This is a genomic window from Pseudomonas sp. ML2-2023-6 (assembly GCF_037055265.1).
In the GTDB taxonomy this organism is placed as follows: Bacteria; Pseudomonadota; Gammaproteobacteria; order Pseudomonadales; family Pseudomonadaceae; genus Aquipseudomonas; species Aquipseudomonas kulmbachensis.
Genome location: NZ_CP146347.1, coordinates 1,035,012 through 1,150,354, shown reverse-complemented (window position 1 = coordinate 1,150,354; position 115,343 = coordinate 1,035,012). Strand labels below are relative to the sequence as shown.

Annotated in this window: 96 protein-coding genes and 1 tRNA gene (1 of these 97 only partly in view); 55 read left to right on the top strand and 42 right to left on the bottom strand. The window is 59.0% G+C overall.

Going from position 1 to position 115,343, the window contains the following annotated elements; all coding sequences use genetic code 11:
• Positions 1-70: 70 nt before the first annotated feature.
• Entirely contained in the window at positions 71-640 is a 570-nt protein-coding gene (gene plsY, locus V6L79_RS05235; protein WP_261740690.1) for a glycerol-3-phosphate 1-O-acyltransferase PlsY, read from the top strand.
• 44 nt (positions 641-684) lie between these two features.
• On the opposite strand, the gene tsaD is transcribed toward plsY, so the two are convergent.
• The gene (tsaD, locus tag V6L79_RS05230; protein WP_261740689.1) at positions 685-1,710 is read right to left on the bottom strand and encodes a tRNA (adenosine(37)-N6)-threonylcarbamoyltransferase complex transferase subunit TsaD; all 1,026 of its coding nucleotides are present in this window, start codon (positions 1,708-1,710) and stop codon (positions 685-687) included.
• 198 nt (positions 1,711-1,908) lie between these two features.
• On the opposite strand from tsaD, the gene rpsU reads away from it, so the two are divergent.
• From rpsU to V6L79_RS05155, 15 genes are all read left to right on the top strand, one after another.
• Positions 1,909-2,124, top strand: a complete 216-nt coding sequence (gene rpsU, locus V6L79_RS05225) for a 30S ribosomal protein S21 (RefSeq protein WP_002551877.1) — start codon at positions 1,909-1,911, stop codon at positions 2,122-2,124.
• A 471-nt stretch (positions 2,125-2,595) separates the two neighbouring features.
• On the top strand, positions 2,596-4,551 hold the full coding sequence (dnaG, locus tag V6L79_RS05220; protein WP_261740688.1) for a DNA primase: 1,956 nt from the start codon (positions 2,596-2,598) through the stop codon (positions 4,549-4,551).
• A gap of 67 nt (positions 4,552-4,618) precedes the next feature.
• Positions 4,619-6,466: an RNA polymerase sigma factor RpoD gene (gene rpoD / locus V6L79_RS05215; protein ID WP_261740687.1), complete on the top strand. Its 1,848-nt coding sequence runs from the start codon at positions 4,619-4,621 to the stop codon at positions 6,464-6,466.
• A 116-nt stretch (positions 6,467-6,582) separates the two neighbouring features.
• On the top strand, positions 6,583-9,954 hold the full coding sequence (locus tag V6L79_RS05210; RefSeq protein WP_338579901.1) for an EAL domain-containing protein: 3,372 nt from the start codon (positions 6,583-6,585) through the stop codon (positions 9,952-9,954).
• A 15-nt stretch (positions 9,955-9,969) separates the two neighbouring features.
• A tRNA-Ile gene (locus V6L79_RS05205) sits at positions 9,970-10,046 on the top strand.
• Positions 10,047-10,094: 48 nt separating this feature from the next.
• Entirely contained in the window at positions 10,095-10,547 is a 453-nt protein-coding gene (locus V6L79_RS05200) for an Lrp/AsnC family transcriptional regulator (RefSeq protein WP_261740685.1), read from the top strand.
• Positions 10,548-10,697: 150 nt separating this feature from the next.
• Positions 10,698-12,380: an NAD(P)/FAD-dependent oxidoreductase gene (locus tag V6L79_RS05195; RefSeq protein ID WP_261740684.1), complete on the top strand. Its 1,683-nt coding sequence runs from the start codon at positions 10,698-10,700 to the stop codon at positions 12,378-12,380.
• Between the two features lie 130 nt (positions 12,381-12,510).
• Entirely contained in the window at positions 12,511-13,305 is a 795-nt protein-coding gene (locus tag V6L79_RS05190) for a carbon-nitrogen hydrolase family protein (RefSeq protein WP_261740683.1), read from the top strand.
• 39 nt (positions 13,306-13,344) lie between these two features.
• Positions 13,345-15,792, top strand: coding sequence for a pyrroloquinoline quinone biosynthesis protein PqqF (gene pqqF / locus V6L79_RS05185; RefSeq protein WP_338579900.1), 2,448 nt, complete (start codon positions 13,345-13,347; stop codon positions 15,790-15,792).
• A gap of 153 nt (positions 15,793-15,945) precedes the next feature.
• Positions 15,946-16,020, top strand: a complete 75-nt coding sequence (gene pqqA / locus V6L79_RS05180) for a pyrroloquinoline quinone precursor peptide PqqA (RefSeq protein WP_003444522.1) — start codon at positions 15,946-15,948, stop codon at positions 16,018-16,020.
• A 95-nt stretch (positions 16,021-16,115) separates the two neighbouring features.
• Positions 16,116-17,027 carry a pyrroloquinoline quinone biosynthesis protein PqqB gene (gene pqqB / locus V6L79_RS05175; RefSeq protein WP_321835520.1) on the top strand — a complete coding sequence of 304 codons (912 nt, stop codon included), beginning with the start codon at positions 16,116-16,118 and terminating at the stop codon, positions 17,025-17,027.
• Positions 17,028-17,159: 132 nt separating this feature from the next.
• Positions 17,160-17,912 carry a pyrroloquinoline-quinone synthase PqqC gene (gene pqqC / locus V6L79_RS05170; protein WP_261740680.1) on the top strand — a complete coding sequence of 251 codons (753 nt, stop codon included), beginning with the start codon at positions 17,160-17,162 and terminating at the stop codon, positions 17,910-17,912.
• The gene (pqqD, locus tag V6L79_RS05165) at positions 17,909-18,184 is read left to right on the top strand and encodes a pyrroloquinoline quinone biosynthesis peptide chaperone PqqD (protein ID WP_261740679.1); all 276 of its coding nucleotides are present in this window, start codon (positions 17,909-17,911) and stop codon (positions 18,182-18,184) included. The genes pqqC and pqqD overlap by 4 nt, the downstream gene beginning before the upstream one ends.
• 7 nt (positions 18,185-18,191) lie before the next feature.
• Entirely contained in the window at positions 18,192-19,328 is a 1,137-nt protein-coding gene (pqqE, locus tag V6L79_RS05160) for a pyrroloquinoline quinone biosynthesis protein PqqE (RefSeq protein ID WP_321836483.1), read from the top strand.
• Positions 19,294-21,126: a S9 family peptidase gene (locus tag V6L79_RS05155; RefSeq protein ID WP_338579899.1), complete on the top strand. Its 1,833-nt coding sequence runs from the start codon at positions 19,294-19,296 to the stop codon at positions 21,124-21,126. The genes pqqE and V6L79_RS05155 overlap by 35 nt, the downstream gene beginning before the upstream one ends.
• Positions 21,127-21,295: 169 nt before the next feature.
• On the opposite strand, the gene V6L79_RS05150 is transcribed toward V6L79_RS05155, so the two are convergent.
• Entirely contained in the window at positions 21,296-21,454 is a 159-nt protein-coding gene (locus V6L79_RS05150; RefSeq protein WP_004419451.1) for a YqaE/Pmp3 family membrane protein, read from the bottom strand.
• A 185-nt stretch (positions 21,455-21,639) separates the two neighbouring features.
• Positions 21,640-22,923, bottom strand: coding sequence for an aspartate aminotransferase family protein (locus tag V6L79_RS05145; protein WP_261740677.1), 1,284 nt, complete (start codon positions 22,921-22,923; stop codon positions 21,640-21,642).
• A gap of 217 nt (positions 22,924-23,140) precedes the next feature.
• On the opposite strand from V6L79_RS05145, the gene V6L79_RS05140 reads away from it, so the two are divergent.
• Positions 23,141-24,040: a LysR family transcriptional regulator gene (locus V6L79_RS05140; protein WP_261740676.1), complete on the top strand. Its 900-nt coding sequence runs from the start codon at positions 23,141-23,143 to the stop codon at positions 24,038-24,040.
• A 266-nt stretch (positions 24,041-24,306) separates the two neighbouring features.
• On the opposite strand, the gene V6L79_RS05135 is transcribed toward V6L79_RS05140, so the two are convergent.
• The 7 genes from V6L79_RS05135 to bioB all read right to left on the bottom strand — a co-directional run bounded on the left by V6L79_RS05135 (position 24,307) and on the right by bioB (position 32,931).
• Entirely contained in the window at positions 24,307-26,085 is a 1,779-nt protein-coding gene (locus tag V6L79_RS05135) for an acyl-CoA dehydrogenase C-terminal domain-containing protein (protein WP_338579898.1), read from the bottom strand.
• A 255-nt stretch (positions 26,086-26,340) separates the two neighbouring features.
• The gene (locus tag V6L79_RS05130) at positions 26,341-28,146 is read right to left on the bottom strand and encodes a phenylacyl-CoA dehydrogenase (RefSeq protein ID WP_261740674.1); all 1,806 of its coding nucleotides are present in this window, start codon (positions 28,144-28,146) and stop codon (positions 26,341-26,343) included.
• Positions 28,147-28,426: 280 nt separating this feature from the next.
• The gene (gene bioD / locus V6L79_RS05125; protein WP_261740673.1) at positions 28,427-29,107 is read right to left on the bottom strand and encodes a dethiobiotin synthase; all 681 of its coding nucleotides are present in this window, start codon (positions 29,105-29,107) and stop codon (positions 28,427-28,429) included.
• Positions 29,104-29,916: a malonyl-ACP O-methyltransferase BioC gene (gene bioC / locus V6L79_RS05120; protein WP_321835511.1), complete on the bottom strand. Its 813-nt coding sequence runs from the start codon at positions 29,914-29,916 to the stop codon at positions 29,104-29,106. Before bioC ends, bioD begins: the two co-directional genes overlap by 4 nt.
• A complete protein-coding gene (locus V6L79_RS05115; RefSeq protein WP_261740671.1) occupies positions 29,909-30,640 on the bottom strand; it encodes an alpha/beta fold hydrolase in 732 nt (243 codons plus the stop codon). Before V6L79_RS05115 ends, bioC begins: the two co-directional genes overlap by 8 nt.
• The gene (bioF, locus tag V6L79_RS05110; RefSeq protein ID WP_261740670.1) at positions 30,633-31,805 is read right to left on the bottom strand and encodes an 8-amino-7-oxononanoate synthase; all 1,173 of its coding nucleotides are present in this window, start codon (positions 31,803-31,805) and stop codon (positions 30,633-30,635) included. The genes V6L79_RS05115 and bioF overlap by 8 nt, the downstream gene beginning before the upstream one ends.
• 70 nt (positions 31,806-31,875) lie before the next feature.
• Positions 31,876-32,931, bottom strand: coding sequence for a biotin synthase BioB (bioB, locus tag V6L79_RS05105; RefSeq protein ID WP_261740669.1), 1,056 nt, complete (start codon positions 32,929-32,931; stop codon positions 31,876-31,878).
• An 86-nt stretch (positions 32,932-33,017) separates the two neighbouring features.
• Between bioB and V6L79_RS05100 the strand changes: the two genes are divergently transcribed.
• The 5 genes from V6L79_RS05100 (at position 33,018) to rarD (ending at position 38,880) form a co-directional block, all read left to right on the top strand.
• Positions 33,018-33,758, top strand: coding sequence for a ComF family protein (locus V6L79_RS05100; RefSeq protein WP_338579897.1), 741 nt, complete (start codon positions 33,018-33,020; stop codon positions 33,756-33,758).
• Between the two features lie 57 nt (positions 33,759-33,815).
• Positions 33,816-34,580 (top strand): TOBE domain-containing protein, encoded by a 765-nt coding sequence (locus V6L79_RS05095; RefSeq protein ID WP_338579896.1) that lies wholly within the window; start codon positions 33,816-33,818, stop codon positions 34,578-34,580.
• 171 nt (positions 34,581-34,751) lie between these two features.
• Positions 34,752-36,653 carry a PhoX family phosphatase gene (locus V6L79_RS05090; RefSeq protein WP_338579895.1) on the top strand — a complete coding sequence of 634 codons (1,902 nt, stop codon included), beginning with the start codon at positions 34,752-34,754 and terminating at the stop codon, positions 36,651-36,653.
• Positions 36,654-36,843: 190 nt separating this feature from the next.
• Positions 36,844-37,818 (top strand): serine/threonine protein kinase, encoded by a 975-nt coding sequence (locus V6L79_RS05085; RefSeq protein WP_261740665.1) that lies wholly within the window; start codon positions 36,844-36,846, stop codon positions 37,816-37,818.
• 174 nt (positions 37,819-37,992) lie between these two features.
• Positions 37,993-38,880, top strand: coding sequence for an EamA family transporter RarD (gene rarD, locus V6L79_RS05080; protein ID WP_338579894.1), 888 nt, complete (start codon positions 37,993-37,995; stop codon positions 38,878-38,880).
• A gap of 3 nt (positions 38,881-38,883) precedes the next feature.
• On the opposite strand, the gene V6L79_RS05075 is transcribed toward rarD, so the two are convergent.
• A complete protein-coding gene (locus V6L79_RS05075; protein WP_261740663.1) occupies positions 38,884-39,402 on the bottom strand; it encodes a glycine cleavage system protein R in 519 nt (172 codons plus the stop codon).
• 435 nt (positions 39,403-39,837) lie between these two features.
• On the opposite strand from V6L79_RS05075, the gene V6L79_RS05070 reads away from it, so the two are divergent.
• A complete protein-coding gene (locus V6L79_RS05070; protein WP_338579893.1) occupies positions 39,838-42,015 on the top strand; it encodes a malate synthase G in 2,178 nt (725 codons plus the stop codon).
• 75 nt (positions 42,016-42,090) lie between these two features.
• On the opposite strand, the gene V6L79_RS05065 is transcribed toward V6L79_RS05070, so the two are convergent.
• The gene (locus V6L79_RS05065) at positions 42,091-42,531 is read right to left on the bottom strand and encodes a response regulator (RefSeq protein WP_338579892.1); all 441 of its coding nucleotides are present in this window, start codon (positions 42,529-42,531) and stop codon (positions 42,091-42,093) included.
• A gap of 294 nt (positions 42,532-42,825) precedes the next feature.
• On the opposite strand from V6L79_RS05065, the gene V6L79_RS05060 reads away from it, so the two are divergent.
• The 7 genes from V6L79_RS05060 (at position 42,826) to V6L79_RS05030 (ending at position 51,107) form a co-directional block, all read left to right on the top strand.
• Entirely contained in the window at positions 42,826-44,760 is a 1,935-nt protein-coding gene (locus V6L79_RS05060) for a putative nucleotidyltransferase substrate binding domain-containing protein (protein WP_321838152.1), read from the top strand.
• Positions 44,757-45,467 carry a 3'-5' exonuclease gene (locus tag V6L79_RS05055; protein ID WP_338579891.1) on the top strand — a complete coding sequence of 237 codons (711 nt, stop codon included), beginning with the start codon at positions 44,757-44,759 and terminating at the stop codon, positions 45,465-45,467. Before V6L79_RS05060 ends, V6L79_RS05055 begins: the two co-directional genes overlap by 4 nt.
• A 210-nt stretch (positions 45,468-45,677) precedes the next feature.
• Entirely contained in the window at positions 45,678-46,202 is a 525-nt protein-coding gene (locus V6L79_RS05050) for an RNA polymerase sigma factor (protein WP_261740658.1), read from the top strand.
• Positions 46,199-47,176, top strand: coding sequence for a FecR family protein (locus V6L79_RS05045; RefSeq protein WP_261740657.1), 978 nt, complete (start codon positions 46,199-46,201; stop codon positions 47,174-47,176). Before V6L79_RS05050 ends, V6L79_RS05045 begins: the two co-directional genes overlap by 4 nt.
• 90 nt (positions 47,177-47,266) lie before the next feature.
• Entirely contained in the window at positions 47,267-49,681 is a 2,415-nt protein-coding gene (locus V6L79_RS05040; protein WP_338579890.1) for a TonB-dependent receptor, read from the top strand.
• A 140-nt stretch (positions 49,682-49,821) separates the two neighbouring features.
• On the top strand, positions 49,822-50,934 hold the full coding sequence (locus V6L79_RS05035; RefSeq protein ID WP_261740655.1) for a PepSY domain-containing protein: 1,113 nt from the start codon (positions 49,822-49,824) through the stop codon (positions 50,932-50,934).
• Entirely contained in the window at positions 50,931-51,107 is a 177-nt protein-coding gene (locus V6L79_RS05030; RefSeq protein ID WP_261740654.1) for a hypothetical protein, read from the top strand. The genes V6L79_RS05035 and V6L79_RS05030 overlap by 4 nt, the downstream gene beginning before the upstream one ends.
• Positions 51,108-51,155: 48 nt before the next feature.
• On the opposite strand, the gene V6L79_RS05025 is transcribed toward V6L79_RS05030, so the two are convergent.
• From V6L79_RS05025 to glyA, 9 genes are all read right to left on the bottom strand, one after another.
• Complete coding sequence (locus V6L79_RS05025) at positions 51,156-51,656, bottom strand: ATP-dependent zinc protease (protein ID WP_261740653.1); 501 nt, start codon at positions 51,654-51,656, stop codon at positions 51,156-51,158.
• A 42-nt stretch (positions 51,657-51,698) separates the two neighbouring features.
• Complete coding sequence (locus V6L79_RS05020) at positions 51,699-52,256, bottom strand: DUF2780 domain-containing protein (RefSeq protein WP_261740652.1); 558 nt, start codon at positions 52,254-52,256, stop codon at positions 51,699-51,701.
• Between the two features lie 347 nt (positions 52,257-52,603).
• Positions 52,604-53,803: a formaldehyde dehydrogenase, glutathione-independent gene (gene fdhA / locus V6L79_RS05015; protein WP_261740651.1), complete on the bottom strand. Its 1,200-nt coding sequence runs from the start codon at positions 53,801-53,803 to the stop codon at positions 52,604-52,606.
• 66 nt (positions 53,804-53,869) lie between these two features.
• The gene (purU, locus tag V6L79_RS05010; RefSeq protein WP_261740650.1) at positions 53,870-54,727 is read right to left on the bottom strand and encodes a formyltetrahydrofolate deformylase; all 858 of its coding nucleotides are present in this window, start codon (positions 54,725-54,727) and stop codon (positions 53,870-53,872) included.
• A 147-nt stretch (positions 54,728-54,874) separates the two neighbouring features.
• Complete coding sequence (locus tag V6L79_RS05005; protein ID WP_338579889.1) at positions 54,875-55,507, bottom strand: sarcosine oxidase subunit gamma family protein; 633 nt, start codon at positions 55,505-55,507, stop codon at positions 54,875-54,877.
• Between the two features lie 79 nt (positions 55,508-55,586).
• Positions 55,587-58,604, bottom strand: a complete 3,018-nt coding sequence (locus tag V6L79_RS05000; RefSeq protein WP_261740648.1) for a sarcosine oxidase subunit alpha — start codon at positions 58,602-58,604, stop codon at positions 55,587-55,589.
• Positions 58,601-58,933 (bottom strand): sarcosine oxidase subunit delta, encoded by a 333-nt coding sequence (locus tag V6L79_RS04995; RefSeq protein WP_261740647.1) that lies wholly within the window; start codon positions 58,931-58,933, stop codon positions 58,601-58,603. The genes V6L79_RS05000 and V6L79_RS04995 overlap by 4 nt, the downstream gene beginning before the upstream one ends.
• A 14-nt stretch (positions 58,934-58,947) precedes the next feature.
• Positions 58,948-60,198: a sarcosine oxidase subunit beta gene (locus tag V6L79_RS04990; RefSeq protein WP_261740646.1), complete on the bottom strand. Its 1,251-nt coding sequence runs from the start codon at positions 60,196-60,198 to the stop codon at positions 58,948-58,950.
• A 22-nt stretch (positions 60,199-60,220) separates the two neighbouring features.
• Entirely contained in the window at positions 60,221-61,474 is a 1,254-nt protein-coding gene (gene glyA, locus V6L79_RS04985; RefSeq protein WP_261740645.1) for a serine hydroxymethyltransferase, read from the bottom strand.
• 428 nt (positions 61,475-61,902) lie between these two features.
• Here glyA and V6L79_RS04980 point away from each other — a divergent pair, with 428 nt between their 5' ends.
• The gene (locus V6L79_RS04980) at positions 61,903-62,943 is read left to right on the top strand and encodes a low specificity L-threonine aldolase (RefSeq protein ID WP_261740644.1); all 1,041 of its coding nucleotides are present in this window, start codon (positions 61,903-61,905) and stop codon (positions 62,941-62,943) included.
• A 95-nt stretch (positions 62,944-63,038) separates the two neighbouring features.
• Here V6L79_RS04980 and V6L79_RS04975 read toward each other — a convergent pair whose 3' ends face one another.
• From V6L79_RS04975 to gbcB, 3 genes are all read right to left on the bottom strand, one after another.
• A complete protein-coding gene (locus V6L79_RS04975; protein ID WP_261740643.1) occupies positions 63,039-63,341 on the bottom strand; it encodes a cell division protein ZapA in 303 nt (100 codons plus the stop codon).
• Positions 63,338-63,562, bottom strand: a complete 225-nt coding sequence (locus tag V6L79_RS04970; RefSeq protein ID WP_261740642.1) for a hypothetical protein — start codon at positions 63,560-63,562, stop codon at positions 63,338-63,340. The genes V6L79_RS04975 and V6L79_RS04970 overlap by 4 nt, the downstream gene beginning before the upstream one ends.
• A gap of 122 nt (positions 63,563-63,684) precedes the next feature.
• Entirely contained in the window at positions 63,685-64,785 is a 1,101-nt protein-coding gene (gbcB, locus tag V6L79_RS04965; RefSeq protein ID WP_261740641.1) for a glycine-betaine demethylase subunit GbcB, read from the bottom strand.
• 282 nt (positions 64,786-65,067) lie between these two features.
• Between gbcB and gbcA the strand changes: the two genes are divergently transcribed.
• Positions 65,068-66,360, top strand: coding sequence for a glycine-betaine demethylase subunit GbcA (gene gbcA / locus V6L79_RS04960; protein WP_261740640.1), 1,293 nt, complete (start codon positions 65,068-65,070; stop codon positions 66,358-66,360).
• A 506-nt stretch (positions 66,361-66,866) separates the two neighbouring features.
• On the opposite strand, the gene V6L79_RS04955 is transcribed toward gbcA, so the two are convergent.
• The 6 genes from V6L79_RS04955 to V6L79_RS04930 all read right to left on the bottom strand — a co-directional run bounded on the left by V6L79_RS04955 (position 66,867) and on the right by V6L79_RS04930 (position 74,757).
• Positions 66,867-67,637, bottom strand: coding sequence for an electron transfer flavoprotein subunit beta (locus V6L79_RS04955; RefSeq protein ID WP_261740639.1), 771 nt, complete (start codon positions 67,635-67,637; stop codon positions 66,867-66,869).
• A gap of 109 nt (positions 67,638-67,746) precedes the next feature.
• Positions 67,747-69,000: an electron transfer flavoprotein subunit alpha/FixB family protein gene (locus tag V6L79_RS04950; RefSeq protein WP_338579888.1), complete on the bottom strand. Its 1,254-nt coding sequence runs from the start codon at positions 68,998-69,000 to the stop codon at positions 67,747-67,749.
• Entirely contained in the window at positions 68,997-70,940 is a 1,944-nt protein-coding gene (dgcB, locus tag V6L79_RS04945) for a dimethylglycine demethylation protein DgcB (protein WP_338579887.1), read from the bottom strand. Before dgcB ends, V6L79_RS04950 begins: the two co-directional genes overlap by 4 nt.
• Before the next feature lie 145 nt (positions 70,941-71,085).
• Complete coding sequence (dgcA, locus tag V6L79_RS04940) at positions 71,086-73,146, bottom strand: dimethylglycine demethylation protein DgcA (protein ID WP_261740636.1); 2,061 nt, start codon at positions 73,144-73,146, stop codon at positions 71,086-71,088.
• 15 nt (positions 73,147-73,161) lie between these two features.
• Complete coding sequence (locus tag V6L79_RS04935; protein ID WP_261740635.1) at positions 73,162-73,692, bottom strand: 4-vinyl reductase; 531 nt, start codon at positions 73,690-73,692, stop codon at positions 73,162-73,164.
• 87 nt (positions 73,693-73,779) lie between these two features.
• Positions 73,780-74,757: a dipeptidase gene (locus V6L79_RS04930; protein ID WP_261740634.1), complete on the bottom strand. Its 978-nt coding sequence runs from the start codon at positions 74,755-74,757 to the stop codon at positions 73,780-73,782.
• Between the two features lie 227 nt (positions 74,758-74,984).
• Between V6L79_RS04930 and V6L79_RS04925 the strand changes: the two genes are divergently transcribed.
• The 4 genes from V6L79_RS04925 (at position 74,985) to V6L79_RS04910 (ending at position 78,486) form a co-directional block, all read left to right on the top strand.
• Positions 74,985-75,386 (top strand): lysozyme inhibitor LprI family protein, encoded by a 402-nt coding sequence (locus tag V6L79_RS04925; protein WP_261740633.1) that lies wholly within the window; start codon positions 74,985-74,987, stop codon positions 75,384-75,386.
• Between the two features lie 142 nt (positions 75,387-75,528).
• A complete protein-coding gene (locus tag V6L79_RS04920; protein ID WP_261740632.1) occupies positions 75,529-75,945 on the top strand; it encodes a DUF3010 family protein in 417 nt (138 codons plus the stop codon).
• Between the two features lie 100 nt (positions 75,946-76,045).
• Entirely contained in the window at positions 76,046-77,980 is a 1,935-nt protein-coding gene (locus V6L79_RS04915) for a hypothetical protein (protein ID WP_338579886.1), read from the top strand.
• Positions 77,981-78,228: 248 nt separating this feature from the next.
• A complete protein-coding gene (locus tag V6L79_RS04910; RefSeq protein ID WP_261740630.1) occupies positions 78,229-78,486 on the top strand; it encodes a hypothetical protein in 258 nt (85 codons plus the stop codon).
• A 127-nt stretch (positions 78,487-78,613) separates the two neighbouring features.
• On the opposite strand, the gene V6L79_RS04905 is transcribed toward V6L79_RS04910, so the two are convergent.
• Positions 78,614-79,717 carry a GlxA family transcriptional regulator gene (locus V6L79_RS04905; protein WP_261740629.1) on the bottom strand — a complete coding sequence of 368 codons (1,104 nt, stop codon included), beginning with the start codon at positions 79,715-79,717 and terminating at the stop codon, positions 78,614-78,616.
• A gap of 498 nt (positions 79,718-80,215) precedes the next feature.
• On the bottom strand, positions 80,216-81,592 hold the full coding sequence (locus V6L79_RS04900; RefSeq protein WP_338579885.1) for an L-serine ammonia-lyase: 1,377 nt from the start codon (positions 81,590-81,592) through the stop codon (positions 80,216-80,218).
• A 348-nt stretch (positions 81,593-81,940) separates the two neighbouring features.
• Between V6L79_RS04900 and V6L79_RS04895 the strand changes: the two genes are divergently transcribed.
• From V6L79_RS04895 to choV, 3 genes are all read left to right on the top strand, one after another.
• Positions 81,941-82,885 carry a choline ABC transporter substrate-binding protein gene (locus V6L79_RS04895; RefSeq protein WP_261740627.1) on the top strand — a complete coding sequence of 315 codons (945 nt, stop codon included), beginning with the start codon at positions 81,941-81,943 and terminating at the stop codon, positions 82,883-82,885.
• A gap of 68 nt (positions 82,886-82,953) precedes the next feature.
• Positions 82,954-83,799: a choline ABC transporter permease subunit gene (gene choW / locus V6L79_RS04890; protein ID WP_261740626.1), complete on the top strand. Its 846-nt coding sequence runs from the start codon at positions 82,954-82,956 to the stop codon at positions 83,797-83,799.
• Positions 83,796-84,974: a choline ABC transporter ATP-binding protein gene (choV, locus tag V6L79_RS04885; protein ID WP_261740625.1), complete on the top strand. Its 1,179-nt coding sequence runs from the start codon at positions 83,796-83,798 to the stop codon at positions 84,972-84,974. The genes choW and choV overlap by 4 nt, the downstream gene beginning before the upstream one ends.
• 111 nt (positions 84,975-85,085) lie before the next feature.
• On the opposite strand, the gene V6L79_RS04880 is transcribed toward choV, so the two are convergent.
• Entirely contained in the window at positions 85,086-87,023 is a 1,938-nt protein-coding gene (locus V6L79_RS04880) for a BCCT family transporter (protein WP_261742359.1), read from the bottom strand.
• A gap of 476 nt (positions 87,024-87,499) precedes the next feature.
• On the opposite strand from V6L79_RS04880, the gene betI reads away from it, so the two are divergent.
• The 11 genes from betI to V6L79_RS04825 all read left to right on the top strand — a co-directional run bounded on the left by betI (position 87,500) and on the right by V6L79_RS04825 (position 102,736).
• Positions 87,500-88,093, top strand: a complete 594-nt coding sequence (gene betI, locus V6L79_RS04875) for a transcriptional regulator BetI (RefSeq protein ID WP_261740624.1) — start codon at positions 87,500-87,502, stop codon at positions 88,091-88,093.
• Between the two features lie 108 nt (positions 88,094-88,201).
• Positions 88,202-89,674: a betaine-aldehyde dehydrogenase gene (betB, locus tag V6L79_RS04870; RefSeq protein ID WP_261740623.1), complete on the top strand. Its 1,473-nt coding sequence runs from the start codon at positions 88,202-88,204 to the stop codon at positions 89,672-89,674.
• Positions 89,675-89,823: 149 nt separating this feature from the next.
• Positions 89,824-91,527, top strand: a complete 1,704-nt coding sequence (gene betA / locus V6L79_RS04865; RefSeq protein ID WP_261740622.1) for a choline dehydrogenase — start codon at positions 89,824-89,826, stop codon at positions 91,525-91,527.
• A 292-nt stretch (positions 91,528-91,819) separates the two neighbouring features.
• Entirely contained in the window at positions 91,820-92,515 is a 696-nt protein-coding gene (locus tag V6L79_RS04860) for an RraA family protein (protein WP_261740621.1), read from the top strand.
• A gap of 165 nt (positions 92,516-92,680) precedes the next feature.
• On the top strand, positions 92,681-94,123 hold the full coding sequence (locus tag V6L79_RS04855) for a TldD/PmbA family protein (protein WP_321835474.1): 1,443 nt from the start codon (positions 92,681-92,683) through the stop codon (positions 94,121-94,123).
• Complete coding sequence (locus tag V6L79_RS04850) at positions 94,123-95,460, top strand: TldD/PmbA family protein (RefSeq protein WP_338579884.1); 1,338 nt, start codon at positions 94,123-94,125, stop codon at positions 95,458-95,460. Before V6L79_RS04855 ends, V6L79_RS04850 begins: the two co-directional genes overlap by 1 nt.
• 137 nt (positions 95,461-95,597) lie before the next feature.
• Complete coding sequence (gene mdtD, locus V6L79_RS04845) at positions 95,598-97,028, top strand: multidrug transporter subunit MdtD (protein ID WP_338579883.1); 1,431 nt, start codon at positions 95,598-95,600, stop codon at positions 97,026-97,028.
• 150 nt (positions 97,029-97,178) lie between these two features.
• Entirely contained in the window at positions 97,179-98,516 is a 1,338-nt protein-coding gene (gene dbpA / locus V6L79_RS04840; protein ID WP_261742358.1) for an ATP-dependent RNA helicase DbpA, read from the top strand.
• 154 nt (positions 98,517-98,670) lie between these two features.
• Positions 98,671-99,849, top strand: a complete 1,179-nt coding sequence (locus V6L79_RS04835) for an NAD(P)/FAD-dependent oxidoreductase (protein ID WP_261740617.1) — start codon at positions 98,671-98,673, stop codon at positions 99,847-99,849.
• Positions 99,850-100,035: 186 nt separating this feature from the next.
• A complete protein-coding gene (gene yccS, locus V6L79_RS04830) occupies positions 100,036-102,210 on the top strand; it encodes a YccS family putative transporter (RefSeq protein ID WP_338579882.1) in 2,175 nt (724 codons plus the stop codon).
• 64 nt (positions 102,211-102,274) lie between these two features.
• Positions 102,275-102,736, top strand: coding sequence for a GNAT family N-acetyltransferase (locus tag V6L79_RS04825; RefSeq protein WP_261740615.1), 462 nt, complete (start codon positions 102,275-102,277; stop codon positions 102,734-102,736).
• Here V6L79_RS04825 and V6L79_RS04820 read toward each other — a convergent pair.
• Entirely contained in the window at positions 102,727-103,023 is a 297-nt protein-coding gene (locus V6L79_RS04820; RefSeq protein ID WP_261740614.1) for a winged helix-turn-helix domain-containing protein, read from the bottom strand. The genes V6L79_RS04825 and V6L79_RS04820 overlap by 10 nt on opposite strands.
• A 136-nt stretch (positions 103,024-103,159) precedes the next feature.
• On the bottom strand, positions 103,160-103,648 hold the full coding sequence (locus V6L79_RS04815; RefSeq protein WP_261740613.1) for a M48 family metallopeptidase: 489 nt from the start codon (positions 103,646-103,648) through the stop codon (positions 103,160-103,162).
• Between the two features lie 187 nt (positions 103,649-103,835).
• Here V6L79_RS04815 and V6L79_RS04810 point away from each other — a divergent pair, with 187 nt between their 5' ends.
• Entirely contained in the window at positions 103,836-104,228 is a 393-nt protein-coding gene (locus V6L79_RS04810) for a hypothetical protein (protein ID WP_261740612.1), read from the top strand.
• Between the two features lie 57 nt (positions 104,229-104,285).
• On the opposite strand, the gene fba is transcribed toward V6L79_RS04810, so the two are convergent.
• The 5 genes from fba to tkt form a co-directional block, all read right to left on the bottom strand.
• Positions 104,286-105,350 carry a class II fructose-bisphosphate aldolase gene (gene fba / locus V6L79_RS04805; RefSeq protein WP_004419605.1) on the bottom strand — a complete coding sequence of 355 codons (1,065 nt, stop codon included), beginning with the start codon at positions 105,348-105,350 and terminating at the stop codon, positions 104,286-104,288.
• Positions 105,351-105,610: 260 nt separating this feature from the next.
• Complete coding sequence (locus V6L79_RS04800; protein ID WP_261740611.1) at positions 105,611-105,829, bottom strand: hypothetical protein; 219 nt, start codon at positions 105,827-105,829, stop codon at positions 105,611-105,613.
• A 32-nt stretch (positions 105,830-105,861) separates the two neighbouring features.
• A complete protein-coding gene (locus tag V6L79_RS04795) occupies positions 105,862-107,025 on the bottom strand; it encodes a phosphoglycerate kinase (RefSeq protein ID WP_261740610.1) in 1,164 nt (387 codons plus the stop codon).
• Between the two features lie 26 nt (positions 107,026-107,051).
• Entirely contained in the window at positions 107,052-108,107 is a 1,056-nt protein-coding gene (gene epd / locus V6L79_RS04790; protein ID WP_261740609.1) for an erythrose-4-phosphate dehydrogenase, read from the bottom strand.
• A 120-nt stretch (positions 108,108-108,227) separates the two neighbouring features.
• Complete coding sequence (tkt, locus tag V6L79_RS04785; RefSeq protein WP_321835464.1) at positions 108,228-110,225, bottom strand: transketolase; 1,998 nt, start codon at positions 110,223-110,225, stop codon at positions 108,228-108,230.
• 260 nt (positions 110,226-110,485) lie between these two features.
• Between tkt and V6L79_RS04780 the strand changes: the two genes are divergently transcribed.
• The 3 genes from V6L79_RS04780 (at position 110,486) to V6L79_RS04770 (ending at position 113,282) form a co-directional block, all read left to right on the top strand.
• Positions 110,486-111,481 (top strand): metalloregulator ArsR/SmtB family transcription factor, encoded by a 996-nt coding sequence (locus V6L79_RS04780; protein WP_321835461.1) that lies wholly within the window; start codon positions 110,486-110,488, stop codon positions 111,479-111,481.
• Positions 111,482-111,500: 19 nt separating this feature from the next.
• Positions 111,501-112,691, top strand: coding sequence for a methionine adenosyltransferase (metK, locus tag V6L79_RS04775; RefSeq protein ID WP_261740606.1), 1,191 nt, complete (start codon positions 111,501-111,503; stop codon positions 112,689-112,691).
• 195 nt (positions 112,692-112,886) lie between these two features.
• A complete protein-coding gene (locus V6L79_RS04770; protein WP_338579881.1) occupies positions 112,887-113,282 on the top strand; it encodes a DUF1090 domain-containing protein in 396 nt (131 codons plus the stop codon).
• Between the two features lie 65 nt (positions 113,283-113,347).
• Here the strand turns inward: V6L79_RS04770 and V6L79_RS04765 are convergent, their stop codons facing one another.
• Complete coding sequence (locus tag V6L79_RS04765) at positions 113,348-113,797, bottom strand: cytochrome c (protein ID WP_338579880.1); 450 nt, start codon at positions 113,795-113,797, stop codon at positions 113,348-113,350.
• A 128-nt stretch (positions 113,798-113,925) separates the two neighbouring features.
• Here V6L79_RS04765 and V6L79_RS04760 point away from each other — a divergent pair, with 128 nt between their 5' ends.
• Positions 113,926-115,068, top strand: coding sequence for a murein transglycosylase A (locus V6L79_RS04760; RefSeq protein WP_261740604.1), 1,143 nt, complete (start codon positions 113,926-113,928; stop codon positions 115,066-115,068).
• 172 nt (positions 115,069-115,240) lie between these two features.
• Here the strand turns inward: V6L79_RS04760 and V6L79_RS04755 are convergent, their stop codons facing one another.
• Positions 115,241-115,343, bottom strand: partial view of an MAPEG family protein gene (locus tag V6L79_RS04755; protein WP_261740603.1) — the 3' end only. It continues 284 nt past the right edge of the window; the window shows 103 of its 387 coding nt (coding positions 285-387); its start codon lies beyond the right edge, outside the window; the stop codon is at positions 115,241-115,243.

Sequence of the window (115,343 nt, the reverse complement as noted above, 5' to 3'; positions counted from 1 at the left end):
TCTTCTCCGCAGCACGACAAGGGCGCAATGCGCCGTTAGAATCAGGGCGTCCTCGCCCGGAATAGTTAGCATGTTTTGGTTACTGGCGATCCTCGCCTACCTGCTCGGCTCTCTGTCCTTTGCCATTTTGCTCAGCCGCCTGACGGGAAACCCCGATCCGCGAATGAGTGGCTCGGGCAATGCGGGTGCAACCAACATGTTGCGCCTGACCGGCAAAAAACTTGCCGCCCTGACCTTGCTCGGCGACCTGTGCAAGGGGTTTTTAACCGTCCTGCTGGCCGACCAACTCGACTTTTCGCTCCAGGATCAGGCCTGGGTTGGCGTCTGCGCCGTGGTAGGGCACATGTACCCCATCTACTTCCGCTTTCGGGGCGGCAAGGGTGTCGCCACGGCTGCCGGCATGCTGCTGGGGCTTTACCCTCCAGCAGCACTGCTGGCTGTCGCCGCGTGGCTACTGACCTTCCAGCTGACCCGCACCAGCTCTCTGGCGGCACTGATCGCCACACCCCTGACCCTGCCATTACTGGCCTGGCAAGAGCCCGCTGCCCTGCTGCCAATGAGCGCCTTGACCGCACTGATTGTCTGGCGCCACCGCGGCAATTTACGCGACCTGATGGCTGGGCGCGAACGGCATTTCTGAATCAACCGCATGAAAAATCTTCACGCTCGACCCAGCCCCTGCTTTCACAGGGGCTTCAATTGCTCCATTGGCCAGCGCGCCTGAACACTGATGGCCAAGCTTTCATGCTGGCCTGCCTGCAAACGCTGGCAACCGGCAAACGCAATCATCGCGCCATTGTCGGTACAAAACTCCGGTCGGGCGTAGTAAACATTGCCATTCATATCGCCCAGCATTTTTTCGAGCGATACGCGTAACGCCTTATTCGCACTGACCCCGCCTGCAATCACCAGACGCTTCATGCCTGCATGCTTCAGCGCGCGCTTGCACTTGATGGTCAACGTCTCAACCACGGCCTGCTGGAACGCCAGCGAGATATCGCAACGGGTTTGCTCGGTATCGTCTCCGGCCGCCACACAACGCTGCCATGTGTTCAAGGCGAAGGTTTTAAGGCCGCTGAAGCTGAACTGCAGCCCCGGACGATCGGTCATGGGCTTGGGGAACACAAAACGCCCTGCAACCCCCTGAGCCGCCAACCGCGCAATCTCAGGGCCGCCAGGATAGTTGAGCCCCATCATCTTCGCGGTCTTGTCGAACGCTTCGCCCGCAGCATCATCGAGAGTCTCGCCCAACAACTCGTATTGACCGATACCATCGACGCGAACCAGCTGCGTATGACCACCCGACACCAACAAAGCGACGAACGGGAACTCTGGAGGCTGCTCCTCCAACATTGGGGCCAATAAATGGCCTTCCATGTGATGCACGCCAAGGGCCGGTATGCCCCAGGCGAATGCCAACGCCTGAGCGCAAGAAGCCCCAACCAACAGGGCTCCAACCAATCCTGGGCCCGCCGTGTAGGCAATCGCATCAATCTCCGTAGGCACACAGTCGGCCTCGGCCAGCACCTGACGAATCAAGGGCAGCATCCGCTTTACGTGATCCCGTGAAGCCAGCTCCGGAACCACGCCGCCATAAGCACGGTGCAGGTCGATCTGACTGAACAGCGCATCGGCCAAAAGCCCGCGTTCACTGTCGTATAGCGCGACGCCGGTTTCGTCGCAGGAGGTTTCTAATCCCAGTACTAGCATGGGTTTACGCCTTGTAGAGGCTAAATTCGAAGGCGCGCATAATAGTCGCCACTCCCGCCCCCGGCCAGCGGTTTTCGATCAGAGGCTTTGCATTCCGGGCGATGAGGGGTTAACATCCGCAACCCTTAAAAACCGACGTCTTCCAACGCGATTTTGCCTTGAGACGTTGACCCCGGTAATGAATGAAGGTAGCTCTGGATGCCAGCCGTCAAAGTAAAAGAGAACGAACCCTTCGACGTAGCTCTGCGTCGTTTCAAGCGCTCCTGCGAAAAAGCCGGTGTTCTGGCTGAAGTTCGCAGCCGCGAATTTTACGAGAAGCCGACTTCCGAGCGTAAGCGCAAAGCAGCAGCTGCTGTTAAGCGTCACGCGAAGAAAGTTCAGCGCGAGCAGCGCCGCGCCGTTCGTCTGTACTAATACACAGACGTTCGTTGCACGCTTCTGCCAAGCCCGGCCTAAAGCCGGGCCGTAGGCAGTTGTTGCAAGTTACATGCTTTATCGTCAAGGCCGCAGATGCGACCGCGACAAGCGTTACATCACGTCAGACCTGGCCTAATAGCCAGCGGTGCACGTCTTTACTGACGAGCCTTCCAAGGCTACCGACGAGCACACCCCTCTGATTTTCCTTAAAGACGATCAGCCCAAGGCACCTCTCCAGTGCCTGCTTATGAGCTATCCGAGACCAACCATTGGTCAGCGCCGGACTCAGAGCGTGACACTTATCGATCCCATCGACTCTGATTAAAATGAGTTGAGCGGGTTTCGACAGATACACTTCCCCGAAATAATTGAGCAGACGTCCCACGATCGAGCAGAGCTTTCGCCTGCACGCACGATGACCAAGCCCTTTAGACGGACCCAATTCTGCGCAGTGATGACGAGAACGCCATGGCCGGGTTAATCCCCCAGAGCTTTATTGACGACCTTCTGAACCGTACCGATATCGTCGATGTCGTTAGCTCGCGCGTGCAAATGAAGAAAGCCGGCAAGAACTACACTGCCTGCTGCCCCTTCCATAAAGAAAAAACTCCGTCTTTCAGCGTCAGCCCCGACAAGCAGTTCTATTACTGCTTTGGTTGCGGCGCAGGCGGTAACGCCCTCGGCTTCATCATGGACCACGACAACCTGGACTTCCCCCAGGCTGTCGAAGAACTGGCCAAAGCCGCCGGCATGGAAATCCCTCGAGAAGAAAGCGGTCGCCCACATAAACCACGGCAACCGACCGACTCTCCGCTGTACCCACTTCTGACTGCGGCAGCCGACTTTTACCGCCAGGCCTTAAAAAGCCATCCGGCACGCAAAGCAGCCGTGGAATACCTGAAGGGCCGCGGCCTGACCGGCGAGATCGCCCGCGATTTCGGCCTGGGTTTCGCACCGCCAGGCTGGGACAACCTGTACAAGCACTTGAGCAGCGACACCCTTCAGCAAAAAGCCATGATCGATGCTGGCCTGCTGGTGGAAAACGCCGAGACCGGCAAACGCTACGACCGCTTTCGCGATCGCGTGATGTTTCCGATCCGCGACAGTCGCGGCCGCATCATCGCCTTTGGTGGTCGAGTGCTGGGTGACGACAAGCCCAAATACCTGAACTCCCCGGAAACTCCGGTCTTTCATAAAGGCCAGGAGCTGTACGGGCTGTTCGAAGCGCGCAAATTCAATCGTAGCCTCGACGAAATCATCGTGGTCGAGGGCTATATGGACGTTATCGCCCTGGCCCAGCAAGGCTTGCGCAATGCCGTCGCAACACTGGGCACCGCCACCAGCGAAGAGCACATGAAACGCCTGTTTCGCGTGGTGCCCAGTGTCTTGTTCTGCTTTGACGGCGACCAGGCAGGCCGCAATGCCGCCTGGCGCGCACTCGAAGCCACATTGCCCTGCCTGCAGGATGGACGGCGCGCGCGCTTCCTGTTTTTGCCTGAAGGCGAAGATCCAGACACACTGGTGCGCTCAGAAGGCACCGACGCCTTCAAGGCCCGCATCAACCAGCACGCACAACCGCTGGCCGATTACTTCTTCCAGCAACTGACCGAAGAAGCCGACCCGCGCTCACTTGAAGGCAAGGCCCATATGGCCACGCTGGCCGCACCGCTGATCGACAAAGTTCCGGGCGCCAACCTGCGCACCCTGATGCGTCAGCGCCTGAGCGAAATCACCGGCCTTACCAGCGAAACAGTCAGCCAGCTGGCGCAAAGCGCGCCCGCCAAGGCCCAGGCACAACCCGCGTACGACCCTGGCATTGATTACGATGCGATGCCCGACTACAGCGACTTCCAGCAACCGGACATGTACATCCCCCAACAGGAATGGACCCCGAAAAAGCCTGGCGCTGGCGGCAAAAAGTGGGAAAACAAACCCTGGGACAAAAAAGGCAAGCGTGGCGGCGAACGCGAGCAGGCCTGGATCCCCGTGGGCGTTGAACCGCCTACACTGACAGCTCTGCGGACTTTGCTGCACCACCCGCAACTGGCCAAGAAAGTTGAAGATGCCGGGCACTTTGCAGCTGAAGACCAGACTAATAATCAGCTATTGATTGCTCTGGTAGAGGCCGTACAGAAAAATCCTAAGCTAAGCTCTATACAGCTACTGTCCCGCTGGCACGGCACCGAACAGGGCCGTTTACTGCAAAGACTGCTGGAAAAGGAATGGCTAATTGATGCTGACAACCTTGAACAACAATTTTTTGACACCATAACTAGCCTGTCAGCTCGTCAACGCGAGCGAAATCTAGAGCAACTTCTTCGAAAAGCACGTCAAGGCGAGCTAAGTACCGAGGAAAAAAATCAGTTACGCGACCTTTTAAGTCGCAATAATCCTGCATCGAACCCGACCTCAACTGGCGCGTGAGGTCATAGCTAAGGTATAATCCTCGGCTTGTTTTTTGCCCGCCAAGACCTTCAGTGGATAGGGTGTTATGTCCGGAAAAGCGCAACAGCAGTCTCGTATCAAAGAGTTGATCACCCTCGGCCGTGAGCAGAAGTATCTGACTTACGCAGAGGTCAACGACCACCTGCCCGAAGATATTTCAGATCCGGAGCAAGTGGAAGACATCATCCGCATGATTAATGACATGGGGATCCCCGTACACGAGAGTGCTCCGGATGCGGACGCCCTTATGTTGGCCGATGCCGACACCGACGAAGCAGCGGCTGAAGAAGCGGCTGCAGCGTTGGCGGCAGTAGAGACCGACATTGGTCGTACTACCGACCCAGTGCGCATGTATATGCGTGAAATGGGCACGGTAGAACTGCTGACACGTGAAGGCGAAATCGAAATCGCCAAGCGTATCGAAGAAGGCATCCGTGAAGTGATGGGCGCAATTGCGCACTTCCCTGGCACGGTTGACCATATTCTCTCCGAGTACACTCGCGTCACCACCGAAGGTGGTCGCCTGTCCGACGTTCTGAGCGGTTATATCGACCCGGACGACGGTATTGCACCACCCGCAGCCGAAGTGCCGCCTCCTGTCGATCCCAAGGTGAAAGCCGAAGGTGATGACGAAGAGGACGATAAGGAAGAAGCTGCCGAGGAAGAGGAAGAGGTCGAAAGCGGCCCCGATCCGATCATCGCGGCTCAGCGTTTTGGCGCTGTTTCCGATCAGATGGAACTCGCTCGCAAGGCACTGAAAAAGCACGGTCGTGGCAGCAAGCAGGCAATTGCCGAGCTGGTTGCACTGGCTGAGCTGTTCATGCCGATCAAACTGGTCCCGAAGCAATTCGAAGGCCTGGTTGAGCGTGTTCGCAGCGCCTTGGAGCGTCTGCGTGCACAAGAGCGCGCCATCATGCAGCTGTGTGTACGTGATGCACGCATGCCGCGTACCGATTTCCTGCGCCTGTTCCCGGGCAACGAAGTCGACGAAAGCTGGAGCGATGCGCTGGCCAAAGGCAAAAGCAAATACGCTGAAGCCATTGGTCGCCTGCAACCGGACATCATCCGTTGCCAGCAAAAGCTGTCTGCTCTGGAAGCCGAGACCGGCTTGAAGATTGCCGAGATCAAGGACATCAACCGTCGCATGTCGATCGGTGAGGCCAAGGCCCGCCGCGCGAAGAAAGAGATGGTTGAAGCCAACTTGCGTCTGGTGATCTCCATCGCCAAGAAGTACACCAACCGTGGTTTGCAGTTCCTCGATCTGATCCAGGAAGGCAACATCGGCTTGATGAAAGCGGTAGACAAGTTTGAATACCGCCGCGGCTACAAATTCTCGACTTATGCCACCTGGTGGATCCGTCAGGCGATCACTCGCTCGATCGCCGACCAGGCCCGCACCATCCGTATTCCGGTGCACATGATCGAGACGATCAACAAGCTCAACCGTATTTCCCGTCAGATGTTGCAGGAAATGGGTCGCGAACCGACCCCGGAAGAGCTGGGCGAACGCATGGAAATGCCTGAGGATAAAATCCGCAAGGTATTGAAGATCGCTAAAGAGCCGATCTCCATGGAAACCCCGATCGGTGATGACGAAGACTCCCATCTGGGTGACTTCATCGAAGACTCGACCATGCAGTCGCCAATCGATGTTGCTACCGTTGAGAGCCTTAAAGAAGCGACACGCGACGTACTCGGCGGCCTCACAGCACGTGAAGCCAAAGTACTGCGCATGCGTTTCGGTATCGACATGAATACCGACCACACCCTTGAGGAGGTTGGTAAGCAGTTCGACGTTACCCGTGAGCGTATTCGTCAGATCGAAGCCAAGGCGCTGCGCAAGCTGCGCCACCCGACGAGAAGCGAGCATTTGCGCTCCTTCCTCGACGAGTGATAACAAAACCCCCGGCCCTGCCGGGGGTTTTGCTTTATAGCTAAAAAACCTCCTGCCCCCTCCCCCGCAATTGCCCGACTACACTGCATGCATCCAAGCGCACTGAAGGGACGCGCATGTCACGCTTGCTGCCCATCCTGCTTCTGTCGCTTGTCGCCTGGACCTCCGGCACCTGTGCCCTGACGTTCACCGATGAAGAACGGCAGTGGCTTAAAAATCATCCTGAACTGCTCCTCGGCATCGATACCACGTGGCCGCCATTCGAGTTCCTTAACCATGAGGGTCTCTATACCGGCTTGGCTGCCGACTATGTGCGCCTGATTAAAAACCGGCTGGGGGTCACCACCAAACCGGTTAAAGCCTCGAACTGGGGTGAAGTATTAGAGCAGGCTAAAGAAGGGCGCATCGACTGGCTGCCCGGCGTCATGTCGACCCCTGAGCGCCAGAAACGCCTTGCGTTTACCCGCTCGTACCTGGACTTCCCCATCGTCATCCTGGCCCACAAGGGAGGCGCTGCCCCGAAAGACCTTGAAGAGCTATATGGCCTCAGAGTAGGCGTAGTCGAGAACTACGCCCCCCACGAGCTGCTGCGCACTCAACACCCGGACCTGAACATAGTCGCACTGCCCAACGTCAGCTCGGCGCTTCAGGCACTGGCCACCGACCAAGTGGACGCCATGGTCGGCGATCTGGCTTCAAGCGTCTGGAGTTTGCGTCAGCTCAAGCTCGATGGCCTCTACGTCAGCGGGGAAACGCCTTATCGCTTTCAATTGGCCATGGCCGTTCCGAAAAGTCAGACGGTCTTGCTTGGACTGCTCGACAAAGTACTGGCCGACATAAGCCCAAGTGAAGCCGAAAGCCTTCAGCAGCACTGGACCGGCGACACCACTGACTATCGAGCACTGTGGCGACCCTTGCTGCTGTATGTCCTTCCCGGCGCGCTACTATTGCTCATCGTTCTGCTCGTGGTCATCCGCATCAACCGCCGCCTGAGCTCCGAAATCTCACGGCGGACGGCGCTCGAACAGGAACTGCGCAGCAGCGAATATCACTACAGGGGCATGATAGAAAGTCTTTCAGCTATCGCATGGGAAGCGCCTCTGGATGGCGATACCTACACCTACGTCTCGCCCCAGGCCGAAGCCTTGCTCGGCTACCCGATCGCAGACTGGGTAAGCCCTGGGTTCTGGAACAAGATTTTGCACCCCGACGACCTGGCCCGCACCAACGCCTGTCGCGCCAGGGAAATCAGTGCAGGCCACGACCACAGCATTGACTATCGCGTGATTACCGCTGACGGCAACATCCTGTGGCTACGCGACATTGCCAGCATCACAACCCACCATCAACAGGCCCTACTGCGCGGCCTGATGATCAACATCAGCGAGACCAAACAGATCGAAGAGGCCTTGCGCCTCTCCGAGGAAAAATTTGCCAAGGCATTTCATGCATCCCCTGATGGCCTGGTATTGAGTCGACAAAGCGATGGCCTGCTGATCGAGATAAATGAAGGGTTTTGCCACCTCAGCGGCTATGACAGTGCCAGTGCCCTGCTTCACTCGACACTGGAGCTGCAACTGTGGGCCGATCTGCAACAACGCTTCGAACTGCTGACACGTTTGGAGAAAGATGGCTTTGTGCGTGATTTCAAATGCAATATTCGCCACAAGGACGGACGAATTCGGCTCTGTGAAATATCCAGTTGCCCACTGATGATCGGCACCGAGAACTGCATACTGACCATCGCCCGCGATATCACCGAACGCCACCAGATGCAGGAAAAACTGCTGCAAACGGCCACCGTATTTGACAGCACGGCAGAAGGCATCGTTTTTACCGACCCCCAACAAAAAATCACCGCAGTGAACCGGGCTTTCACCGAAATCACCGGTTACAGCGAGAGTGAAGTCCTGGGTCGCACCCCGCGCATCCTGGCTTCCGGCCAACACGACAGCGCATTCTTTACTGCCATGTGGTACCAGCTCTCGACCGGTGGCAACTGGCAGGGGGAGATCAGCAACAAACGCAAAAATGGCGAAATCTACCCCAACTGGATGACCATTAGCGCGGTGCGCGACAGCGATAATCTGGTCACCCACTTTGTCGCCGTTTTCTCTGATATATCCACCCTCAAACACGCCCAGGCACGCCTTGATCACCAGGTACACCATGATCCACTGACCAACCTGCCCAACCGTTTACTGTTCGAAAACAGGCTGCGCCAGGTGCTCGCCAATCAGCGTCGTAATGGCCAATACAGCGCCGTATTGTTTCTGGACCTTGATCGCTTCAAAAACATCAATGACAGCCTCGGCCACCCGGTAGGCGATCTTTTATTAAAATGCATCGCCATCCGCCTGAAAGAACAACTTCGCGACATAGATACGGTTGCCCGCTTGGGCGGCGATGAATTCATCATCCTGCTGCCAGGCCTCAAACAGCCGGACGATGCACAGATGGTTGCCGAGAAATTGCTGGCCAGTTTTAACGCGCCCTTCCTCGCAGGCGAACACGAGCTATTTATCAGCGCCAGCATCGGCACCAGCGTCTACCCGGATGATGGCAGCGACGTGGCTACACTCGTCAAAAATGCCGATATCGCGATGTACCACTCCAAACTCAAAGGGCGTAACCGTGTAGAACGCTACAGCCACGATCTGAACTCCCAAGCCAGTGCACGGATTTTGCTGGGGCAAGAACTGCGCCGCTCCCTTGAACGCGGCCAGGTGTCACTGCGATATCAGCCAAAAATCCGTCTGCGCGACCACACTCTGGCCGGTGCTGAAGCACTGTTGTACTGGAACCACCCACTACTCGGTGAAATCTCGCACGAGCGCTTGATTCATCTGGCCGAAGAAAACGGAATGATCATACAAATTGGGGACTGGATGCTCGAGCGTGCATGCCAGCAACTGCATTCATGGAATCAGCTGTACAAACCCTTTGGACCGATTTCAGTCAACCTCGCCAGCGCTCAACTGTACCAACCGGGGCTAATAGAGCACATCCGGCAACTGCTAGAAACCTGCGAGCTCAAACCCGACAGCCTGAAGCTGAAGATCACCGAAACCTTCATCACGGGTCAGACAGAACAAGCTTTTGAAGCCCTGCATCGACTCGAGGAACTGGGCGTAAAACTGTCCATCGACAACTTCGGCACCGGAAACTCATCCCTCAGCTACCTCAAGCGTTTGCCGCTGGACACGTTGAAAATCGACCCTTCATTTGTACACGGCCTCCCCGACGACACCCATGATGCCGCGATCGTACACGCCATCATTGCACTGGGGCACAGCATGCACTTCACCATCATTGCCGACGGTGTTGAAACCCGGGAGCAACAAGCATTCCTGACGCAGGCAGGCTGCGAACTGATCCAGGGTGACCTCGTCAGCCCCCCGTTACTTCCCGAAAAATTCGCAGCGACCTTCCTTCGCAGCTCTATTTCAGATTTTTCGGATAGCACTACCGAGAAACCGTCGCTATAATCCGCGACCTACTGAGGGCCTATAGCTCAGTTGGTTAGAGCAGGGGACTCATAATCCCTTGGTCGTAGGTTCGAGTCCTACTGGGCCCACCATACTCAAAGCCGCGCACTGCGCGGCTTTCGTGTTTCTGGAGCCTCCTCTTGCCTGACACCCGCCCTCCCGCACTGGACGAAATCGACCGTCAACTGATCGCGTCCTTGCAGCTCAATGCCCGTGAAAGCGTGGCGATGCTGGCACGCCAGTTGGGGATTGCGCGCACCACCGTGACGTCACGGCTGGCGCGGCTGGAGAAAACCGGGGTAATTACTGGCTACGGGGTTCGCTTGGGGCAGCGCCTGATTGATGGCGGTTTGCAGGCCTATGTCGGGATTACCGTGCAGCCACGCTCCGGCAAAGAGGTGGTGCGGCGCTTGAGCGCAATGGCCCAGGTGCAGCAACTGTGCGCGGTCAGTGGCGAATTCGATTACGTGGCCTGGCTGCGTAGTGACTCTCCCGAGCAACTGGATCAATTGCTCGATCAGATCGGTAGCGTCGAAGGCGTCGAGAAAACTACCACTTCAATCATCCTCAGCAGCAAAGTAGATCGTGGATAAGTCATTTTGAGCGCTATGTTCGTCACATCGACTAAACAAAAGCCATAACGACGACAATTTGCGTCTTATTAACGTCTTCTACGCTCCCTATCATGGTGCCTGTCTTTTCCTATACTCAAGGTAATGCTTGGGTCGCCAGCAAGGTCAGCCATGAACAAGAATAATCGCCACCCTATCGACGGAAAAAAGCCCATCACCATCTTCGGCCCGGACTTTCCGTTTGCCTTCGATGACTGGATCGAACACCCCGCGGGCCTGGGCAGCATTCCGGCTGACAAGCTGGGCTCTGAGGTGGCGATTGTCGGCGCCGGGATGGCCGGGATGGTGGCCGCTTATGAACTGATGAAGCTGGGCCTCAAACCCGTAGTCTATGAAGCCTCGAAAATGGGCGGACGGTTGCGCTCGCAAGCCTTTGAAGGCAGCGAAGGGGTGATCGCCGAGCTGGGCGGAATGCGCTTCCCGGTGTCCTCCACGGCGTTTTACCACTACGTCGACAAGCTGGGGCTGGAGACCAAACCCTTTCCCAACCCGCTGACGCCCGCTTCGGGCAGTACCGTGATCGACCTCGAAGGCCAAACCTTCTACGCACAAAAACTGGCGGATCTACCTGCACTGTTCCAGGAAGTGGCCGACGCTTGGGCTGACGCTCTGGAAGAAGGCTCGCGCTTTGGCGATATCCAGCAAGCTATCCGTGACCGTGACGTGCCCCGCCTTAAAGAGCTGTGGGATACGCTGGTTCCGCTGTGGGACGACCGCACGTTCTACGACTTTGTAGCCACGTCCAAGGCCTTCGCCAAGCTCTCGTTCCAGCACCGTGAAGTGTTTGGCCAGGTTGGCTTCGGCACCGGTGGTTGGGACTCGGACTTCCCCAACTCGATGCTCGAAATCTTCCGCGTGGTGATGACCAACTGCGACGACCATCAACATCTTGTCGTCGGCGGTGTCGAACAAGTGCCGCTAGGGATCTGGCGCCACGCCCCCGAGCGTTGCGCCCATTGGCCTGCTGGCACCAGTCTCAGTTCGCTGCACCACGGCGCACCACGTACCGGGGTCAAAGCTATTTCTCGTACGCCAGACGGGCTGTTTTCTGTTACCGACATTCTCGGTGTAACGCGCCCTTATGAGGCCGTACTGGTCACCTGCCAAAGCTGGCTGCTGACCACTCAGATCGATTGCGAAGAGTCGTTGTTCTCACAGAAGGTGTGGATGGCGCTGGACCGCACGCGCTACATGCAATCATCGAAAACCTTCGTCATGGTCGACCGCCCGTTCTGGAAAGACAAAGACCCGGAAACCGGCCGCGACCTGATGAGCATGACCCTCACCGACCGCCTGACTCGAGGGACTTACCTGTTCGACAACGGCGACGACAAACCGGGGGTGATTTGCCTGTCGTACTCATGGATGAGCGATGCGCTGAAAATGCTCCCGCACCCTGTCGAAAAACGCGTGAAGCTGGCCCTCGACTCGCTGAAAAAGATTTACCCGAAAGTGGATATCGCCAGCCGCATCATCGGCGATCCGATCACCGTATCGTGGGAAGCAGACCCGCACTTTCTTGGCGCGTTCAAGGGTGCGTTGCCGGGACATTACCGCTATAACCAGCGGATGTACTCGCACTTCATGCAACAGGAAATGCCGGCTGAGCAACGCGGTATTTTCATTGCCGGCGATGACGTATCGTGGACTCCGGCCTGGGTTGAAGGTGCGGTACAGACCTCATTGAACGCGGTATGGGGCATCATGACCCACTTCGGCGGCAGCACCCCTGCCGAGAACCCTGGCCCGGGGGATGTGTTCCACGAAATCGGCCCGATTGCCTTGCCGGATTGATAAACACCACCTGTAGCCGCTGCCGCAGGCTGCGAAAAGGGCCGCAGGACCTTGGCTTTAAAAAGCCAGCCCTGCGGTCTCCGTCGCAGCCTGCGACAGCGGCTACAGCGTTGATTAACAGGAGAGCCCCATGCGCGTCGCCCTTTACCAATGCCCGCCTCTACCGCTGGATGTCGCGGGCAACCTGCAACGCTTGAGTGAAATTGCCCGGCGAAGCAAGGACGTCGACCTGCTGGTCCTACCCGAAATGTTCCTCACCGGCTACAACATCGGCGTGCAGGCGGTGACCAGACTTGCGCAAGCCAACGACGGCGAAGCAGCACGGCAGATCGCCGAACTGGCCAAAGCCACTGGCATGGCAATTGTGTATGGCTACCCCGAGCGCGGCGAAAACGGGCATATCTACAACAGCGTGCAGTTGATTGATGCCCACGGCAAAAGCCTGTGCAATTACCGTAAAACCCACCTGTTCGGCGAGCTCGACCATTCGATGTTCACCAAAGGCCCCGACGCCTTCCCGGTTTTCGAACTCAATGGCTGGAAGCTTGGCCTGCTGATTTGCTACGACATCGAGTTCCCGGAAAACACCCGCCGCCTGGCCTTGGCCGGAGCCGAACTGATCGTGGTACCTACCGCCAACATGGCGCCGTACGACTTTATTGCCGATGTCACTGTGCGTTGCCGAGCCTTCGAGAACCAATGCTATGTGGCCTACGCCAACTATTGCGGGCGCGAAGGCAGCATTCATTACTGCGGCCAAAGCAGTATCGCCGCCCCCAACGGCTTGCAAGTTGCGCTGGCCCAACAAGACGAAGCCCTGATAACCGCCACCCTGGAACGCCAACAGTTGCTGGATGCCAAAACTGGAAATTTCTACCTGGCAGACCGTCGCCCCGAGCTTTATCGCGAGCTGAGCACGCGCTAAATCCGCTAGCATGAGCGCTTCTCTGTTCCGGAAGTGCCCATGCCTGCGCTGAACCACCCTCACACCCAACGTTTGACCTGTAAATCCGGTCTGACTCTTTGCGTGCGCCATGAGCCGCGCCTTAAGCGCTGCGCGGCCGTTTTACGGGTTGCCGCAGGCAGTCACGACGTGCCCGCAGCCTGGCCCGGCCTGGCACACTTTCTGGAGCACTTGCTGTTTTTGGGCACCGAGCGCTTCCCGGCACCAGACAGCCTGATGGCTTACGTGCAGCGCCACGGCGGCCAAGTGAATGCCAAAACCTGCGAACGACACACCGACTTCTTTTTCGAACTGCCGACCGCAGCCTTTGATGGCGGTGTTGAGCGCTTGTGCGACATGCTCGCCCACCCGCGCATGAATCTGGATGAACAACTACGCGAACGTGAAGTGCTACATGCCGAATTTATTGCCTGGGCCCGTGAGACTTCGGCACAGCGCGAGATGAAACTTTTCCAGCCCCTGAACCCGGCCCACCCGTTACGGGCGTTCCATGCGGGCAACCGGTATAGCTTGCCAGTACCGCGTGCGAGTTTTCAGCAGGCTCTAAAGGACTTTTACCAGCAGTACTATCAGACCGGGCAAATGACCTTGAGCCTGACCGGCCCGCAATCAGCGCAAGACCTGATTGCCCTGGCTGAACGCTATAGCGCCGCACTGCTGCGCGGCGACCGCGTTCAACAGGCCAGTGCACCGACCCTGATGGCCAGCACCGAACCGCACTATCAACACATCGACGGCCCGCGCCTGAACCTGATGTTCGCCCTCGAACAGTTGCCGCTCGCGTGCGCTAAAGCCCTGGAGTTTCTGTGCCACTGGATCAATACCGACAAAACCGGCGGTCTCCTCGCACACTTGCGCCAGCAGCAACTGATCGACACCCTGAAGGCCACGCCGCTCTATCGCTTCAATGGCCAGGCCCTGCTGCACGTTGAGTTCACTGCCGCTACCGACATTGCTCAACATGCCTCGCAAATCCGCGACACTTTCCATGACTGGCTGGCGTTTTTCAGCGCACAACAGGATTGGCCAGCGCTGCGTGAAGAGTTCCGCCTACTGCAACAGCGCCAGCAAGATGTCAGCAGTGCACTGGAACTGGCCCGCAGCGATTGTGAGGATCGCACACCAGGCCTGTCAGACCAGGACACATCTACCCTCAAGACAGTACTGGAACAGATGCAGCCAAGCGCAATGCCATCATCGCAATATGACTGGCAACTGCCTGCACCCAATCCGTTTCTGCACGCGGCGAAAGAACCGCTCAATGCCGGTCTGATTCGCGGACAAACCAGCGCTCACCGAGGCTTGCGAACCTTCGCGCAGGATCGTTTGCGCAGTCGCCGTGACGTGTCCGCCATGAGTTTCAGCACGGCTATCCCCGGCCATAACGGCGAGGCCGCGATTTACCTGCGCTGGCGGTTGTCCGCAGCCCCTGCCATCAGCCTGCTGAGAGCGCTGCAAACCAGCCTGCGCTCGCTTGTACTTGATGCTCGCGAAGCCGGGGTCGAACTTTCGCTCACTGGCGCGGGTAATGACTGGCTACTTAAAATGCACGGTTTCCATGAGCCGATGCCCGCCATTCTGGAACACGCGTTGCGCACACTCAGCGCGCCTGCAAATGAACAGCCAAGCTACACGCCACCCCCCGCACCCTTGATGCCGATTCGCCAACTGCTTGAGCGCCTGCCCGAGCTATGCCAGCCCGTTAGCGGGTCTGCCGTCAGCGACCTGCAACACTGCTGGGTCCAGGCACGTTGGGACGGGCTGGCGGTAGGGCTGCCAGCCGCCACGCACGCCCTGATCACACCCGTACTGAATAAGGTCCCCGGTACTCCGGATGCGCAGCTTGTACAGCACTCTGAACCGCAGACCCAACGCCATTGGCACACCGAAAACTGCGACTCCAGTGAACAGGCACTCATCCTGTTTTGCACCGTTCCAGCAGCAACACTGGCTGACGAAGCCGCCTGGCGCCTGCTCGCCCAAGTGGCGCAAACCCCGTTCTACCAACGCCTGCGAGTCGAGCTGCAATTGGGTTATGCGGTTTTCAGTGGCCTGCGCCAAATCAATGGCCAAACTGGCCTGCTGTTCGGCGTGCAATCGCCCCACGCATCTACGGCGCAAATCCTTGAGCACATCCAGAATTTCCTCGCCAATTTGCCGAATCTGATCTCGGCACTGGATGAAACAACTTTCACACAGACCCGCGCAGCCTTGGCACAACAATTCTCGACCGAGGCCCTGGGCGTGCCTCAGGCCAGTGAATTGGTATGGCAAGCAAAGTTGGCAGGCCACCCGTCGGATTACCTGACGGGTCTCTACACTGCACTTATGACGATGGATACAGGCACTACACTGAAAGCGGCCGAGCAAATTAACTCGCCCGCCAGCCGCTGGCTGTGTCTTGCAACAAGTCCACCAACTGAAACGTTTTATCAAGGGAGAAGCTGATCGTTACCAACCCTGTAATTAGCTTTCTCCGACATTGGGCGTTCAAAAACAGTTAAATTTAGTAATATTGCTCCCTAAGCTTTTGAACAACTCCTTAGGGAGCTGGACTAATCAAGAGACACCCATTCACCCACCCGCTGAAGGAGTCACCTAATGGCTTGGACTAAACCCGCTTACACCGATCTGCGAATTGGCTTTGAAGTCACCATGTACTTCGCAAGCCGTTGATCTGCCTGCCTCTTGAATAAAAGAGCCAAGCAGGGCAACCCAACGCCTCGGTTCGCCGGGGCGTTTTTATTTTCAGCTTCGCAAGAGAACACCTCATGTTCGTCCAGATTCTAGGTTCCGCCGCTGGCGGCGGATTCCCGCAGTGGAACTGCAATTGCGTCAACTGCTCGGGTTTTCGTGATGGCAGCCTGCGCGCCACCGCCCGCACCCAGTCCTCCATTGCAATTTCCGATGACGGCGTGAACTGGGTTCTGTGCAACGCCTCGCCCGATATTCGCGCCCAGCTGCAAAGCTTCGCCCCGATGCAACCGGGCCGCGCCCTGCGTGATACCGGGATCAGCGCGATCATCCTGATGGACAGCCAGATCGACCACACCACTGGTCTGCTCAGCCTGCGCGAAGGCTGCCCACATGATGTGTGGTGCACTGATATGGTCCACGAAGACCTGAGCACCGGCTTCCCGCTGTTCACCATGCTCAAGCACTGGAACGGGGGCCTGAACTGGAACCGCATCGAGCTTGAAGGCTCGTTCACCATCCCGGCCTGCCCCAACCTGCGTTTCAGCCCGCTGCCATTGCGCAGTGCAGCACCGCCTTATTCGCCGCACCGTTTCGACCCGCACCCAGGTGACAACATTGGCCTGATCGTCGAAGACCTGCGCACCGGTGGCAAGCTGTTCTATGCGCCTGGACTGGGCAAGGTTGATGCGCCGTTGCTCGAAATCATGGCCGGCAGCGACTGCCTGCTGGTGGACGGCACAATGTGGGATGACGACGAAATGCAGCGCCGTGGCGTCGGCACCCGTACCGGCCGCGAAATGGGCCACCTGGCGCAAAACGGTCCCGGCGGCATGCTCGACGTGCTTGAGCAACTGCCCGAGCAGCGCAAAGTACTTATTCACATCAACAACACCAACCCGATCCTCGACGAAGACTCTGCCGAACGTGCCGAACTGGTGCGCCGGGGGGTTGAAGTGGCCTTTGATGGCATGAGTATCGAGTTGTAATTGAACCATCCAACTTTTTAGCCGCTGCCGCAGGCTGCGATGGCTGCCTAGCGGCCTCGTTGTTATGAAGGGTCTACGACCCTTATCGCAGCCTGCGGCAGCGGCTACAAAAGCATTTTTTGGAGGCGCCCGATGACCCAAGTCCCACTCTCAACCGCCGAATTCGAGGCCGCCCTGCGTGCCAAAGGCGCCTATTACCACATCTACCACCCCTATCAGGTGGCAATGTACGAAGGCCGCGCGACCCGCGAGCAGATTCAGGGCTGGGTCGCCAACCGCTTCTACTATCAGGTCAATATCCCGCTCAAGGACGCCGCCATCCTGGCCAACTGCCCGGATCGCGAAGTACGTCGCGAATGGATTCAACGCCTGCTCGACCACGACGGCGCCCCCGGCGAAGACGGCGGCATCGAAGCCTGGCTGCGCCTGGGCCAAGCAGTCGGCCTGGACCCGGACCAACTGCGCTCCCAGGAGCTGGTACTGCCCGGCGTGCGCTTCGCGGTGGACGCTTACGTAAACTTCGCCCGCCGCGCCAGTTGGGAGGAAGCCGCCAGCAGCTCGCTGACCGAGATGTTCGCGCCGCAAATCCACCAGTCGCGACTCGACAGCTGGCCCCAGCATTACCCGTGGATCGACCCGGCCGGCTATGAGTACTTCCGCACTCGCCTGGGCCAGGCCCGACGCGACGTGGAGCACGGGCTGGCGATCACCCTGCAGCACTACACCACCTACGCGGGCCAGCAGCGCATGCTGGAAATTCTGCAGTTCAAACTCGACATCCTTTGGAGCATGCTCGATGCCATGACCATGGCCTACGAACTGGACCGCCCGCCTTATCACAGCGTGACCAGCGAACGGGTCTGGCATAAAGGAATCACCTTATGAACTTCGATCGCAGCAAAATCCCCACCTGGCGTACCGGCTACCGGTTTCAGTACGAACCCGCGCAAAAAGGCCATGTGCTGCTATACCCCGAAGGCATGATCAAACTCAATGAAAGCGCCGCACTGATCGGCGGCCTGATCGATGGCCAACGCGATGTCGCGGCCATTATTGGTGAACTGGACAAACAGTTCCCCGGCGTACCTGAGCTCGGTGCCGACATCGAGCAATTTATGGAGGTCGCTCGTGCAGAGCACTGGATCGAACTCGCCTGACCGCCTGATGCCGTTGCCCCCCAAGCCCGACGTGGGCCTGCCGCTGTGGCTGCTGGCCGAGTTGACCTATCGTTGCCCGCTGCAATGCCCGTATTGCTCCAACCCGCTGGACTTCGCCCAGCAAGGCAAAGAGCTAAGCACTGAGCAGTGGATCAAGGTCTTTCGCGAAGCGCGGGAGATGGGCGCCGCTCAGCTTGGGTTCTCCGGTGGCGAGCCGCTGGTGCGTCAGGACTTGGCAGAGCTGATCGGCGAGGCCCGCACGCTTGGCTTCTACACCAACCTGATCACCTCGGGCATCGGCCTGACCGAGCAAAAAATCAGCGATTTCAAAAAAGCCGGGCTGGACCATATCCAGATCAGTTTCCAGGCCAGCGACGAGCAAGTGAACAACCTGCTGGCGGGCTCGAAAAAGGCCTTCGCGCAAAAGCTCGAAATGGCCCGCGCCGTAAAAGCCCACGGCTATCCGATGGTGCTGAACTTCGTCACCCACCGGCACAACATCGACAAGATCGACCGCATCATCGAGCTGTGCATCGCCCTTGAGGCCGACTTTGTCGAGCTCGCCACCTGCCAGTTCTACGGCTGGGCCCAGCTCAATCGCGTTGGCCTGCTGCCGACCAAGGAACAGCTTGTCCGGGCTGAGCGCATCACCAATGAATACCGGGCCAAGCTTGAAGCCGAAGGGCATCCCTGCAAGCTGATTTTCGTCACTCCGGACTATTACGAAGAGCGCCCCAAAGCCTGCATGAACGGCTGGGGCAGCATCTTTTTGACCGTGACACCTGACGGCACGGCACTGCCGTGTCATGGTGCACGGCAAATGCCGGTCGAGTTTCCCAATGTGCGCGACCACAGCATGCAGCACATCTGGTACGACTCGTTTGGCTTCAACCGTTTTCGCGGTTATGACTGGATGCCCGAGCCCTGCCGCTCGTGCGACGAGAAAGAAAAGGACTTCGGCGGCTGTCGTTGCCAGGCCTTTATGCTCACCGGAGACGCCAGCAATGCCGACCCGGTCTGCAGCAAATCGCCACAACACGACCTGATTCTCAAGGCGCGCGAAGAAGCCGAGCACGCCACCCAGACCATCGAACAATTGGCCTTCCGAAATGAACGAAACTCGCGCCTCATCGCTAAAAGCTGAACCATTCAGCGCCGCACTCGCCGTTGCCGCCGGGGTCGATTTCGCAGAGTTGCGAGTCGGCCCACAGGGCCTGTTCTGGAATGAATATCGCCCACAAGACGCCGCCTCCCGCATCTGGCACTGGCGCGATGGCCTGGCACACTGCCTGACGCCCAGCGGTTTCAGCGCACGCAGCAGGGTGTACGAGTACGGCGGTGGCGCGTTTTGCCTGAGCGATGAGGCCGTGGTGTTCGTCAACGAAGCCGATCAGCAACTGTACTTGCAACCTCTGGACGGCACCGCCCCACAAGCGCTGACCCAAGGCACATGCCGCTACGGCGGCCTGCAGTTTGCTGCCGGGCTGGTGCTGGCCGTCGAAGAGAATATTGATCAGCATCGACTGGTCAGCATCAACCTCAGCACCCTTGAGCGCCGGGTATTGGCCGAAGGTGCCGACTTCTATGCAGCGCCCGCGCTGAGCCCTGACGGCCAACGCCTGGCCTGGGTTGAGTGGAGCCGCCCGCATCAGCCGTGGACATCGACCCGCCTGATGCTGGCCGAAGGCCAAAACGCAGGTCTCTGGAATACCGCGCAATGTCTGGCCGGTGATCTGGGCGAAGAATCGCTGCAACAGCCGCGCTTCGACGAACACAACCGCCTGCATTGCCTGACCGACCGTGCAGGTTTCTGGCAGCCGTGGGCTGAGTCCGGCGAAGGCCTGGTGCCCGCACCCGGGGCTCGCGCCGATCACGCCCCGGCTCCCTGGCAGTTAGGTACCTGTACCTGGCTGCCCCTGGGTGAACAGACCTATCTGGCCAGTTGGACCGAAGCCGGTTTCGGACATTTGGGCATCCGCTCGGCTGACGGTAACCTTGAAGACTTCACCGGCGATTACAGTCATTTTCGCAGCCTGGCGCTGGATGACGAGTTTATTTACTGCATCGCCGCATCACCGGTACGCCCTTCAGCGGTGGTCCGTATTCGCCGCGCCGACCACCAGGTGGACGTGCTGGCCGGTGGCGCGGCGCCGTTGCCACCCGAGCGCATCAGCCGTCCGCAAACCCTGCGCTATCCTTCGGGCGGTGGCCAGGCTCACGGGTTTTTCTACCCGTCGATGCACGGCGAAAGCAAACCGCCATTGCTGGTATTTATTCACGGCGGACCGACTTCTGCCTGCTACCCGATGCTCGACCCGCGTATTCAGTACTGGACCCAGCGCGGCTTTGCCGTGGCCGACCTCAACTATCGCGGCAGCAGCGGCTATGGCCGCGAATATCGCCAAGCCCTGCATCTGGAATGGGGAGTGGTGGATGTCGAAGATGCCTGCTCAGTTGTCAGTTATCTCGCCGAACAGGGACTGATTGATCCCGACAACGCATTTATTCGCGGCGGTAGCGCGGGCGGTTACACCACCTTGTGCGCACTTGCGTTCAACCAGGTGTTCCGCGCAGGCGCCAGCCTGTATGGCGTCAGCGACCCGATTGCACTGACGCGCGCTACCCACAAGTTTGAAGGCGACTACCTGGACTGGCTGATTGGCGATCCCGAGCGCGACGCAGCACGCTACGCGGCGCGTACTCCATTGCTGTTCGCCAGCCAGATCAGCGTGCCGGTGATTTTCTTCCAAGGCGAACTGGACGCCGTCGTGGTGCCGCAACAAACCCGCGACATGCTCCAGGCCCTGCAAGACAACGGCATCCCGGCCCAAGCGCATTACTACCCTGACGAACGCCACGGTTTTCGCAAAGCCAGCAATCAGGCCCACGCGCTGGAGCAGGAATGGTTGTTTTACAGCCAGGTGATGCAAGCTGATGAATAACTTGTAGCAGTTGCCGAAGGAACGAGGCTACGTCCGGCTGCGCAGCAGTCGTAAACCAGTCAGCCTTGGTGTTACAGATGTATCGCGCTAACCGGGTTTGCGACGATTGCATCGTCGAACGCAGCCTCGTTCCTTCGGCAGCTGCTACAGATATCTACAGTCTTAAAGATTAGCGCTTGGCGATAATCCACACCGCGTGCACGATCCCCGGGATGTAACCGCATAGGGTCAGCAGAATATTCAGCCAGAACGCCCCGGCAAAACCCACTTGCATAAACACGCCCAGTGGCGGGAGCAGGATGGCGAAGATGATTTTAATAAGGTCCATACAGTCAGCTCCCTAATAATGGTGGGCTCAATCAAGCCCTGCCATTAATCGACTCTGAGCGCGGACCAAAGGTTCACTCAGACTTATCCACAACCCAAAAAAAACGCCCTGTGCCGAAGGAATCAGGCACAGGGCGACGCGTTATACCGCGAGACGGTTCTTTAAATTCTGTATGGCGGCGGCAATCAGACGGCGACCCCGCGACGGCACTGCAATTGCGCCGTTCGTACCCGAGCAAATGCCCGGGCCAGACGCAGCAACATCTCATCGACATTGCCTTTGCTCACGCACAGGGCCGGAGTAAAGCGCAGGCAGTCGGGCTGCGGCGCGCTGATCAGCAAACCCTCGTACAGGGCAGCCTTGACCACCGCTTCTGCTGAGTCATCCGACAAGGTCAGCCCCCACAACAAGCCCTGTCCGCGCAATTCACCCTGTGCATAACTATTGGCCAACCGGCCCAAGCCCTCGCGCAGGTGCTGCCCCGTGTCGCGTACTTGTTGCAAAAAGCTTTTTTCCAGCAGCGTGTCGAGCACCGCCAAACCAGCGGCGCTCATCAGCGCGTTGCCGTGATGAGTGCCACCCAACTCACCAGGCTCCAGACAGCACGCCTTGCCCCTGGCCAGCAACGCGGCCAGTGGTACACCGCCGCCCAGGCCTTTGCCCAGAGTGATGATGTCGGCACGAATGCCGTAGTTCTGTTCCGCCAACAAGGTGCCGCAACGCCCCATACCGGTCTGGACTTCATCCAGGATCAGCAGAATTCCCAGCTCGCGGCACAACCGCTCAACACCCTTGAGGTAATGCTCGGTCGCCGGGATCACACCGGCCTCGCTTTGCACCGGCTCCAGCATGATGGCCACGGTCTGTGCATCGACCGCCGCATGCAACGCGGGCAAATCGTTAAACGGCACATTGATAAAGCCCGGCAATTGCGGCTCGAAACGGTTATCCAGCGTCGCACTGCCCGAGGCCGACATCGCACCAAAGCTGCGGCCGTGGCAGCTGCGGCTGGCGGTGATAATCCGATGGGCGCCACCGCGATGCAGTTGCCCCCATTTGCGCGCCAGCTTGATCGCGCCCTCGTTGGCTTCAGCTCCGGTATTGAGTAAATGCACCTGATCGCTGCCAGTGCTTTCGCACAAACGCTGCGCCAGGTTCAGCATCCCGCGGTTTAAAAAGCCCGCCCCCGGATTCATCAACGATTGCGCTTGATCGGCCAACGCCTTGACCACAGCCGCCGGACTGTGGCCCAGGCTATTGGCCGCACCGCCCTGGGTGAAATCCAGATACGCTCGGCTGTCGCTGTCCCACATCCACGACCCCTGCCCCCGCACAAACACTTGAGCTTCGCGCTCAACGCAGGGCATCAGGTACTCACGGGCAGGGTGGTTGCCAGAAATGGACGGCGCAGAATGCGCAGCCATCTCTTCAAGGCTGGGGGAGTGACGACGCAGGTTAAACAGGTTCATGCACGCGGACCTTGTGACCATAAACAGATTCGATTTGCAACTACTGGCAGTTCAGTCGGAAGGTAAACCTCTTGATGGGTTTATTGCCTTGCCTATGTAAAACACCGCTACAAATCAGCATCTCAGGCTCGATGAGCCTTCTAGAATGGGCGTAGACTAGGCGCCTGCGGGCCGTTGAGCCATTTCGTTTTTTAAGTATTTTCGATAAGTAAAACTTATGGATTTCAAGCAACTGCGTTATTTCGTCGCGGTCTATGAAGAAGGCCATGTTGGACGCGCTGCCGAGCGGCTTTCTATCTCGCAGCCAGCCTTGTCGCAGCAGATTCGCCAGCTCGAACACACGCTTGATGTCAGCCTCTTTGAGCGCAGCAGCAAACGACTGTTGCCCACCCTGGCGGCGCACACGCTGTACAACCACGCACTGCCACTGCTCGACGGTTTACAGCGGGCCAAAGAGGCCCTGCACAACTTCCAGGGCCAGGCCCTGCGCACTATTGCCATCGGTGTTCTGCAAACCGTGCATACCAGCCTGGTGCCGCAAATGCTTGAGCGAGTACGACAGGCTCAACCCCACTTGGTGGTACAGATTTACGAACTGACCGGGATCGAGATCGAACGACGCCTGCTCAATGGTTCACTCGACATCGGTATCAGCTACCTGCCGCCACGACAGCCGGGGCTGCACGGGATGATGCTGTACGAAGACGAACTGCAACTGGTGATCCCTGCCGATCATCCATTGCGCGAATTCAAGAAAGTCTCGCTGAGTCAGGCCGCTGAACTACCGATGTTGCTGCTGGGGGAAGAGTTTCAGGTACGCCAGATCTGGCAAACCCAGCTCGCCAACCTGGGCCGTCGACCGCAGGTTCAGGCTGAGCTGAACACCATGGCCGGGATTCTCGACAGCCTGCCTCACAGCAAACTGGCCACCGTACTGCCGGGACGCTCGCGTCAGCAACATGACGACAAGGCTCTACTGTGGAAACCGCTGAGTGAGCCGAGGGTGCCGCTAAAGGTGGGGTTGGTGTGCCGCGATGTGCAGCGTCAGCAGGCAACATTGGGGTTGTTGCGCACACTGCTTGAGGATGTGATGCATCCACAGGCCACCACGATGTAAATGTGGGAGCGGGATATGTTGAAACCCGATCAAACAGAAAATACTGACGCACAAAAAAGAAAACCCCGCCGAGGCGGGGTTTTGCAGACTGTTTCCCTGACTTCCTTTTCACTCCGCCATCCTGGCAGAATCCTACGTGTCCGTGTTGTTGCTTTGAGCTTCCTGCTCTACGTCCATGAGAAGTAGATTACCCATGGATCCAATCTGGCGATATGGGCGATTGGCAGCATGTTATGTAAGCAAATGCTTACAACGTACTAAACAGGTTAAAAATGTGCTTCATCCAGCAGATAAAGCGACTCACTGCCCGCCTTCACCGAAGCGCTCAAGGAGTGGATACGCGGCAGCAAACGTGCGAAATAGAAGCGTGCAGTCCCCAGTTTGCTGACATAGAACGCTTCATCGGACTCTTTACCTAACGCAGCCTTGGCCATCAGCGCCCACATATATGCATACGCGGTGTAACCAAAAACCTGAAGGTACTCGACAGAAGCTGCACCGATCTCGTTCGGGTTGCTCTGCGAACGGTCCAGGACCCAGGCGGTCAACTGATCAAGTGTGTCCAAAGCTGCAGCCAATGGCTGGGTGAACTCATTCAAGTCGCTGTTTGCAGAGGCGATGAACTGACGAATCTCATCGGCAAATAAACGGTAGTAAACACCGCGATTACCAACGATCTTGCGCCCCACCAGATCCAGCGCCTGGATACCGTTGGTGCCCTCGTAAATCTGGGTGATGCGCACATCACGCACCAGTTGCTCCTGGCCCCACTCACGAATATAGCCATGACCGCCGAACACTTGCTGACCATGCACGGTGGTTTCAAGGCCCAGGTCGGTCAAGAAGGCCTTGGCGACCGGGGTCAACAACGCGACCAGATCATCCGCCCGCTCACGCGCAGCCGGGTCTTCGCTGAACTTGGCGATATCCAGTTGATTGGCAACGTAGGTCGAAAAAGCCCGCCCGCCTTCGTTCGAGGCCTTCATCGTCAACAGCATGCGCCGCACGTCAGCGTGCACGATGATCGGATCAGCCACTTTGTCTTTGGCCTGAGGGCCGGTAGCTGCGCGTCCTTGCAGACGGTCACGGGCATATTCCACAGCGTTCTGATATGAACGCTCACCCGAGGCCAGGCCCTGAATCCCAACGCCCAGACGCTCGTAGTTCATCATGGTGAACATTGCGGCCAGGCCGCGGTTGGGCTCACCTACCAGATAGCCCACAGCTTCGTCGAAGTTCATCACGCAGGTGGCCGAAGCCTGAATACCCATTTTGTGCTCGATCGAGCCGCAGGTAACCGGGTTGCGATCACCCAGGCTGCCATCGGCATGGACCATGAACTTGGGCACCAGGAACAGCGAAATACCTTTAGGCCCGGCCGGCGCATCCGGCAGTTTGGCCAGCACCAGATGGATGATGTTTTCCGTCAGGTCGTGCTCGCCGCCGGTGATGAATATTTTGGTCCCGCTGACCTTGTAAGAACCATCTGCTTGAGGCTCGGCCTTGGTGCGAATAATCCCCAGGTCCGTACCGGCATGGGGCTCGGTCAAGCACATGGAACCGGCCCACACACCCGAGTACATATTCGGCAGATAAGTGGCCTTCAATTCGTCGCTGGCGTGGGCGTTGATAGAGACACAGGCCCCGGCTGTCAGCATCGGGTACAAGCCGAACGACAGGCTGGAGGAGTTGATCATTTCTTCGACCTGGGCCGATACCGCCTTGGGCATGCCCATGCCGCCGAACTCGGGGTCACCCCCCACGCCAACCCAACCGCCTTCAGCGTAGGTGCGATAGGCATCGACGAAACCGGCCGGGGTGGTTACCGCGCCATTGTCCCAGTGGCAACCTTCTTCATCGCCGCTACGACTCAGCGGTGAGATGCTTTTAGCGGTGACCTTGCCCGCTTCTTCGAGTATGGCTTCAACCGTTTCAGCATCTACGGTCTCTGCCAACGCAGGCAATTGCGCCCAAAGTGTAGCGACCTCGAAGACTTCATTGAGGACGAAGCGCATATCGCGCAGGGGCGCTTTGTAGTCAGCCATGGCAAACCTCGTAATCTGTAAACGGCGATTAATGTAGGACCCAGTCTATCTTAACGACGATGTCGATACATAGGGTCATGCTGTGACCGATACAAATGTAACAGTCACGAGGATATGTATTGCGTGGGAGCGAGCCTGCTCGCGAAGGCTTTCGCGAGCAGGCTCGCTCCCACAGATGGTTTCTTGAGGAGTGCCCGAAAGAAAAAAAGCTGCGAACCCCATGGGAACGCAGCTTTTTAAATGACCCGCCGAGGCTTAGTAGCCCAGGTCGAAGTCTTCTTCTTTCATGTCCATCAGGTTGGCAGCGCCCGACAGCATGGTGGCAACGTGTGCGCGAGTGCGCGGCAAGATGCGCTGGAAGTAGAAGCGCGCAGTTTGCAGCTTGGCTTTGTAGAAGGCTTCTTCCGAAGTACCTGCCGCCAGCTTTTCAGCCGCCAGACGGGCCATGTCAGCCCAGAAGTACGCCAGGCACGCATAACCGGAATACATCAGGTAATCGACCGAGGCCGCACCTACTTCTTCACGGTCTTTCATGGCTGCCATACCGACCTTCATGGTCAGCTCGCCCCATTCCTTGTTCAGTGCAGCCAGCGGAGTCACGAATTCCTGAACGGCTTCGTTGCCTTCGTTGGTCTGGCAGAACTTGTGCACGATCTTGGTGAAGCCCTTAAGCGCTTCGCCTTGAGTCATCAGCACTTTACGGCCCAGCAGGTCGAGTGCCTGGATACCGGTGGTGCCTTCGTACAGCATCGAAATGCGGCTGTCGCGAACGTTCTGCTCCATGCCCCACTCGGCGATAAAGCCGTGGCCGCCGTAGATTTGAACGCCGTGGTTGGCGGACTCAAAACCGACTTCAGTCATGAACGCTTTAGCGATCGGAGTCATGAAAGCCAGCAGTGCGTCGGCTTTCTTCTTCTCTTCTTCATCAACACCGTATTTGACGATGTCGACTAGCTTGGCGGTGAAGTAAACCATCGCACGGTTGCCTTCGGCGAAAGCCTTCATGGTCAACAGCATGCGGCGAACATCCGGGTGAACGATGATCGGGTCAGCTGCCTTTTCAGGTGCTTTAGGGCCGGTCAACGAACGCATTTGCAAACGGTCGCGAGCATATTTCAAACCGCCCTGGAAACCGATTTCTGCGTGGGACAAGCCCTGCAGGGCGGTGCCCAGACGTGCGGTGTTCATAAAGGTGAACATGCAGTTCAGGCCTTTGTTCGGCGGGCCGATCAGGAAACCTGTAGCGCCGTCGAAGTTCATCACACAGGTAGCGTTACCGTGGATGCCCATTTTGTGCTCAAGCGAGCCACAGGACACGGCGTTGCGCTCACCGATGCTGCCATCGGCGTTAGCCTTGAACTTGGGCACGATAAACAGCGAAATGCCTTTGGTCCCAGCCGGTGCATCCGGCAGGCGGGCCAGTACGATATGGACGATGTTGTCGGCCATGTCGTGTTCGCCGGCCGAGATAAAGATCTTGGTGCCTGAAATCTTGTACGAGCCGTCAGCCTGAGGTTCAGCCTTGGTGCGCAGCAGGCCGAGGTCCGTACCACAGTGCGATTCGGTCAGGCACATGGTGCCGGTCCATTCGCCGGTCACCAGCTTGCTCAGGTAGGTCTCTTGCTGCTCGGCAGTGCCGTGCTCGGAGATGGTGTTCATCGCGCCATGAGACAGGCCTGGGTACATACCCCACGACCAGTTGGCAGCGCCGACCATTTCACTTACCGCCAGGCCCAAAGACTCCGGCAGGCCTTGGCCACCGTGCTCTACGTCGTGCGCCAGGCTTGGCCAGCCGCCTTCAACGAATTGCTTGTAGGCTTCTTTAAAACCGGTAGGGGTTTTAACCCCGGATTCACTCCAGGTGCAGCCTTCGATGTCACCCACGCGGTTCAGAGGTGCCAGCACCTGCTCACAAAACTTGGCGCCCTCTTCAAGAATGGCGTCAACCATATCTGGAGTAGCGTCCTGGCAAGCCGGCAGGCTCTGATAGTGCGCTTCGTAACCGAGCAGTTCGTCACGAACGAAGCGAATATCACGCAAGGGGGCCTTGTAGTCAGGCATAGCGATAAACCTCTGCTGATGAATCCGGGAGATGAACAACCGCGTGGATTTGTTATAGCGGTCAAACAGTTGTTTGAAACATACGTTTACGCCTATTTATTGTCAAGCAGCGCGAAGCCGCCGTTCGTCGTAGGTCGGATTTGTCAGGCAAAAGGAAAAGGAATGGTGGGAGCGAGCCTGCTAGCGATACAGGCGACGCGGACAGTCTGTCAGACCGAGCCGATGCCATCGCGGGCAAGCCCGCTCCCACAATAGATCGTGGTCTGAATTGGAGCGGCTTTCAGTCCAGCAAATCGAGTTGCAGGTATTCAGCCACGGACTGTGCCGACGCTGATTTCAACTTTGGCACCCGCCCCAGGCAGGGTGCGGGCAAGCGTTCCGCCAGGGTGGCGAGGTTTTCTTCCAGGCGTGAAGTTTTCGGGCCAATGATATTGGCCACCCAGCCAGCCAGTTGCAGGCCATCCCGGGCAATCGCCTCGGCCGTCAATAATGCATGGCTGATACACCCCAAACGCACGCCCACCACCAGAATTACCGGCAGGTCCAGGGCCTGCGCCAGGTCCGACAAACTGTCTTGCCCTGACAGTGGCACGCGCCAGCCGCCAGCGCCTTCAATCAAGGTGAAATCTGCCTGTTTGGCCAGGATCTGCTGCATGGGCGTCAGCAACGAGCGCACCGTCAACACCACCCCGGCTTCACGCGCAGCAATATGCGGGGCGATTGCCGGTTCGAACGCGACCGGGTTGACCTCGGCATAACTCAGTTCGATGGTGCTTTCAGCCATCAGCGCCAGCGCGTCCGCATTGCGCAAACCCTGTGGCGTGACTTCACAGCCAGACGCCACCGGTTTGCCCGCTGCCGTGCTCAGCCCTGCGGCGCGTGCGGCATACAACAAACCTGCTGCCACCGTGGTTTTGCCCACATCCGTATCTGTACCGGTAATGAAGTACGCAGGGCTCATCGCGCTTTCTCCAAAATGCCGTAGACCACCTGATACGTCGCCGGTAGCCCGAGCGGTTGACGAAACTGCTCATAGGCGCCAATCAACCCCTGAAGCCGTGCCCTTCCGGTCAATCCTTCGGGGCGCCCTGGATTCAGATTGTGAGCCCCAAGAGCTTTCAGTTCATGAGTCAACTGGCGAACTTGCGGGTAGTGCAGCACATGCGCCTGATTGTGCAAGCTGGCAACGTGCAACTGGCTGTCTGCACACAACTGCTGATAAGTCTCGAACTCACGAAAGCGATTGACGTGAACCTGACCATCAACCGCCCGCCAACTGTCGCGCAGCTCACTCAAAGTGCCCACGCACAAACTGGCAAATGCCAACACACCACCGGGCTTGAGCACACGATGGGCTTCGCTCAGAACCGCTCTGAAATCAGCGCACCATTGCAACGCCAGACTGGAAAAAATCACGTCGCAACTGTTCGACTGCAGCGGCAGGCTTTCGGCATCGCCGGCAATAAAATGCTGCGCCCCACCCAAGGGCCGGGCATACGCCAGCATGCCTTGGGCGATATCCAGCGCCAGCCCTTGGCTATTGGCAAAACGCTGGCCCAACTCACGGCTGAAATAGCCCGTACCACTGCCCAGATCCAGCCAGCGTTGCGGGGTTAGCCCTGGCGGTAAACGGGTAATCAGTTCGTGGCCAACGGCACGTTGCAACTCGGCGACACTGTCGTAGCTGCTCGCCGCACGGGAAAACGAAACCGCCACCTGACGCTTGTCCGGCAAGCTGGCCGCAAGCATCGCAATACTCAAATCATTCATCGCCCGACTCGTGTAAAAAAGCCTGGATTGCCGCCGCCAGTTCATGGGGGGCTTCCAGCAAAAATGCATGACAGGCCTGTTCGATCAGGCCCACTTCGACATCGGGTAATAACGCCAGCACATCGGATGCAGCCTGTACCGGCACCAGGGCATCGAGCCCGGCATACAGATGCAATTGCGGTCCGTTGAACCGCTGCAAGGCGGCCCGCGTGTCCAGCTTGCCCAGCAATTCAAGACCCGCCAACAGAGTGTCCGGCTGGGCTTTCGGCGCAGCGCCCAATAGCAGCCCGGCCAGTGCCCGAGACTCATGTGAACCTTGGCTGCACAGCAGGCAAAAGCGCTTCAGGGTGGTGTTGGGGGCATCGCGAAAACCGCTCAGGAACGGCTCAAAAGTAGACGCGGGCATCGCGCTTGGCCAATCCTCGCGACTGACAAAGCTCGCGTTACTGGCCAATGTCACCAGCCCGCAACACCGATCGCCCCGACGCGCCGCCAGCTCGCTGGCGAGCATCCCGCCCAGCGACCAGCCGCCCAGCCAGACGTTGTCGGGCAGGGTCGAGTCGAGCTCATCGAGCCAGTCGTCAAGATCGGCGGACAACAGCACCGGCAGCGGTTCGATTTCAACCCGCAAGTGCTCGTCCAGCCCACGCAAAGCCACAGCCAGCGGCTCCAGGGGTGAAACCCCCAGGCCCCAGCCCGGCAGCAGAATCAAACGATCACGCATGATCTCGCTCCAACGTACGCCAACAGTCGTCGAGTGCACTTAACAATAGCTGCACCTGGGCCTCTGTGTGGGCAGCCGACAAGGTCACACGCAAGCGTGCGCTGCCTGCAGGCACCGTGGGCGGGCGAATGGCGGTCACCAGCAAGCCGCGCTCGCGCAGCATCTGCGACAAGCGAATAGCCCGGCCACTGTCGCCAATCATGATGGGTTGGATTGGGGTAAAGCTGTCCATCAATTGCAGGCCGATTTGCTCGGCGCCACGACGGAATTGACCGATCAAGGTGTTCAAGTGCTCACGGCGCCAGTGCTCGGTGCGCAACAGCTCAAGGCTTTTCAACGTGGCACAGGCAAGTGCTGGCGGCTGGCTAGTGGTGTAAATGTAAGGGCGGGCGAACTGGATCAGGCTTTCGATCAGTTCTTCGCTGCCCGCTACAAATGCACCGCTGGTGCCAAATGCCTTTCCCAACGTACCGACCAGCACCGGCACATCGTCCATGCCCAAGCCGAAGTGTTCGGCGATTCCGCCGCCATTGGCGCCTAACGGGCCAAAGCCGTGGGCATCGTCCACCATCAGCCAGGCACCCTTGGCCTTTGCTTCAAGGGCCAGTGCGGGCAGATCGGCCAGGTCGCCGTCCATGCTGAACACGCCATCGGTGACCACCAGCGTGTTGCCGCAGGCCTTCTCCAGACGTTTAGCCAAGCTGACCGCATCGTTATGCAGATAGCGGCTGAACCGCGCACCGCTCAACAGACCCGCATCCAGCAACGAGGCATGATTGAGCCGGTCTTCGAGCACCGTATCGCCCTGCCCCACCAGCGCCGTGACGGCACCCAGATTGGCCATATAGCCGTTGCTGAACAGCAGTGCCCGCGGGCGGCCAGTGAATTCGGCCAGGGCTTCTTCCAAAACGTGATGCGCAGTGCTGTGACCGATAACCAGATGCGACGCACCGCCGCCCACGCCCCAGCGCGACGCACCGGCCTGCCAGGCTTCGATCACCTGCGGGTGATTGGCCAGCCCCAGATAGTCGTTATTGCAGAACGCGAGCAGAGGCTGCCCGTCGACCACCACCAGCGGCCCTTGCGGGCTTTCCAGCAGCGGGCGCTGACGATACAGGTTATCGGCACGGCGAGCGGCCAGACGGGCGCTTAAATCAAAAGACATGCTGGCCTCGATGAGCGTTCGTAGCAGCTGCCGAACGCAGCCTTCGGCAGCTGCTACGGGGATATGTGATTTAAACCGCAGCGTTATAGAACTGCTCGCTGGATTTCTGATCGCGCAGCGCGTGTTCGATCACCGCCTGATGCACTTCGTCTGCGTGATCTTCGCGGGCTTCGGGCAAGATCCCCAGGCGGCTGAACAGTTGCATGTCCTTGTCCGCCTGCGGATTGGCCGTGGTCAGCAATTTGTCACCGTAGAAAATCGAGTTGGCCCCGGCAAAGAACGCCAACGCCTGCATTTGCTCGTTCATTGCCTCACGCCCGGCCGACAGGCGCACATGGCTGTGCGGCATCATGATCCGCGCCACGGCCAGCATGCGGATGAAATCAAACGGGTCGATGTCTTCGGCGTTTTCCATTGGCGTACCGGCCACTTTCACCAGCATGTTGATCGGCACCGACTCCGGGTGCTCCGGCAGGTTGGCCAGTTGGATCAGCAGGTTGGCGCGGTCGTCCAGCGACTCGCCCATGCCCAGAATCCCGCCGGAGCAGATTTTCATCCCGCTATCGCGCACGTAACTCAGGGTTTGCAGGCGCTCGCTGTACGTACGAGTGGTGATGATGCTGGTGTAGAACTCGGGCGAGGTGTCGAGGTTGTGGTTGTAGTAATCGAGACCGGCGTGGGCCAGTGCGGCAGTCTGCTCCTGATCGAGCTTGCCCAGGGTCATGCAGGTTTCCAGGCCCATGGCCTTCACGCCTTTGACCATTTCCAGCACGAAGGGCATGTCTTTGGCCGACGGGTGCTTCCAGGCCGCGCCCATGCAAAAGCGGGTGGCACCGATGGCCTTGGCGCGCTGTGCTTCTTCGAGCACCTTTTGCACTTGCATCAACTTCTCTTTCGCCAGGCCAGTGTTGTAGTGGCCCGACTGCGGACAATATTTGCAATCTTCCGGGCAAGCGCCGGTCTTGATCGACAGCAGCGTCGAAACCTGTACCCGATTGGCATCGAAATGCTTGCGGTGAACGGTCTGCGCCTCGAAAAGCAGGTCGTTGAAAGGCTGGGTAAACATCGCCCGGACTTCGGCTAAAGACCAATCATGTCGCAAGTTGGCAAGGCTGCTGGCGCTCATCGGCGTTTCTCTTGGTTATGCTTTGACTAGAACCTGAGGCAATCGCCCAGGCACGGCACGGATGTCGGCATGTTTAAGGATGTGACATGAACTGTCAACCACAATGGATTAGGCAGGTTTACATCTGGTTATTTAATAACCAGACATGTTTGTTATGCGATGAACGCAGCTACACACTGCACCCGCTGTGCGTTGCCTGCGAGCTGGAGCTGCCCTGGCTGGGCGACAGCTGTCAGCGCTGCGCCTTGCCACTGCCAATGGCTGGGCTGATGTGCGGTCATTGCATCAAGCAACCGCCCGCTTTCGAGCGCGTGCATGCACCCTGGGTATATGGATTTCCGGTCGACAGCCTGATCATCCGCTTCAAGCACCACAGCAAATGGCCATATGGCCGACTGTTGGCCGAACTTCTCAGCCAATCGCTGCTCGATGGCTTCAATTCAGGCGATCCCCGGCCCGACTTTCTGCTACCGGTGCCCCTGTCCATCAAGCGCCTGCGTCAGCGCGGCTATAACCAGGCCGCCATGCTCGCGCAATGGCTCAGCACTGCACTGAACATCCCTCAGCGCGAGCACTGGCTGCTGCGCATTCAAGACACCGCTGCACAACAGGCTCTGGATGCCAAAACCCGCAAGCGCAACTTGCTGCACGCATTCAGCCTCGCGCCTGGGGTGCAGGTTGGCGGATTGCATCTGGCGCTGGTCGATGACGTGCTGACCACCGGCGCCACGGCGCAAAGCCTGGCGCGCTTGTTGATCAGGGCCGGGGCACGGCGAGTAGACGTGTATTGCCTGGCCCGAACCCCAAAACCCGACGGGCCTCCTTGACTCACCCCGGCGGAGCAGGCACTTTCCGGGCACGTCCCACCTTGCGAATCTGCCGTTATGCACCTGCCCACCTTGCTCGCTCAACACATCGTCCGCCGCCCGCAACGCATCGCCCTGTTGCAGCATATTGCCGAACAGGGCTCGATCACCGCTGCGGCCAAAAGTGCGGGCATCAGCTACAAAGCCGCATGGGATGCGATTGATGAACTGAACAACCTGGCGCAAACCCCCTTGGTGGAGCGCAGCATCGGAGGCAAAGGCGGAGGCGGTGCTCGACTGTCCGTGGCCGGTGAGCGGGTGCTGCGGCTTTATCAGCGCCTACAAGCATTGCAGAATCAGGTGCTGGACGCTGCCGAAGACTCCCAAGACCTTGATCTGCTGGGCCGCCTGATGTTGCGCACCAGCGCCCGTAACCAGTTGCATGGCACCGTGATTGCCATCCATGGGCATGGCCACAACGACCTGATCCAGCTTGAACTACCCGGCGGCCTGACCCTCCACGCGCAAATCACCCACGACAGCACCCAACGCCTGGAACTGGCGATCGGCAGCCCGGCGGTGGCGCTGATCAAAGCAGGCTGGCTGCAACTGACGAGCACCGCACAACTGCCCGGCCCTGATCACAATCATCTGCACGGCCAGATCGAACAGATCGTGCACACCGACAATGGCCCCAGCGAAGTACGAATCAGCCTGCCCAATGGCCAGACCTTGTGCGCCCTTACCGAGCCGCAACACCTTGAAACATTAGAGTTACACGTTGGCGACGAGACTCAGGTGCAGTTTTCGCCATCGATGGTGTTACTGGGAACGGCCTTGTAACACTCGATGCCACCCTGTGGCAGCGGGCTTGCTTGCGATGCAGGCGACGCTGTGTCTGTGCATGATCGCGAGCTCGCCTGCTCCCGCACACCTCCCTGCTAACACTTGAAACATCCTTGTCATACCTGCTGCTTATGGTGTCTGCCAAAACCGTCCAGAGCCGAGCCAGCCATGAGCCTATTAGAAGAAAACCAACCCACCGACCTTGAGCAGATCATCGGCCTGAGTCGACGTGGCTTTATCAGCGCGGGCGCCTTGTGCGGCGCAGCTATGTTTCTGGGTGGCGGCCTGCTCAGTCGAAGCGCCCTAGCGGCCGGTGTCAGTACTGCCAACAGCAACCTGCTGGGGTTCGACAGTATCAACGCCGCCACCACCGATACCATCAGCCTGCCGCCCGGCTATCGCGCCTCGGTACTTATCAGCTGGGGCCAACCGCTACAGGCCAAAGGCCCGGCGTTTGACCCTTCCGGCAACGGCACTGCCCGCGAACAGGAAGTGCAGTTTGGCGACAACAATGACGGCATGAGCCTGTTCGCCTTCGCCGATGACCCGAACCGCGCACTGATGGCGATCAACAACGAATACACCAACTATCGCTACCTCTACCCCCACGGCGGTTCACCGACATCGCTTGAAGAAGTGAACAAGGCCCAGGCCTCTGAAGGCGTATCGGTCATCGAGATTCAGCGCAAGGACGACGGCTGGCAGTTTGTTCAGGGTTCACCCTTTAACCGCCGCATCCACGGCAACACACCCATCCAGCTGAGCGGCCCCGCAGCCGGCCATGCTTTGCTGCGCACCCAGGCAGATGCCAGCGGCACCCGCGCACTGGGCACCTTCCAGAACTGCGCCAACGGTAAGACCCCGTGGGGCACCTACCTGACCTGCGAAGAAAACTTCACCGACTGCTTTGGCAGCTCCGACCCCAAACAGACCTTCGACGCGGCACAAAAGCGCTATGGCGCAGTCGCTGCCAGCAAAGATATCAACTGGCACCAGCATGACTCGCGCTTCGACCTGGCACTCAACCCCAACGAACTCAATCGTCACGGCTGGGTGGTGGAAATCGACCCGTTCGACCCGCTTTCGACACCGGTCAAACGCACTGCACTGGGCCGCTTCAAACACGAAAACGCCGCACTGGCCGAAACGGGCGACGGCCGCGCCGTGGTCTATATGGGCGACGATGAGCGCGGCGAGTTCATCTACAAATTCATCAGCCGCGACAAGATCAACCACCAAAATCCGAAGGCCAATCGCGACCTGCTCGACCACGGCACCCTCTATGTGGCGCGCTTCGACGGTGGCGACAGCAACCCTGATCGCCCCAAGGGCCACGGCCAATGGGTTGAACTGACTCACGGCAAAAATGGTGTAGAGGCCAGCAACGGGTTTGCCAGCCAGGCCGACGTGCTGATTCACGCCCGCATGGCTGCCAGCACCGTCGGCGCCACTCGCATGGATCGCCCGGAATGGATTGTCGTCAGCCCCAAGGATGGCCAGGTCTATTGCACCCTGACCAACAACGTCAAACGCGGCGAAGACGGGCAACCGGTCGGCGGCCCCAACCCGCGCGAGAAGAACGTCTACGGCCAGGTCCTGCGCTGGCAAGCAGGTAATGGCGATCATGGCGCAGACACCTTCGACTGGGACCTGTTTGTGGTGGCCGGCAACCCGGCAGTTCACGGCAAAGCTGCCAAGGGTGGCTCGGCCAACATTACCCCGCAGAACATGTTCAACAGCCCCGACGGCCTGGGCTTTGACGATGCCGGGCGCTTGTGGATTCTGACCGACGGTGACTCCAGCAACAGCGGCGACTTTGCCGGCATGGGCAATAACCAAATGCTCTGCGCCGACCCGGTCAGCGGTGAAATCCGCCGCTTTATGGTCGGCCCGATTGGCTGCGAAGTGACCGGCATCAGCTTCTCACCCGATCACAAAACACTGTTCGTGGGTATTCAGCACCCAGGCGAGAACGGCGGTTCTACCTTTCCCGAGCACCTGTCCAACGGTAAACCGCGCTCCTCGGTCATGGCCATCAGCCGGGAAGACGGCGGCATCGTCGGCGCATAACAAAAAGTCTTGTGGGAGCGAGCCTGCTCGCGATTGCATCACTGCGGTGATCCAGAAACACCGCGTCGCATGCATCGCGAGCGAGCCCGCTCCCACAAGGGGGCCAGACTATATTCAATCGCCCTCAGCCACCCGGTCTGCGTTAACATGCATGGCCGGACGCGGCAGCCTGCTGCGCGCAGGAGTCAGCATGTCTCATCCGTTTGCAACACTTACCCCTGATCTGGTGCTCGACGCCGTCGAGAGCATCGGTTTCTTGAGCGATGCCCGCGTGCTGGCGCTCAATAGCTACGAAAACCGTGTGTATCAGGTCGGTATTGAAGACTCGCAACCGCTGATCGCCAAGTTCTACCGCCCCCAGCGCTGGACCAACGAGGCGATCCTCGAAGAACACCGCTTCACCTTTGAACTGGCCGAGTGCGATGTACCTGTCGTGGCGCCGATGATTCATAACGGTGAAAGCCTGTTCGAGCACCAAGGTTTCCGCTTCACCCTGTTTCCTCGCCGTGGCGGCCGTGCGCCGGAGCCAGGCAATCTCGATCAGCTGTATCGCCTCGGCCAACTGCTCGGTCGCCTGCATGCCGTGGGCGCCACCAAGCCGTTTGAACATCGCGAAGCGCTGGGCGTGAAGAACTTCGGTCACGACTCGCTGACCACCCTGCTTGAAGGCAACTTCATTCCGCGCAGCTTGCTCCCGGCCTACGAGTCAGTCGCCCGCGACCTGCTCAAGCGCGTCGAAGACGTATACGCCGCCACCCCGCACACCAATATCCGCATGCACGGCGACTGCCATCCCGGCAACATGATGTGCCGCGACGAAGTGTTCCATATCGTCGACCTCGACGACTGCCGCATGGGCCCTGCGGTGCAGGACTTGTGGATGATGCTGGCCGGTGATCGTCAGGAATGCCTGGGCCAGCTGTCCGAACTGATGGATGGTTACAGCGAGTTCCATGATTTCAACCCACGTGAACTGGCGCTGATCGAACCGCTGCGCGCCTTGCGTCTGATGCACTACAGCGCATGGCTGGCGCGACGTTGGGACGACCCGGCATTCCCCCACAGTTTTCCGTGGTTTGGCACTGAACGTTATTGGGGCGACCAGATCCTGGCGCTGCGCGAACAATTGTCGGCGCTCAATGAAGAACCGCTGAAGCTGTTCTGATCAGCCCTCATTGTTGCTCTCGTGGGAGCGGGCTTGCTCGCGATTCAGGCGACGCGGTGCCCCTGGATAATCGCGGTGATGCAATCGCGAGAAAGCCCGCTCCCACAAATGGAAAAACCTGCTTACACTCTTGGCTTCTTCCGTGTCCGTTAGTTGCCTAAGCAAGGATTCTGCATGCAAGCCGCCAACCCGCGTCGCGGGTATATTTTAGGCCTTAGCGCCTATGTCATCTGGGGCATCTTCCCGCTCTATTTCAAACTACTGGCCAGCGTCCCGGCTGCCGAAATTATCGTGAACCGGGTGCTCTGGTCCGCGCTGTTCGGCTCACTGTTGCTGCTGGTATGGAAACATCCCGGCTGGTGGCAAGAACTGCGCGACAGCCCCAAACGCATTGGCGTGCTGACCATCAGCGGCCTGCTGATCGCCGTCAACTGGCTGACCTACGTGTGGGCGGTGAACAACGACCGCATGCTTGAAGCCAGCCTGGGGTACTACATCAACCCGCTGGTCAACGTGCTGCTCGGCATGTTGCTGCTGGGCGAACGCCTGCGCCGCCTGCAGTGGATTGCGGTGGGTCTGGCCGCCGCCGGGGTGGCGCAACAAGTGTGGCAAGTCGGCAGCCTGCCGTGGGTCTCGCTGGTGTTGGCGCTGAGCTTCGGGTTTTACGGCCTGATCCGCAAGCAGGCGCCGGTCAAGGCGCTGCCGGGGCTGGTGGTCGAGACCTGGATCCTGGTCCCCGTCGCCATCGGCTGGCTGCTGCTGCACCCTGAGGCCAACAGTGCCCATAGCGAATTCTGGAGCAGTTCAGAAGCTTGGTTGCTGGTGGCTGCCGGCCCGGCAACGCTGATACCGCTGGTGTGTTTCAACGCCGCCGCACGGCATTTGCCTTACACCACGCTGGGTTTTATGCAGTACATCGCGCCGACGCTGGTATTGATCCTGGCGATAACGGTGTACGGCGAGCACTTGTCCGACAGTACCCTGCTCGCCTTCGTATTTATCTGGGCCGGTCTGGTGGTGTACAGCCTCGATGCCTGGTTCAGCATGCGCCAGCGCGGTTGAAGCTTAGTCCTCGGTGCTGAACTTAAGATCAACCACCAGTTCATCCGCCAAGGTTTCCAGACGTTTTTGCAGTACGTCCAGGGACAAGGTCAGAGGCACCGCCAAAATCGCCTCGGCATGAAACAGCGGCTCGTTGCTCATCGGCGCGGGCCGCACATCTGTCACCAGCCGCTCCAGATTCACCCCCTGCTCCGTCAGCACCCGGGTAATGTCGCGCACAATGCCGGGGCGGTCGTTACCTACCAGCTCCATGGCGATGGGCTTCCAGGTGCAGGATTGCTCGATGCCACTTTCGGCAATCAATACCCGAATCCCTTCCTTGGCCAGACCGTGCAGTGCATCGACCAGCTCATCGTGGGCCTCGGCGGGCACACCTACGCGCAAGATCCCGGCAAATTGCCCGGCCATTCGCGACATTCGACTCTCCAGCCAATTACCCCCATGCTCGGCGATGCATTGGGCAATACGCTCGACCTGCCCGGCCTTGTCCTGGGCAAAGACCGTAATCACAAGATGGTTCATGGCGGGGGGCTCTCTTATTAGGGGGGTCGGTTGAGTATAGGCCGCTATGAAATACCTGTAGCCGCTGCCGAAGGCTGCGATGGGTTTGGATTTTTGAAGACCCTACGGGCCTTATCGCAGCCTGCGACAGCGGCTACACCCGTCAAAACCAAATCACCACAGATTAAATTGTGTACTGTTTTTAGAATTATCCGGGACAACCTGCATATTTCTTGAGAACATCTTGTTCTTCTGTGTGACCGATAGCGTAAAAACGGTCGCAGAACGACGTGATTAGTCTGATTTTCACATCTGCAATTGATCATGTAGTATGCCTCGGCGACCACTACATAATTTGCAACACGGTCCGTCAAGGCGTCTGCAATAACCCGCACCACCCCGCCCGCATGAGCCAAGGCGGTGTCAGGCTTTAAATAAAAATGAGTGAGGCAAGCAATGACTGAACACGTTCACGTCGGTGGCCTGCAGGTCGCCAAAGTCCTGTTCGACTTCGTAAACAACGAAGCTATTCCCGGTACCGGCCTCACCGCCGATCAGTTCTGGGCAGGTGCCGATAAGGTCATCAATGACCTGGCGCCCAAGAACAAAGCACTGCTCGCCAAACGCGATGATTTGCAGGCGCGGATCGACGCCTGGCACCAGGCTCAGGCCGGCAAGGCCCATGACGCCGTGGCTTATAAAGCCTTCCTCCAGGATATTGGGTATCTGCAGCCAGAAGCCGCAGATTTCCAGGCAACGACGCAAAACGTCGATGACGAAATCGCTCGCATGGCTGGCCCGCAATTGGTAGTACCAGTCATGAATGCGCGCTTTGCCCTCAACGCCTCGAACGCCCGCTGGGGTTCGCTGTACGACGCGTTGTACGGCACCGATGCCATCAGCGAAGCCGATGGTGCCGAGAAGGGTAAAGGCTACAACAAGGTCCGTGGCGACAAGGTCATTGCCTTCGCCCGCGCCTTTCTCGACGAAGCCGCGCCTCTGGCCAGCGGCACTCACGTTGACTCCAACAGCTACGCCATCGTTGACGGCGCCTTGCAGGTTACCCTCAAGGACGGCGCCAGCACCGGCCTGCGCGACGCCGCGCAACTGATCGGTTACCACGGTTCAGCAGCAGCGCCGACCGCCGTGCTGCTCAAGCACAATGGCCTGCACTTCGAAATCCAGATCGACACATCGAGCCCGGTCGGCCAGACCGACGCTGCAGGCGTTAAAGACGTGCTGATGGAAGCGGCCCTGACCACCATCATGGACTGCGAAGACTCGGTTGCCGCCGTCGATGCCGATGACAAGGTAGTGATTTACCGCAACTGGCTCGGCCTGATGAAGGGCGATCTGAGCGAGCAAGTGTCCAAGGGCGGCCAGACCTTCACCCGCACCATGAACCCGGACCGCGAGTACACGGCGCCCAACGGCGGCACCGTCAGCCTGCACGGCCGCTCGCTGCTGTTCGTGCGCAACGTCGGTCACTTGATGACCATCGATGCGATCCTCGACAAAGATGGCAACGAAGTGCCAGAAGGCATTCTCGACGGTCTGCTGACCAGCCTCGCAGCGATCCACAGCCTTAACGGTAAAGCCACGCGCAGCAACAGCCGCACCGGCTCGGTCTACATCGTGAAGCCGAAGATGCACGGCGCTGAAGAAGCGGCGTTCACCAACGAACTGTTTGGCCGCATCGAAGACGTGCTCAAGCTGCCACGCAACACGCTCAAAGTCGGGATCATGGACGAAGAGCGGCGCACCACGATCAACCTCAAGGCGTGCATCAAGGCTGCCAGCGAGCGCGTGGTGTTTATCAACACCGGCTTCCTGGACCGCACCGGCGACGAGATCCACACCTCGATGGAAGCCGGGCCGATGGTGCGCAAGGCCGACATGAAAGCCGAGAAGTGGATTTCGGCCTACGAAAACAACAACGTCGATGTCGGCTTGAGCACTGGCCTGCAAGGCCGTGCGCAAATCGGTAAAGGCATGTGGGCCATGCCCGACCTGATGGCCGCGATGCTGGAGCAAAAAATCGCTCACCCGCTGGCCGGTGCCAACACCGCCTGGGTGCCATCACCGACTGCCGCGGCCTTGCACGCGCTGCATTACCACAAGGTTGACGTGTTCGCCCGTCAGGCCGAACTGGCCAAGCGCACTCCGGCCTCGGTGGACGACATCCTGACCATCCCGCTGGCGGTGAACCCGCAGTGGACCCCGGAGCAGATCCAGAACGAACTGGACAACAACTCCCAGGGCATTCTGGGCTATGTGGTGCGCTGGATCGACCAGGGCGTGGGTTGTTCGAAGGTGCCGGATATCAACGATATCGGCCTGATGGAAGACCGTGCAACGCTGCGTATTTCCAGCCAGCACATCGCCAACTGGCTGCGTCATGGCATCGTCAGCCAGACCCAGGTCATGGAAAGCCTCAAGCGCATGGCGCCTGTGGTTGACCGCCAGAACGCCAACGACGCGTTGTACCGTCCATTGGCGCCGAACTTCGACAGCAACATCGCCTTCCAGGCGGCAGTCGAGCTGGTGATCGAAGGCACCAAACAGCCGAACGGCTATACCGAACCGGTACTGCACCGTCGTCGTCGCGAGTTCAAAGCCAAAAACGGCCTGTAACCCGCACCCAATAAAAAGCCCCGGCCATGTGCCGGGGCTTTTTTGCATCTGCTGTTCCAATCTTGTGGCAGAGGGCTACATCCCCAATTCCTGCCTGATCAGCGCCAGCAACTTGTCGGTATCAATCGGCTTGAGCAAAAAATCCACCACATGCAAGTGCATGGCATCGATGGCATCAAGCACATTCGCATCACCCGACATGATGATGATCGGCAAGGTGGCCCGTTCCGATTCGCGGACTTTGCGTATCAGGTGCAAGCCATCGTGGGGCAGCATGCGCAAATCGGTGAGCATCAGGTTAATCGGCTGGTTGGACTCCAGGAGCGCCAGCGCCTGCTCTTCGTTGCTTGCTGTCAGGCACTCGATCGCGTTCAGCTCCAAAAACTCCGCCAACAATTCGCGAGCCAATGGATCGTCATCAACAATCAACACACAGGACGAAGCCGAAGCAGGTGCCTGCATCACCTCGTGCAAGGCCTCGCGTTCGGCGTCGGTCAAAATGTCATGTTCAGTCATATGTTTCTCGAAAACTGCCCTGTAGGTTAATTGTCCCTACGGTGTAGTCCGTTATTCCTCACCGTCCGCCAATGTGCACTTAGGCGCGTGCATTTCCAAGCCTTGCAGTAGCCGAAATGTACAAAATAAATACACGCCTTTTCGAAGATATCAGCATAGCGCGACTCCATAGACTTACGTCCAATGGGCACCCGCGCGCAGACCGCCGAGCATGAGGGATAGAAACACGCAGTGGGGCCCAGCCCTGTCCAGTCATAACAACAATGGTTCACCACCCACAACGCGGTATCAGTAATGAGCAAATCGGATGCGTTTCTCCAGGCAGGGAAGACCGCGGTGCTGCAGAACATTCACGGCACCATGCAGTTTTTGCAGCGATTCCCGCCCTTTAACCAGATGGAAAACACTCACCTGGCGTATCTGGTCGAACAGTGCCAACTGCGCTTTTATGCTCCGGGCGAAAGCATCATCCGGCCGACCGACGGCCCGGTTGAGCACTTCTATATCGTCAAACAGGGCCGAGTGGTGGGTGAGCGGACTCATACCGGTCGAGAAGAAGCCCAGACCACCTTTGAGATCACTACCGGCGAGTGCTTCCCCCTCGCCGCATTGCTGGGCGAGCGCGCCACCCGCACCGAACACCGCGCCGCTGAAGATACGTTCTGCCTGCAACTGAACAAGGCCGCGTTTATTAAACTGTTTGCCCTGTCCGACGAGTTCCGTGACTTTGCCTTGCGCGGCGTCAGTAGCCTGCTCGACAAGGTCAATCAGCAGGTTCAGCAAAAAGCCGCTGAAACTCTCGGCACCCAATACTCGCTCAACACCCGCTTGGGTGAGCTGGCCATGCGTCACCCCGTGACCTGTTCGCCAAAAGCCGCGCTGCGCGAAGCCGTGCGCCTGATGCACGAACAGCAAGTGGGCAGCATCGTCGTGGTCGACGAACACAAGGCACCGCTGGGTATTTTCACCCTGCGCGACCTGCGTCAGGTGGTCGCCAATGGCCTGGAGAATTTCGACCAGGCCATTGACCTGCACATGACCCCAGGGCCGTTCTACCTGAGCCCCGACCACAGCGCCTTCGACGCAGCCATTGCCATGACCGAACGGCACATTGCCCATGTGTGTCTGGTTAAGGATCAGCGCCTGTGCGGCGTGGTGTCGGAGCGTGACCTGTTCTCCCTGCAACGGGTCGATCTGGTTCATTTGGCGCGCACCATCCGTCACGCGCCACGGCTGGACACCCTGATCAACCTGCGTGGCGAAATCGGCCAACTGGTAGAGCGCATGCTGGCCCACGGCGCGTCCTCCACGCAGATTACCCACATCATCACCCAGCTCAACGACCACACCGTGTGCCGGGTTATCGAGCTGGTACTGGCCGACAAGGGCGACCCTGGCGTGCCATTTACCTGGCTGTGTTTTGGCAGCGAAGGGCGACGCGAGCAAACCCTGCACACGGATCAGGACAACGGCATTCTGTTCGAGGCCAAAGACGCTGCCCAGGCCGCCGAAATCCGCCAGCGCCTGCTGCCCATCGCACAGCAGATCAACCATCATCTTGCGGCCTGCGGCTTCACTCTGTGCAAGGGCAACATCATGGCCGGTAACCCCGAGCTATGCCTGTCGCGTGGCGAATGGGCCCGACGCTTTGCCGCCTTTATCCGCGAAGCCACCCCCGAAAACCTGCTGGCTTCCACTATCTATTTCGACTTGCGGGTGGTCTGGGGCGATGAACAGGGCTGCGCGCAACTGCGCCGCAGCATGCTTGAGCAAGTGGCCGACAACCGCCTGTTCCAGCGCATGATGGCCGACAACGCACTGCGCCATCGCCCGCCAGTGGGACGCTTTCGCGAATTTGTGCTGGAGCGCAAAGGCAGCGACAAGGCCACCCTCGACCTCAAGGTCCAGGGCCTTACGCCCTTTGTTGATGGCGCACGCTTGCTGGCGCTGGCCAACGGCGTTGAAGCCAACAACACCCTTGAGCGCCTGCGCCAGCTGGTGACCCTTGAAGTTATCGAACCACTGGACGGCGCCGCGTATGAAGAGGCCTATCACTTCATCCAGCAGACCCGCATGCAGCAGCACCAATTGCAAACCCGCGAGAACCGTCCGTACTCCAACCGCGTAGACCCGGACAGCCTTAACCAGCTGGACCGGCGCATCTTGCGTGAAGCCCTGCGCCAGGCCCAGCGCCTGCAAAGCAGCCTGGCCCTGCGGTATCAGCTATGAGCCTGTTGTCATGGTTGTTACCGCGTAAAAAACCGGTCCTGGGCCTTGAACAGCAACAGCGCCTGCTGCAACTGCCTACCGCCTCGGGATTGAGCGACGCACCGCTCCGCGCGCAGCGCTGGGTGGTGGTCGATCTGGAAACCAGCGGTTTGCACCTCAATCGTGATCAGGTGCTGTCGATTGGTGCGGTGGTGATTGAAGACGGCGCCATTGACCTGAGCCAGGCGTTTGAACGCACGCTGCTGCGCCCCAACAGCCCTCTCAACCCCAGCGTGCTGCTACATGGGTTGGGGCCAGCCGCCATTGCCGCAGGCAGCGAACCGGTAGATGCCCTGCTCGACTTCATGGCATTTGTGGGTGACAGCCCCTTGCTGGCGTTCCATGCGCCGTTTGACCAGCACATGCTCACCCGAGCCCTCAAAGACAGCCTGGATTACCGTTTGCAGCATACGTTTATGGATGTTGCGGCACTGGCACCGATGCTTTGCCCGCAGGTCAATCAGCGCGAAGCCGGGCTTGACCAGTGGATCAATCAATTCAACCTCCAGGTCGAAGACCGCCACAACGCCAGTGCCGACGCCCTGGCCACCGCCGAACTGGCGCTGATCCTGTTCAGCCGCGCCCGGGTCCAAGGCATCGACAGCCCTCAGGCCCTGCAACAGCGGCTGAACCAGTGGCAACGGCGCAAACAGGTGCACAGCTTTTAACCTACGTACCCTTTGTAGCCGCTGCCGCAGGCTGCGATAAGGCCCGCTGGACCTTCGCTCTTTAAAAGACACGACCCCTTCGGGCTCGATCGCAACCTGCGGCAGCGGCTACAGGCTCTTTATCCTCATCCGATGAGCGTCAATTGCGTAGGACCATTCGCTCTGACACAATCGCGAATAATTATCGTTAGTTAAAACTTGCAGTCGGTGATGTCTTTGTCGTCAGTCCAAAACCCACACAGTGAGCTGGTTGGAGCGCTATATCGCGACCATCGCGGCTGGCTGCTGGCGTGGTTGCGGCGCAACGTTGCCTGCCCGCAGCGGGCTGAAGACCTCAGCCAGGACACCTTCGTGCGCCTGCTGGGTCGCACCGAACTGCAAGCCCCCCGCGAACCCCGGGCGTTTTTGGCGGCCATCGCCAAGGGTCTACTGTTTGACTACTTTCGCCGCGCAGCTCTGGAGCAGGCCTGGCTCAACGAACTGATGCTGATCCCCGAGGCCGAGCACCCCTCGCCCGAAGCCCAGCAAATGATCCTTGAAGACCTCAGGGCCATCGACCGCCTGCTCAGCAAGCTCTCGAGCAAGTCCCGCGCAGCCTTCCTCCATAGCCGCCTCGATGGCCTGACCCACGCTGAAATCGCCGAGCGCCTGGGCGTGTCAGTGCCCCGTGTGCGCCAGTATCTGGCCCAGGGCATCCGCCAGTGCTACGTCGCCCTGTATGGCGAGCCGACATGAGCCAAGCCAACACCAAGCCGGTCTCGGCCCAGGTGCTGGACGCCGCCATCGCCTGGCAGCTGTGCCTGGATTGCGGCAACGGCAGCGCCGTGGAACAGGCCGAGTTTGCCAAGTGGTACAGCGCCAGCGAAGAACACGCCCGCGCCTGGCTGCAACTGGGCATGCTCGATCAGCGCTTCAGCAATACTGGCGTTCCGGCACGCAACGCACTGCTCAATGCACGCAATGGCGTGCAGCAGCGGGTGCGTAAAATCAGCAGTAACCTGGCCAGTATCGCCCTGGTGTGCGGGTTGGCCTTGTTCGCCGGTAAAAGCTATCTGCCTATTGATTACTGGATGGCCGACCAGCGCACCGCCACCGGCGAACAACGTCAGCTGCGCCTGGCTGACGGCACGCTGCTCAACCTCAATACCCACAGCGCAGTCGATGTGCGCTTTGATGACACGACCCGGAGAATCATCCTGCAAGAAGGTGAAATCATGGTCGAAACAGGCCATGGCGACCCTCGCCCCTTTATCGTGCAAACCCGCGATGGCAGCCTGCGTGCGCTTGGCACACGATTCATGGTCAAGCGCGAAGACGACGGCACACGCCTGAGCGTGTTGCAATCGCGGGTCGAGGCGCATCCTGAAAACAGCGCCGAACAAACCATCTACAGCGAAGGCCAGCAAGTGCTGATGTACAGCGACCGCCTTGGTCAAATGCTCGCCGTAAGCCCTGGCGCAGACGCCTGGACACGCGGCATGCTGGTGCTCGACAACGTGCGCTTGGCCGACATGGTCAGCGAACTCAATCGTTATCATCGCGGCCACTTGGGCGTTGACCCGCAAGTGGCCGACCTGCGCATCACCGGCAGCTTCCCGCTGAACAATGTCGAACTGGCGCTCAATGCCCTGATGCCGACCTTGCCGGTACAGATCCAGCAGCGCACCCCGTGGTGGGTCACCGTTAGCGCCAAGCCCCAAAAGAACTGAATCTAAATTATTTTCAATCAGCCCTATCACTTTTGCGATCTCGTGCGGCAGATAGGCATTGAGAAACATTTCCATTCAGGAACCCGCCGAATGTCCCGCACCCTCGACACGTTTTTGCGCCCCAGCCTGTTGGCCGTAGCCATTGCCCTTTGTGCCCCGTTGACCAGCACCACGCTGATCGCCGCCGAACAGGCATCCAGCGCACGCAGCTACAACCTGCCTGCCGGACCTTTGGCGGCCACCCTGAACCAGATCGCCAGCCAGGCCGGCATCACCCTGGCCATCGACTCGTCCCTGCTGGCGGGCAAAACCTCGGCGCCGGTACAAGGCACGTTCGAGGCAACCACGGCGTTGCGTGAGGCGTTGCAGGGGAGTGGGTTGCAGTTGCAGAGCACTGGCAACGGCTCCTACACCCTGATGCCCATCGTCGAAGGCGCACTGACCTTGGGCGACGTCAACATCAACGGCGCTGCCGTCGCTGAAGGGTCGGAAGCAGCAGGTTACGTCAGCGAAAACCTGAATAATGTCGGCGCACTGGGTGGGATGAAACTGCAAGACACCCCCTACTCCATGAGCGTGACCTCCCAGGCTTTGCTCAAAAACATGCAAGCCACATCTCTGGATGACGTGTTCAAGCGCAACCCTTTCACTCAGCTGTTTTCCCCAACCGGCGCGGGTTATGCCAGCGCGGTAAACATTCGCGGTTTCAGTGGCGCGGGTAACCTGAACATTGCCAACGATGGCCTGCGCTTCAGCACACTCGCCGACGCGGGTAACTTTCTGGAAGAAACCGAGCAACTGGAAGTTATCACCGGCCTGACCGGCTTTTTGTATGGCCCCGCGTCTCCGGGCGGTTTAGCCAACTACGTACTGAAACGCCCGACCTATCAAAATTATCGTAGCGTGACCTTGGGCAATGCCGGCGGGGAAAACTATTACCTGCACGGCGACTTTGGCGGCAAGATCGACGACGAAGGCAAATTCGCCTATCGCCTGAACCTGCTGACCCAGGATGGCGAAACCGCCATCGACATGCAGAAACGCCGCCGCGAGATGATCAGCCTGGCCGTGGACTGGAACGTCAGCGACGACCTGCAAATCCAGTTCGATGCATCACACAAGAAAACTCAAATCCGGGGAGTCACCAGTTACTGGTACTTCGGTGATCAGGCGCTGCGCCCCCGTGCCTCGCAGTTGGATAACAACAAACTGTACAGCCAGAAATGGGCATTCTCGGATAACGAAACCGACAAAGGCGGCGTAAGGGCCAAGTGGCGCCTGAACGACACCTTCACCCTGCGCGGCGCACTCGCCACTCAGAAGTTCACCGAACAGAACACCTACACCGGCCCGACCGTTTACAGCCCTGGGGTTTACACCCAACCGCTGTATGCCTTTGCGCCCATTGAGCATGTGGAGAACTCTGCATACCTGTTTCTGGATGCCGCCTTTGCGACAGGCACCATTGGCCACAAAATGACCATGGGCTATCAGGGTAATGACACACGCGTGCGCATGTACGAGGACCACATCCCTTCGAACGGCACACAGTATGGCGACGTCGGCGGCGGCCCGATCCCTTTCGGCAACAGCCAACAAGTCGACAAGCCGGGTTACTCGGTTGGCCATGGCGATCAGCGTTTGGCGAGCACCTCACAAAACAATAACTTCCTGATCGGCGACGTCATTACCTTCAATGATCAATGGTCGAGCATCCTCGGTGTGACCCGCACCCAGATCAAGTCTTATGCCAATGACTTCATCTACTCCACACCCGAGAAGAAAACCCGCTACGACGAAAGCAAAACCTCGCCCAGCGTTTCGCTTATCTACAAACCGGTCCCTTGGCTGACCACCTATGCCACCTACATCGAAGGCCTACAGGCAGGCGGCACGGCACCTTACAACGCGAGCAACGCTGGTCAAATCTTCGCGCCGCAAGTCAGCAAGCAGTACGAAGTGGGCGCCAAAGCTACCGTGGGCGACACATTATTTACCCTGGCCTTGTTCAACATCGAAAAGCCTAATGGTTTCCTCAACGAGACCATGACCTACACCGAAAGCGGCAAGCAGGTTAACAACGGCCTGGAGTTCAGCGTGACCGGTAAGGTCACCCCGGAACTGACGGTTGTAGGCGGTTTTACCTTGCTTGATCCAAAGGTCAAGGACGCAGACAACAAGGCCAACGATGGCAATGCCCCGGTCGACGTTGCCAAGCAACTGGCCAAGGTTTACGCCGAATACGACATCAATACCGTACCCGGTTTGGCCCTGACCGGTGGCGCGTTCTACACCGGCAAGCAATACACCGACGTCAACAACGACTATCAATTGCCGTCGTTCACCACCTTTGATGCCGGTGCACGCTACCGTATGAAAGTTTCGGAAAATGATCTGACCTTGCGCATGAACGTCAGCAACCTGGCCAACAAAGACTACTGGCTCAACAGTCATTACCTGGGCGACCCGCGCACCGTGCAGTTCTCGGCGCAGCTGGAGTTCTAAACAAATCGTTGGCGCATCACCTCCCCCTGTGGGAGCGGGCTTGCTCGCGATAGCATCACCTCGGTATTTTCAGATACACCGGGTTGTCTGCATCGCGAGCAAGCCCGCTCCCACAGGGTGTTGTTGCAATTGGGAAAGTCATGAAAAGCAAAACCATCCGCCGCTGGTCCTTTATCCATACCTGGACCAGCCTGATTAGCACCGCTTTTTTGCTGCTGTTGGCACTCACCGGTCTGCCGTTGATTTTTCATCATGAAATCGACCATCTGCTGGGCGATGCCCCGCAAGTCAAGGAACTGCCCGCCGATACCCCGACCCTTGACCTGCAACAACTGGTACGCGCCGCCGAGGCTCATCGGCCGGGCGAGGTCATGCAGTATTTCGGCTGGGAAGAAGACGAACCCAACGCAGTCCTGACCATCATGGCGCCCACCGCAGGCACCGAGCCCAACTCGTCCCACACCTTTATGCTCGATGCGCGTACCGGCGAGGCGATAGAAGTGCCGTCAGCCAATGGCGGGATCATGATGGTCATGCTGCGCCTGCACGTGGACATGTTTGCCGGGCTACCCGGCAAGCTGCTGCTGGCATTTATGGGGCTGCTGTTTGTGCTGGCGATCATCTCCGGCACGGTGCTGTACTTGCCGTTTATGCGCCGCCACGAATTCGCGACCGTGCGTACCGACAAGTCCACCCGCTTGCGCTGGCTCGACCTGCATAACCTGATTGGCGCCGTGACCTTGACCTGGGCCCTGGTGGTGGGAGTGACCGGTGTTATCAGCGCCTGTGCCGACCTGATCATCGCCGCCTGGCGCAATGACAGCCTCAGCGCCATGATCGAGCCTTACCGCGATGCCCCACCGCTGACTCACCTCGCCCCAGCCAGCCAACTCCTGGAAATCGCAGCCAAGGCCGCACCCGACATGCGCCCGGACTTTATCGCCTTCCCCGGCACCCGGTTCTCCAGCGAGCACCATTACGCGGTCTTCATGAAAGGCAGCACACACCTGACCTCACACCTGCTGACCCCGGTTTTGATTGACGCCAGCACCCTTGAAGTCACCGCCGTGGCGGGTCGCCCGTGGTACATGGACGCGATGGGTATGTCGCAGCCGCTGCACTTTGGCGACTACGGCGGCATGCCGATGAAAATCCTCTGGGCAGCCCTCGACCTGCTGACCATTGTGGTGCTCGGCAGCGGGTTGTACCTATGGTGGGTGCGCAGACGCGCGGCCAAGGAGAGTGCTCGATGAGGCCACGGCAGTCGAACTTCTGGAAGGTATTTGCGATCCCGCTGGCGATTGGACTCGTCAGCGTGACGGGATTGTTCAGCGCGCTATTGGGAGACGGCGCCTGGGACATATTGAGCTGGATTGGCCTGGGAATTCCGCTGTGGATCAGTGTGCGCGGGTTGCTTAAACGCTAACGCCAAATCTGTGGGGGCGGGCAAGCCCGCACCCACATAAATCGGCAATCAGCAGTCCGGTTTGTCCGCTGTATAACGACGTGCCGGGTTCACTGCCGCACCAAACTCACGCAAGGCCTTGGCGCCAATCAGCAACGGATAGTTGAAGCTGCTGCGATCGGTGAGGTTGACCTCCACAGTGCGCTTGACGTTACCCAGGCACATTTCCAGATCAACTACCGGCCGCTTGGCGCTTTCAGGTACATCCCTGTCTTCGTCTTCATCGGCGCGACTTTTGATTTTGCTGATGCGCGCTACTTTGTGCTCGTACACCTTGCTGCTCGCACCTTCGGTCGCCAGCTGAAAGCGTACCCACTCGTCACCATCACGGGTAAAGGTCTGGATATTTTTCGCCGACAGCGACGCGGTCAGGGCGCCTGTGTCCATCTTGGCCTGAAGGGTCTCGCCGATTTCTGGCAACTTGATGTATTCGTAACGCCCATAAAGGGTCGGCTCGGCGGCCATCACCGGCAGCGCCAATACAGAAAGCAACGCAAGAATAGACTTCATGCAGGCAGTTCCTTCAAAGAGTACAGAGCACGCAGTAAGTGTTTAAACGCCCCAGGCGCTGCCCAACTTGCTCAGCAACGAAGTGCTGACGTTCTGGCCCTTGAAGTAGTCCAGCAATACCGGTGCGAACTTGGCAACCATGCCGTCCTGCATGCCCAGCGCGGTGAATGCGCCGTTCAACTGATCAGTGTTGGCCACGTTGCTGACTGCGCTGGTCGCGGTCTCGGATACGCCGCTGGACTTGCCCAACAGGCCGCCCAACTGGCTCAACTGACCCAGTGCACCGGCGCCAGCCAGTTTGTTAACACCTGGTACTTGCTGGGTCAGTTCGGAATAGTCGCTGGAGGTCAGCTGGTTTTTCGCCAGGCTCAACATCGCACCGATACCGCCTGCCGCTTGCTCAGGCTTTACACCCAGCTCGTTGACCTTGGTCAGCATCTGTACGGCTTGCGCCGATTTGTCGGTGGTCGCGCCATTCCCGTTGGCACCCTGTACTTGCGCCGCCACGTTGGCCACGTCGCTCAGGCTGAAACCTGCAAACACCGGGCTCGCTGCCACGGTCATCAATGTTGCCAGTGCCACGCCGCTCAACTTATTCATCGCTCAAACCTCTAGAACCAAAAAACCGCCCGCCATGGAGCGGTAAAACTATGTGTATGACCCAAAACCCCGGCAGTTGTTCCCAAGTGCCACTATTGGATCAAACGGCGGGCAATCTTAATTGAAAACCAGTGCATCCGCTGTGCGAACTGGCGGCCCCGTTTTGTACCAGGCACCAAACCCTCGTAGCAGCTGCCGTAGGAACGAGGCTGCGTCCGAGGGCAAAGCCCTCGTAAAACCGGTAATCGCGGTCTATCTGAACGACCGCATTGTGTGGTTTTACGACTGCTTCGCAGCCGAACGCAGCCTCGTTCCTTCGGCAGCTGCTACAGGTTTTCTGCCAATTGTTAAGCCTTGCTGAACATCCGATGCGGATCGATCACAAACTTCTTCGGCACACCCGCATCGAACTCGCCATAACCCCGCGGCGCGTCGTCCAGGCTGATCACTTCAACGCCTACGATATCGGCGATCTTGATCCGGTCCCACATGATCGCCTGCATCAGTTGGCGGTTGTATTTCATCACCGGCGTTTGCCCGGTATGGAAGCTGTGGGACTTGGCCCAGCCCAGACCAAAGCGAATGCTCAGGCTGCCCATTTTTGCAGCTGCATCGGCAGCACCCGGATCTTCGGTTACGTACAAGCCCGGAATCCCGATCTTGCCCGCCACCCGCACCACGCCCATCAGCGAGTTGAGCACCGTGGCCGGTGCTTCGTGTTTAACCCCGTCATGCCCGTGACCACGGGCTTCGAAGCCTACGGCGTCGACGGCGCAGTCCACTTCAGGTTCGCCCAGCAGATCGGCGATTTGTTCGTGCAATGGTGTGTCTTTGGACAGGTCGGCAATTTCGAAACCCTGAGCCTTGGCGTGAGCCAAGCGAATCGGGTTCACGTCGCCGACAATCACCACCGCCGCCCCCAGCAAGCGCGCCGAGGCCGCCGCCGCCAGACCGACCGGACCAGCACCGGCGATATACACCGTGCTACCAGGGCCAACGCCTGCGGTTACAGCACCGTGGTAACCGGTGGGCAGAATGTCGGAAAGGCAGGTCAGGTCGCGAATTTTCTCCATCGCAGCGTCACGGTTGGGCAGCTTGAGCAGGTTGAAATCGGCGTAGGGCACCAACACATATTCAGCCTGGCCGCCGACCCAATCGCCCATGTCCACGTAACCATAGGCGCCACCGGGACGGGCCGGGTTGACGGTCAGGCATACGCCAGTGTTCTGTTCCTTGCAGCTGCGGCAACGCCCGCATGCCACGTTGAACGGCACTGAAACCAGATCGCCGACCTTCAGATGTTCCACATCGCGCCCGGCCTCGATCACTTCGCCGGTAATTTCATGGCCCAGCACCAGACCGGTTTGCGCCGTGGTACGACCACGCACCATATGCTGGTCGGAGCCACAAATATTGGTCGACACCACCCGCAGAATCACGCCGTGGTGGATCTGCTTGCCCTGAGGGTTTTGCATCTTGGGGAATGGAATGCTTTGCACTTCAACCTGGCCATTGCCCAGGTACACCACACCGCGGTTGTCAGCCATCGTATTCACCCTTGTTGTTATTGGAGGGATTAACTTGCTGCTTGCAGCTTAGAACTTGCAGGTGCCTCACAGCACCACGGTACGACCTCCATTTAGGAAAACGCGCCGCTCAATGTGATAGCCCACGCCGCGAGCCAGCGTCTGGGCCTCGATGTCGCGGCCCTTGGCGATCAGGTCTTCGGGGTAATGGCTATGGTCCACCACCTCGACGCCCTGAGCGATGATTGGACCTTCGTCCAGGTCGTTATTGATGTAGTGCGCCGTCGCACCCACCAGCTTGACGCCCTTTTCGTAGGCCTGGTGATAGGGCTTGGCGCCTTTGAAACCGGGGAGCAAGGAGTGGTGAATGTTGATCGCCTTGCCATCGAGCTTGCGGCACAGCTCAGGGGACAGCACTTGCATGTAGCGCGCAAGGATCACCAGTTCGGCGCCAGTGTCTTCGATCACCTGCCAGACCTTGGCCTCTTGGGCCGGTTTGTCTGCCGGGTCCAGCGCAAAATGGTGATACGGGATACCGTGCCAGCGAGCCAGGGGCTCAAGATCGGGGTGATTGGACACCACGGCCACCACGTCCATCGATAGCTGGCCAATGCGCTGGCGATAGAGCAGGTCGTTAAGGCAGTGATCGGCCTTGGACACCATGATCAGCACTTTGGGCCGGTGATGGGGAGGCGTCAGTTCAAAGGTCATGCCAAAGGCCGCGCCGCGTTCGGCCAAGCCTGTACGAAAGGCGTGCTCGTCAAAACCGTCGGGCTGGCGAAACTCCACCCGAATAAAGAAACGTGCCGAGCGCTGGTCGTCGAAGGAATGGTGTTCGGTGACGTAGCAACTGTGTTCGAACAGATAACGCGTGACCGCGTCCACCGTGCCCAAGAGGCTTGGGCAGTCGGCGGTGAGAATCCAGGTGTCGGGGGCGCGGCTCATGGGGTGCTCCTTGATGGGTATTGGAACGCACACGACCTGTGTGGGAGCGGGCTTGCTCGCGATGCAAACAACACGGTACATCCGGATGACCGTGGTGCTGCAATCGCGAGCAAGCCCGCTCCCACAGAGGCGCAGGCAGGATCATATTTACGCTTCGACGTTCAACCCATACTCCGCCGCTGCATCCTGCAACCATAGCCACCAATAGTCCGAAAAGCTGCGACGGATCAGCAGTTCCCAAGTGTCTTCGGCCGTATGACGGATTACCAGCTGCGATTTGGCGAACACCGTGCCCACCGCCTTGCCCACCGGAAAGTTGTCCGGATGCACGTCGTAACTGGTGGACTTCATCAGCACTTCGCGCACCTTTGGCCCGCTCAGCTCCAGCAGTTGTTGCCCGCCGCTGACGTTGACCACCGAGATGTGCAACCCGGCCAATGCGGCGCGCAACGCCTGTTCCACGGCGAACTCCTGGCCACCGGGTACGATCAGCAACCACTCATCCGGCCCCATCCATTGCAGCGATGTTTCGTCCTTGGCCACCAGGCTCAGGGCCACGGGCAATTCCAGCCCCAAGGCCTTGTTCACGCCTGCTACAAAGGCCGGGTCATTGGCGTCGCCGCGCAGGGTCAAATGGCCCAGCAGTTTCTTCTCGCGCACCCGCACGCCGGGGTTTTTACGGCCCTTGCCGATCAGACCGGCGAGATTAGCCTGGTGCAACGATGACTCGGCTTTGGCGCCCGAGTCCGGGCGTTGTTGATATACGTTTGCTGTGGTCATGGGTCACCCGTTAGCAATGTTGTGTTGATTGACTCCCACATCCCCTGTGGGAGCGAGCCTGCTCGCGAAAGGGCTTCACTCAAATATTTTGCCGGTCGCCTTTCGGATCGAAGAACACCGAAGACACGATTTCAGCCTCGATCACGCTACCGTCGGCCTGGGGCGAGAACACCCGCTCGCCGATGCGCTTCAAACCGCCTTTGACCACACCCATTGCAAACGAATAACCCAGTGAGTTGTGGGCATAGCTGGACGTCACGTGGCCGACCATCGTCATCGGGATTGCCTGCTTCGGGTCGAACACCAGTTGCGCGCCCTCCGGCAGCCATTGTTTCGGATCGACCGGTTTGAGGCCCACCAGCTGTTTACGCTGGTCACGCACACAGTCTTCGCGGTTCATGCCGCGCCAGCCCAGCCACGAGAACGGTTTGGTGCGGCCCACGCACCAGCCCATGTTCAAATCGTCCGGGGTCATGGAGCCGTCCGTGTCCTGGCCGACGATGATGAAACCCTTCTCGGCCCGCAGCACGTGCATGGTCTCGGTGCCATACGGGGTGAGGTTGTATTGCTTGCCCGCCTCGACGATTTTCTCCAGCACACCCATCGCGTAGTCAGCCTGGATATTGACCTCGTACGACAGCTCGCCGGTAAACGAGATTCGGAACACCCGCGCCGGTACACCGCCCACCAACCCTTCCTTCCAGGTCATGAACGGGAAGGCCTCACGGTCCAGATCGATATCGGTGACTTCGCTCAGCAGCTTGCGGCTGTTGGGGCCGGACAGAGTCATCGTCGCGTAATGGTCGGTCACAGAGGTGAAATACACCTTCAGCTCAGGCCATTCGGTCTGTTGGTAGATTTCCAGCCATTGCAGTACCCGCGCTGCGCCGCCGGTGGTGGTGGTCATCACAAAGTGGTTGTCGGCCAGGCACGCGGTCACACCGTCGTCGAAGACCATGCCGTCTTCTTTGCACATCAGGCCATAGCGGGCCTTGCCCACATCGAGTTTGGTCCAGGCGTTGGTGTAGATGCGGTTGAGGAATTCCCGCGCGTCCGGGCCTTGAATATCGATTTTGCCCAGGGTCGAAGCATCGAGAATGCCGACGCTGTCACGCACTGCCTGGCACTCGCGCTTGACCGCCGCGTGCAGGTCTTCGCCGTTACGCGGGAAGTACCACGGACGTTTCCATTGACCGACGTCTTCAAACTCGGCGCCCTGCTTGACGTGCCAGGCTTGCAGCGCGGTGTAGCGCACCGGCTCGAAAATATGCCCGCAATGGCGACCGGCTACAGCGCCAAAGGTCACCGGCGTGTAGTTGGGGCGGAACATGGTGGTGCCCATCTGCGGGATGGTCACGTTCAGCGAGCGCGCGGCAATGGCCAGCCCGTTGACGTTGCCCAGCTTGCCCTGGTCGGTACCAAAACCCAGCGCGGTGTAGCGTTTGACGTGCTCGACCGACTCGAAGCCTTCGCGGGTTGCCAGTTCAATGGCCGCGGCGGTTACGTCGTTTTGCAGGTCGACAAATTGCTTCGGTGCCCGCGCCGTGCCCTTTTCATGGGGTACATGGAACAGCGCCAGCGTGGCTTCCTGAAGCTGATTCAGGGCTTTGGGCAATACCCCTTCGACCGCTTTGAACCCGGCTTCGCTGGCAGCACGCACGCCACCTTCAAAACCATCGGCGAGGCTGTCGCCCAACCCGTAAACACCGTTGATGCCACCTACGCACACACGTTTTTGCGGTGCTTCGCCGGGTACAAAACCAAGAATATCTTCGCGCCAGGTCGGCTTGCCGCCCAAGTGCGAGGCCAGATGCACCACCGGACTGTAGCCGCCCGAGGTCGCAACCAGATCGCATTCCAGCCACTCGCCGGGGCTAGCGACACTGAGGGATTTAAGGTCAATCGCCGCCACCCGAGCACCGGTCACATGCTTGCTGCCACGGGTTTCGATCACCGCGCTGGAGGTCAAAATACGGATACCTTTGGCCCGTGCCGCTTCTACCAGCGCGCCACGAGGGTTGCTGCGCGCATCAGCCACAGCCACCACCTGCTGACCGGCATCGAGCCAATCCAGCGCGACGCGGTAGGCGTGGTCGTTGTTGGTACTGAGCACCATTTTTTTGCCTGGCGCTACGCCGTAGCGACGTACATAAGTGGACACCGCGCCCGCCAGCATGTTGCCCGGCACGTCATTGTTGCCGTACACCAATGGCCGCTCGCAGGCACCGGTGGCCAACACCACGCGCTTGGCCCGTACCCGGTGAATACGCTGACGCACCTGGCCAATCGGGGCACGGTCGCCGAGGTGGTCGGTGAGGCGTTCGTGAATGGTCAGAAAGTTGTGGTCGTGATAGCCGTTGACTGTCGCCCGTGGCAACAGAGTTACGCTCGGCAGTTCCTTGAGTTCAGCGATGACTTTGCCGACCCATTCCATCGCCGGCTTGCCGTCCAGGCTTTCACGGCTGTCGAGCAGGCTGCCGCCGAACTCTTCTTGTTCATCCGCAACGATCACTCGGGCGCCGCTGCGCGCTGCGGCCAAAGCCGCCGCCAAGCCTGCAGGGCCTGCACCGACGATCAGCACATCGCAATGGTGGTTCATGTAGTCGTAGGTGTCGGGATCGTTCTGGGTCGGCGAACGGCCCAGGCCTGCTGCCTTGCGGATGTACTTCTCGTAGGTCATCCAGAACGACTGCGGGTACATAAAGGTTTTGTAGTAGAAGCCAGGCGGCATCAGCTTGCCGCCGACCTTGCCCAAAATACCCATCACATCGTTGTTGACGTTGGGCCAGCCGTTGGTGCTGGTGGCGACCAAGCCCTGATACAGCGCCTGTTGCGTGGCGCGCACGTTAGGAATTTGGGTAGCTTCGGTGGCGCCGATTTGCAGCACCGCGTTGGGCTCTTCGGCACCGGCGGCATAGATGCCACGGGGCCGGGAATATTTGAAGCTGCGACCAATCACGTCGACGCCATTGGCCAGCAACGCGGCGGCCAGGCTGTCGCCCTCGTAGCCTTTGTATTGTTGACCGTTGAACGTAAAGGTCAGCACCTTGCTGCGGTCGACACGGCCGCCATTAGGCAAGCGATGGGTCTGGCTCATACCTTTTCTCCCTGCTCGCGAGTGGCCGTGGTGATCAGTGGCGCCGCCTGTTCAGTGAACTGTGGCTTGGTGCCGATCAGGTAGGTTTCAAGAATTTCGTAGGTCACGGTGTTACGCGTGGCATTGAAGAACTGGCGGCAACCGGCGACGTGGTTCCACAGTTCGTGGTGCAGGCCGCGAGGGTTGTCGCGAAAGAACATGTAATCGCCCCACTCGGCATCAGTGCAGGCGCCGGGGTCGAGCGGGCGCGGGATGTGCGCCTGGCCGCTGGCATGAAATTCCTCTTCGGAGCGCAATTCGCCGCAATGGGGACAGAAGATATGGAGCATGGGTGTTTCTCCTGTTAGTGGGCGACAGCGGCAGCGCCGTGTTCGTCGATCAGGGCGCCGGAATGGAACCGGTCAATGGAAAACGGTGCAGCCAATGGGTGCATCTCGCCTTTGGCCAGGCTGGCGGCAAACACGTTGCCCGAGCCCGGCGTAGCCTTGAAGCCACCCGTGCCCCAGCCGCAGTTGAAAAACAGGTTCGGCACCGGGGTCTTGGAGATGATCGGGCAAGCGTCGGGTGTGGTGTCGACGATGCCGCCCCACTGGCGGTTCATGCGCACGCGGGACAGTACCGGAAACATTTCTACAATCGCCTGGATCGTGTGCTCGATCACCGGGTACGAGCCACGCTGGCCGTAGCCGTTGTAGCCGTCGATCCCGGCACCGATCACCAGGTCGCCCTTGTCGGACTGGCTGATGTAACCGTGCACCGCGTTGGACATGATCACACTGTCGATAATCGGTTTGATCGGCTCCGACACCAGCGCTTGCAGCGGGTGCGATTCGATCGGCAAACGAAAGCCGGCCTGGCGCGCCATATGCCCGGAGTTACCGGCGGTGACCACGCCCACGCGCTTGGCGCCGATAAAGCCCTTGCTGGTTTCGACGCCGATGCACACGCCGTTTTCCTTGCGAAACCCCAGTACTTCGGTTTGCTGGATCAAGTCCACGCCCAGCGCATCCGCAGCGCGGGCAAAGCCCCAGGCCACGGCATCGTGACGGGCCACGCCGCCTCGGCGTTGTACGGTGGCACCGATGATCGGGTAACGAGTGTTTTTTGAGCAATCGAGGTACGGAATTTCGTCCGCCACTTGTTTGGCGTCGAGCAGCTCACCGTCCACGCCGTTGAGGCGGTTGGCGCTGACCCGGCGCTCCGAGTCGCGTATGTCTTGCAGGGTGTGGCACAGGTTGTAGACGCCACGCTGGGAGAACATGACGTTGTAATTCAAGTCCTGGGACAAGCCTTCCCACAGTTTCATCGCATGTTCGTAAAGGTGCGCCGACTCGTCCCACAGGTAGTTGGAACGCACAATGGTGGTGTTGCGCGCCGTATTGCCGCCGCCCAGCCAGCCCTTTTCGACCACGGCCACATTGGTGATGCCGTGTTCCTTGGCCAGGTAATAGGCCGTTGCCAGCCCGTGGCCGCCACCGCCGACGATGATTACGTCGTAGACCTTTTTCGGGGTCGGTGTGCGCCACATCTTCTGCCAGTTTTCGTGGTGGCTGAGGGAGTGTTTGAAGAGGCCGAAGCCTGAATACCGTTGCATAGGATTAACTCCAAAAACGCGCTCAGCGATAAACCGGGAAGTCTTTGCACAGCGAGGTCACCTGGCGCGCCACGTCGGCCTCGATATCGGCATCGCCGAGGTGATCGAGGATGTCGCAGATCCAGCCCGCCAACTGCGTGCATTGCGCCACTTTGAAACCGCGAGTGGTCACCGCCGGGGTGCCAATGCGCAGGCCCGAGGTCACGAAGGGCGATTGCGGATCGTTGGGCACGGCATTTTTATTGACCGTGATATGGGCGCGGCCCAGTGCAGCATCGGCGTCTTTGCCGGTCAGGCCCTGACGGATCAGGCTGAGCAGGAACAGATGGTTGTCGGTACCGCCCGAGACCACGTCGAACCCACGTTTGATAAACACTTCAGCCATGGCTTGAGCGTTGTCGATAACCTGCTGTTGATACGCCTTGAAGCCGGGTTCCAGCGCCTCTTTAAAGCACACTGCCTTGGCCGCGATCACATGCATCAACGGACCGCCCTGACCACCAGGGAACACCGCCGAGTTGAACTTTTTCTCCAGCGCTTCGTTGGCCTTGGCCAGGATCAGCCCGCCCCGTGGCCCGCGCAGGGTTTTGTGAGTGGTGGTGGTGACCACATCGGCGTACGGCAGCGGGTTCGGGTACAGCCCCGCAGCCACCAGACCGGCAACGTGGGCCATGTCGACAAACAGGTAGGCGCCCACCTTGTCAGCGATCTGACGAAAGCGCGGGAAATCGAGGAATTTGGAATAAGCCGAGAACCCGGCAATGATCATCTTTGGCTGATGCTCAACGGCCAGGCGTTCCACTTCGTCGTAGTCGATCAGACCGGTAGCGGTGTCGATACCGTACTGCACGGCGTTGTACAACTTGCCGGAGAAGCTGACGCTGGCGCCGTGGGTCAAGTGCCCACCGTGAGCCAGGCTCATGCCCAGTACGGTGTCACCGGCATTCAGCAGCGCCAGATACACCGCCGCGTTGGCCTGGCTGCCGGAGTGCGGCTGCACGTTGGCGTAATCGGCGCCGAACAGTTGCTTGGCGCGGTCGATGGCCAGTTGCTCGACTTTATCCACGTGCTCGCAGCCGCCGTAGTAGCGCTTGCCCGGATAGCCTTCGGCGTACTTGTTGGTCAGACCGCTGCCTTGGGCTTCCATAACGCGCTGGCTGGTGTAGTTCTCGGAGGCGATCAACTCGATGTGATCTTCCTGGCGCTGATCTTCGGCATTCATGGCCGCTAACAAGGCATCGTCGTAACCCTGGATCTGATCCTGCTTGCTGAACATTGCGTGTCTCCCAGCGCCAGCGCGCCTTTTGGTCTCGGTGGGGCTTGTGCCCTTTGAGCCGATGGTAGAGCTGGCGCAGACGGATCAAATGCCTATGGACGCCACGCAATGGTGCGTTTACGACATGGCGCAAAAGCAGATCTCTGTACAACAGGCCCCTCGTAGCAGCTGACTCGCGGAGCGAGGCTGCGTCGGGCTGCGCAGCAGCCCTAAAATCAGGCCCTGCGGTGTGCCAGTTAAATTCAGATCGCAGGTTTACGGCCGCTTCGCTGCCGAACGCAGCCTCGCTCCGCTCCTCAGCTGCTACAGGTTTTACGGAGTTATAGAACTATTCTTTTGTAGGGATTTTCCGCACTTTAAGTCGTGTCTGTGCACCCGCAAGATTCTTGGATAAAGTGCACCACAACATTCGACCAAGGAACCGGGAAATGACTGACAAGAGCCAACAATTCGCCAGCGACAACTACTCCGGTATCTGCCCCGAAGTCTGGTCTGCCATGGAAAAGGCCAACCACGGCCACCAGCGCTCATACGGCGACGATGAGTGGACCCTGCGTGCCTCCAACGATTTTCGCAACCTGTTCGAAACCGACTGCGAGGTGTATTTCGCTTTCAACGGTACTGCGGCCAACTCCTTGGCCCTGTCGTCGTTGTGCCAGAGTTTCCACAGCGTAATCTGCTCCGAAACCGCCCACGTCGAAACCGACGAATGCGGGGCTCCTGAGTTCTTTTCCAACGGCTCAAAGCTGCTGATCGCCCGCACTGAAAACGGCAAGATCACCCCCGAGTCGATCCGCGAAATCGCCCTCAAGCGCAAAGATATCCACTACCCAAAACCGCGCGTGGTCACCATTACCCAGGCCACCGAAGTCGGTAGCGTGTACCGCCCTGAAGAAATTCGCGCCATCAGCGCTACCTGCAAAGAGCTGGGCTTGTTGCTGCACATGGACGGCGCCCGTTTCTCCAACGCCTGCGCCTTCCTCGGTTGCACCCCGGCAGAGCTGAGCTGGAAAGCCGGCGTGGATGTGCTGTGCTTTGGCGGGACCAAAAACGGCATGGCAGTGGGTGAAGCAATTCTGTTCTTCAACCACGACCTGTCGGTGGACTTTGACTACCGCTGCAAACAGGCCGGGCAACTGGCGTCAAAAATGCGCTTTTTGTCGGCACCCTGGGTGGGCTTGCTGGAAAACGACGCATGGCTCAAACACTCCCGCCACGCCAACCACTGCGCGCAATTGCTGAGCCAGTTGGTGAGTGACATTCCGGGGGTTGAGCTGATGTTTCCGGTGGAGGCCAACGGCGTGTTCCTGCAACTGTCGGAACCGGCAGTGGCTGCGCTGACCGCCAAGGGCTGGCGTTTCTATACCTTCATCGGCAAAGGCGGCGCACGCTTCATGTGCTCGTGGGACACCGACGAGGCACGAGTGCGGGAATTGGCGGCAGATATTCGCGAAGTGATGGCGGGGTAAAACAGCAAAGTTCTCTGTAGCCGCTGCCGCAGGCTGCGATAAGGTCCGCAGGACCTTCAAAGCCTTGGGCAGCGACTACAGAGTTTGGCGAATACTCAGGATTGCCCCAGAGTTCGCTCAATCACATCGACCGTGGCGCTGACTTGCTCTTGATAACGGTCGAGTTCCTGTTTGTGGCTCAGTTGCAACTCAATCTGCTTTGAACACAGATTCAGTGCTGCCAGCACCAGCAATTTGTCCCCGATCAGGCTCGGGTACTTTCTTTTCGTTTCGGCCAGGGCGGTTTTCAACATGACCGTTGCCGCCATCAGGGTTTTTTGCTCCCCCTCCGGCGCTTTGATCGTGTAGTCGTTACCCAGAATCGAGACGACATTTACTCCGTCTCTGTCCGCGCTCATGCGTTGACAGGGCTCGCGCGCTCAACCAGTGCCTGAATGCGGGCTGCGGTTGCACCTTGCTTCTCTTCCTGTTCCATCAGGGTCAGTTGCAGGCTTTCGTTTTCATCTTTGGCCAGAGCCAGCTCGGCGCTCAGTTGTTCGTTGGTTTCCAGCAGTTCTTGCTTTTGCTGAACCAGGTCGCTGACCAGTTGTTCCAGTTTGCTAAGGGATGACTCAATCATGGTGGCGTTCTCAAGCAGTTTCGAAGGGCGCGTACGATAAAGAAAAGTCAGCGCCTAAGCTAGCGCCAACCTGCCTTATCAGACCCCTAATGACTCTGCTTTAGAACCTTTGTTCCCAAACCTTAGAATTCAATCCGCACATCCCCCTTCGGCACGCTGCAGCACGACAGGATATAGCCCTCTGCAACATCCTCCTCGGTGATGCCGCCGTTGTGCTCCATCTCGACCTCGCCGCCCAGTTTCAGCACCTTGCAGGTGCCGCAAATACCCATGCCGCAGGCTTTGGGGATCAGCAGCCCAAGCTTGGCCGCTGCCGCATGCACCGTTTCGGCCGGGCCCACGCGGATGCTCTTGCCGGACGCCGTAAATTCCACCTGATTCAGATCCGCCTGGTCCAACTCCGGCGCATCGGCTGCCTGCTCGGCTTGCTCCACCGCATCGGCCCGGGCTTCAGGCGGGGTCGCACCAAAGGATTCCTCGTGGTAACGGCTCATATCGAAACCGTTGGCTTCGAGCAAACGCTTCACCGCATTCATATACGGCGTCGGCCCGCAGCAAAACACCTCGCGCTCCATGAAGTCGGATGCCATCAGGTCGAGCATTTTGTGATTCAGATAACCGCGATACCCGGCCCACGGCTCACCCAGACCGTGCTTCTCGCAGATCAGATGCAGGCTGAAGTTGTCGATGCGCGAAGCCATATGCTCCAGCTCGCGGTGGTAAATGATGTCTTTGGGGGAGCGGGCGCTGTGGATAAACACCATGTCGACATTGGCGTTGGTGTCGTAAAACCAGCGCGCCATCGACATCACCGGGGTAATCCCGACACCACCGCTCAGGTACAGCACCTTGGGGCTAGGCGCATCGATGGCATTGAACAGCCCGACCGGCCCGTGAACCGCCAGCTCCTGACCTTCCTGCAAATTGTCATGCAACCAGTTGGACACCCGGCCGCCCGGCACGCGCTTGATAGTCACCGAAAAACTGTACGGCACCGACGGTGAGCTGGAGATGGTGTACGAACGCATCACCGGGTCGCCGTCGATTTCCAGTTCCAGAGTGACGAACTGCCCTGGCTTGAAAAAGAACAGAATCGGCTGGTCGGCCATAAAACAGAAGGTGCGCACGTCCCAGGTTTCCTGAATCACTTTGACGCATCGCACGATGTGTCGGCCATTGGCCCAGGTCTGGGTGGTTACCGGGTTCAGAAAGCTGTTGGACATGCGTTTCTCCACGGCCGACAACCGGCCTCTTGTTGGCGATTCTGCGCATGCCCCGAAGCGGCCATTTATCTATTCGCGACATCCACATACTTATCGCGACCAGCCCCTGAAAACAGTACCTGCGGCGTCGGGAACAGATTGGGCCATGTCGCCCGCAGATATGGCATCAAGGCACTTCAATCGCACACTCAGCGCCACTCAACGTGTTAATTGTTTTGCCTTGCGTCGCACCCCTGATCAGCCACTTTTAGGCCACATCCGATGGCCATGAGGATTACAACGATGGACATCACCGCAAACCTGAGCCTGGGCGACCCACTGGAACCCGCACGCAAGGCCACCGCCGAGATGCTGCAGAACCGCGAACGCACGTTTTCGTTGCCGCAGCCGTTTTATAACGACGAGCGTCTGTTCGATATCGATATGCAAGAGATTTTCCAGAAAGAATGGCTGATTGCAGGCATGACCTGCGAGATCCCGGCCAAGGGCAACTTCCTGACCCTGCAAATAGGCAAGAACCCGATCATTGTGATTCGCGGCGCCGAAGGCCAGGTGCATGCCTTTCATAACGTGTGCCGCCATCGCGGCTCACGGCTGTGTACCAGTGAAAAAGGCAAGGTCGCCAAACTGGTATGCCATTACCACCAGTGGACCTACGAACTGGACGGGCGCCTGCTGTTTGCCGGCACCGAGATGGGTGCCGACTTCGACATGAAGCAATACGGCCTCAAGCCGGTTAACGTCAAAACCGCTGGCGGCTACATCTTTATCAGCCTGGCCGAGAACCCGCCTGCCATCGACGAGTTCCTGGCCACGCTGAACCACTACATGGAACCCTACGACATGGAAAACACCAAGGTGGCGATTCAGACCACTCTGGTGGAAAAAGCCAACTGGAAGCTGGTGCTGGAAAACAACCGCGAGTGCTACCACTGCAACGCGTCGCACCCCGAGTTGCTCAAGACCCTGCTGGAGTGGGACGACGTGACCGATCCGCGTGCCGATCAGGCATTCAAGGATCACGTAGCAGCCTCTGCCGCCGCCTGGGACGCAGAAAAGATTCCTTATGCCCACGCCAGTTTCGGTCTGCGTAACCGCATCGTGCGCATGCCGCTGCTCAAGGGCACCGTCTCGATGACCCTGGATGGCAAACAAGGCTGTACAAAACTCATGGGGCGGATCAAAAACCCGGACCTGGGTTCGATGCGCATCCTGCACTTACCGCACTCGTGGAACCACTGCATGGGCGACCACATCATCGTGTTTACGGTATGGCCGATCAGTGCCCAGGAAACCGTGGTCAGCACCAAATGGCTGGTCCACAAGGATGCGGTAGAAGGCGTGGACTATGACGTGGAGCGCATGCGCAAGGTCTGGGACGCCACCAACGACCAGGATCGTCGCCTGGCGGAAGAGAACCAGCGCGGCATCAACTCCATCGCTTACCAGCCGGGGCCGTATTCACAGACGTACGAGTTTGGCGTGGTCAATTTTGTGGACTGGTACAGCGAGCGGCTGCTGAACAATTTGGGGGCAGAGCCTGCGGCGTACCTTAAAGGGATAGTCGCACAATGATCCTGTAGCCGCTGCCGCAGGCTGCTATGGGTTGCGCAGCGACCCTCGAAGGGCCTTCGGCAGCGGCTACAGAACCCACATCGATCAATTATTGATCAACTCGCTACACCCCCCGCAGTCAAAGGCTCTCAGCCCTTCACCAACAACTTGTCCACAGGCACACCCACAGCAATTGTGGGGAAGTGGACAACTTACCCCATAAATCACGATTGAGTGTTTTTTGTACAATTGATTACAAGCCACGAATTACGTGGCCTGTAGACAGCCGCGAACACCTTATCCACATATCCACCAACAGAGATTGTGCGCAACTTATGCACTGCCTGCTTTCACTGTGGAAAACCCCTTAAGGCACCGATTACTCAGGGGTTTTAAGGCCGCTCGGTGGATAAAGTGCTGAATTGAGCATTTTTTGATCAGAAGCCTGAAAGGCTCGGTTTGTATAGGTCTTAGCCGACAACAAACAACTTATCCACATAAGCGCTAACAGACTTTGTGGGCAAGTATCAGCGCACCACGCCTTCCTCAATGAGCAACTTCAAAATGGCCTGGGCGCCCTCTTCTGCGCCGACGCCCTTGAGGACTTGCCCGGAACCGCCAGCAGCCTTGGCCGTGGCGGCTTTCATGCGATCAGCGCCGCTTTTGGCCTTGATCACTTTCAAGCGCTTGGGCCGTGGTCTGGCAGGTTGCAGCAGCCCCGTTGTGGATAACTCATCGGCAATGATTTCAACCACTCTGGCATCGACCAGGCCCCGGGTAGCCGGGCCGTAAGCGCTTTGCCGGGCCTTGGGGGCCGCGTTATCCACAGTGACCATAAACGGCAATCGCACCTGTAGCCGACGTCGCTGGCCCCGAGGCAAGGCTTGCAGCACTTGCGCCACACCATTGTGGATAGATTCGATCTGCGCCACGCCCACCAGCAGCGGCCAGCCCAATTGCTCGGCCAGCAGGTACGGCAACATGCCCGAACCTTCGCCGGTTTCGGCCTGGCTACCGGTCAGCACCAACTGCACGCCAGCTTCGCGGATGTAATCGCGCAATACCGGCACCGCATCGGCGCCGTCGGGTTGTTCGAGCACGTGCAATTCGTCCAGGCCCATGCCCAGATAAGCGCGCAAGGCTGGCTCGTGAGGGTTGCCCGCGTGCAGCACATGCAAGTTATCCCCAGCCAGCTCCAGGCCCAGTTCAACAGCACGGGCGTCCTGCTCGGCGCGTCGGGCGCGGCCAGAGGCAGGGTGGGCGCCGATTGAAACCAGTGCAACAGTGGCGATGGTCATATGTATTTCTCCAAATCAAAAGCCCCTCACCCCAACCCTCTCCCCGAGGGAGAGGGAGCTGACCGAGGTGATTGACAGAGCAACTATCGACCAATAAATCGGATTGATCTCAGCCATTGAATGCAACAGAGATCGGCCCCTTCTCCCTCTGGGAGAGGGCCGGGGTGAGGGCGCTCTGGCGCCAGTTATCCACAGCCACAATCAGGGCTTCCAGCACCGCCGCACTGTCGCCAATCACCGACAGGTCAGCGCGTTTGATCATGTCGCAACCGGGGTCGAGGTTGATTGCCACCACTTTGTCGCAGGCGCCAATCCCTTGCAGATGCTGAATCGCACCGCTGATCCCGACCGCCACGTAGACCCGCGCGGTGACCCATACCCCGCTGGCACCGACCTGGCGCTCGCGGCCCATGAAGCCATCGTCCACCGCAACCCTGGAGGCGCCTTCAGTGGCGCCAAGGGCCACAGCAGCCCTGTGGAAAAGTCCCCAATCCTTGATACCGTTACCACCACTGAGGATAAATTCCGCCTCGGCCATTGGAATCGCCGCCGGGTCGACCTCCACCGCACCCAAATCTTCAATTCGCGGCAAGCAGCTCGCGAGCGCTGTGGATAACTGCACTGCCAGCACTTCATGCCGGGTGTCGCTGACCGGTTCGGCGCACTCGGCCGCCGCCAGGATCAAACGCCGCAATGGCTGCGCCACGTCTTGCAGCCCCGCACCGGCACGACCGATACAGGCCCCATCCTTGATCTGCCACACTCGCGTGGCCGGGCGTTCACCCAGGCTGGCGGCAAAGCGTCGTCCCAGTTCTGCGCCACCGCTGCGACTGTCCGGCAATAGCCAGTGCCTTGGGGAAAACTGGTTATCCACAGCCCGCAGGCCAAGTACCTGCCGCTCCGGTGCATAACCTTCACTGTCGAGCAGCAACAGCCGATCAACCCCGGCCGTGGCGAAGGCAGTTTCTTTCGATTCGCCAAACACCACCGCCAGTACTGCGCCATCGCTCCCCGCCAGTTGCCGGGCCAGCCCCAACAGATCACGGTCATGACTGCTCAAACGACCGCCAACCATGTCCGGCACTACGCAGATATAGAATGCTGGAGCCGGGACCTGATGCAGCGGTAATTGCACTTCAACACTGGCCGTACGCTTGCTCGTACCGCCCTGTTGCGCGCCGCTACGGTCGATCCGCTTGATGCCGTTAGGGCCGATAAAACCCACGCCATGCACACTTTTACGCAGTACCCCGTTGGGCCCCATCCAGCTCAGTTGCTGTGGTTGCATGGCCGCATGTAACGGGTGCAGGCGGTTGCGTGCGATCCACTCGGCGTGGGGGTCGCGGCGAATAATGTCACTCATGCGATCACCTCCGGGGCTACGCGCTTGGCCGGTTGGGCGAGTGCTGGACCTTCAATCAAGGCGTCCGCCACCAGCTCGGCAATGTCCTTGATCAGTGGCCGTGGCTCCACCACGCCTTCGAGCATGGCGGTGCATTGCGGGCAGCCAACCGCCACGCGCTCGGCGCCGGTTTCACGGATATCGTCCATGCGCATATCAGGGATACGCTGCTTACCGGGAATGTCGGTAATCGGCGCACCGCCACCGCCACCGCAGCAACGGGAGCGAAAGCCCGAGCGCTGCATCTCCTTGACTTCAATGCCCAGCGCTCGCAGCACCGCGCGCGGCGCCTCATATTCACCGTTATAGCGGCCCAGATAACACGGGTCGTGATAGGTCACGCTGCCCCCTGCATCCGCGGCCAGGTTGAGCAAACCGGCGCTGATCAACTCGGCCATGTAGGTGCTGTGGTGCTGTACCAGGTAGTCACCGCCAAAGGCGCCGTACTCATTTTTCAGCACATGAAAACTGTGGGGGTCGCAGGTGACGATGCGCTGGAACTGGTATTGCCCCAGCGTCTGGATATTGCGCTTGGCCAGAACCTGAAAGGTCGCTTCATCACCCAAGCGCCGGGCCACGTCGCCGCTGTCGCGCTCTTCCAGCCCCAGCACCGCGAAGTTGACCCGCGCCGCCTTGAGCACTTTGACGAAGGCACGCAAGGTGCGTTGGTTGCGCATGTCGAAAGCGCCGTCACCGACCCAGAACAGCACATCCGCCGAGGGCTTATCGCGCATCAGGTCGAGATTCAAATCCGCTGCCCAGTTCATCCGCCCGCCCGGTGCAAAACCGCCGGGGTTATCGGTGGCAATCAGGTTGTCCAGCACCTGGGCGCCGTTGTTCGGGGTCGCGCCTTTTTCCAGGGTCAGAAAGCGGCGCATATCTACGATTGCATCCACGTGCTCGATCATCATCGGACACTCTTCGACGCAAGCACGGCAGGTGGTGCAGGACCACAGCGTATCCGCATCGACCAGACCGTTGACGATGGGCTGGTGCGGATTGCCGCCGTGTTCACCTATCGGTTTGCCCGGATACGGGCTGCCCGCGAAGTGCGCATCGGTGCCGCCCGCCAAACCGACCACCATGTCTTGAATCAGCTTCTTGGGGTTGAGCGGCTGCCCGGCGGCAAACGCCGGGCACGCGGCTTCGCACTTGCCGCATTGCACGCAGGCGTCAAACCCGAGCAATTGGTTCCAGGTGAAGTCCTTGGGTTTTTCCACGCCCAGGGGCGCGGTACGGTCGTCCAGGTCCAGTGGTTTCAAACCTGTGGAGCGGCCACCGCCGAAGCGCTCGGCCCGGCGGTGCCAGGCCAGATGCAGGGCTCCGGCGAAGGCGTGTTTCATTGGCCCGCCCCAGGTCATGCCGAAAAACAGCTCCGACACACCCCACAGCACACCAACCGCCAACACCGCCGCCAGCACCCAGCCGCCAAAGCCTTCGGGCAACAAACCGGCCACCGGCAAGGTGAGGATAAAAAAACTCACAGAGAACGCCAGCAGGCTTTTCGGCAGGCGCATCCACGGGCCTTTGGACAAGCGCGACGGCGGGTTAAGGCGACGTTTAAATACAAAGAGCGCGCCGACAAACATCAGCGCCGTGGCGAACAGCAAGGCATAACCCAGGATGCGGTTATGCAGCCCCAGACCGTGCACCAGAATCGCCAACACCGCCGCCAGCACAAAGCCACCGGCGGTGGCGACGTGGGTGTTGGCCATGTATTTGTCGCGAGCGACCACGTGGTGCAGATCGACCATGTAACGCTTGGGCATGGCCAGCAGGCCGCCCAACCAATCGACCTTCGCCGGACGGCCACGGCGCCACATGTTCATGCGCCGCGCGGCGCCCAAAACGGCCAGGGCCAGTGCGGCGAATAACAAAATGGGGAGAACGATATTGAGCATGGTGAAGCTCCCAAAGACTTCGGGGCCGAAACGTGTAGCCGCTGCCGCAGGCTGCGATAAGGACCGAAGGGCCTTCAAAATCAGGGTGGCTTCGCACCCCATCGCAGCCTGCGGCAGCGGCTACAGGTTTTCGATATGTGTCGGGTCAGAAATCCTTGCACAACCGCAGCGCGTCATAGATCGCCGCATGCACGTTGCGCTGGGCCACGCAGTCACCGATGCGGAACAGCAAGTAGCCGTCCCCCGCTTCGCTCAGGCATGGCTGCGGCTTGATCGCGAACAGGGCTTCGACGTCAATCTGACCCTTGTTGCGAGAATCCGGCTTGAGCCCGTAATACAACTCTTCGTCCGGACGCACGCCGTTTTCAATCACCACCTGATCCACCACGCGCTCTTCCTTGGCCCCGGTGTATTCGTTTTCCAACACGGCAATCAGCTTGTCGCCCTCGCGGTAGACCTTCTCCAGCATCATGTCGCCGGTCATGATCACTTCCTTGGGGTACAGGCTGCGGTAGTAGGTAGGGAATGAAGTCCCGCCAATCGCCACGCCGGGTTTGGTGTCGTCGGTGACGATTTCAACCTGCGCACCCTTGTCCGCCATAAAGTCGGCCACCGACATGCCGGTGAACTCGCAGATGGTGTCGTACACCAATACGTTCTTACCCGGCGCGACCTTGCCGTCGAGCACGTCCCAGCTGCTGACCACCAGCCCTTCGGCGGCGCCCCAGTGTTCGTTCTGCTCCACAAAAGGATGCCCGCCCACGGCCAGCACCACGATATCGGGGCGCAAGTCGAGAATCGTCGCAGCATCCGCCGCCGTGCCCAGGCGCAAATCAACCTTCAATCGCGCCAGCTCCAGTTGAAACCAGCGGGTGATCCCGGCCATCTGGTCACGCTGCGGGGCTTTGGAGGCAGTGGTGATCTGCCCGCCGATGGCCTCTTTTTTCTCGAACAGGGTCACGTCATGCCCACGTTCGGCGGCCACTCGCGCCGCTTCCATCCCCGCAGGGCCTGCACCGACGATCACCACCTTGCGTTTGACCCCGGTGGATTTTTCGATGATGTGCGGCACGCCCATGTATTCACGGGAGGTTGCCGCGTTTTGAATACACAGCACGTCCAGCCCTTGGTACTGGCGGTCGATGCAGTAGTTGGCACCCACGCATTGTTTGATCTGGTCGACCTGGCCCATTTTGATTTTGGCGATCAGGTGCGGGTCGGCGATATGGGCTCGGGTCATGCCCACCATATCAACGTAACCACCCTCCAGAATCCGCGTCGCCTGGTTCGGGTCCTTGATGTTTTGCGCATGCAACACCGGGGCCTTGACCACTTCCTTGATACCCGCAGCCAAATGCAAAAACGGCTCCGGTGGGTAACTCATGTTCGGGATGACGTTGGCCAGGGTGTTGTGGGTGTCGCAGCCAGAGCCGACCACGCCGATAAAGTCGAGCATGCCGGTGTCATCGTAGTACTTGGCGATTTGTTTCATGTCCTCGTGGCTCAGGCCATCGGGGTGAAATTCGTCGCCGCACAGGCGAATGCCTACGCAGAAATCCGGACCGACTTCAGCACGCACGGCCTTGAGTACTTCGAGGCCAAAACGCATGCGATTTTCAAAGCTGCCGCCCCATTCATCAGTGCGTTTGTTGACTCGTGGGCTCCAGAACTGGTCGATCATGTGCTGGTGCACCGCCGACAGTTCGACCCCGTCCAGCCCGCCCTTTTTTGCCCGGCCAGCGGCGCTGGCGTAGTTGCCGATCACGCGCCAGATTTCTTCGGGCTCGATGGTTTTACAGGTGGCGCGGTGTACCGGTTCACGCACGCCGGAGGGCGACATCAGGGTCGGCCAGTTGAAACCGTCCCAGCGTGAGCGGCGGCCCATGTGGGTAATCTGGATCATGATCTTGGCGCCATGCTTGTGCATGGCGTCGGCCAGGTTCTGGAAGTGCGGGATAATGCGATCGGTGCTCAGGTTGACCGAACTCCACCACTCTTGCGGGCTGTCGATGGCCACCACGGATGAGCCGCCGCAAATCGCCAGGCCGATACCTCCCTTGGCTTTTTCTTCGTAGTACTGCACATAACGCTCGGTGGTCATGCCGCCATCGGTGGCATAGACCTCAGCGTGAGCGGTGCTGAGCACACGGTTGCGGATGGTCAGTTTGCCGATTTGAATCGGCTCAAACATTGCTTCGAACGCCATATCCCGATCCTCGACTTACAACGGCTTGACGATAAACAGGCCGTGGTCGTGGCCCTCTTCCGATCCGCTATAGACCTGTTCGGCCACGGTGCGGATATCACTGCCTCGCGCCTGCAGGATCTGGTCCATGGCACCCGCAAACCAGCCGGTAAACATGTAGTCGACCTTACGCCCGACCTTGCCGTACACATAGACGAAGCACGAGTGTTCGAGCTTGATCGTGGCGGTGCCTTTGTCGAGGTCGATATCCTGGATCTTGAACAGGCCCCACCCGCGCTGTGACAGGCGTTTCATGTAGTGCTCGAACACCGCCACGCCTTCTATGCCATGGCATTCGGCTTCTTTTTCACACCAGTGCCAGGCGGATTTGTAGCCGGCCTTGTAGAGGATTTCGGCGTAGGCATCGCTGCCCAATACCTCTTCAATGCCCATGTGGTTGTTGACGAAAAAATGGCGCGGCACATAGAGCATCGGCAGGGCGTCAGAGGTCCAGACGCCGGTTTCGCTGTCGACTTCGATAGGCAATTGCGGGGCGATTTTAGCCATGGAATCAAACTCCAAAAATTCGGTAGGTATTCATTTCGCCCCTCACCCTGCCCTCTCCTGGGGGGAGGGTTGGGTGAGGGCGTGGCGTTATTCGCCCCAGACGTCCTTGAGCACGTTGACCCAGTTTTCGCCCATGATCTTGCGGACCACGCGCTCGGGGTGACCGCGTTTGAGCAGGGTTTCGGTAAGGTTCGGGAACTCGCCCACGGTACGGATGCCCAGCGGGTTGATGATCTTGCCGAAGCTGGTCAGACGCCGGGCATAGCCTTTGTCGTGGGTCAGCATTTCGAAGAAGTCCTGACCATGGCCCTGGGTGAAATCGGTGCCAATGCCGATCGAGTCCTCACCGACGATATTCATCGTGTACTCGATGGCTTCGGCGTAGTCGTCGATGGTCGAATCGATGCCCTTGGCCAGAAACGGCGCGAACATGGTCACGCCAACAAAGCCGCCGTGGTCGGCTATAAACTTGAGTTCAGCGTCGGATTTGTTGCGCGGGTGTTCTTTAAGGCCGGACGGCAGGCAGTGCGAGTAGCAGACCGGTTTTTTCGATTCCAGGATTACCTCTTCCGAGGTTTTCGAACCAACGTGAGACAGGTCGCACATGATCCCGACGCGGTTCATTTCAGCCACCACTTCGCGGCCAAAGCCCGAGAGCCCGCCATCACGTTCGTAGCAGCCGGTGCCCACCAGATTCTGGGTGTTGTAGCACATCTGTACCACGCCAACCCCGAGCTGCTTGAAGATCTCGATGTAACCCAACTGGTCTTCAAATGCATGGGCATTCTGGAAGCCGAAGATGATCCCGGTTTTGCCCTGCTCCTTGGCGCGGCGAATGTCGGCAGTGGTCTTGACCGGGATCACCAGATCGCTGTTGTCGCGAATCAGGGTCTGGCTGGCAACAATGTTATTGATCGTGGCCTGAAAACCTTCCCATACCGACACGGTGCAGTTGGCAGCAGTCAGGCCGCCCTTGCGCATGTCTTCGAACAGTTCGCGGTTCCATTTGGCAATGATCAGCCCGTCGATAACGATGCTGTCTGCGTGCAACTCGGCTGGGCTCATCAGGCGTCCCCTTATTGGCATTTGCTGCGCCGAATCGTCTGCCGGCGCTTTGGGCCAGCATAGGCCCGGGGTCAAAACCAGCCGGGTGCAAAAGCGACAGCGCAATTGCCGAAAGCGTCAATCCGCGACAAAGCGCGCAACGCCAATCTTATGCCCTGTGTTACGTGACTGTTATTTGGCCGACGCTTAAGCCAGAATCCATCCCAACTATGGATTAGGAAGCCGCAATGAAATCGATTCTCCTGGCCTTGGCGTTGATCTCCAGCGGTGCCTACGCAGCCGATGATGCCGACTACAACCCGTGCGATGCGGTAGAAAACGACCAGCAAACCCTGGCGTGCTCGCTGTTCAGCAAGAATGCTGCCGAGCAGTTGTTGACCGAAAACTACGAAGCCCTGCAGGAGCGCATGACTTCGCTGTACGGCAGTAACGCGACCCAACTCAATAACATCCTAAGCAAGATCAAGACCGCTCAGGCCCTGTGGTTGCACCAGCGAGACGCCGACTGCGCGATTGCCGTGTTCCCCGCCACCGCCGGTACTGAAACATTCAACATCGCCCAGAACGACTGCATGGCACGCATCAGCGACGACCGTTCAGAGTTTCTGGAATCGATCGGGCAGCAGTGACCCACGCTTTTTTGTAGCCGCTGCCGCAGGCTGTGATCGAGCCAGAAGGGACACGCTTTTTCAGGAGTGAAGGTCCTTCGGCCCTTATCGCAGCCTGCGGCAGCGGCTACAGGCTTTACATCCGCCCCAGGAAACGATTTATATGACTATTTGCGGTATCGAAATCAAAGGCAGCGAAGCCATCTTTGCCCTGGCCACCCAGGGCGCAAACGGCCTTGAGCATGTGGCCAATACCACCAAAAAAATTGCCCTGGACGACGATGACGATGCCGCCAACGTCAAAACCTTCGCCAGGCAGATTGCAGCCTTTGTGAAGGCCAACGCCATCACTCGCATCGCGATCAAAAAACGCAGTAAAAAGGGCGAATTCGCCGGTGGCCCGACCACCTTCAAGATCGAAGGCATTATCCAGTTGCTGGACGATTGCGAGGTGCTGCTGCTGTCCCCGCAAACCCTTAACGCACAGTACAAAAAACACGCCTTCGAGTTACCCGCCTCGCTGAACAAATATCAGCATGAAGCGTTCAAGGCGGCATGTGCGGCATTGCTGAAGCGATAACCAGCCAGGCATTCAGATCTATACGTCTGTTATTTCTGACAGTACCCAACTCTTCAATAAAAGCTCAGCGTTACGATTCATCGTTCCACGAGTAACGTTTATGAAGAGTTCCCTTCATGAAGCGACGCCCAACCTTTCGGTTATCGACCCTCGCGGGCTGACGATCCGTGGCGTTGCCTATCATCGTGCCGTTATCCAACAACCCCCTGAAGCACGCGTGACCCGCCAGGTTTTCGACGCAGCGGGGCGTGTGGTGGCTCATCGTGATCCCCGCTTTGCAGCGACCTCAAGTGCCCCGAACCTGACCACGGTTTTCTCGCTGTCCGCTCGGCCGCTGCTGAGCAATAGCGTCGATGCCGGGTGGTGCTTGAGGCTGTTTGGAGCGACGGCAGAGATTCGTTGTGAATGGGATGGCCGACATAACCGACGCCTCAGCGAGTACGACGACTTGCTGCGGCCCGTGGCGATCATTGAGCAGGCTGGAAATGCTCCACCCTGTGTGACCGAGCGTTTCACCTACGCTGATTGCAGCTCGTCGTTCGCAGCTCATAACCTGTGTGCAAGCCTGATTCGCCACGATGATCCGGCAGGTTGCCGGACCTACGCTGACTACGGTTTGCTGGGCCAGCCCCTGGCCCAGACACAATGCTTTTTGAGTGATCCGGTAGCGCCTGACTGGCCGCAATCGCTGAGCGGGCGCGAGGCTCTGCTCGAACGCGATGACCAAGGTGTTGCGCAGACCTACACCACGCGATGGCAATACAACGCGCTGGACACGGTACTAAGTCAGTGCGATGCATTGGGTAATACCCAGTCCTTTCACTACGACATCGCCGGGCAATTGGCGTTAACCAGTCTCAAACCAGCGGATCAAAGCAGCACCACGCTGCTGCTTCAGGACCGGTCCTATAACGCCTTTGGCCAAGTGCAAAGTGAGACCTTCGGCAATGGCGTCAGCGCCACGGCAATCTACTCGCCGGTTGATGGCCGCTTGCAGCGACTGCGCGCGGTGAAAGCCAACAAGGTGCTGCAGCACCTGAGCTATACCTACGACCCGGTGGGTAACGTCATGAGCATCGAAGATGCGGCGCAGCCAACAGACTGGTTCGCTGGCGAGCAGGTCGACCCGGTGAATCGATATGTTTACGACACCTTGGGCCAACTTGTTCAGGCCAGCGGCCGCGAGAGTGTGCTGGCAGGCATCCAGCCGGACTTGCCTGGGCTGGTCCTGCCCGGCGGGGGTGATGCCAGCCGGTTGCGCAATTACACCCAGACATTCAGCTATGACGCGGCGGGCAATCTGCTGAGCCTGAAGCACGGTCAACTGCCACAACGAACGATGAAAGTAGACGCTCTCAGCAACCGCAGCCTGTATCAGGTCGATGCCAGCAACCCGCCAGATATCAGTAACAGTTTTGATGCCAACGGCAACCTGCTGCACCTTGCGGGGGCGCAACACATGCACTGGGATGTGCGTAATCAGTTACAGCGCGTGACGCAGGTAGTGCGTGAAGACGCCACCAACGACGATGAAGTGTATGTGTACGGCGCGGGTGCCGTTGAGCATCTGGTGCCTAAAGCCGTAAGCAGTATTGCAGGAGGTATGGCTGGAGAGATGATTGATTCTGCGGGAGGGACTGTTACTCGAGGCTTGCACTCTGATGCAAAGTTCGTTTCCGGGACTAACCAGTTAACCAACCCATTTCAGGCCGACAAGTACATAGGCACCTTGCACGGAATTGCGACACGAACAGCCGTGGCGGCCGCCACGGCGATCCTGAACATAGGTGTTGCCCAAACGGGGCTGGACTCTGGCTCACAGCTCGGGGCCATCGTAAACAGAACACTGGGAATGGTCGGTGAAGGACGAGTCCTGACCGGTTCATATGTGCAGGATGGCACTGAAGCGTTGGGATTTTCAGGGGCTGATGTTAATAACGACCCTGCAACGATGTATCCACGTAACAAATGGAGCTTGTCAAACCAAATGCCATTGGGAGTCAGTGGGAAATTTACGCCGAGTTGTAACGTTTAAAGTGCACAAAAAAGCCCCGAATCTACCGTGACAGATTCGGGGCCAAGTGTGCGTGATGCCGAGACGGTGACCAAACCATCGAGGGTGTTGCTGAGTTCAGTGTGCCCAGCCGGGCATACCGGCACTTAGTCAAAAACGACCTGCAATTAGGCGTGTCGGACATATCGCCAAACCGGCCTTGCCCACTGACCAAAGCCCTACCAGAATCAAACTTCGATCGCGCTTCGTTGATAGAAGGATAAAAAGACATGATGCACGCGGATTTGATTGATGAGCAGGACCTGCTGGGCCAACTGCGCTCGCTGGGCTTTGAGGTGTCAGGCACGGCTGAACAAGCATGCTCTGCGGCGGTGTGTGGATTGAACGAGGCCAATGCTCGCGCACTCAAGGGTCTGGTGGAAAAACTCTACACCGGCAGCGCAACCATTTTGCCCGCGGTGCGCCAGGCCATTGACCAGCAGTTGCTGCCGGGGCTGGTGCAGTTCCAGCAGAGCAAAGCCGTCTGATTCAACTGAATATGTAGCCGCTGCCGCAGGCTGCGATAAGGGCCGCGGGACCTTCGCTTTTAATATCAAAAGCGGGCCGCTTCGCAGCCCATCACAGCCTGCGGCAGCGGCTACAGAAAGCTGAGTTCTAGAGCCTGACACTCGCAAAGGTCGACTCGTTGCGCGCCTGGTTCAAGGCAGACATCGGCCCTGCCAACGGAGCCAGCAACAGTGACTGCGGAATCTGCACCAGCGTGGTTTGCTGCGCGGTATTGGAACCTACGCGCTCGTCCCGTGGCGGAATGCCGAAGTATTCGCGGTAGCACTTGGAAAAGTGCGGCGTGGACACAAAGCCGCAGACCGCCGCCACTTCGATAATCGACATCGGCGTCTGCTTGAGCAACTGCCGCGCCCGCACCAGCCGCAACTTGAGGTAGTAGCGCGATGGCGAGCAGTGCAGGTACTTCTGAAACAACCGCTCGAGCTGACGTCGCGACACGGTGACGTACACCGCCAGCTCATCGAGGTCGATGGGTTCTTCGAGGTTGGCTTCCATCAGCGCGACGATTTCCTGCAACTTCGGCTGGTTGGTGCCGAGCATATGCTTGAGCGGCACGCGCTGATGATCCTGCTCGTTGCGAATGCGTTCATACACAAACATTTCAGAGATGGCCGCCGACAGTTCGCGGCCATGATCGCGACTGATCAGGTGCAGCATCATGTCCAGCGGCGCAGTACCGCCCGAACTGGTGAAACGGCTGCGGTCGAGGGTGAACAAGCGCGTGCTCATGACAACCCGCGGAAAGGCTTCCTGCATGGAAGCCAGGCACTCCCAATGCACGCTGCAATCAAAACCGTCAAGCAAGCCCGCATACGCCAGGGCCCAGCTGCCAGTGCAAACAGCGCCCAAACGACGGGACTGGCGCGCCTGACTTTGCAGCCATGAAACGTGTTCGCGGGTGACAGTGCGTTGAATGCCGATACCGCCACACACGATGACCATGTCCAGCGCCGGAGCCTTGTGCATGCTGGCGTCGGGGGTGACCTGCAGGCCATCGCTGGCCCATACCTGGCTGCCATCTGCGCTGAGGGTGCTCCAGCGATACAACTCACGGCCCGATAACTGGTTGGCCATGCGCAGGGGTTCAATCGCGGAAGCCAGGGAAATGAGCGTGAAATTGTCCAGCAGCAGAAAGCCGATGGATTGAGGCGTACGGTTCTGGGGTTGGACCCCGGAGTTGAACGACGTCATCGCGGTATCTCCTCACACAAAGCGGGTGATGGCCCCAGGCACGGGCTCTTGTTTTTACCCTCGTTTCACGGGGCTTTGTGATCACAACGCAATTGCCATGCCTAAACTTGAATAGGTATTCAATAAAGCCTGAAAACGACGTCGCAAAGAGTCTGGATGGGCCATGTCAAAACAGTGGCTAAACAGGTACGCACCAGCTTGAGCGGGCGCTGTTGAGCACATTGGTATCACTTGTGGGAAGCGGCTAGAAACAGAGCCGTAATGGAATGTCACGAAAAGTACGAGTGCGCCAAAAGAGGTCAACGTGCGCTTAAAAAGTGCTCGCCTGCGTAGCAGCTGACGAGCGGAGCGAGGCTGCGTTCGGCGGCGCAGCCGTCGTAAGATCAGTGCTTAATGCGTGCCAGACACACCCCATAATCTGGTTTACGACCGCTTCGCGCTCGAACGCAGCCTCGCTCCGCTCGTCAGCTGCTACACAGGGTGCATACAGCTCGCCTATCAGCATTCCACCGCACTGACCGCCAGACCGCCCCGTGAGGTTTCCTTGTATTTGTCGTGCATGTCGGCGCCGGTGTCGCGCATGGTGCGGATCACCCGGTCCAGGGAAATAAAGTGCTGACCGTCACCACGCAAAGCCATTTGCGCGGCGTTGATCGCCTTGACGGCGGCGATGGCGTTGCGCTCGATACACGGTACTTGCACCAGCCCACCCACCGGATCGCAGGTCAAACCCAGGTTGTGCTCCAGGCCGATTTCGGCGGCGTTGCACAACTGCTCAGGCGTGGCACCGAGGATTTGCGCCAGCCCGGCAGCCGCCATCGCGCAGGCCGATCCGACCTCGCCCTGGCAACCCACTTCTGCCCCGGAAATCGACGCGTTCTTTTTGCACAGAATGCCGATCGCCGCCGCGCTCAACAGGTAATCGACGACATGGGCTTCGCTGACTTCATCGCTGAATTTCATAAAGTAGTGCAGTACCGCCGGGATGATGCCCGCAGCGCCGTTGGTCGGTGCCGTCACCATGCGCCCGCCCGCAGCGTTTTCTTCGTTGACCGCCAATGCAAACAAGTTGACCCATTCCATGGCACTCAGGGTGGAGCCGATCACGTTGGGCTTGCCCAGTTCCTGCAAGCTGCGGTGCAGGCGGGCTGCGCGGCGACGCACATTCAGGCCGCCAGGCAGGATACCTTCGTGTTTCAAACCTTGCTCCACGCAGTCCTGCATGGCGCGCCAAAGCTTGATCAGGCCGCTGCGAATTTCGTCTTCACTGCGCCAAATACGTTCGTTGGCCATCATTAATGCGGCTACGCTCAGATGGTGTTTAGCGCATAACTCGAGCAACTCAACGGCGCTATTGAAGTCGTAGGGCAGTTCGGTACGGTCCATGTCCAGCACGCCGCTGGCCGCTTGTGCCGCGTCCACCACAAAACCGCCGCCCACCGAGTAATAAGTATCGCGGTGCAGTTCGCCACTTTCGGTTTCAGCGATCAGGGTCATGGCATTGGGATGGAACGGCAGGTTTTCGTCGATCAGGCGCATGTCTTGCGTCCATGCAAACGGAATCGGTAGATGGCCGTCCAGGAGTAGCGTGTGGCTTTGAACAAGCTCGGCGATGCGCGGGCCGATCTGTGCCGGGTCGATTGCATCCGGCCATTCGCCCATCAGGCCCATGATCACCGCATTATCGCTGCCGTGACCAATACCGGTAGCCGACAGCGAACCATACAGCTGTACTTCGATGCGGCGTACCTGTGGCAGCTGTTCGCGTTCGCGCAAGCCCTGCACAAACAGCGCGGCCGCCCGCATCGGGCCTACGGTATGTGAACTGGAGGGGCCGATACCGATCTTGAACAGGTCAAACACGCTGATAGCCATGAGCACGAACCTTGAGGATGTGTGCCCGCATCATGGGGGGTTTGCGATCTGCAAAAACGTCCAGCTGCGACCCGCCTTTGCCTGCCAGCGCCCATAGGGTGCAGATGCATGAAAAAGGCAGTTTTTAAGCATCATTCGTCTAGATACGACCTTGCAGGTATCAGATACGACTCTGCCTGTACTGGATGCGACTCCCCCTGTAGGCGTTTGATTTTCGCTGTTACATGATCAGTCCTGACTCGATTGCAAGATGCCTTGGCCACACGCCTGCCGGGCATCGCCCAACCGCAACTGATACATGCGGCTTTTCGATCGAAAACCGCCACCCAGACACCCAGGAGTCGCCCCATGAAAGGTTCCCCATTGTTGTTGGCTGCATTGTTGAGTCTGCCCGTCATCACCCAGGCCGCAGAACCTGCGCAATGCAGCACCGTCAACTTCTCGGATGTCGGCTGGACCGACATCACCGTCACCACCGCCGTCACCAGCGAAGTACTCAAGGCCCTCGGTTACAAAACCAAGACCACCATGATTTCAGTGCCGGTCACTTACAAGTCGCTGGCCGATGGCAAGAACATGGACGTATTTCTAGGCAACTGGATGCCGACCATGGAAAACGACATCAAGGCCTACCGCGACGCGGGCACTGTCGAGACCGTGCGGGCCAACCTGGAAAACGCCAAATACACCCTCGCGGTGCCCCAGGCGCTCTATGACAAGGGGCTCAAGGACTTCTCCGACCTGCCAAAATTCAAGAAGGAACTGGACGGCAAGATCTATGGCATCGAGCCGGGTAACGACGGCAATCGCATGATCCAGTCCATGATCGACAAGAACGCGTTCGGCTTGAAAGACGCGGGCTTCAAGGTGGTGGAATCCAGCGAAGCCGGGATGCTGTCGCAAGTCGATCGCGCTCAGCGCCGTGGCACCGAGGTGGTGTTCCTGGGGTGGGAACCGCACCCGATGAACACCCGCTTCAAAATGAAATACCTCACCGGTGGCGATGATTTCTTCGGCCCCAATTATGGCCAGGCAACCATCTACACCAACACCCGCAAGGGCTACAGCGAAGAGTGCAGCAACGTCGGTCAACTGCTGAAGAATCTGGTGTTTACCCTGGACATGGAAAGCACCCTGATGGGCAAGGTTCTGGACGACAAGATCAAGCCTGACGTGGCCGCCAGGGCCTGGCTCAAGCAAAACCCGCAAGTGCTCGAAACCTGGCTAACGGGCGTGACCACCATTGATGGCAAACCTGGGCTTGCGGCCGTTCAAGCCAGCCTCGCGAAGTAATCGCGGGCGCCAGGCGGCATGCCCGTCTGGCTCCGTTTCAATTCCCCTGCATGCGGACGTTTATTACCATGCTGATTGATCAAAAAATCCCTCTGGGCCAGTACATCGCAAGGTTTGTCGAGTGGCTGACCCAAAACGGCGCCAGCACCTTCGACGCTATTGCGCTGACACTTGAAACGATGATCCACGGCGTGACCTTTGCGCTGACCTGGTTCAACCCGTTTGTATTTATCGGGCTGATTGCTCTGCTCGCGCACTTTATTCAGCGCAAGTGGGGGCTCACTGTTTTTGTGGCGCTGTCGTTTCTGCTGATTTTCAACCTGGGTTATTGGCAAGAGACGATGGAAACCCTGGCCCAGGTGCTGTTCGCTACCTTTGTGTGCGTGATCATCGGCGTGCCGCTGGGGATACTCGCGGCGCACAAACCGATGTTCTATACCTTTATGCGGCCAGTGCTCGACTTGATGCAGACCGTGCCCACCTTCGTTTACCTGATCCCTACCCTGACCCTGTTTGGCTTGGGTGTGGTGCCAGGATTGATATCCACCGTCGTGTTTGCGATTGCCGCACCGATCCGCCTGACCTACCTGGGCATTCGTGATGTGCCCCATGAGCTGCTTGATGCCGGCAAGGCCTTTGGCTGCTCACGGCGCCAACTGCTCACCCGTATTGAACTGCCCCACGCCATGCCGAGCATCGCCGCCGGAATCACCCAATGCATCATGCTGTCGCTGTCGATGGTGGTCATCGCAGCACTGGTAGGGGCTGATGGGCTGGGCAAACCCGTGGTCAACGCACTGAATACAGCCGACATCGCCCTGGGCTTTGAAGCCGGGCTCGCGATTGTATTGCTGGCCATCATGCTCGACCGAATCTGCAAGCAGCCAGAAGCCAAAGCAGGAGCTGACGCATGAGTATTATTCGCTTCGACAAGGTCGACGTCATTTTCGCCAAAGACCCGCGTGAGGCACTAAGCCTGCTGGATCAAGGCCTCTCGCGGGATCAGATCCTGAAAAAAACCGGGCAGATTGTCGGTGTTGAAAAAGCCAGCCTGGACATCGAAAAAGGTGAAATTTGCGTGCTGATGGGCCTGTCCGGCTCGGGCAAGTCCAGCCTGCTGCGCTGTATCAACGGGCTCAACACGGTCAGCCGTGGCCAGTTGTATGTGGAACATGAAGGCAAGCAGATCGACATCGCATCATGTACCCCCGCTGAACTGAAGATGATGCGCACTAAACGCATCGCCATGGTGTTTCAGAAATTCGCTCTGATGCCCTGGCTGACGGTGCGCGAGAACATCAGCTTCGGCCTGGAAATGCAGGGCCGCCCCGAGAAAGAACGGCGTACGCTGGTGGATGAAAAGCTGGAGCTGGTGGGCCTGACTCAATGGCGCAATAAAAAGCCCGATGAGCTGAGCGGTGGCATGCAGCAACGGGTCGGACTGGCGCGTGCACTGGCGATGGACGCCGATATTCTGCTGATGGACGAACCCTTTTCGGCCCTCGATCCGTTGATCCGCCAAGGCCTGCAAGACGAGCTGCTGGAACTGCAACACAAGCTGAACAAGACCATTGTATTTGTTAGCCATGACCTTGATGAAGCGCTCAAGCTGGGCAGCCGGATTGCGATCATGAAAGACGGCAAGATCGTGCAGTACAGCAAGCCGGAAGAGATCGTGCTCAACCCTGCCGACGACTATGTACGCACTTTCGTCGCCCATACCAACCCGCTGAACGTGCTGTGTGGCCGCAGCCTGATGCGTACGCTGGACAACTGCAAACGTATCAACGGCTCGGTGTGCATTGATCCGGGGGATGACTCATGGATTGATCTGGCGGAAGGCAACACCATCAAGGGTGTGCGCCGGGGAGCGGGAGTACTCGACCTGCAGCACTGGCACAGCGGCCAGGCAGTAGAAGGTCTGGGCCGTGGGCCGACCCTGGTGGACAGCAACATTGGCATGCGCGACGCGCTGCAAATCCGCTACCAGACCGGCAACAAACTGGTGCTGCACGACAACCAGAAAGTGGTGGGGATACTGGGTGATACCGAGTTGTATCACGCGTTACTAGGCAAAAATCTAGGGTAACTCACTACCCTGTGGGAGCGGGCTTGCTCGCGATGGCATCAGCGCGGTGCATCGGATACACCGCGCCGCTTGCATCGCGAGCAAGCCCGCTCCCATACGAGGTCTCAGTTCTTAGCTATAAACCCTGCCAAGGAGCTGGCGATGGCTTTCAAACTGATCGAGCACATCACGGCTGATTTGCTCCTGGGTGAAGCCCATCAGGTCGTAATCCTGGTTGCCGTTGTGCAGATACACCTCGGCCCGGTAGTAACGACTGCGCACTTCATCCTGATCAGACCCGCTCGGAGCGGCCAGATAACCGTCCAGGCTGACTTCGTAGACAAACGGATTGCCCTCTTCCATCTCAATCCGCACGCCCATGCAACGCTTGGCGCTGCCCAGCAGGGTTTGCACGTCCAGGCCCTGGCTGCGCAGTTGCACCGCCGCGTCTTCCAATGCCGGAGTCACGTGTTTGTCCATAAAGCGCTGCACCACCGCCTGGGTCGGTTGCAGATCTTGTGCAGTCAAGCGCTCGCTGAAACCACGACGGCCACGGGCAGCCAGTTCAGCTTGTTCCTGTTCAATCAGGGTGTCCTGACGCATCGCTTTGTGCAGGCCAAACATAAACAGGATCAACACCACCGAGAACGGCAGGCCGGCCAGCACCACCATGGTTTGCATGGCAGCAAAGTTACCGGCAAACAGCAGGCCGATGGTCACCAGCGTGATCACCGCCGACCAGAAGATCCGTAACCAGTGCGGCGCGTCTTCGTCTACATCACCGCCTTTGCACGACAGGTTGGCCATCATCACCGCGCCGGAATCCGCCGGGGTCAGGAACAGCACAAAGCCGACAAAGATCGACACACCAATAACGATTTTCGACGCGGGGTAATGCTCAAGCAGTTGGTAAATCGCCATCGACGGCTGTTCAAGCGCCGTTTTCCCCAACTCGACTGCACCCTGGTTAACCACCAGATCCAGTGCCGAGTTACCGAAAATCGACAACCAGGCCAAAGTGAAACCCAGCGGGATCAGCAACACGCCTGCGACCAGCTCACGCACCGTACGACCACGGGAAATACGCGCAATAAACATACCTACGAATGGGGCCCAGGAAATCCACCATGCCCAGTAGAACAGAGTCCACAGACCCAACCAGCCCTCAGTCTTTTTGCTATCGCCTACGTACACGTACAGGTCGAAGGTTTTCATCACGATACCGTTGAGGTAATCGCCGGTGTTTTGCACCAGACCGTTGAGCAGGTGCAGGGTCGGGCCGAACAGAAGCACGAAAATCAGCAAGCCGCTGAACAGCACGATGTTCAGGTTGGACAGGCGACGGATACCATTCTCAACACCCGACACCGCAGCGATGGTGGCTACGGTACTCATCACGATGATCACAATCAGCAGGTTGGTATTGCTGTGTTCCATGCCGAACAGGTTCTCCAGCCCCGACGAAACCTGCATCGAACCAATACCCAGGTTGGTCACCAGACCGAGCAGCGTCACGAACATGCCAAAACCGTCTACCGCATGGCCCGCAGCACCCTTGACCCAACGTTCGCCCATCAACGGGTACAACGCCGAGCGCAGCGCCAGCGGCTGGTTGTGACGATAGGCAAAGTAGGCCACTGCCAGGCCGACCAGTGCGTAAATCGCCCAGCCATGCAGGCCCCAGTGCAGGAAAGTCAGCTGCAACGCCTGACGCGCTGCCTCATGGCTGCCCGACACGCCTTCAGGCGGGTTGAAGTAGTGGTCCAGCGGCTCGGAAGCGCCGAAGTACAGCAGCGAAATACCGATACCGGACGAGAACAGCATCCCGGCCCAAGCGCCATAGCTGAAATCCGGAGTGTCCTGCTTGGTCCCCAGTTTCAATTTGCCGTAGGACGAAAATGCCAGGCCGACCACAAAGATCAGGTAAGCGGCGATCACCACCATGTAGTACCAGCCGAAGCTGCGCGACAGCCATTCCTGGGCAATGCCCAGGACACGGCCCGCTTCTTCAGGGGCGATGATCAAGATAGCAGTCAGCAAAAGTATCAAGGCAGTGGAGGTGTAAAACACCCAACCGTTGACCGTCACCTTTTGCGGTGGGGTCTTTATAAGAGAGGCAGAACTCATTGCACGGGTGCTCCAGGGAGTGCGAGACAAGGACTTAAGGCAACGCACCACTCGACCAAAGGGTTGGATTACGACCAACGGTCGAGTGATATAAAGACACCGCTAAAAAACCGGACCGCTCACTCAGACAAATGCAGTCTGTGGGAGCGAGCCTGCTCGCGAAGGCTTAAAGGGCACCGCGCCTATTCCGTTAGCGTGCGTATTGTTAGCGACCTTCGCGAGCAGGCTCGCTCCCACAGGGGTCTCGGAGCTTTTACCGTGTCGATTTGCGCCATTCATGCGTAGGAAAACGACATAAATCGCGACGATTTGTCGCAGAGCTTATTCTTTGTTGATTGAACGTTCAATCAAAACAAAATAGACTGGCTGCCGTTCAGTGATGTTTATGCACTGCTCGCCGGCCCAAGGAGATATGCAAAATGCCCAAGGTCGGTATGCAACCCATACGCCGCCAGCAGTTGATCGAAGCCACGTTGACGGCTGTCGATCAGGTCGGGATGGCAGATGCCAGCATTGCGCTGATTGCCCGTCTGGCCGGCGTGTCGAACGGCATCATCAGTCACTACTTCAAAGACAAGAACGGTCTGATTGCCGCCACCATGCGGTACTTGATGAACGTTTTGATCGACAACGTCACCGAACGCCGCCAGGCGTTGAGCGATGGCAGCCCACGGGCTCATCTGCAGGTGATTGTCGAAGGCAACTTCGACGCCAGCCAGGTCAGTGGCCCGGCGATGAAAACCTGGCTCGCCTTCTGGGCTGCCAGCATGCACCAGCCGTCTTTGCACAGATTGCAGCGGATCAACGATCACCGCTTGTACTCCAATCTGTGCTGCCAATTTCGCCGAGTTCTGCCGCAGGCCCAGGCCCGCAATGCAGCACGCGGCCTGGCAGCTCTCATCGATGGTCTATGGTTGCGGGGTGCCCTGTCGGGAGATTCTTTCGACACCGAGCAGGCACAACGCATCTGCTACGAATATATGGATCTACAACTGGCGAAACAGGTGAGTTAGGCCTCAATCAATGCTTAACCCCTGAACTGTCGTGAGTTTGAGTTGCCCCAATCAGATGGCAACCGACTCACGACCAACGCCAACCACTTATGCACTTGCGAGGATTTTATGGCCCGTTTCGAACTGCAAAAACTCTACATCGACGGCGGCTACACCGACGCCGGTAGCGACGCTACTTTCGATGCCATCAACCCGGCTAACGGCGAAGTCCTCGCTCAAGTGCAACGCGCTACCAAAGAAGACGTCGAGCGCGCCGTTGTCAGCGCTGAAAAAGGCCAGAAGATCTGGGCTGCCATGACCTCCATGGAGCGTTCGCGCATCCTGCGTCGCGCCGTTGAAATCCTGCGCGAGCGCAACGATGAGCTGGCCGCCCTGGAGACCCTGGACACCGGCAAGTCGTACTCCGAAACCCGTTACGTGGACATCGTCACCGGCGCCGACGTGCTGGAATACTACGCAGGCCTGGCGACCGCCATTCAGGGTGAGCAAATCCCGCTGCGCGACACGTCGTTCGTTTACACCCGTCGCGAGCCGCTGGGCGTTGTGGCCGGTATCGGCGCGTGGAACTATCCGATCCAGATCGCTCTGTGGAAATCCGCACCTGCACTGGCCGCCGGTAACGCGATGATCTTCAAGCCAAGCGAAGTCACGTCTCTGACCACGCTGAAGCTGGCTGAGATCTTCACTGCTGCCGGCCTGCCGGACGGTGTTTTCAACGTTCTGACCGGCAGCGGCCGTGAAGTCGGCACCTGGCTGACCGAACACCCGCGCATCGAAAAAGTCTCGTTCACTGGCGGCACCGACACCGGCAAAAAAGTAACCGCCAGCGCCACCAGCTCTTCCTTGAAAGACGTCACCATGGAATTGGGCGGCAAGTCGCCACTGATCATTTTTGACGACGCCGACCTCGATCGCGCCGCTGATACCGCGATGATGGCCAACTTCTACAGCTCGGGCCAGGTGTGCACCAACGGCACTCGCGTGTTTATCCCGACTGCAATGAAAGCCGCATTCGAAGCCAAGATTCTGGAACGCGTTGCACGCATCCGCATCGGCAACCCGGAAGATGAAAACACCAACTTCGGCCCACTGGTCAGCTTCGCTCACATGGAAAGCGTGCTGGGCTACATTGCCAAGGGTAAAGAAGAAGGTGCCCGCGTACTGTGCGGCGGCGAACGTCTGACCGAAGGCGACCTGGCCAAGGGTGCATTCGTGGCACCGACCGTGTTCACCGACTGCACTGACGAAATGACCATCGTCAAAGAAGAAATCTTCGGCCCGGTGATGAGCATCCTCACCTACGACACCGAAGAAGAAGTGATCCGCCGCGCCAACGACACTGAGTTCGGTCTGGCTGCTGGCGTCGTGACCAAGGACCTGAACCGCGCTCACCGCGTGATTCATCAACTGGAAGCGGGCATTTGCTGGATCAACGCCTGGGGCGAGTCCGACGCAAAAATGCCGGTGGGCGGGTACAAGCAGTCGGGCATCGGTCGTGAAAACGGCATCAGCTCGCTGGCCCAGTACACCCAGATCAAATCGGTCCAGGTTGAGTTGGGCGACTACGTGTCGGTGTTCTAAACCGACTGCCCATACAAACCCTGTGGGAGCGAGCCTGCTCGCGATTCAGGCGACGCGGTGCATCCGTTGCACCGCGCTGATGCAATCGCGGGCAAGCCCGCTCCCACAGGGTCAGGTTTGATCTGACACAACTAAAGAGGGTGCATTTTATGTCCCAAGAATTCGATTACATCATCATTGGTGCCGGCTCTGCCGGTAACACCCTGGCGACCCGTCTGACTGAAGACCAAGGCGTCACCGTTCTGCTGCTTGAAGCTGGCGGCCCGGACTACCGTTTCGATTTCCGCACGCAAATGCCTGCGGCGCTGGCGTTCCCGCTGCAAGGCCGTCGCTACAACTGGGCCTTCGAAACCGATCCTGAACCACACATGGACAATCGCCGCATGGAATGTGGCCGTGGCAAGGGTCTGGGCGGCTCGTCCCTGATCAACGGCATGTGCTACATCCGTGGTAATGCGATGGACTACGATGGCTGGGCAAAACTGCCAGGCCTCGAAGACTGGGATTACCTGAACTGTCTGCCGTACTTCCGTAAAGCCGAAACCCGCGACATCGGCCCCAACGACTACCACGGTGGCGATGGCCCGGTCAGCGTGACCACGCCAAAAGCCGGGAACAACGTGTTGTTCCACGCCATGGTCGAAGCAGGCGTACAGGCCGGTTACCCGCGCACCGAAGACTTGAACGGCTACCAGCAGGAAGGTTTCGGCCCGATGGACCGTACCGTGACGCCTAACGGTCGTCGCGCCAGTACCGCCCGCGGTTACCTGGACACCGCCAAGAAGCGCTCGACCCTGACCATCGTCACCCACGCCCTGACCGACAAGATCGAATTTGAAGGTAAGCGCGCTGTTGGCGTTTCCTACATGGTTGGCGACAGCGACACCCGAATTCTGGCCAAGGCCCGCAAAGAAGTCCTGCTGTGCAGCGGCGCAATCGGTTCGCCAACCGTGCTGCAACGCTCTGGCGTCGGCCCGGCCGAACTGCTGAAAAGCCTCGACATTCCAGTGGTCCACGACCTGCCGGGTGTTGGCCAGAACTTGCAGGATCACCTTGAGCTGTACTTGCAGTACGCGTGCACCCAGCCGGTGTCGCTGTACCCGTCATTGCTTTGGTACAACCAGCCGGCCATTGGCGCAGAGTGGATGTTCCTGGGCAAAGGCATTGGCGCCAGTAACCAGTTCGAAGCCGGTGGTTTTATCCGCACCCGCGAAGAATTCGAATGGCCGAACATTCAGTACCACTTCTTGCCGGTAGCGATTAACTACAACGGCAGCAATGGTGTGAAAGAGCACGGCTTCCAGGCGCACATGGGTTCCATGCGCTCGCCGAGCCGTGGCCGGATCAACGTGAAGTCCAAGGACCCGCGTGAGTACCCAAGCATCCTGTTCAACTACATGGCTGCCGAGCAGGACTGGCAGGAATTCCGTGATGGCATCCGCCTGACCCGTGAAATCATGCAACAGCCTGCGCTGGATGCGTACCGTGGCCGCGAAATCAGCCCCGGCATCGACAAGCAGACCGACGAAGAGCTGGATACCTTTATCCGCGAACACGCCGAGACCGCTTTTCACCCATCCTGCTCGTGCAAGATGGGCACCGACGAGATGGCTGTGGTCGACGGCGAAGGCCGTGTGCATGGCATGCAGGGTCTGCGTGTGGTCGATGCGTCGATCATGCCGTTGATCACCACCGGTAACCTCAACGCTCCGACGATCATGATCGCCGAGAAAATCGCCGACAAGATCCGTGGCCGCCAGCCTCTGCCGCGCAGCACTGCCGACTACTACGTCGCAGGCGATGCCCCGGTACGTGGCAAGCCACTGCGTGAAGTGAGCCGTACCGCGCAGTAAGCACCATTCGTAGCAGTTGACGAGCGGAGCGAGGCTACGTCCGGCGGCGCAGCCGTCGTAAATTCAGGTTACGCGGTTCTTCTGAAGAATCGCGCACTCTGGTTTCACGGTCGCTTCGCAACCGGACGCAGCCTCGTTCCTTCGGCAGCTGCTACGAATTTTGTGTAACTCTTTTGTTTCATCTTGCCCCGCTTGCCCCGGCCTCAACGCAGGCCTACTCTAGTGCCTCGTTTCGCGCCTCACCCCCCCGCCCCACCCGACATGCCAGCCCTGCCTGGCCAAGAGGTTTTCTATGTTTGATGTTGTCTCTTCGAGCAAATGGCCGACCGGCTTTCTGATTAATCCAAACGCAGAACCTCTCGATCCAAAATGGCTCACCGAATTCAGCAAAATCCCTGCCGCCGCTGTCAGCGACTGCCTGGGCCGTAACGTTGGCGGTCTGGGCCTCAAGCCGTTCCACGGCTCGCGCCCAATGCTGGGCAGCGCCCTGACTGTACGTGTGCGCCCGGGCGACAACCTGATGATCCTTAAAGCCATGCAAATGGCCCGCCCTGGCGATGTGCTGGTAATCGACGGCAGTGCCGACCTGACCCGTGCCGTATTCGGCGGCATCATGCGCGCTATGGCCCTCAAGGCCGGGATTGTCGGCGTGGTGATCAACGGTGCTCTGCGCGACCTCGACGAATGGCAAACCGGTGAACTGCCGGCCTACGCTATCGGCGGCGTCCACCGCGGCCCAAGCACTGACGGCGGCGGCGAAATCAACGTGCCGATCTCGTGTGCCGGGATGCTGGTAATGCCCGGCGACCTGATGATCGGCGACGGCGACGGCGTAGTCGCAGCCTCGCGTACTGAACTGCCGGAATTGCTGATCCGTTGCCACGACCTGTTGGCCCGCGAACAAGCAACACTCAAGGCAATTGAGGCAGGCACCCTGGACCCTGATCGCTTTGACGCTATCCTGCGCGCCAAGGGTTGCCCGGTTTAAAGCTAAAAGCCCCTCAGCTCAACCCTCTCCCAGAGGGAGAGGGAGCTGACCGAGTTGATGCTGGATTCAACGCTGTTCTTTGAGATCACTCCCCCAATCGGTCCCCTCTCTCTCCGGGAGAGGATTAGGGCGGGGGGCTGTTGGCTCTAACAAGGAGGTCTGTGCATGTTCGATTTTTACCCTCAGCTCAAGCAGCGCTTTGGCGCGCTGCGCACCCGGGCCGAGTTCTTTTCGCTGCGTTACGTACGCGAGTCCGGGCAATACCTGTCGGTACGCAAGAACGTCGCAGAACCTCCTTCATTCAGTCACGACCAGGGCGCCATGCTCACGGTGCGGCTCAAGGGTGTCGAAGCCTACGCCGCCACCAATGACCTGTCGCAAGCCGGTCTGCAGGCCGCCCTCGAACGTGCCGAAGCCCAGGCGCAACTGATCGCCGCCCACGCCCTGCTCGATCTGAGCCAGGAGCCGGTGTCTCACGAGCGCGCCGACTATTACTCGCCCAATCTCGATCAGGCTTTCCCGTCACTCAGCGACTGCTTTGAGCTGCTTGGCGCCGAATCGGCGGCCGTGCCCAAAGACGAGCGACTGGTGAGCTGGGACGTTTCGCTGGGCCTCAATCACGTCGAGCAAATCTATCTCAACAGCGCAGGCGCCGAGTTGCGGCGCGCCCAGCGCTTTGTTTATCCAGGCATGAGCGTCACCGCCTATGACGGCAACGACAGCCAGAGCCGCAGCCTGGGCCGTGAGAACTTTGGCCAGCAGGGCGGCGCCGATGTGATCAGCCGCTGCGGGCTGATCGGTGCCGCGCCCAAGGTCGCTGATCAGGCCCTGCAATTGCTGCTGGCGCCTAATGCCCCGGCGGGTAAACGCGACCTGCTGCTGATGCCCGACCAGATGATTTTGCAAATCCACGAATCCATCGGCCACCCGCTGGAGCTGGACCGCATTCTCGGTGACGAGCGCAATTACGCGGGCACCAGCTTCGTCAAGGCCAGTGACTTCGGCAGCCTGCAATATGGCTCCCAATTGCTCAACGTAACCTTTGACCCGGACATCCCTGAGCAACTGGCCAGCTACAGCTTCGACGACGACGGCACCCCGGCCCACAAGGAATTTCTGATCCGCGAAGGCCTGCTGTTGCGGCCATTGGGCGGAGCCCTGTCGCAGTTCCGTTCGGGCCTGGACGGCGTAGCCAACAGCCGCGCCTGCAGCTGGAACCGGCCACCGATTGATCGCATGGCCAACCTCAATATCGAACCCGGCGACCAGTCAATGGCCCAGCTGGTTGGCGGTATCGAGCACGGCATCCTGATGGCCACCAACCGCTCCTGGTCGATTGACGATGCGCGCAACAAGTTCCAGTTCGGTTGTGAATGGGGCCAGTTGATCGAGAACGGCGAACTCAAGGGTGTGGTCAAAAACCCCAACTACCGGGGTATTTCCGATCAGTTCTGGCGCAACCTCAGCGCCGTGGGCGACGCCAGTACCTTAAAAGTGCTGGGCACGCCGAACTGCGGCAAGGGCGAGCCCAATCAGGTAATCCGCGTGGGCCATGCATCGCCTGCGTGTGTATTCAGTCAAATTGATGTGTTTGGAGGCGATGCCTGATGAGTACCCCATTGAGTCAGGCCGAGCAGTTCAAAGCGTTGGTGGAGTGGCTGGGCAAAGCGATCCGTTCGCCTGAGCAATTCACCCTGGGCTACAACGCCGAAGCCTCGGAATTTATCCGTTTCAACAAGGGTAAAGTGCGCCAGGCCGGGCTTGTGCAGCAGGCCAGCCTGAGCCTGAAATTGATCAACGACGGTCGCCACGCCGATGTGAGCCTCACCTTGGCGGGCGAGTCGGACGTCGACAAACAGCGCTTGACCGAGGCCTTGCAGCAACTGCGCGAAACACTGCCGCTGTTGCCCGCCGACCCGTATTTACTGCTTAACCCGCAGCCGTGGAACAGCCATAACGTACAGGGCCAGCCTCTGCCGGACACCGCCCGGGTACTGGAGGAAATCCACCGCGCAGCCAAGGGCGTCGATCTGGTCGGCTTTTATGCCAGCGGCCCGATCAGCTACGGCTATGCCAGCTCCGAAGGTGCGTTTGGCTGGCATCAGGCCAACAGTTTCAACTTCGACTGGAGCCTGTTTCACAGCAATGGCCAAGCGGTCAAAGCCAGCTACGCCGGAGCCGACTGGGACAGCGAGCGCTTCGCCCAGCGCATGCAGCTGGCCCGTGAGCAACTGAGTTTTCTCGATCGCCCGCTGCATGCCTTGGCACCCGGTGAATACCGTGCCTACCTGGCCCCGGCGGCACTGGAAGAAGTGATGAGCATGCTGTGCTGGGGCGGCTTCTCGGCACAGGCGCTGGCCAGTAAAGCCAGCCCGCTGCAAAAGCTCTATGCGGGTGACGCACAACTGAGCCCGTTGGTGTCTTTTGACGAGCAGGTCAGCCAGTCCCTGAGCCCGGCGTTTTCCGGCGAAGGGTATCCGCGTCAGGACTTGTCGCTGGTCAAGCACGGCCAGTCCAACCAGCAACTGGTGGGCTCGCGCAGCGCTGCCGAATATGGACTTGAGGTCAACGGCGCGCCATGGGGTGAAGCCCCTAGCGCACTGGCGATGGCTGCGGGCACGCTGGAACAGGCCGATATCCTCAAGCAATTGGGCACCGGGCTGTATATCAGCAACCTGTGGTACTTGAACTACTCGGACCAACCGGCGGCACGTCTGACCGGCATGACCCGCTTTGCCACCTTCTGGGTCGAGAACGGCGAGATAAAGGCCCCGGTCAACACGATGCGCTTCGATGACAGCGTCTATAGTCTGCTGGGATCGCAACTGGAAGCGCTGACGGTTGACCGTGAGTTGTTGCTGTCGGCCAGCACTTACGACCAGCGCCAGACCGCATCGAACCTGCTGCCGGGGGCGTTGGTTAAAAAGCTCACATTGACCCTGTAAGCATCGCCACCGATCAATAGTGGGAGCGGGCTTGCTCGCGATGCGGCGCCCGGATTTTTCAGGTAAACCGCAGCGATTCAATCGCGAGCAAGCCCGCTCCCACATTGGATTTTTGACAGTTCATGAAAAGAGGTCCTATGCCCGCACGCCCGGTTCTGAGCCCTGAAACCCTGCGCTGGTTGCCGTGGGTGGTGGCCATCGCGTTTTTCATGCAGTCACTCGACGGCACCATCCTCAACACCGCCCTGCCCGACATGGCCAGCGACCTGAAAGAGAACCCGCTGCGCATGCAAGGCGTAATCGTTGCCTACATGCTCACCGTGGCCCTGCTGATTCCCGCTTCAGGCTGGATCGCCGACCGTTTCGGGACCAAAAAAATCTTCTTCGGCGCCATCCTGCTGTTCAGTTTTGGCTCATTGCTTTGCGCCTTGTCCAGCACCCTCAACGAGCTGATTGGCGCCCGTATCGTCCAGGGCCTGGGCGGTGCCTTGATGCTGCCCATCGGGCGACTGGTAGTGCTCAAGGCTTACCCGCGCTCGGAGCTGGTGCGGATCATGGGCTTTATCACCATCCCCGGCCTGCTCGGCCCACTGATCGGCCCGACTATAGGCGGCTGGATGGTGCAATACCTGAGCTGGCACTGGATCTTTCTGATCAACCTGCCCGTGGGCGTGCTCGGTTGCTGGGCGGTGTGGCACTTCATTCCGGACTTGCGCGGCAGCGAGCGCACCCGTTTCGACGGCGTGGGCTTTGTACTGTTTGGCGCGGCGATGGTGTTTATCACCATTGCGATGGAAGGCTTGGGCGAATTGCACATGCCGCACCTGCGCGTGATGTTGCTGCTGTTCGCCGGGATGGCGTGCCTGGCGGCGTACTGGCTGCGGGCCGGCAATATCAGCAACCCGCTGTTCTCACCGGTGTTGTTCAAGACCAAGACGTTTGCAGTGGGCATCCTGGGCAATTTATTTGCTCGTCTGGGCAGCGGCGCCCTGCCGTTCCTGGTGCCTTTGCTGCTCCAGGTCGCGCTGGGCTATTCCCCATCGCAAGCCGGGATGAGCATGCTGCCGCTGGCCGCAGCCGCCATGCTGGCCAAGTGGATTGCGCGACCGCTGATCGAGCGTGCAGGTTATCGCACCGTGCTCACCGCCAACACCTTTGCCCTGGGCCTGATGCTGGCCAGCATGGGGTTGGTCACCGAACACACGCCTTACCCGCTGTTACTGTCAATGCTGGCAGTTTTAGGCGCGATCAACTCATTGCAGTTCACCGCGATGAATACCGTGACCCTGATCGACCTCGATGATGCCAGCGCCAGCAGCGGCAACAGTTTGCTGTCGGTAGTTGCACAATTGTCCTTGAGCCTGGGCGTGGCTTGCGCCGGGGCCTTGCTCGGCGGTTTCACCGGAGATGGCGGCAGCGAGGGGGTAGACACGGTGCTCGGAGCGTTCCAGCTGACCTTCCTGTCGGTCGGGATCATGGCAATGCTGGCAGCGGCAATTTTCCTGCAACTGTCACCGCAGGACGGGCGTAAACCCAAGGCCAACTCGGAGCACGAGCTGGAACATTAAGCGGCTTTATAAGCAGAACTGGATTACATCTCGTCCAGAATGTTCAGGCAAAGGGCATGGGACTGGTACACTACGCGACATTTTGTTTTGCAGGCCAGTCCCGTGACCACCATTGCCACCGCTTTTAACACTCTGCCTCTGTCCGCCGCCATGCTGGCTAACCTCGACTCCCTCGGTTATGCCCAGATGACGCCGATTCAGGCGCAGAGCTTGCCGGTGATCCTCAAAGGCATGGACCTGATCGCTCAGGCCAAGACCGGTAGTGGCAAAACTGCCGCCTTCGGCATCGGCCTGCTGAACCCGATCAACCCGCGCTTCTTCGGCTGCCAGGCCCTCGTGATCTGCCCTACCCGCGAACTGGCTGACCAGGTCGCCAAAGAAATCCGCCGTCTGGCCCGCGCTGAAGACAACATCAAAGTGCTGACCCTGTGTGGCGGTGTGTCGTTCGGCCCGCAAATCGGTTCGCTGGAGCACGGCGCGCATATCATCGTCGGCACCCCGGGCCGTATTCAGCAGCACTTGCGCAAAGGCTCGCTGGTACTGGACGGTCTGAACACCCTGGTACTCGACGAAGCTGACCGCATGTTGGACATGGGCTTCTACGACGCTATCGAAGACATCATTGTCAAAACCCCGGAGCGTCGCCAGACCCTGCTGTTCTCGGCCACCTACCCGGTGGGCATCAAGCAGCTGTCGTCCAAGTTCATGCGCAACCCTCAGCAAGTAAAAGCCGAGGCACTGCACACTGACAGCCAGATCGAGCAGCGCTTCTACGAAATCTCGCCTGAAGAGCGCATGAGTGCTGTGACCAAGGTGCTGGGCCACTTCCGCCCGCAATCTTGTGTAGCGTTCTGCTTCACCAAGCAGCAGGTTCAGGAAACCGTTGATCACCTGACCTCCAAAGGTATTTCGGCTGTCGGCCTGCATGGCGATCTGGAACAGCGCGACCGCGACCAGGTACTGGCGATGTTTGCCAACCGCTCGACTTCGGTTCTGGTTGCCACCGACGTTGCGGCCCGTGGTCTGGACATCGACGCGCTGGACATGGTGCTCAACGTTGAGCTGGCCCGTGATTCGGAAATTCACATTCACCGCGTTGGCCGTACCGGTCGCGCTGGCGAAAAAGGCGTTGCGATCAGCCTGGTTGCGCCGTCCGAAGCGCACCGCGCCCAGGCCATCGAGCAGCTGCAAAAGGCCCCGCTGAACTGGGAAACCCTGGACACCCTCACCTCGCAAGGCGGCGCACCGTTGCTGCCGGCCATGAGCACGCTGGTGATCGGTGCTGGTCGTAAAGACAAGGTTCGCCCTGGCGATATCCTCGGTGCCTTGACTGGCGACGCAGGCATTCCAGGTGCCCAGGTTGGCAAGATCGCGATCTTTGACTTCCAGGCCTACGTGGCTGTTGACCGCACCGTGGCCAAACAGGCTGCCCAGCGCTTGAGCGAAGGCAAAATCAAAGGCCGCGTATTGCGCGTTCGGGTTTTGTAAGAGATCGCCTGAACACTGGCGATCAAATGTGGGAGCGGGCTTGCTCGCGATGCAAACAACTCGGTTCAGCTGAATGACCGAGGTGCTGCAATCGCGAGCAAGCCCGCTCCCACATTAGGTTTGGCTTGAATATAAATTTTGTGAGGACACCGCTTTGCGCTCTACCGACGTTGTGATTATTGGCGCTGGCGCCGCAGGTTTGATGTGCGCGCTGACCGCTGCCGGGCGTGGGCGCAAGGTCATGTTGGTCGACCACGCCAACAAGGCAGGAAAGAAGATCCTGATGTCGGGCGGTGGCCGCTGCAACTTCACCAACATGTACACCGAGCCCAACAATTTCCTGTCGCAGAACCCGCACTTCTGCAAGTCGGCCCTGGCGCGCTACACCCAGTGGGATTTCATCGAGCTGGTGTGCAAGCACGGCGTGCCGTATCACGAGAAAAAACTCGGCCAACTGTTCTGCGATAACAAATCCAGCGACATCCTCGAAATGCTCCTCGATGAGTGCCAAAAAGCGGGCGTCAGCCTGCACCTGGACACCTCGGTCGAGCAGATCGAAAAAACCGACAACGGTTACAGCCTCAATACCACGCTGGGGCCGATTGATTGCCAGTCACTGGTGGTCGCCACCGGCGGGCTGTCGATCCCGACCTTGGGCGCCACAGGTTTTGGTTATCAAATAGCCAAACAATTCGGCCACACACTGCTGCCCACCCGCGCAGGGCTGGTGCCGTTCACCATCACCGATCAGCTTAAAGAGATCTGCACCGAACTCTCCGGCACGTCGGTGGATTGCCTGGTGAGCTGCAACGATCAGAGCTTTCGGGAAAATATCCTGTTCACCCATCGTGGCTTGAGCGGACCGGCGATCTTGCAGATTTCGTCGTTCTGGAATACCGGTGACACGGTTGAAATCAACCTGCTGCCCGACCTCGATGCACTGCAGTGGCTGCACACCCAACAGGCCGAACGCCCCAACAGCGAGCTGAAAACTCTGCTCGGTGAAATTTTCACCAAGAAGATGGCCAATCTGCTCGCCGAGCACTGGTTCGAGTCCAAGCCGATGAAGCAGTACACCCCGGCTGAACTCGCGCAGGTGGCGGACAAACTGGCGAGCTGGAAAGTAGTACCGGCCGGCACCGAAGGCTATCGCACGGCCGAAGTGACCCTGGGCGGGGTCGATACCCGCGAGGTGTCGTCCAAGACCATGGAATCGCTGAAAAGCCCGGGTTTGTATTTTGTCGGCGAGGTACTGGATGTGAGCGGCCATCTGGGCGGCTTCAACTTCCAGTGGGCGTGGGCTTCGGGGTATGCGGCGGCGCAGTACGTCTAGTCCAGACCGTATCGCGGCTTTCGCGAGCAAGCTCGCTCCCACAGGTAAATTGCACTGCTCTTGCGGGAGCGAGCCTGCTCGCGATGGCAACCCCAAAAAATATTTTGTGTTCGATGTGACAGTGCCATTGCGCTGTCGTCTTAACTGGCTCAAGTTAGCGAATCACGAGCCAGGCACCGCCACTTCATGTCATCGAAAAGTTTTCAGCATTCCCTGCGCCGCTTGTGGGCGCTGGACAAGTTCAGTTACAGCGTCCGGGTGTTTGTCGCCCTGACCGGCAGCATGGCTTTTTGCTGGTATCAGGATGAGATGTCGCTGCTGATCCCGCTGTTCCTGGGGATTATCGCCAGCGCGTTGTCCGAGACCGATGACAGCTGGCAAGGCCGCCTGAACGCCTTGCTGGTAACGCTAGTGTGTTTCACCGCCTCGGCATTCAGTGTCGAACTGCTCTTCCCCTACCCTTGGTTAATGGTCTGCGCGCTTGCGCTAGCCAGCTTCGGCCTGACCATGCTCGGGGCGCTGGGCGAGCGCTACGGGGCGATTGCCTCAGCCACGCTGATTCTGGCCGTGTACACCATGATCGGCGTCGATCAGCGCGGCGGCGAAGTCACCAACTTTTGGCATGAGCCCTTGCTGCTGGTTGCTGGTGCGGCGTGGTACGGGATGTTGTCGGTGCTGTGGCAGGCGCTGTTTTCCAACCAGCCGGTGCAGCAAAGCTTGGCGCGGTTGTTTTGGGAACTGGGCCTGTACCTGAAAATAAAATCGTCGCTGTTCGAGCCCATTCGCAAGCTGGATGTCGAAGCGGGCCGACTTGAACTGGCCCGGCAAAACGGTCGAGTGGTAGCGGCGCTGAACAGTGCCAAAGAGATCATCCTGCACCGGGTCGGCAACTCCCGGCCGGGCTCCAAGCTCAGCCGCTACCTCAAGCTGTACTTCCTCGCGCAGGACATCCACGAGCGCGCCAGCTCTTCGCACTACCCGTACAACGCCCTCGCAGATGCCTTCTTCCACAGTGACGTGATGTTCCGCTGCCAGCGCCTGCTGCGCCAGCAAGGCGTGGCCTGCCAGCGTCTGTCGGAGTCGATCAAGCTGCGCCAGCCGTTTGTCTACGATGACAGCTTTGCCGAGGCCCTGAGCGATCTGCACGCCTCCCTCGAACACTTGCGTATCCAGAGCAACCCGGCCTGGCGCGGCCTTTTGCGTTCACTGCGGGCGCTGGCCGCCAACCTTGGCACCCTTGATCGTTTGCTGAGCGACGCGAGCAACCCCGACAACCTGGCCGATGCCACCGACAGCAGCCTGCTGGACCGTTCGCCGCGCAACCTCAAGGATGTCTGGTCACGCCTGCGCCAGCACCTGACGCCAACCTCGCTGATCTTCCGCCACGCCCTGCGCCTGCCGCTGGCCCTGAGCATCGGTTTTGCAATGGTGCACTGGATTCACCCGAGCCAAGGTTACTGGATCATCCTTACCACGCTGTTCGTGTGCCAGCCGAGCTACGGCGCCACGCGGCGCAAATTCAGCCAACGCATCATCGGCACCGCTATCGGCCTGGCCGTGGGCTGGGCACTGTTTGATCTGTTCCCCAATCCGCTGGTGCAGTCGATGTTTGCCGTAGTGGCCGGGGTCGTGTTCTTTATCAACCGCACCACCCGCTACACCTTGAGCACTGCAGCCATCACCCTGATGATCCTGTTTTGCTTCAATCAGGTGGGCGACGGCTACGGGCTGTTCCTGCCGCGACTGTTCGATACCCTGGTGGGCAGCGTGATTGCGGCGGCGGCAGTGTTCCTGTTCCTGCCGGACTGGCAGGGCCGTCGACTGAATCAGGTGCTGGCCAATACCTTGAGCTGTAACAGTCAGTATCTGCGCCAGATCATGCAGCAGTACGCTCAGGGCAAAAGCGACAACCTGGCGTATCGACTGGCGCGCCGTAACGCCCACAACGCTGATGCAGCGCTGTCGACCACGCTGGCCAATATGCTGATGGAACCGGGGCACTTCCGTAAGGATGCCGACATGGGTTTCCGCTTTTTGGTCATGTCCCACACCTTGCTCAGCTATCTGTCAGGCTTGGGCGCGCACCGCGATACCGAGTTGCCCGCTGAAGTTCGCGAGCAGTTGATTGAAGAGGCCGGGTGCAAGATTGCCGACAGCATCGATCAGATCGCCCAAGGCCTGACCACCAAGCAAACGGTGGCGGTGCAGAGTGACGAGGAAGAGACGCTGGCCAACGCGCTGGAACAAATGCCCGAGGAGCTCGATGAAAACCAGCGCCTGGTGCAAACCCAACTGGCGTTGATTTGCCGCCAGCTCGGACCGCTGCGCACCCTGGCCGCGCATTTGATCAAGACGCCGTAGAGCTTGGCCTCAGTGTGCATCGCGCCTACTATCGGGGCATGAACTCCCCAACAAGGACAAGACCGTGACCACTGACTGGCTCTGCAAACACCACAACGACCTGGGCAAAGAGCAGCTCTACGCCATACTGGAGTTGCGCTCAAAGGTATTCGTCGTCGAGCAAAAATGCGCCTATCAGGACGTCGACGGGCAGGACCTGACGGGGGATACCCTGCATGTAATGGGCTGGCAGGACGATCAACTGGTGGCATACGCCCGCGTGCTCGATCCTGAATCCCAGGGCGGCGACGTAGTGATTGGCCGCGTGATCATTGCCCCCGAGGGTCGCGGGCAAAAACTTGGGCATACGCTGCTTGAACAAGCCCTGGAGAACATCGAAGAGTACTGGTCGGGACAGCCCGTGTTCCTGTCCGCCCAGGCGCACTTGCAGCCGTTCTATGAGCAACACGGGTTCCTCGCCGAGGGCGAACGCTATCTTGAAGATGACATCCCGCACATCGGCATGCGCCTGACACCTCAGGGGTAACCCAGCACCTGCTTGATCTGCACCAGATGCTCGCCGACCCAGTTTTTATCGACCGGGCCCCAGCTGCGAATCTGATAGCGCCCGGCATGGTTGCGGGCGCCATCCTGCTGTTCAAACTCGCAAACGATATCCAGATCAGCCAGGGCGGCAATGGTGTCCTGCGCGGTACGACGCGGCATGCCGGTCACTTCCGTCAGTGCGGGCACGCTGCTGGCGGTCTGGCTGTCGATCAACCAGGCCACGTACAAGCGCCGGTAAAAACTGCTTTTGGTTTTGCTGACGTCCATGCAGAACTCCATTCAGGTGGGGCAATAAACCTGTAGCCGCTGCCGCAGGCTGCGATAAGGGCCAAAGGACCTTCGTCGGTTATTCAGAAGCACGGGGCGCTGCGCTCCCCCTCGCAGCCTCGTACCTCTGCAGCGGCTACAAGTCCCGCCAGGTCAGATACACCCGCAGGTCAAACTCCAACTGGTGATAACCCGGCAACATGTACTCGCACAACTTGTAAAACGCCTTGTTGTGGTCTGACTCCTTCAGATGAGCCAGTTCGTGAACCACGATCATCTTCAGAAACTCGGGCGCTGTATCCTTGAACAACGAGGCCACACGCAACTCTTTCTTGGCCTTGAGCTTGCCGCCCTGGACCCGCGAAATGGCGGTGTGCAAACCCAGCGCACGGTGGGTCAGGTCGAGCTTGTTATCAAACAGCACTTTGTCAAAAGACGGCGCATTGCGCAGGTATTCCTGCTTGAGCTCCTGCGCGTAGGTGTACAGCGCCTTGTCGCTTTGTATGGCGTGACGTTGTGGATAACGCTCGTTCAGGTAACTGCTCAGCTGGTCGCGCTCAATCATTTGGCGCACCTGCTCTTGCAAGGTCTGGGGGTAAGCCTGAAGGTATTTGAGAACAGTCATGGGGGGCAACGCACAGCATAAAAGTACGCCAGTGTAGCGAATTCAACCCCAACGCTACTACGTCAGACTTTTACACCGCCAAGAGACGGACATTTCCGAGAAAGCCTGATACCCACATGCGCTGCTTGCAGCTATGAAAGACCCGGGGCTATCTTCACCAGTCGCCGATGATCCCCGTGGAACAGACATGAAAAAGACGACGCCCGACGATCCCAAAGCAACTGGCATCAAGCGTGATGATCATCAGCACGATGAAGCTACCCGGCGCATTCTCGACGCCATGCTCCAGGCCCCACCTGTTTCCCTCGACAGCCTCAAGCCCACACAGGCACTCAAGACCAGCCCAAAATCCCCCTTTGGCGTGCTGCCTGACATTCGTGCGATAGAAGCGTTGTCCCATGTTTCACTGATGCTCAAAAGCACCGAAGAGGTCTCGGATGAAATCACCGTATTCGCCAGCGGCATAGAGCGCGGCCTGGTCTGGTCACTGGTGCACTCGGTCGAGATGTCGCGTTCACTGGTCGATGCGCTGCTCAGGGCAAACGGCGTCGATCCGGAGCAAATACACCGGAGCGCATGAAAACCGCGCCCACAAAAAAGCCCGCATCGCTGCGGGCTTTTTTATAACGCTCGGGTCTTAGTTGACCTTGGCGTTCAGCTCACCCTTGAGGTAACGCTGGTACATGGCTTCCAGAGAGATCGGCTTGATCTTCGAAGCGTTACCGGCAGTACCGAAGGCTTCGTAACGAGCGATACACACGTCACGCATGGCAGTTACGGTTGCGCCGAAGAACTTGCGCGGGTCGAACTCGCTCGGGTTGGTCGCCATCAGGCGACGCATGGCACCAGTCGATGCCAGACGCAGGTCGGTGTCGATGTTGACCTTGCGCACGCCGTGCTTGATGCCTTCAACGATTTCTTCTACCGGCACACCGTAGGTTTCTTTGATGTCGCCGCCGAACTCGTTGATGATCGCCAGCCACTCTTGTGGAACAGAGGACGAGCCGTGCATCACCAGGTGAGTGTTCGGAATGCGTTTGTGGATTTCCTTGATACGGTCGATAGCCAACACGTCACCGGTAGGTGGCTTGGTGAACTTGTAAGCGCCGTGGGAAGTACCGATGGCAATTGCCAGGGCATCCACTTGAGTGCGCTTGACGAAGTCAGCCGCTTCTTCCGGGTCAGTCAGCATCTGGCTGTGATCCAGAACGCCTTCTGCGCCAATACCGTCTTCTTCGCCAGCCATGCCGGTTTCCAGCGAACCCAGGCAGCCCAGCTCGCCTTCAACCGACACACCGCAAGCGTGAGCCAGGGCAACAGTCTGCTGAGTAACGCGAACGTTGTAGTCGTAGTCGGTTGGGGTTTTGCCGTCTTCGCCCAGCGAGCCGTCCATCATGACCGAGCTGAAGCCCAGCTGGATCGAGCGCTGGCAAACGTCAGGGCTGGTGCCGTGGTCCTGGTGCATGCACACCGGGATATGCGGGAATTCTTCGATTGCAGCCAGGATCAAGTGACGCAGGAATGGAGCACCTGCGTACTTGCGCGCGCCGGCCGAAGCCTGAACGATCACCGGGGAGTCGGTCTTGTCAGCGGCTTCCATGATGGCGCGCATCTGCTCAAGGTTGTTGACGTTGAAGGCTGGAACGCCGTAGCCGAATTCGGCGGCGTGGTCCAACATCTGGCGCATGCTGATAAGTGCCATTGTGTGTGTCTCTCCCGGACAAGGGTCGTTAATCGTGCAAGCCTGCCGTAGCGGCGGCTGCTATTCAAGTTATTGCAGATCGGGGGTTGGCCCCTGAAATGCGGATTTTGTGTAGCTGAAACGTTACAGCTTCAGCTATAGCTGCTCGAGCCAAATGTGGGAGCGAGCAGGCTCGCGATGTAGGCAACTCGGCATATTTTCCTCATCGCGCTGAAGTTGTCGCGAGCAGGCTCGCTCCCACAAGTAGGGCACATTTCAAATCAAGGGCACCCACGCTCTTGTGAAGCCTTGGGCGACTCGTATTTCTCCAGCGCCTCAGGCCCTGAGCGTTTATTGACCAGCGGTACGCTTTGCGCCTGCCAGTCTGCCTGGTAGCAACCACTCTCTTCAGGGGTGGCTGCTTCGGGCGTCGGCGTGTTCGAACCGGCGCAACCGGCCAAAAAGCCCGCGATCATCAACAGCGGTAACAACTTGACCATGTCCATGCTTCCTTTCAGGGCCAGAATCACATTCAGGCTTTGGCGCGGCTTTCCAGAACTTCAACGGCAGGCAGTACCTTGCCTTCGACGAACTCAAGGAACGCACCGCCACCGGTGGAGATGTAGGAGATTTGATCAGCAATACCGTACTTGTCGATAGCCGCCAGTGTGTCGCCGCCACCAGCAATCGAGAACGCTGCGCTATCAGCAATGGCCTGGGCCAGAACCTTGGTGCCGTTACCGAACTGGTCAAACTCGAACACGCCAACCGGGCCGTTCCACAGAATAGTATTGGATGACTTGAGCAGCTCGGCAAAATGCGCAGCCGTTTGCGGTCCGATGTCCAGGATCATGTCGTCGCCAGCAACGTCAGCGATCAGCTTGACGGTTGCAACGGCGCTTTCGGCAAACTCTTTAGCCACTACCACGTCAGTCGGCAAAGGTACGTTGACCTTGGCGGCGATAGCGCGGGCGGTGTCCAGCAGGTCTGGCTCGTACAACGATTTACCCACTGGGTGACCGGCTGCAGCCAGGAAGGTGTTGGCGATACCGCCGCCCACGATCAGCAGGTCGCAGATCTGGCTCAGGCTGTTGAGCACTTCCAGTTTGGTCGACACCTTGGAACCGGCAACAATCGCCGCCATCGGCTTGGCCGGGGCGCCCAGGGCCTTGCCCAATGCGTCCAGCTCAGCAGCCAGCAACGGGCCCGCAGCGGCAACCTTGGCGAATTTGGCCACGCCGTGGGTCGAACCTTCGGCGCGGTGAGCGGTGCCGAATGCGTCCATCACAAACACGTCGCACAGAGCAGCGTATTGCTTGGCCAGTTCGTCGGCGTTTTTCTTTTCGCCCTTGTTGAAGCGCACGTTTTCGAACAGCACGATGTCGCCCGCTTTGATCTCGACACCATTGAGGTAGTCGCTGACCAGCGGCACTTCACGGCCCAGGGCCTTGCTCAGGTATTCAGCCACTGGCTTGAGGCTGTTTTCAGCCGAAAACTCGCCTTCAGTCGGGCGTCCCAGGTGCGAGCAGACCATAACCGCCGCGCCTTTTTCCAACGCCAGCTTGATGGTCGGCAGCGCAGCGAGGATACGCGCATCGCTGGTGACTACACCGTCCTTGACTGGGACGTTGAGGTCTTCGCGGATCAGTACGCGTTTACCTTGCAGATCGAGGTCGGTCATCTTCAACACGGTCATGGGTCGCAATTCCTGAGTTTCTAATGTTAGAGAGCGGGTTTGGAGTGGGTAACGTGCAAGTAGTGCTCTGCCACATCGATCATTCGATTGGCAAAACCCCATTCGTTGTCGAACCAGGCCAACAGGTTCACCAGCCGGGGGCCGGAAACGCGGGTCTGGCTGGCATCGACAATGGCCGAATGCGGGTCATGGTTGAAATCACAACTGGCGTGCGGCAACTCGGTGTATGCCAACAGGCCTTTGAGCGGGCCGCTGGTGGCGGCCTCGCGCAGTACGCGGTTAACTTGTGCGGTGTCCGTGTCGCGGGCCGTGGTCAGGGTGATATCCAGGCATGACACGTTCAAGGTCGGAACCCGCACCGCTTTGGCTTGAATTCGGCCAGCAAGTTCCGGCAACAAACGTTCAATACCTTTGGCCAGCCCGGTAGACACCGGAATCACCGACTGAAATGCCGAACGCGTACGCCGCAGATCTTCATGGTGGTAGGCATCAATCACCGGCTGATCGTTCATTGCCGAGTGAATAGTGGTGATCGATACGTACTCGAGGCCAAACGCCTGATCCAGCAAACGCAACAGCGGCACGCCACAGTTGGTGGTGCAGGAGGCGTTGGATACCAGTCGCTCTTCGCCGGTCAGGCTGTGCTGGTTAACGCCATACACGATGGTGGCGTCGACATCTGCGTCGCTGGCCATCGGTTGCGAAAACAATACACGGGGTGCCCCGGCATCAAGGAAGCGCTGGCCGTCGGCGCGGGTGTTGTAGACGCCGGAACATTCCAGCACCAGATCAACGCCCAATGCGGCCCAGTCGATCCCTTCGGGAGTGGCACTGCGGAACACTTTCACGCAGTCGCCATTGATATGCAGGCAGTCGCCTTCGATCCGTATCTCACCGGGGAACCGGCCATGAGTGGAGTCGAAGCGCGTCAAATATTCGAGACTGGCCATATCGGCCAAATCATTGAGTGCAACAATTTCAAACCCGGCGTCAGCACCTCGCTCAAACAACGCACGCAAGACGCAACGACCAATTCGGCCGTAGCCGTTGAGTGCAACTTTGTAAGGACGCGGTTGAGGCATGGGGTTCTCGATTACCAAGGTGAATCCTTCACACTTTCGCGAGCAGGCTCGCTCACACATGGGCTATGTAGATCCCTGTGGGAGCGAGCCTGCTCGCGAAGAGGGCAGCCTCTTTGTTACTTAGTCTTCCAGCAGCTCTTCAGCCTGACCCAGGATGTTTTCCAGGGTGAAGCCGAACTCTTCGAACAAAGCAGGCGCAGGCGCCGACTCGCCGTAGGTGGTCATGCCGATTACGCGACCTTCCAGGCCCACGTACTTGTACCAGTAGTCAGCGTGGGACGCTTCGATCGCGATACGGGCGCTAACCTGCAGCGGCAGAACCGACTGTTTGTAGCCTGCATCTTGAGCTTCGTACACGCTGGTGCATGGCATCGAAACGACACGGACCTTACGGCCTTGTTCGGTCAGTTTCTCCCAGGCCTGAACTGCCAGGCCCACTTCGGAACCGGCCGAGATCAGGATCAGCTCAGGCTCGCCTGCGCAGTCCTTGAGCACGTAACCACCACGGTTGATGTCGGCGATCTGACCAGCATCACGGGTTTGGTGGTTGAGGTTCTGACGCGAGAAGATCAACGCGGACGGGCCGTCGTTACGCTGCAGGGCGAATTTCCAGGCCGCTGCGGATTCAACCGCATCAGCCGGGCGCCAGGTGTCCAGGTTCGGCGTGGTCCGCAGGCTGGTCAGTTGCTCGATTGGCTGGTGCGTCGGGCCGTCTTCACCCAGACCGATGGAGTCGTGGGTGAACACATAGATCACGCGCTGCTTCATCAGAGCCGACATGCGGATGGCGTTGCGGGCGTATTCCATGAACATCAGGAAAGTCGCGCCGTAAGGCACCAGGCCGCCGTGCAGGGCGACACCGTTCATGATGGCGCTCATACCGAACTCGCGTACGCCGTAGTACACGTAGTTGCCGCTGGCGTCTTCAGCTGAAACGCCTTTGCAGCCTTTCCAGATGGTCAGGTTGGAGCCGGCCAGGTCAGCGGAGCCGCCCAGCAGTTCTGGCAACAGCGGGCCAAAGGCATTCAGCGCGTTCTGGCTGGCTTTGCGGCTGGCGATGGTTTCGCCTTTGGCAGCCACTTCATTGATGTAGGCGGTGGCCTTGGCATCGAAGTCCGCTGGCAGTTTGCCGCTCAGGCGACGGGACAGCTCGCCAGCCAGTTCAGGGAACTCGGCTGCGTAGGCTGCGAAGCGCTTGTCCCACTCGGACTCAGCCGCAGCACCGGCTTGCTTGGCATCCCATTCGGCGTAGATATCAGCCGGGATTTCAAACGGACCGTGGTTCCAGTTCAGAGCTTTACGGGTCAGGGCGATTTCGTCGTTGCCCAGTGGAGCACCGTGGCAGTCTTCCTTGCCCTGCTTGTTCGGCGAGCCGAAACCGATAGTGGTTTTGCAGCAGATCAGCGTTGGCTGATCGCTTTTACGTGCAGTTTCGATCGCGGTCTTGATTTCATCCGGGTCGTGACCGTCAACGTTACGGATCACTTGCCAGTTGTAGGCTTCGAAACGCTTTGGCGTGTCGTCGGTGAACCAGCCTTCAACTTCGCCATCGATGGAGATGCCGTTATCGTCGTAGAACGCGATCAGCTTGCTAAGGCCCAGAGTGCCGGCCAACGAGCCAACTTCATGGGAAATGCCTTCCATCATGCAGCCATCACCCAGGAACACGTAGGTGTGGTGATCGACAACGTTATGCCCAGGACGGTTGAACTGCGCGCCCATGACTTTTTCTGCCAGGGCGAAGCCCACAGCGTTGGCCAAGCCCTGACCCAACGGGCCAGTGGTGGTTTCAACGCCTGGCGTGTAGCCCAGCTCCGGGTGACCCGGGGTGCGGCTGTGCAGCTGGCGGAAGTTTTTCAGGTCGTCGATCGACAGGTCATAGCCGGTCAGGTGCAGCAACGAGTAGATCAGCATCGAACCGTGGCCGTTGGACAGCACGAAGCGGTCACGGTCAGCGAACGAAGGGTTGCTCGGGTTGTGCTTCAGATAATCGCGCCACAGTACTTCGGCGATATCCGCCATACCCATAGGGGCACCTGGATGGCCGCTGTTGGCTTTTTGCACGGCATCCATGCTGAGTGCACGAATGGCGTTGGCACGCTCACGACGGCTGGGCATCGCTGTTCTCCTGGGTATTGAAAGTTAAATCGAAACGGAAAAAAGGCGAGCATTTTCCCTCAGGCAGAGCCACCGGGCAATGACAGATAGTCGCTTGAGGCGTTTTTCCTGCGCTTAACCGTTCAACCTGTTAAGGATCGGACATTTCATTTCGTTAATAAGCACATGTCATCCGACAGACGAACCAGTTATCGACCAATATCAAAAAGTTTTGATATTGGCCTTGCGGGGGCTTGAGCGGGTAACTAGACTGCGGCCCCATGAACTTACACGTGCCTTCAATCCGCCATAACGATTGCGAAGAGCTCTGGGCCCTGTGCAAGGCTGGAGGCGATCCGCTGCGACTTAATGTTTTGCGGGCGCTGGCCAACGATTCGTTTGGCGTGCTGGAACTGGCGCAAATTTTTGCCACCGGTCAATCCGGGATGAGCCACCATCTCAAGGTGCTGTCCCAGGCGCGTCTGGTGGCGACACGGCGTGAAGGCAATGCGATTTTTTACCGTCGCGCCCTGCCCCACACCGAGCAACAAGGCGGCAAACTGCATGCAGCACTGCTGGAAGAGGTCGACAACCTGACCTTGCCCGCCGATGTACAGGCGCGTATCAGCGCAGTACACGGCCAACGTGCAGCAGCCAGTCAGGACTTTTTCTCACGCATAGCCGAGAAGTTTCGCGCTCAACAGGATTTGATCGCCGGCTTGCCGCAATACCGGGACAGCGTTTTGGCGCTGCTCGACAAACTGAGCTTCAGCCCAGCGGCCACGGCCCTGGAAGTCGGCCCCGGCGATGGCAGCTTTCTGCCCGATCTGGCCCGTCGCTTCCATCAGGTCACAGCACTGGACAACAGCCCAGCGATGCTTGAGCTGGCCCGCCAGCTGTGTGAACGCGAGTCACTGAACAACGTCAGCCTGATCCTGGCCGACGCGCTGCACGATGCACAGATCCAGGTTGACTGCGTAGTTGTGAACATGGTCTTGCACCATTTCGCCGCACCGGCCGAAGCACTCAAGCAACTGGCAACCTTGCTGCAACCGGGCGCAAGCCTGCTGGTAACAGAGTTGTGCAGTCATAATCAGGCGTGGGCCCGCGAGGCGTGCGGTGATTTGTGGCTGGGTTTTGAACAAGATGATCTGGCCCATTGGGCCACCGCTGCGGGACTCGTTCCCGGGGAAAGCCTCTATATAGGCTTACGTAATGGTTTCCAGCTTCAGGTCCGCCACTTTCAGCGGCCAGCTGGCGACACTCACCATCGGTAAATATTAGGAAACCGTCGAGATGAGCGAATACTCCCTTTTCACCTCCGAGTCCGTGTCTGAAGGGCATCCGGACAAAATCGCCGACCAGATTTCTGACGCGGTGCTGGACGCCATTATTGCTGAAGACAAGTTCGCCCGTGTGGCGTGCGAGACTCTGGTGAAAACCGGCGTAGCAATCATCGCGGGCGAAGTGACCACTTCGGCCTGGGTTGACCTGGAACAGATCGTTCGTGACGTGATCACTGACATCGGCTACACCAGTTCCGACGTCGGTTTCGACGGTGCGACCTGCGGCGTGATGAATATCATCGGCAAGCAGTCCCCTGACATCAACCAGGGTGTTGACCGGGCCAAGCCTGAAGATCAGGGCGCCGGCGACCAGGGCCTGATGTTCGGCTACGCCAGCAACGAAACCGAAGTGCTGATGCCAGCACCGATTACCTTCTCGCACCAACTGGTTCAGCGCCAGGCCGAGGCCCGTAAATCCGGCCTGCTGCCTTGGCTGCGCCCGGACGCCAAGTCCCAGGTGACTTGCCGTTACGAAGGCGGCAAGGTTGTAGCCATCGACGCAATCGTGCTGTCGACCCAGCACAACCCTGACGTGTCGTACAAAGACCTGCGCGAAGGCGTGATGGAACTGATCGTCAAACACGTGCTGCCAGCCGAGCTGCTGCACAAGGACACGCAGTTCCACATCAACCCTACTGGCCAGTTCATCATCGGTGGCCCAGTGGGCGACTGCGGCCTGACCGGTCGCAAGATCATCGTTGACACCTACGGTGGCATGGCCCGTCACGGCGGCGGTGCGTTCTCGGGTAAAGATCCATCCAAAGTTGACCGTTCGGCTGCCTACGCCGGCCGTTACGTAGCTAAAAACATCGTAGCTGCAGGCTTGGCTGATCGTTGCGAGATCCAGGTTTCCTACGCTATCGGCGTCGCTCAACCGACTTCGATTTCGTTGAACACCTTCGGCACTGGCAAAATCTCCGACGACAAAATCATCAAGCTGGTACGTGACATATTCGACCTGCGTCCATATGCCATCACCACCATGCTTGACCTGCTGCACCCGATGTATCAGGAAACTGCAGCATACGGCCACTTCGGCCGCACGCCGCAGACCAAAACAGTTGGCGACGATACCTTCACCACGTTCACGTGGGAGCGTACCGACCGCGCTGAAGAGCTGCGCGCTGCTGCAGGTTTTTAATTAGTCCTGCTGCACCAAAAGCCCCGGACAGGTAACTGTCCGGGGCTTTTTGCTGCTGGCGGGTACACATGTGGAACAAACACAGCGAATTGCTGGGCCGCGGATGCTGCTAACATTCACGGTTTCGATCAGCCGAGGCGCAAGTTGCGCGTCGTTTTAACCTTTTTTATTGTCATTTTTATCATGGAGCCATTTATGAAATTACTTTCACCGCTCGCCCTTTTTACTGTTTGCGGCCTGCTGGCTGCCCCGTTGATGGCCGCAGATGCTACCCCCGAACTGACCGGTTGCGCTGCCAAGAAACAAGCCATCACCCTGCAACTTGAGCAGGCTCGCGCCCACGGCAACAGCAACCAGGTCGCTGGCCTGGAAAAAGCCTTGAGTGAAGTCACCGAACACTGCACCGACGCAGGCCTGCGCAAGGAACGCGAAAACAAGGTGCTGGAAGCCAAGCACGAAGTCAGCAAGCGCCAGACGGATCTGGACAAGGCCATGAAGAAAGGCGATCCGGAAAAAATCGACAAGCGCAAAAACAAGCTAGCTGAATCGCGCAAGGAACTGCAAGAAGCCCTGGATCAGCTGGACAAGTAACAGTACCCTCACCCCGACCCTCTCCCTCAGGGAGAGGTTTAGGGTGAGGGCGCTTTGGCCTTTAATCAGTGATTCCTGAATTCCTTGTGGCACGCACTGCAGGTGTCTTCGACTTTCTGCACTGCAGGCGTCAGGTTGCTGGCCTTGTAGGGTTGTACTTGGCTGGCGATAACCAGCTCGCCCGTGGCGGCTTCCAACTGGTGCGCCAGCTCCTGAAAGCGGGCCTGCTTTTGCCAGACGTCATCGGTCGCGCTGGTTTGAGCAGTTTCCTTGACCTGAGGGAAGTGCTTCCAAGGCTCGTGAGCCAAGGCATCCAACTTGATCGCGCCCTCAGTAAAGCGCGGGCCGTCGAAGGGAATCCGGCCACGCAGCATGCCGCCCAGCTCTTCGCTGGTCTTGAGCATTAGCTTGAAAATCGCTTTACGCTGGCCCAGCGGCGAATCGGGATCAACCCCACCGCACGCAGTCAGCGTCAGGCAGGTCAGCACTACAACAGTCAATCGTTTAAGAGTCATGGTGGCTTCAGGTCACGGAAATCGGTCGCCAGTATCCTCGCGTCACCTGCAAAGACCAATACCCCTATTGAATATAAGGATTGCCTGACGGTCATCCGGCCTCGGCAAACCTCGAAGGAACCTCGCACATGAGTATATTTTTCAAGCCGCTGACCTGGGCCTTGCCCGTTGTCATGTTGCTGGCCGGATGCAACGGCACTGACAAGGACGCCACCAAACCTGAACCCCACACCACCTACAGCAAGGCTGACTGGAGCGCACTGCCTGAAGTGACGGGCAGCGACCTGCAAAGCGGTTTTGCTTCATGGCGCAGCGCCTGCACCCGCCTCAAGGCCGACGCCAACTGGGGCTCCGTGTGCAGCGATGCAGCCGCCTTGCCTGCCAGCCCGAGCGTGGCCGAGATCAGCAGCTTTCTGCAAACCCACCTCGACGTGTACAGTTTGCGCTCCGCCGAAGGCAGCAGCGACGGCCTGATCACCGGTTACTACGAGCCGGTCTACCCTGGCAGCCTCAAGCCTACCCAGGCCGCCAATGTGCCGATCTACGGCGTACCGGCTGACCTGATCGTGGTCAATCTGGACAGCATCTACCCTGAACTCAAGGGCAAGCGCCTGCGCGGACGCCTTGATGGTCGCGTGCTCAAGCCTTACGACACCGCCGAGACCATCAACAGCAAAGGTCTAAATGCGCCCGTATTGGCCTGGCTGACCGACCCTATGGACCTGCAGTTCCTGCAAATCCAGGGCTCGGGTCGGGTACAACTCGACAATGGTCGCCAGTTGCGCATCGGTTACGCCGACCAGAACGGCCACCCGTACAAGCCGATTGGTCGCTGGCTGGTCGAGCAGGGCGAGCTGAAAAAAGAGGACGTGACCATGGGCACTATTCACGCTTGGGCGATGGCTAACCCGCAGCGCGTACACGAGATGCTGGCCAGTAACCCGAGCTATGTGTTTTTCACCCAGAACCCCGATAGCAACGAAGGCCCGCGCGGTTCGCTGAACGTGCCGCTGACAGCCGGTTACAGCGTGGCGGTAGACCGCAAAGTGATCCCGCTAGGCAGCCTGTTGTGGTTGTCGACCACCCAAGCCAACGGCCAACCCATCGTGCGCCCGGTTGCCGCCCAGGACACCGGTGGCGCCATTGCGGGTGAAGTGCGGGCAGACTTCTTTGTCGGCACCGGCCCAGAGGCCGGGCAAATTGCGGGCGACATGAAACAGAAGGGCAATATCTGGCTGCTGTGGCCTAAAGGGGCGGCGTTACCGCAGTAGCTGCAACCCGCTCTTCGTAGCAGTTGACGAGTAGAACGAGGCTACGTCCGGCGGCGTAGCCTTCGTAAAACCTGTACTTGCGGCCTATCAGGTAGACCGCGTACCCAGGCTTTACGATCGCTTCGCAATCGAACGCAGCCTCGTTCCTTCGGCAGCTGCTACAAGTTGTGCGCTACATCGACACAAAAAAGAAGCTGACCACCAGCCCCATGCCAATAAACCACACGATGGAGCGCAAGAGTGCCCAGTCGGCCAGGTAGCAAATGATGTAGAGC

Excerpts from the sequence above, each read along its gene's own strand:
- V6L79_RS05055 (WP_338579891.1), top strand. The coding sequence starts at position 44,757 with ATGAGCCTGTTGTCATGGTTGTTACCGCGTAAAAAACCGGTCCTGGGC.
- betA (WP_261740622.1), top strand. The coding sequence starts at position 89,824 with ATGTCCCAAGAATTCGATTACATCATCATTGGTGCCGGCTCTGCCGGT.
- pqqC (WP_261740680.1), top strand. The coding sequence starts at position 17,160 with ATGACCCAAGTCCCACTCTCAACCGCCGAATTCGAGGCCGCCCTGCGT.
- V6L79_RS05190 (WP_261740683.1), top strand. The coding sequence starts at position 12,511 with ATGCGCGTCGCCCTTTACCAATGCCCGCCTCTACCGCTGGATGTCGCG.
- tsaD (WP_261740689.1), bottom strand. The coding sequence starts at position 1,710 with ATGCTAGTACTGGGATTAGAAACCTCCTGCGACGAAACCGGCGTCGCG.
- V6L79_RS04920 (WP_261740632.1), top strand. The coding sequence starts at position 75,529 with ATGACTATTTGCGGTATCGAAATCAAAGGCAGCGAAGCCATCTTTGCC.
- V6L79_RS05025 (WP_261740653.1), bottom strand. The coding sequence starts at position 51,656 with ATGAAGTCTATTCTTGCGTTGCTTTCTGTATTGGCGCTGCCGGTGATG.
- V6L79_RS04795 (WP_261740610.1), bottom strand. The coding sequence starts at position 107,025 with ATGACCGTGTTGAAGATGACCGACCTCGATCTGCAAGGTAAACGCGTA.
- dbpA (WP_261742358.1), top strand. The coding sequence starts at position 97,179 with ATGCTGGCTAACCTCGACTCCCTCGGTTATGCCCAGATGACGCCGATT.
- V6L79_RS05005 (WP_338579889.1), bottom strand. The coding sequence starts at position 55,507 with ATGACCACAGCAAACGTATATCAACAACGCCCGGACTCGGGCGCCAAA.
- V6L79_RS04935 (WP_261740635.1), bottom strand. The coding sequence starts at position 73,692 with ATGGCTAAAATCGCCCCGCAATTGCCTATCGAAGTCGACAGCGAAACC.
- fba (WP_004419605.1), bottom strand. The coding sequence starts at position 105,350 with ATGGCACTTATCAGCATGCGCCAGATGTTGGACCACGCCGCCGAATTC.
- V6L79_RS05115 (WP_261740671.1), bottom strand. The coding sequence starts at position 30,640 with ATGCGTGATCGTTTGATTCTGCTGCCGGGCTGGGGCCTGGGGGTTTCA.
- V6L79_RS05000 (WP_261740648.1), bottom strand. The coding sequence starts at position 58,604 with ATGAGCCAGACCCATCGCTTGCCTAATGGCGGCCGTGTCGACCGCAGC.
- V6L79_RS04955 (WP_261740639.1), bottom strand. The coding sequence starts at position 67,637 with ATGACCATCGCCACTGTTGCACTGGTTTCAATCGGCGCCCACCCTGCC.
- gbcB (WP_261740641.1), bottom strand. The coding sequence starts at position 64,785 with ATGTCCAACAGCTTTCTGAACCCGGTAACCACCCAGACCTGGGCCAAT.
- V6L79_RS04915 (WP_338579886.1), top strand. The coding sequence starts at position 76,046 with ATGAAGAGTTCCCTTCATGAAGCGACGCCCAACCTTTCGGTTATCGAC.
- V6L79_RS05095 (WP_338579896.1), top strand. The coding sequence starts at position 33,816 with ATGCACCTGCCCACCTTGCTCGCTCAACACATCGTCCGCCGCCCGCAA.
- V6L79_RS04770 (WP_338579881.1), top strand. The coding sequence starts at position 112,887 with ATGAAATTACTTTCACCGCTCGCCCTTTTTACTGTTTGCGGCCTGCTG.
- rpoD (WP_261740687.1), top strand. The coding sequence starts at position 4,619 with ATGTCCGGAAAAGCGCAACAGCAGTCTCGTATCAAAGAGTTGATCACC.
- epd (WP_261740609.1), bottom strand. The coding sequence starts at position 108,107 with ATGCCTCAACCGCGTCCTTACAAAGTTGCACTCAACGGCTACGGCCGA.
- metK (WP_261740606.1), top strand. The coding sequence starts at position 111,501 with ATGAGCGAATACTCCCTTTTCACCTCCGAGTCCGTGTCTGAAGGGCAT.
- choV (WP_261740625.1), top strand. The coding sequence starts at position 83,796 with ATGAGTATTATTCGCTTCGACAAGGTCGACGTCATTTTCGCCAAAGAC.
- V6L79_RS04760 (WP_261740604.1), top strand. The coding sequence starts at position 113,926 with ATGAGTATATTTTTCAAGCCGCTGACCTGGGCCTTGCCCGTTGTCATG.
- V6L79_RS04990 (WP_261740646.1), bottom strand. The coding sequence starts at position 60,198 with ATGCAACGGTATTCAGGCTTCGGCCTCTTCAAACACTCCCTCAGCCAC.
- pqqE (WP_321836483.1), top strand. The coding sequence starts at position 18,192 with ATGCCGTTGCCCCCCAAGCCCGACGTGGGCCTGCCGCTGTGGCTGCTG.
- V6L79_RS05100 (WP_338579897.1), top strand. The coding sequence starts at position 33,018 with ATGAACTGTCAACCACAATGGATTAGGCAGGTTTACATCTGGTTATTT.
- V6L79_RS05135 (WP_338579898.1), bottom strand. The coding sequence starts at position 26,085 with ATGGCTGACTACAAAGCGCCCCTGCGCGATATGCGCTTCGTCCTCAAT.
- V6L79_RS04765 (WP_338579880.1), bottom strand. The coding sequence starts at position 113,797 with ATGACTCTTAAACGATTGACTGTTGTAGTGCTGACCTGCCTGACGCTG.
- V6L79_RS04855 (WP_321835474.1), top strand. The coding sequence starts at position 92,681 with ATGTTCGATTTTTACCCTCAGCTCAAGCAGCGCTTTGGCGCGCTGCGC.
- fdhA (WP_261740651.1), bottom strand. The coding sequence starts at position 53,803 with ATGGCTGACAACCGCGGTGTGGTGTACCTGGGCAATGGCCAGGTTGAA.
- dgcB (WP_338579887.1), bottom strand. The coding sequence starts at position 70,940 with ATGCTCAATATCGTTCTCCCCATTTTGTTATTCGCCGCACTGGCCCTG.
- V6L79_RS05195 (WP_261740684.1), top strand. The coding sequence starts at position 10,698 with ATGAACAAGAATAATCGCCACCCTATCGACGGAAAAAAGCCCATCACC.
- V6L79_RS05155 (WP_338579899.1), top strand. The coding sequence starts at position 19,294 with ATGAACGAAACTCGCGCCTCATCGCTAAAAGCTGAACCATTCAGCGCC.
- V6L79_RS05045 (WP_261740657.1), top strand. The coding sequence starts at position 46,199 with ATGAGCCAAGCCAACACCAAGCCGGTCTCGGCCCAGGTGCTGGACGCC.
- pqqB (WP_321835520.1), top strand. The coding sequence starts at position 16,116 with ATGTTCGTCCAGATTCTAGGTTCCGCCGCTGGCGGCGGATTCCCGCAG.
- V6L79_RS05150 (WP_004419451.1), bottom strand. The coding sequence starts at position 21,454 with ATGGACCTTATTAAAATCATCTTCGCCATCCTGCTCCCGCCACTGGGC.
- V6L79_RS05020 (WP_261740652.1), bottom strand. The coding sequence starts at position 52,256 with ATGAATAAGTTGAGCGGCGTGGCACTGGCAACATTGATGACCGTGGCA.
- V6L79_RS04820 (WP_261740614.1), bottom strand. The coding sequence starts at position 103,023 with ATGGACGTCAGCAAAACCAAAAGCAGTTTTTACCGGCGCTTGTACGTG.
- V6L79_RS04780 (WP_321835461.1), top strand. The coding sequence starts at position 110,486 with ATGAACTTACACGTGCCTTCAATCCGCCATAACGATTGCGAAGAGCTC.
- V6L79_RS05090 (WP_338579895.1), top strand. The coding sequence starts at position 34,752 with ATGAGCCTATTAGAAGAAAACCAACCCACCGACCTTGAGCAGATCATC.
- rarD (WP_338579894.1), top strand. The coding sequence starts at position 37,993 with ATGCAAGCCGCCAACCCGCGTCGCGGGTATATTTTAGGCCTTAGCGCC.
- V6L79_RS05065 (WP_338579892.1), bottom strand. The coding sequence starts at position 42,531 with ATGACTGAACATGACATTTTGACCGACGCCGAACGCGAGGCCTTGCAC.
- choW (WP_261740626.1), top strand. The coding sequence starts at position 82,954 with ATGCTGATTGATCAAAAAATCCCTCTGGGCCAGTACATCGCAAGGTTT.
- betI (WP_261740624.1), top strand. The coding sequence starts at position 87,500 with ATGCCCAAGGTCGGTATGCAACCCATACGCCGCCAGCAGTTGATCGAA.
- V6L79_RS04850 (WP_338579884.1), top strand. The coding sequence starts at position 94,123 with ATGAGTACCCCATTGAGTCAGGCCGAGCAGTTCAAAGCGTTGGTGGAG.
- dgcA (WP_261740636.1), bottom strand. The coding sequence starts at position 73,146 with ATGGCGTTCGAAGCAATGTTTGAGCCGATTCAAATCGGCAAACTGACC.
- plsY (WP_261740690.1), top strand. The coding sequence starts at position 71 with ATGTTTTGGTTACTGGCGATCCTCGCCTACCTGCTCGGCTCTCTGTCC.
- V6L79_RS04970 (WP_261740642.1), bottom strand. The coding sequence starts at position 63,562 with ATGATTGAGTCATCCCTTAGCAAACTGGAACAACTGGTCAGCGACCTG.
- V6L79_RS05070 (WP_338579893.1), top strand. The coding sequence starts at position 39,838 with ATGACTGAACACGTTCACGTCGGTGGCCTGCAGGTCGCCAAAGTCCTG.
- V6L79_RS05130 (WP_261740674.1), bottom strand. The coding sequence starts at position 28,146 with ATGCCTGACTACAAGGCCCCCTTGCGTGATATTCGCTTCGTTCGTGAC.
- V6L79_RS05145 (WP_261740677.1), bottom strand. The coding sequence starts at position 22,923 with ATGAACCTGTTTAACCTGCGTCGTCACTCCCCCAGCCTTGAAGAGATG.
- V6L79_RS04815 (WP_261740613.1), bottom strand. The coding sequence starts at position 103,648 with ATGACTGTTCTCAAATACCTTCAGGCTTACCCCCAGACCTTGCAAGAG.
- betB (WP_261740623.1), top strand. The coding sequence starts at position 88,202 with ATGGCCCGTTTCGAACTGCAAAAACTCTACATCGACGGCGGCTACACC.
- V6L79_RS04950 (WP_338579888.1), bottom strand. The coding sequence starts at position 69,000 with ATGAGTGACATTATTCGCCGCGACCCCCACGCCGAGTGGATCGCACGC.
- dnaG (WP_261740688.1), top strand. The coding sequence starts at position 2,596 with ATGGCCGGGTTAATCCCCCAGAGCTTTATTGACGACCTTCTGAACCGT.
- V6L79_RS05040 (WP_338579890.1), top strand. The coding sequence starts at position 47,267 with ATGTCCCGCACCCTCGACACGTTTTTGCGCCCCAGCCTGTTGGCCGTA.
- glyA (WP_261740645.1), bottom strand. The coding sequence starts at position 61,474 with ATGTTCAGCAAGCAGGATCAGATCCAGGGTTACGACGATGCCTTGTTA.
- V6L79_RS05035 (WP_261740655.1), top strand. The coding sequence starts at position 49,822 with ATGAAAAGCAAAACCATCCGCCGCTGGTCCTTTATCCATACCTGGACC.
- V6L79_RS05075 (WP_261740663.1), bottom strand. The coding sequence starts at position 39,402 with ATGAACCATCTTGTGATTACGGTCTTTGCCCAGGACAAGGCCGGGCAG.
- V6L79_RS05140 (WP_261740676.1), top strand. The coding sequence starts at position 23,141 with ATGGATTTCAAGCAACTGCGTTATTTCGTCGCGGTCTATGAAGAAGGC.
- V6L79_RS04860 (WP_261740621.1), top strand. The coding sequence starts at position 91,820 with ATGTTTGATGTTGTCTCTTCGAGCAAATGGCCGACCGGCTTTCTGATT.
- rpsU (WP_002551877.1), top strand. The coding sequence starts at position 1,909 with ATGCCAGCCGTCAAAGTAAAAGAGAACGAACCCTTCGACGTAGCTCTG.
- V6L79_RS05060 (WP_321838152.1), top strand. The coding sequence starts at position 42,826 with ATGAGCAAATCGGATGCGTTTCTCCAGGCAGGGAAGACCGCGGTGCTG.
- V6L79_RS04925 (WP_261740633.1), top strand. The coding sequence starts at position 74,985 with ATGAAATCGATTCTCCTGGCCTTGGCGTTGATCTCCAGCGGTGCCTAC.
- V6L79_RS04905 (WP_261740629.1), bottom strand. The coding sequence starts at position 79,717 with ATGACGTCGTTCAACTCCGGGGTCCAACCCCAGAACCGTACGCCTCAA.
- pqqF (WP_338579900.1), top strand. The coding sequence starts at position 13,345 with ATGCCTGCGCTGAACCACCCTCACACCCAACGTTTGACCTGTAAATCC.
- V6L79_RS04980 (WP_261740644.1), top strand. The coding sequence starts at position 61,903 with ATGACTGACAAGAGCCAACAATTCGCCAGCGACAACTACTCCGGTATC.
- bioB (WP_261740669.1), bottom strand. The coding sequence starts at position 32,931 with ATGAGCGCCAGCAGCCTTGCCAACTTGCGACATGATTGGTCTTTAGCC.
- mdtD (WP_338579883.1), top strand. The coding sequence starts at position 95,598 with ATGCCCGCACGCCCGGTTCTGAGCCCTGAAACCCTGCGCTGGTTGCCG.
- purU (WP_261740650.1), bottom strand. The coding sequence starts at position 54,727 with ATGAGCCGCGCCCCCGACACCTGGATTCTCACCGCCGACTGCCCAAGC.
- V6L79_RS05085 (WP_261740665.1), top strand. The coding sequence starts at position 36,844 with ATGTCTCATCCGTTTGCAACACTTACCCCTGATCTGGTGCTCGACGCC.
- V6L79_RS04810 (WP_261740612.1), top strand. The coding sequence starts at position 103,836 with ATGAAAAAGACGACGCCCGACGATCCCAAAGCAACTGGCATCAAGCGT.
- bioF (WP_261740670.1), bottom strand. The coding sequence starts at position 31,805 with ATGTCTTTTGATTTAAGCGCCCGTCTGGCCGCTCGCCGTGCCGATAAC.
- V6L79_RS04895 (WP_261740627.1), top strand. The coding sequence starts at position 81,941 with ATGAAAGGTTCCCCATTGTTGTTGGCTGCATTGTTGAGTCTGCCCGTC.
- pqqD (WP_261740679.1), top strand. The coding sequence starts at position 17,909 with ATGAACTTCGATCGCAGCAAAATCCCCACCTGGCGTACCGGCTACCGG.
- V6L79_RS04995 (WP_261740647.1), bottom strand. The coding sequence starts at position 58,933 with ATGCTCCATATCTTCTGTCCCCATTGCGGCGAATTGCGCTCCGAAGAG.
- gbcA (WP_261740640.1), top strand. The coding sequence starts at position 65,068 with ATGGACATCACCGCAAACCTGAGCCTGGGCGACCCACTGGAACCCGCA.
- V6L79_RS04930 (WP_261740634.1), bottom strand. The coding sequence starts at position 74,757 with ATGAGCCCAGCCGAGTTGCACGCAGACAGCATCGTTATCGACGGGCTG.
- V6L79_RS05050 (WP_261740658.1), top strand. The coding sequence starts at position 45,678 with ATGTCTTTGTCGTCAGTCCAAAACCCACACAGTGAGCTGGTTGGAGCG.
- V6L79_RS05030 (WP_261740654.1), top strand. The coding sequence starts at position 50,931 with ATGAGGCCACGGCAGTCGAACTTCTGGAAGGTATTTGCGATCCCGCTG.
- bioD (WP_261740673.1), bottom strand. The coding sequence starts at position 29,107 with ATGAGCCCTGCGTACTTCATTACCGGTACAGATACGGATGTGGGCAAA.
- V6L79_RS05210 (WP_338579901.1), top strand. The coding sequence starts at position 6,583 with ATGTCACGCTTGCTGCCCATCCTGCTTCTGTCGCTTGTCGCCTGGACC.
- V6L79_RS04800 (WP_261740611.1), bottom strand. The coding sequence starts at position 105,829 with ATGGTCAAGTTGTTACCGCTGTTGATGATCGCGGGCTTTTTGGCCGGT.
- bioC (WP_321835511.1), bottom strand. The coding sequence starts at position 29,916 with ATGAATGATTTGAGTATTGCGATGCTTGCGGCCAGCTTGCCGGACAAG.
- V6L79_RS04910 (WP_261740630.1), top strand. The coding sequence starts at position 78,229 with ATGATGCACGCGGATTTGATTGATGAGCAGGACCTGCTGGGCCAACTG.
- V6L79_RS04975 (WP_261740643.1), bottom strand. The coding sequence starts at position 63,341 with ATGAGCGCGGACAGAGACGGAGTAAATGTCGTCTCGATTCTGGGTAAC.
- tkt (WP_321835464.1), bottom strand. The coding sequence starts at position 110,225 with ATGCCCAGCCGTCGTGAGCGTGCCAACGCCATTCGTGCACTCAGCATG.
- V6L79_RS04900 (WP_338579885.1), bottom strand. The coding sequence starts at position 81,592 with ATGGCTATCAGCGTGTTTGACCTGTTCAAGATCGGTATCGGCCCCTCC.
- yccS (WP_338579882.1), top strand. The coding sequence starts at position 100,036 with ATGTCATCGAAAAGTTTTCAGCATTCCCTGCGCCGCTTGTGGGCGCTG.